Annotated in this window: 70 protein-coding genes; 62 read left to right on the forward strand and 8 right to left on the reverse strand. The window is 31.2% G+C overall.

The window, feature by feature from the left end:
* The 3 genes from ACEYOS_RS03965 to ACEYOS_RS03975 all read right to left on the reverse strand — a co-directional run.
* On the reverse strand, positions 1-1,757 hold a 1,757-nt coding region (locus ACEYOS_RS03965), incomplete at its 3' end, for a CocE/NonD family hydrolase (RefSeq protein WP_373797513.1).
* Between the two features lie 81 nt (positions 1,758-1,838).
* A complete protein-coding gene (locus ACEYOS_RS03970; RefSeq protein WP_373747893.1) occupies positions 1,839-2,006 on the reverse strand; it encodes a hypothetical protein in 168 nt (55 codons plus the stop codon).
* Between the two features lie 117 nt (positions 2,007-2,123).
* Complete coding sequence (locus ACEYOS_RS03975; protein ID WP_373747894.1) at positions 2,124-3,854, reverse strand: helix-turn-helix domain-containing protein; 1,731 nt, start codon at positions 3,852-3,854, stop codon at positions 2,124-2,126.
* A gap of 474 nt (positions 3,855-4,328) precedes the next feature.
* Between ACEYOS_RS03975 and ACEYOS_RS03980 the strand changes: the two genes are divergently transcribed.
* The 17 genes from ACEYOS_RS03980 to ACEYOS_RS04060 all read left to right on the forward strand — a co-directional run bounded on the left by ACEYOS_RS03980 (position 4,329) and on the right by ACEYOS_RS04060 (position 28,176).
* Positions 4,329-5,429: a TlpA family protein disulfide reductase gene (locus tag ACEYOS_RS03980; RefSeq protein ID WP_373747895.1), complete on the forward strand. Its 1,101-nt coding sequence runs from the start codon at positions 4,329-4,331 to the stop codon at positions 5,427-5,429.
* Positions 5,430-5,592: 163 nt separating this feature from the next.
* Positions 5,593-5,772 carry a hypothetical protein gene (locus tag ACEYOS_RS03985; RefSeq protein ID WP_373747896.1) on the forward strand — a complete coding sequence of 60 codons (180 nt, stop codon included), beginning with the start codon at positions 5,593-5,595 and terminating at the stop codon, positions 5,770-5,772.
* A gap of 58 nt (positions 5,773-5,830) precedes the next feature.
* Entirely contained in the window at positions 5,831-6,886 is a 1,056-nt protein-coding gene (locus tag ACEYOS_RS03990) for a hypothetical protein (protein WP_373747897.1), read from the forward strand.
* Positions 6,887-6,910: 24 nt separating this feature from the next.
* Positions 6,911-8,425 (forward strand): vitamin K epoxide reductase family protein, encoded by a 1,515-nt coding sequence (locus ACEYOS_RS03995; protein WP_373747898.1) that lies wholly within the window; start codon positions 6,911-6,913, stop codon positions 8,423-8,425.
* A 617-nt stretch (positions 8,426-9,042) separates the two neighbouring features.
* Positions 9,043-9,870 carry a GLPGLI family protein gene (locus tag ACEYOS_RS04000; protein WP_373747900.1) on the forward strand — a complete coding sequence of 276 codons (828 nt, stop codon included), beginning with the start codon at positions 9,043-9,045 and terminating at the stop codon, positions 9,868-9,870.
* Positions 9,871-10,457: 587 nt separating this feature from the next.
* Entirely contained in the window at positions 10,458-12,650 is a 2,193-nt protein-coding gene (locus ACEYOS_RS04005; protein WP_373747901.1) for a peptidase domain-containing ABC transporter, read from the forward strand.
* The gene (locus ACEYOS_RS04010) at positions 12,640-13,944 is read left to right on the forward strand and encodes an HlyD family secretion protein (RefSeq protein WP_373747902.1); all 1,305 of its coding nucleotides are present in this window, start codon (positions 12,640-12,642) and stop codon (positions 13,942-13,944) included. The genes ACEYOS_RS04005 and ACEYOS_RS04010 overlap by 11 nt, the downstream gene beginning before the upstream one ends.
* Before the next feature lie 669 nt (positions 13,945-14,613).
* A complete protein-coding gene (locus ACEYOS_RS04015; RefSeq protein ID WP_373709234.1) occupies positions 14,614-16,044 on the forward strand; it encodes an exodeoxyribonuclease VII large subunit in 1,431 nt (476 codons plus the stop codon).
* A gap of 117 nt (positions 16,045-16,161) precedes the next feature.
* The gene (locus tag ACEYOS_RS04020) at positions 16,162-17,151 is read left to right on the forward strand and encodes a helix-turn-helix transcriptional regulator (protein ID WP_373709233.1); all 990 of its coding nucleotides are present in this window, start codon (positions 16,162-16,164) and stop codon (positions 17,149-17,151) included.
* 38 nt (positions 17,152-17,189) lie between these two features.
* The gene (locus ACEYOS_RS04025; protein WP_373709232.1) at positions 17,190-17,627 is read left to right on the forward strand and encodes a hypothetical protein; all 438 of its coding nucleotides are present in this window, start codon (positions 17,190-17,192) and stop codon (positions 17,625-17,627) included.
* A 320-nt stretch (positions 17,628-17,947) separates the two neighbouring features.
* Positions 17,948-19,201, forward strand: a complete 1,254-nt coding sequence (locus tag ACEYOS_RS04030; RefSeq protein WP_373709231.1) for a reverse transcriptase domain-containing protein — start codon at positions 17,948-17,950, stop codon at positions 19,199-19,201.
* A 5-nt stretch (positions 19,202-19,206) separates the two neighbouring features.
* Positions 19,207-20,481, forward strand: a complete 1,275-nt coding sequence (locus tag ACEYOS_RS04035) for a hypothetical protein (protein ID WP_373709230.1) — start codon at positions 19,207-19,209, stop codon at positions 20,479-20,481.
* Positions 20,478-22,772, forward strand: coding sequence for a response regulator (locus tag ACEYOS_RS04040; RefSeq protein WP_373709229.1), 2,295 nt, complete (start codon positions 20,478-20,480; stop codon positions 22,770-22,772). Before ACEYOS_RS04035 ends, ACEYOS_RS04040 begins: the two co-directional genes overlap by 4 nt.
* A gap of 61 nt (positions 22,773-22,833) precedes the next feature.
* Positions 22,834-24,939, forward strand: a complete 2,106-nt coding sequence (locus tag ACEYOS_RS04045) for an ATP-dependent RecD-like DNA helicase (protein WP_373709228.1) — start codon at positions 22,834-22,836, stop codon at positions 24,937-24,939.
* Complete coding sequence (locus ACEYOS_RS04050) at positions 24,920-26,437, forward strand: hypothetical protein (RefSeq protein WP_373739268.1); 1,518 nt, start codon at positions 24,920-24,922, stop codon at positions 26,435-26,437. Before ACEYOS_RS04045 ends, ACEYOS_RS04050 begins: the two co-directional genes overlap by 20 nt.
* A 363-nt stretch (positions 26,438-26,800) precedes the next feature.
* Positions 26,801-27,163 (forward strand): DUF3127 domain-containing protein, encoded by a 363-nt coding sequence (locus tag ACEYOS_RS04055; RefSeq protein ID WP_373709226.1) that lies wholly within the window; start codon positions 26,801-26,803, stop codon positions 27,161-27,163.
* 80 nt (positions 27,164-27,243) lie between these two features.
* Complete coding sequence (locus ACEYOS_RS04060; protein WP_373709225.1) at positions 27,244-28,176, forward strand: hypothetical protein; 933 nt, start codon at positions 27,244-27,246, stop codon at positions 28,174-28,176.
* 176 nt (positions 28,177-28,352) lie between these two features.
* On the opposite strand, the gene ACEYOS_RS04065 is transcribed toward ACEYOS_RS04060, so the two are convergent.
* From ACEYOS_RS04065 to ACEYOS_RS04075, 3 genes are read right to left on the reverse strand one after another with little or no spacing between them, the layout of a single operon-like run.
* Positions 28,353-29,621, reverse strand: coding sequence for a phage integrase SAM-like domain-containing protein (locus ACEYOS_RS04065; protein WP_373709224.1), 1,269 nt, complete (start codon positions 29,619-29,621; stop codon positions 28,353-28,355).
* A 6-nt stretch (positions 29,622-29,627) separates the two neighbouring features.
* Positions 29,628-30,290, reverse strand: a complete 663-nt coding sequence (locus ACEYOS_RS04070) for a hypothetical protein (protein ID WP_373709223.1) — start codon at positions 30,288-30,290, stop codon at positions 29,628-29,630.
* Positions 30,291-30,292: 2 nt separating this feature from the next.
* Entirely contained in the window at positions 30,293-30,721 is a 429-nt protein-coding gene (locus tag ACEYOS_RS04075; protein WP_373709222.1) for a hypothetical protein, read from the reverse strand.
* Between the two features lie 223 nt (positions 30,722-30,944).
* Here ACEYOS_RS04075 and ACEYOS_RS04080 point away from each other — a divergent pair, with 223 nt between their 5' ends.
* The 43 genes from ACEYOS_RS04080 (at position 30,945) to ACEYOS_RS04290 (ending at position 84,412) form a co-directional block, all read left to right on the forward strand.
* On the forward strand, positions 30,945-31,232 hold the full coding sequence (locus ACEYOS_RS04080) for a DUF3853 family protein (protein ID WP_373709221.1): 288 nt from the start codon (positions 30,945-30,947) through the stop codon (positions 31,230-31,232).
* The gene (locus tag ACEYOS_RS04085; protein ID WP_373709220.1) at positions 31,229-31,486 is read left to right on the forward strand and encodes a DUF3853 family protein; all 258 of its coding nucleotides are present in this window, start codon (positions 31,229-31,231) and stop codon (positions 31,484-31,486) included. The genes ACEYOS_RS04080 and ACEYOS_RS04085 overlap by 4 nt, the downstream gene beginning before the upstream one ends.
* Entirely contained in the window at positions 31,476-32,168 is a 693-nt protein-coding gene (locus ACEYOS_RS04090) for a hypothetical protein (protein ID WP_373709219.1), read from the forward strand. Before ACEYOS_RS04085 ends, ACEYOS_RS04090 begins: the two co-directional genes overlap by 11 nt.
* 56 nt (positions 32,169-32,224) lie before the next feature.
* Entirely contained in the window at positions 32,225-32,431 is a 207-nt protein-coding gene (locus ACEYOS_RS04095) for a hypothetical protein (protein ID WP_373709218.1), read from the forward strand.
* A 57-nt stretch (positions 32,432-32,488) separates the two neighbouring features.
* Positions 32,489-33,586 carry a hypothetical protein gene (locus ACEYOS_RS04100; protein ID WP_373709217.1) on the forward strand — a complete coding sequence of 366 codons (1,098 nt, stop codon included), beginning with the start codon at positions 32,489-32,491 and terminating at the stop codon, positions 33,584-33,586.
* Between the two features lie 440 nt (positions 33,587-34,026).
* Entirely contained in the window at positions 34,027-34,854 is an 828-nt protein-coding gene (locus ACEYOS_RS04105; RefSeq protein WP_373709216.1) for a toprim domain-containing protein, read from the forward strand.
* A 228-nt stretch (positions 34,855-35,082) separates the two neighbouring features.
* Positions 35,083-38,226 (forward strand): type III restriction-modification system endonuclease, encoded by a 3,144-nt coding sequence (locus ACEYOS_RS04110; protein ID WP_373709215.1) that lies wholly within the window; start codon positions 35,083-35,085, stop codon positions 38,224-38,226.
* A gap of 110 nt (positions 38,227-38,336) precedes the next feature.
* The gene (locus tag ACEYOS_RS04115) at positions 38,337-39,797 is read left to right on the forward strand and encodes an ATP-binding protein (RefSeq protein WP_373709214.1); all 1,461 of its coding nucleotides are present in this window, start codon (positions 38,337-38,339) and stop codon (positions 39,795-39,797) included.
* A 414-nt stretch (positions 39,798-40,211) separates the two neighbouring features.
* Positions 40,212-42,098, forward strand: coding sequence for a site-specific DNA-methyltransferase (locus tag ACEYOS_RS04120; RefSeq protein ID WP_373709213.1), 1,887 nt, complete (start codon positions 40,212-40,214; stop codon positions 42,096-42,098).
* 14 nt (positions 42,099-42,112) lie between these two features.
* Positions 42,113-42,694: a GIY-YIG nuclease family protein gene (locus ACEYOS_RS04125; protein ID WP_373709212.1), complete on the forward strand. Its 582-nt coding sequence runs from the start codon at positions 42,113-42,115 to the stop codon at positions 42,692-42,694.
* 4 nt (positions 42,695-42,698) lie between these two features.
* Entirely contained in the window at positions 42,699-44,126 is a 1,428-nt protein-coding gene (locus tag ACEYOS_RS04130) for a DUF262 domain-containing protein (RefSeq protein ID WP_373709211.1), read from the forward strand.
* On the forward strand, positions 44,126-45,955 hold the full coding sequence (locus tag ACEYOS_RS04135; protein ID WP_373709210.1) for a DUF262 domain-containing protein: 1,830 nt from the start codon (positions 44,126-44,128) through the stop codon (positions 45,953-45,955). The genes ACEYOS_RS04130 and ACEYOS_RS04135 overlap by 1 nt, the downstream gene beginning before the upstream one ends.
* Positions 45,956-45,958: 3 nt before the next feature.
* Positions 45,959-49,192 (forward strand): helicase-related protein, encoded by a 3,234-nt coding sequence (locus tag ACEYOS_RS04140; protein WP_373709209.1) that lies wholly within the window; start codon positions 45,959-45,961, stop codon positions 49,190-49,192.
* Positions 49,189-49,824 carry a DUF4391 domain-containing protein gene (locus ACEYOS_RS04145; protein WP_373709208.1) on the forward strand — a complete coding sequence of 212 codons (636 nt, stop codon included), beginning with the start codon at positions 49,189-49,191 and terminating at the stop codon, positions 49,822-49,824. The genes ACEYOS_RS04140 and ACEYOS_RS04145 overlap by 4 nt, the downstream gene beginning before the upstream one ends.
* 7 nt (positions 49,825-49,831) lie before the next feature.
* Complete coding sequence (locus tag ACEYOS_RS04150) at positions 49,832-51,628, forward strand: ATP-dependent endonuclease (RefSeq protein ID WP_373709207.1); 1,797 nt, start codon at positions 49,832-49,834, stop codon at positions 51,626-51,628.
* Positions 51,618-53,834 (forward strand): UvrD-helicase domain-containing protein, encoded by a 2,217-nt coding sequence (locus ACEYOS_RS04155; protein ID WP_373709206.1) that lies wholly within the window; start codon positions 51,618-51,620, stop codon positions 53,832-53,834. The genes ACEYOS_RS04150 and ACEYOS_RS04155 overlap by 11 nt, the downstream gene beginning before the upstream one ends.
* A 753-nt stretch (positions 53,835-54,587) precedes the next feature.
* Positions 54,588-55,382, forward strand: a complete 795-nt coding sequence (locus ACEYOS_RS04160) for a hypothetical protein (protein ID WP_373709205.1) — start codon at positions 54,588-54,590, stop codon at positions 55,380-55,382.
* Between the two features lie 58 nt (positions 55,383-55,440).
* Positions 55,441-55,791 carry a hypothetical protein gene (locus tag ACEYOS_RS04165; protein WP_373709204.1) on the forward strand — a complete coding sequence of 117 codons (351 nt, stop codon included), beginning with the start codon at positions 55,441-55,443 and terminating at the stop codon, positions 55,789-55,791.
* Positions 55,788-57,248 (forward strand): relaxase/mobilization nuclease domain-containing protein, encoded by a 1,461-nt coding sequence (locus tag ACEYOS_RS04170; protein ID WP_373709203.1) that lies wholly within the window; start codon positions 55,788-55,790, stop codon positions 57,246-57,248. The genes ACEYOS_RS04165 and ACEYOS_RS04170 overlap by 4 nt, the downstream gene beginning before the upstream one ends.
* Complete coding sequence (locus tag ACEYOS_RS04175; RefSeq protein WP_373709202.1) at positions 57,249-57,899, forward strand: ParA family protein; 651 nt, start codon at positions 57,249-57,251, stop codon at positions 57,897-57,899.
* A gap of 40 nt (positions 57,900-57,939) precedes the next feature.
* Positions 57,940-58,503, forward strand: coding sequence for a hypothetical protein (locus ACEYOS_RS04180; RefSeq protein WP_373709201.1), 564 nt, complete (start codon positions 57,940-57,942; stop codon positions 58,501-58,503).
* A 28-nt stretch (positions 58,504-58,531) separates the two neighbouring features.
* Positions 58,532-58,855, forward strand: coding sequence for a DUF4134 domain-containing protein (locus tag ACEYOS_RS04185; RefSeq protein ID WP_173779018.1), 324 nt, complete (start codon positions 58,532-58,534; stop codon positions 58,853-58,855).
* A 50-nt stretch (positions 58,856-58,905) separates the two neighbouring features.
* Positions 58,906-59,160, forward strand: coding sequence for a DUF4133 domain-containing protein (locus ACEYOS_RS04190; RefSeq protein ID WP_373709200.1), 255 nt, complete (start codon positions 58,906-58,908; stop codon positions 59,158-59,160).
* Between the two features lie 16 nt (positions 59,161-59,176).
* Complete coding sequence (locus tag ACEYOS_RS04195) at positions 59,177-62,242, forward strand: TraG family conjugative transposon ATPase (RefSeq protein WP_373739266.1); 3,066 nt, start codon at positions 59,177-59,179, stop codon at positions 62,240-62,242.
* Positions 62,229-62,885 (forward strand): hypothetical protein, encoded by a 657-nt coding sequence (locus tag ACEYOS_RS04200; protein ID WP_373709199.1) that lies wholly within the window; start codon positions 62,229-62,231, stop codon positions 62,883-62,885. Before ACEYOS_RS04195 ends, ACEYOS_RS04200 begins: the two co-directional genes overlap by 14 nt.
* Before the next feature lie 16 nt (positions 62,886-62,901).
* Positions 62,902-63,579, forward strand: coding sequence for a hypothetical protein (locus ACEYOS_RS04205; RefSeq protein ID WP_373709198.1), 678 nt, complete (start codon positions 62,902-62,904; stop codon positions 63,577-63,579).
* A gap of 52 nt (positions 63,580-63,631) precedes the next feature.
* Complete coding sequence (locus ACEYOS_RS04210; RefSeq protein ID WP_373709197.1) at positions 63,632-64,303, forward strand: hypothetical protein; 672 nt, start codon at positions 63,632-63,634, stop codon at positions 64,301-64,303.
* Between the two features lie 7 nt (positions 64,304-64,310).
* Positions 64,311-65,132: a hypothetical protein gene (locus tag ACEYOS_RS04215; protein ID WP_373739265.1), complete on the forward strand. Its 822-nt coding sequence runs from the start codon at positions 64,311-64,313 to the stop codon at positions 65,130-65,132.
* Between the two features lie 3 nt (positions 65,133-65,135).
* The gene (locus tag ACEYOS_RS04220) at positions 65,136-66,371 is read left to right on the forward strand and encodes a hypothetical protein (RefSeq protein ID WP_373709195.1); all 1,236 of its coding nucleotides are present in this window, start codon (positions 65,136-65,138) and stop codon (positions 66,369-66,371) included.
* A gap of 39 nt (positions 66,372-66,410) precedes the next feature.
* Positions 66,411-67,025, forward strand: a complete 615-nt coding sequence (gene traK / locus ACEYOS_RS04225; RefSeq protein ID WP_373709194.1) for a conjugative transposon protein TraK — start codon at positions 66,411-66,413, stop codon at positions 67,023-67,025.
* A 2-nt stretch (positions 67,026-67,027) separates the two neighbouring features.
* Positions 67,028-67,387: a hypothetical protein gene (locus ACEYOS_RS04230; RefSeq protein ID WP_373709193.1), complete on the forward strand. Its 360-nt coding sequence runs from the start codon at positions 67,028-67,030 to the stop codon at positions 67,385-67,387.
* Positions 67,377-68,582, forward strand: a complete 1,206-nt coding sequence (gene traM / locus ACEYOS_RS04235) for a conjugative transposon protein TraM (RefSeq protein ID WP_373709192.1) — start codon at positions 67,377-67,379, stop codon at positions 68,580-68,582. The genes ACEYOS_RS04230 and traM overlap by 11 nt, the downstream gene beginning before the upstream one ends.
* 7 nt (positions 68,583-68,589) lie before the next feature.
* Positions 68,590-69,468, forward strand: coding sequence for a conjugative transposon protein TraN (gene traN, locus ACEYOS_RS04240; protein ID WP_373709191.1), 879 nt, complete (start codon positions 68,590-68,592; stop codon positions 69,466-69,468).
* A gap of 38 nt (positions 69,469-69,506) precedes the next feature.
* Positions 69,507-71,495: a type IV secretion system DNA-binding domain-containing protein gene (locus ACEYOS_RS04245; RefSeq protein WP_373709190.1), complete on the forward strand. Its 1,989-nt coding sequence runs from the start codon at positions 69,507-69,509 to the stop codon at positions 71,493-71,495.
* A 92-nt stretch (positions 71,496-71,587) separates the two neighbouring features.
* Positions 71,588-72,442: a M23 family metallopeptidase gene (locus tag ACEYOS_RS04250; RefSeq protein WP_373709189.1), complete on the forward strand. Its 855-nt coding sequence runs from the start codon at positions 71,588-71,590 to the stop codon at positions 72,440-72,442.
* Positions 72,432-73,142: a hypothetical protein gene (locus ACEYOS_RS04255; RefSeq protein WP_373709188.1), complete on the forward strand. Its 711-nt coding sequence runs from the start codon at positions 72,432-72,434 to the stop codon at positions 73,140-73,142. Before ACEYOS_RS04250 ends, ACEYOS_RS04255 begins: the two co-directional genes overlap by 11 nt.
* Positions 73,143-73,153: 11 nt before the next feature.
* Positions 73,154-75,445, forward strand: a complete 2,292-nt coding sequence (locus ACEYOS_RS04260; RefSeq protein ID WP_373709187.1) for a JAB domain-containing protein — start codon at positions 73,154-73,156, stop codon at positions 75,443-75,445.
* 75 nt (positions 75,446-75,520) lie between these two features.
* Positions 75,521-76,246, forward strand: a complete 726-nt coding sequence (locus ACEYOS_RS04265) for a hypothetical protein (protein WP_373709186.1) — start codon at positions 75,521-75,523, stop codon at positions 76,244-76,246.
* On the forward strand, positions 76,246-81,909 hold the full coding sequence (locus ACEYOS_RS04270; RefSeq protein ID WP_373709185.1) for an Eco57I restriction-modification methylase domain-containing protein: 5,664 nt from the start codon (positions 76,246-76,248) through the stop codon (positions 81,907-81,909). The genes ACEYOS_RS04265 and ACEYOS_RS04270 overlap by 1 nt, the downstream gene beginning before the upstream one ends.
* Positions 81,910-82,015: 106 nt before the next feature.
* A complete protein-coding gene (locus tag ACEYOS_RS04275; RefSeq protein WP_373709184.1) occupies positions 82,016-82,504 on the forward strand; it encodes an RNA methyltransferase in 489 nt (162 codons plus the stop codon).
* Between the two features lie 67 nt (positions 82,505-82,571).
* Positions 82,572-83,498, forward strand: a complete 927-nt coding sequence (locus ACEYOS_RS04280) for a WYL domain-containing protein (protein ID WP_373709183.1) — start codon at positions 82,572-82,574, stop codon at positions 83,496-83,498.
* 6 nt (positions 83,499-83,504) lie between these two features.
* Entirely contained in the window at positions 83,505-83,837 is a 333-nt protein-coding gene (locus tag ACEYOS_RS04285) for a hypothetical protein (RefSeq protein ID WP_373709182.1), read from the forward strand.
* A gap of 35 nt (positions 83,838-83,872) precedes the next feature.
* Entirely contained in the window at positions 83,873-84,412 is a 540-nt protein-coding gene (locus ACEYOS_RS04290; protein WP_373709181.1) for a YqiA/YcfP family alpha/beta fold hydrolase, read from the forward strand.
* Between the two features lie 43 nt (positions 84,413-84,455).
* Here the strand turns inward: ACEYOS_RS04290 and ACEYOS_RS04295 are convergent, their stop codons facing one another.
* A complete protein-coding gene (locus tag ACEYOS_RS04295; protein WP_373709180.1) occupies positions 84,456-84,641 on the reverse strand; it encodes a hypothetical protein in 186 nt (61 codons plus the stop codon).
* Between the two features lie 32 nt (positions 84,642-84,673).
* A complete protein-coding gene (locus ACEYOS_RS04300; RefSeq protein WP_373709179.1) occupies positions 84,674-85,027 on the reverse strand; it encodes a DUF2493 domain-containing protein in 354 nt (117 codons plus the stop codon).
* A 189-nt stretch (positions 85,028-85,216) separates the two neighbouring features.
* Here ACEYOS_RS04300 and ACEYOS_RS04305 point away from each other — a divergent pair, with 189 nt between their 5' ends.
* Together ACEYOS_RS04305 and ACEYOS_RS04310 are read left to right on the forward strand one after the other, a co-directional pair.
* Positions 85,217-86,059: a hypothetical protein gene (locus ACEYOS_RS04305; protein WP_373709178.1), complete on the forward strand. Its 843-nt coding sequence runs from the start codon at positions 85,217-85,219 to the stop codon at positions 86,057-86,059.
* Between the two features lie 72 nt (positions 86,060-86,131).
* Positions 86,132-86,494, forward strand: a 363-nt coding sequence (locus ACEYOS_RS04310) for a transposase (protein ID WP_373797514.1), incomplete at its 3' end; no start/stop codon positions are given.

Here is an 86,494-nt window from a genome sequence, read left to right on the forward strand (position 1 = left end):
GCATCACTTCTATCTTTAAAATTAATGTTCAGTTTTGAAAAACCGTTCTTTTTTGAGTTTGATTGAGATAAGACAAATTGATTATTCTGGTTTTGAAGATAAAACTTGAGTTGATATTCATCAAAATTTTCAATTGATGACGTATGTTTCCATTGATTGGTTCCCATAACTTGATAATTAATTTTATCCTTCAAAAAAGTTGGTTTATTTTTCTCTTTTAGTATATAATCAAACCATTCCATGGAGATTTCATTCAGGTCAATTTCTGCAATAGGGTCAATTTTATATCCTAGTAATTCATTTTTGATGTAACCCTGTGCTCCGGAATGATCATAAGGACCAATTATTAAATAATGATTGGCGTTATTGTTATATTTAAAATGATTCCTAAAATAATAAAGTGCTCCTAACTGATCGGAATCATAATATCCAGTTATAGTTAAAATCGGGATATTGATTTTTGCAAACTCCTCTTTATGAGGAACCATGTTTTTCCAGAATTGATCTTGGCTAGGGTGTTGTAACCAACGCTGAAAAATTTCGTTTCTGTTTCCGCTAATAGAATCTAATTTATTGAAAGGAAGTCCACTTACGTACCATTTTTTATAAATTGAATTCCACTTTTCTTCATTTCTGAAATTTGCAGCATCCGTGGTGTTATTGCTTGTAACATAATTGAGCCATCTTAAAGAATATGAACCAAAGGCATTGTTATTCATAGGGAAATCCATAAAGCCAATTCCCACAGAAGCTTGAGGAATTATGGTTTTAAGAGCTGGATGTAATTTTTTGGCTGCTGCCCATTGACTGAAACCCAAATAACTTCCTCCAATCATTCCAACTTTGCCATTGCTCCAGGGTTGCTTTATGATCCAGTCAATTACTTCATTAATATCTTCTTGCTCATGTTCAAAAGGTTCAATTTTATGATTGCTTAAATGTTTTCCGCGAGTATAAATGTATACACAGTTATAGCCATAACTTGCCTTCACTTTAGCGTCATTGATATCATCTTCATCAGCATAAATTGTATTGATGATAATTGTAGATTCAGGTTTTTTAATTTTATTATTGACTACTACTCTTATAGATATATCGCGATTGGATTTATTTTTTATCAAAAAACTGTCTTTGACCGTAAAGTTTTCCGCGTCAAATTCTTTTAAATACTCATTTGCCAGATGAAAAGATTTATTTACGACAATATAACCGTTATAGTCTCTGCAAAGTTTCAAAGCAGTCTTTACATCAACACTATCTTTTCCGATAAACTCTTTTTGCAGTAAATCTACAAGTCCTTTCCTTATTTTATCACTATCACCTTTAAAATATAGAGGTAAAATGATTTGTGATTTAGCAGTTAATGTTGCATATTTTTTTTTTAATTCAGTCTTATAGATATATTCAAAATTATTTTTGGCAGCTGGATTAATAATGGTTTTAATATAAATCTCATGTTGTGTCCCCATTGCATTTGCAATCGTAGAATTGCTGTCTATGAAAATACTTCTAACCGAATCCAACTCCTTAAGTGCTAAATCATATTTACCAGCAACCATGCGGACCCTATACATATTATCAAAATAGGTTGACTTATCTTTTTCATTATATTTTTTGGGAATTTCAGAAGTGAGATGTTGTACCAAGCTTTCAATTTGATTAAAATCGATTGTCTCAGAAAATTGTTTTATAGCGATTTTTTGAGAAAATGATAACCCATAAAATAGAATTAAAAAGAAAGAAAATAATTGCTTCATTATTTGATGATAAAAAAAGATCAGTAAAATTATCTTTCAAAATTACTGATCTTTTAATTGACAACTTGCTTAGAAAGAAATTTATGGATTTACTGTTACCTCAATTGTATTCTTTGTTTTATCAAGAACGGTATCGTTACCCGTGTTTATTCCATCTCCCCCCTTTATGGAATTCAAGCCAGTAGTAATTTTAGCAATTTGTAATTTGTTTAATGATAATTTATTTCCTGTTTTTTTCTGCTTTTTCATTTTGATTGAATTTATTTTTTATAAAAGTAGGGCGTATTTAAAAAATAATGAATAAATCATTCTCTAAATTTATCAATATCGTATAGATTAAATTTTAGAATTCTGTTGATCAAGTATTTATGCATTATTTTCTTTTTCCAGTAATTTAATGTAAAAGGAAGGTAAAGTACCAGTAGTTCGTTTAAAAGCATTCGAAAATGATTCTGAATTACTAAATCCAACTTCACTTGCAATAGCACTAATGGTGTATTTTCTTAATTTTTTATCATTTTTTAGTTCTAAAAGGATGTAATTAATTCTTAACTCGTTTAAATATTGAGAGAAATTTTTTCCTTTTTCCTCATTTATAAATTTGGATAGATAGTCACGGTTTGTATCTAAATCTCTAGCAAGTTTATCTAATGTCAGATTGTTTTGTTTAAAACCTTTACTACTTTCAAAATGAATTATTTTTGTCTTTATTTCTTGGAAATTCTCTTCAGACAAAGTGCTTTTGCCTTTTTGAGAGTTATTTAATCTGTTCTCACTTTCTACGGTGCGTACTTTATTACTATTCTCAATTTCCACATTCTTCAGAAGAATAATAGCTTGCTTTTGATACCCTCGTAATCTCTTTCGGGTTCGGAAAAATATAACTAATAAAACAAGAACTAATAGTGAACTAAATATAAGAAACCATTGCAGCGAATTGTTTTTATTTGATAGTTTATTAATTAACAGTTCTTTATCCTGCAGTAATAAGGGGGTGTCATATTTTTTGTAGATGTCTTTCGCAATATATTTGTTGTTATGAGCCATTACACTATCTGCATAAAACAAGTGATTAATATATTTCAATTGTTCAACCTGATTATCTTCTTTTTTATAATAATCTATTAATCTTTCATATCCATCACGTGTTACAGGTAGAAATTTATTTAACGCAAAAGATAATGAGTCAGTCTTTAAAAAATAATTGATCGCTGCTTTTTCTCTTTGAGTCTGATCGTAAGTCTTACCAAGGAAATAATAAGAAATTGCTAAATTTTCATAATCCTTATTCTTTATGAACTCCTTTTCTACGGATAAAAAACTTTTAATCGCTGCTTTATAATTTTTTAGGTAGAAGTTTGAAATGCCATCAGACAGTATAAAGTATGTGTAATAGGTATAATCATTATACTTTTGACATTCTTTTAAACCTACACTAGAGTAAAATTTACTTTTATTATACTTTTCATTTTTACTGTAGCTGTTTGATAGAGAAAAAATAGATCCTATATAGTTTTTTATATCTCCGTTATTTTTTTCTATTTTATTTTTTTCATATTGATAATATTCTATAAAGAGAGGAAGCGCTTCCTCATTTTCTCCTGTAGCAGTTTTTAGAATGCCAATAAGTTTTTTTACGTAAAAATATTGATCTTTATTTTTATCTTTTGCTAGTTTTTGTGCCGAAATGAAATAATCGAGTGCATTCGAATAATTAAAGTCATAATATAATAGTGTCCCTTTTATGATATGCGCTTTTGCAGGATATTCATTTGAAATAAAATTTTTTGTCAATTGCAATAGAGAATCTGCAAAAGGATGTCCATTTTCAGAAGCGAGACCTTTCACATGTGCAAGTTTATAATAACCATCATAAATTAAATTAGAATTTTTGGTCATTTTGCCTTTACGAAGAATTGTATTTGCATACAGTTCTGATTTTACATTATCAATTCGGAATACCTTATCATAGGATTTAATAAGTTCCTTTCCACTTCTATTTTTAAGGGAATCTGGAATCTTAAACCCTACTACACTTTGGCAGAGAATAAGATTAAAGCATAGAATAAGCAGAATCGTTAACTGGTTTTTCCACATTTCACAAAATTTTTACAATAGTACAGATTTAACGACAAATTGTTTGTCAAATATTAAAGTATTTTTTAATTAATTATAAATCATTGAAGCAACTTATTATTTTACCTCTATTTTTATCAATTACCGATTGCATTATACTGAATTTATCAATTTCGACATCTACCTCTTGGAAAAAATATTTAGTAATATGATATTTGTCGCAGATAAATCAAGCGGTATCCGAAAAGCTTACAGAGTAGGAAAAAAGAGAAATATTTTATTATGAAAAATTTAAAAAAACTTAAGAGGGATGATCTAAAAGCAATAAATGGCGGGCTAATGCAAACTGAGTGCTTTAGTAATGCCGGATGCGGCTCAGGGAAAATTTGTGTGACATGTTCTGGTCCCAATTGCGGAAGTTTGGGTTCAGGATTTTGTATTTAATTAATTTGCTCCAAATCTTTTTTTTGGAGCAAATTTTAACTTGACTTTAATATGAAAAAATACCTGTGTATTATTTTAATTAACTTATTATGTATCGTAAAATCTCAAAACTCTTTTGAAATAAGAGGAACAATAAATGACATTAGTAGCGGAGAGATTCTACTCAGTAACGTTTTCATACCACAAACGTATTACGAGAATAGTATATTAAAAAGTAATATAGAAAATCAGCGATTTTCTATAAAAAACAAGTTTTCATACCCTCATGCTTATCGAATTATAATTGAAAGAAATCTATCTGGATTGATATTCTTAGACAAAGGAGTCAATTCAATAGATATTAGAGCGGACTCTCTTTCATTATACTATCCATTAATACTAAGTAACTCAAAAATTAATGTAGAACTAAAAAACAAATTCATGCCTTTATATAAAAAGTTTATAGATAAGGATATGGTAATTTTAGAAAAAATAAAGCAATGTTCGCAAGATTCATTAAATGTAGAGTGTAAGAAAAAAGATTTTGAACTCTTGCGTAAAAATGTTCACATCCAACAGGATAGTATCATTTTTGAATACGCTAAAAAAAACACTAATTCATATATTCCACTTTGGTTTATCGCTGACAAATTGAATACTTTCGGATTTACTGAATACCAAGAAAAAGCGTTTCAGCAAATGTCTAGAAGTATTAAAAAAACCAGAACAGGTATAGAGTTGGAAAAGGATCTAAATATTGCAAAATACTTTAGCAACGGTAAATTATTTCCGTTAATGAATTTGCAAAAAGGAAAAATTATGTCCTCTCTAGGTAAAAAATATACATTAATTGATTTCTGGTTCTCACATTGTGCTCCTTGTTTAAAACAAATGCCCGAATATAAAAAGATTTATGACCTATACTATTTAAAGGGATTCGAGATTATAAGTGTTTCTACAGATGGAGAGAAATATATTCCAGACTGGGAAAAAATAATCTTTACTAAAAAACTAAATTGGAAACATCTATTAGACAAAAATGGAATTGAATCGAAAAAATACGGAATTAATAAATTTCCAACAACATTCTTATTAGATAAAGATGGAAAAATTCTGAAAAAAGACCTTTCTGTAGAAGAGTTAGAAAAATACCTAAAAGAAAATTTAAATTAAAATACACTGACATCATAGTTTTTAGAAATCAATTTCTTAAAATAAAGAATATTTATTCTTCAGTATGTGTACAGTACGGAAGATTCAATATAGCTGATTAGCAAAAACCCTTGTCAGGGATTATATGACAAAAAAAACATTAATTTATATTAAAAATTTTATTATGAAAAACTTAGAAAACTTAAAAGCAAAAGGAACCAAACTCTCAAATGAAAAAATGAAATCAGTGTCTGGAGGTCTTTTTGGTATTTTTTGTATCGAGGGAGTACTTGATGGTATTCCTGGTAACACAACATTTAATTGGGGACGTTGCCCAAAATCTACACAGCCTATGGGGCAATAACATGCCTAATTTCTATAGCATGCCCTTAATCGGGCATGTTTTTTACAAAATCATTATAATGAAAAATTACTTTTTTATAATTTGCTTCTTGTCTTTTGGCACAGCTCATTCTCAAACTATTTTTAGTAACACTACAAAAAAACCTATTTCCAATGCTACACTTATATCAAAAACAGGACAGATTCTTGGTATATCAAATAAGGAAGGGAATATATTGGATTTTAACTTAATAGGTAATACCCAAATATCATCTTCAGATACTATAGAAATATTTCACACAAATTTTGAAACACAAGAATTAACCTGGTCTAATTTTAAAAATAATCCCATATTATATTTGAATCCTGTTCAAGATATAGAAGAAGTCGTTCTAAATGCAAAAAATCCAGATTTCGTGGTTCTTAAATCCTACTATATTTCATATCAGATAATTGATAATGAACCTCAATCCTTTTCCGATGGAATTATTGAATACTATATATCATTATCAAAAAATAAAATTGTTGATTATAATATTTTGGAATCCAGAATTTTTAAAAATGTTCCGCTAATAAATGAACACTATAAAAAATTAGGTAGTACAACTTTAAGCGTTGGTTCTAAGATTCAACCTTTTAATTTCCACGAAGAAATTCTATTAAACCGCTGGGGAGATTTTACCTTTTCTAAAACTAATGAGATTAGACTTAAAAAAGACTTCATTGGTAAAATTGAAAAAAACGAAAATTCCTCAAATATTTTTGTTGAATATTATACTCCATCAAGAATTAAAGAACAAAGAATGTTGGGTCTTTCCTCTAAAATAACAAACTACAATGTTTCTGAAAAATTTTCCGAATTAACTCCGTCTATTAAAAGTATAGTGAGTCTTTCAAAATATTACAAAAGTTTTATTTCTCAGAAAAAAATAGATTTTAAATATGAATTAATACAAAACGTACAAGTTTTAGAGAAAAAATTTCTAACAACAGATGATTTTAAAAAAGTGAAGACAGATTTTAATCATTCTGAAAAAACAAAATATTCATATGTGTACTGGGAACAGGAAGGATTAATTTCAATTCCATTCTCTGTGAGAAATTTGTTATATAACAAACTCACAATAATAAATTAATTTATTGAATAATTATAGAACTAAATGAAATTCGAAAAATTAATACAGCAACTCGAAATAGATTTAAAAGAATTTAATTTCCAATTTCAATCCCACCCCAATTATCCATCAGCTCTAGCTCTCAGTAATACACTTAACTTTTTAGGTGTTAAAAATGATGCATATGAATTGGAAAAAGCATATTGGAAAGAAATACCTGGAGAATTTATTACTATCTATAAGGATCAGTTTTCCTTAGTTAAAAAAGAAGAAAAAGATTACAAAATTTTTTCAGGAGAAGAGTTAAGTATCACTGAAAAAGAATTATTAGAACATTCTCAAAACTTCGTTTTACTTTTTACAAAAAAAGAAATCTCAAATTCTACTTCAAAAAAACCGATAAAATACAATGTCTTTTTTCTAATTTTATTGGGATTGTATCTCATATATAATTTTTTGCAAAATGATTGGGTAAGTTTTGTCTTCAATATGGTCTCAATTATTGGAGTTTATATTTCCTTTGAAATTTTTTCTGAAAAATTTGGTATAACTTCAAAAACTCTAAATTCAATATGTGGACATACAGAGAAAAAAACAGATTCTTCCTGCAGTAAAATCATAAATTCTGATTCGATTAATGTTTTTGGTTTGAAACTTTCAGATTTCAGTTTAATCTATTTTGTAACAATTGTTATTTTAGGACTGCTTTTACCAAATACAAGTGTACTGTTGCAAATTACCTCTTGGGTTACTGTTGTGGCTATTTTTTATTCCCTCTATATTCAGATTTTTGTAGAAAAGTCCAGTTGTAAAATTTGTTTAATCATCATAACACTTCTAATTTTTCAAATTATTTTAAGCAGATTTCTTATTGCAGTTCCTATTTCTTCATTTGCAGTTTTAGAGAGTATACTTACTTTTGCTGTTGTGTTTACTGGAGTAATTTACATTAATGATCTATTGAAAAAAAATGATTCATTAGGAAAGTCTAATCTGAAAAATTTGAAATTCAAAAGAAATTATGAGGTTTTCAAAAGAGAGCTTATAACTAAGGATAAAATAAATTTTGAGAATAATAAGAATGGTTTTTTCTTAGGAAATCAAAATGCTAAATTACATATTTCTTTGGTATCCAATCCGTATTGTGGCTTTTGTAAAAATGCCCACGAAATTTTAGAAAAACTCTTGAAAAATTATCCAAATCAAATCTCTTCACAAATTAGATTTAATTTATCGTCAGAGAAAGAAAATGAAAAATTAACGCAACTTATTGGTTCATTAAAAAATATTTATGAAACAAAAGGAGAGTTAAAATTTTTAGAATCACTTCATTTTTGGTTTGAAAATAAAGATGAGAAACAATCCAATGAAAAAGACTCTTCTTCGAATTATGCTAATGTTGAGGAGCTTGAAAGGATTGGAAAGGAGAATCTTATCCATGGGTTAAATTTCACCCCGATGTTTTTAATAAATGGTAATCATTTTCCAGATAAATATGAGCGGGAAGATATTTTCTATTTTATTGATGAATTGTTGGAAGACGAAGATATTTTGAAATGAAACACTTCTCATCTATAAACAATTGGACTAGGCGCCAAAGATTGTAGTTCAACTTAACTTAAAATCTTTAGTAAATTACTTCTGCAAAACCATTCCTTACAGCAAATTCGCAATCATTCTGAAACTACAAGAGTAGGAAGAATTATTTTAGGTTTAAGCGACGCAGTAAAAAGTTTAGAATTAATAAATTTGATCGAATTCAATAAAATTTATTTATTTCTGAGTAGGGGTTTTCGCTATTTCATTTGATGCTATGTTTCACAAAAGGCATTGTGTCAGGTGTTTAAATAATTTTTATCCCAAGATTTATCAATTCCGACATAACTTTCATCTTTTGTTCATATATTAATTTTAAGTTTGAGATGTCAATAATGGCAAATAACTAAAACGTTTTTTATTATGAAAAATTTAAAGAAACTTTCGAGAGAGGAATTGAAAACTGTAACCGGTGGATTCTCATGCTATTGTGGAGTTAGATATTTGGGAGAATATCTAACTGTTGGTGGGTGTACGGCAGCTTGTGACATAATGTCAACTGGAGCTTAATAATTTTACAAATTACCACAACTATTCCTTATATTGTGATATGTGGATAGTTGTGGTTTTAAATTACATTTATGAAAAAAATACTTTCAGTTTTAATGCTTTTTTCGTTTTTACTTTCATTTTCTCAATACAGGTTTCATTACAAATATAGTTTTATACCAGATGGTAATAAGAAAGATTCCATTGTTCAAGATATAATGACCCTCGATGTTGACCTTAGTAAAAAAGAATCTAATTTTTATAATGAAGCAAAAAGATATAACGACTCAATTTTAAGTAAAAATGGGGCAACTGCTGTACAACGGCTGTTTTTTCTACAACACAATTCTAACCTCACGTATAATATATCCAAAGATTTGTTGAAGGACAAAATGATATACCATACAGTTTATGCTGGAATTCGAATGAAAATCACCGAAAAAAATCGTCCGATATGGATTCTTGCGAATGAAGAAAAAAAAATTGGAGATTATCTATGTCAGAAAGCACAAACAAATTATAAAGGGCGAAGTTGGATTGCTTGGTTTACAAAACAAGTTCCGGTTTCTGAAGGTCCATATAAATTTTCAGGATTACCAGGATTAATTGTTGAAATCTATGATGAAGGAAATAACCACGAATTTAGCTTAATAGAAGTTATAAAAAATGAAAATCTAGAATTACATGATTTTTCAAAAAAAGAAAAAGAAATAACCCAAATGCAGTTGAATAAGCTTATTGACGAAGGAAACAAAGATACTAATGCAAACATCAAGGAAATGCACATTTCAAATAGCAATTATACATTCCTATTGAATGATGGAAACATCTTGAAAATTCGAAAAGACATAAAAAATTTAGACAATGAACTTTCAAAACAAATGCGGCGTATGACGAATTCTATTGAAATTGAAAAATAATAATTATACTTATGTTTAAATATAATATCTACTTGGATTATCAACCAATCAAAATCATCAATGTAAAAGAGTGAAATTTTTTCGAATTCTTTCAGAACTATTTTATATTATTCAGAATTAGAAAATGGGATTTTTAAAAATTTAAGATAACAAAAATGACCTTTTTTCAGTAGATCATTTCCACACAGTAAAACATGTACGAAGAACCAAAGATAATTTGAATTAATTAATGAAATTATACAATGATAGAAAATCAATCCTGCATTTTCTCGATTTATTTAAAATCGGAATTATTTATTACGGACTACAAGATTTAAATAAGCGATTAATTATTTTGATAAGTCTTTACAACAATACCCTAATTTTTCAGATGCCCAATTCTACAAAGCGCAAACTTATTATTTTCTAAATGATAAAAAGAAAGGCATTAAAACTGTTTATAAAATCTTCAGATAATTTTCAAAAAAGATATACCATAATAGAATACAATGCAGCATATGAAGAATATCCTTATTAGATAAAAAAGTAGAAGATTCGTAATTATTTTGATATGCTAGATTTTAATAAGTAAGTTTTATATTTTTATTTTGAATAAATTTCCTTTTTACAAACAACCCGACAATAAAGATTGCGGACCAACTTGCCTACGTATAATAAGTAAATTTTATGGTAAAACCATCCCCTTACAACAGATCCGCAACCTTTCAGAAACGACAAGAGAAGGGAGTAGTCTTCTTGGTTTAAGTGATGCTGCTGAAAATTTAGGATTCAGAAGTTTGGGAGTGCAAATTGATTTCAAAACCTTGGTGGAAGACGTTCCTCTTCCTTGTATTGTGCATTGGAATAAGCAACACTTTGTTGTGGTTTATAAAATTGATAAAATAGGAAATATTTATATCTCTGATCCCAGTTATGGTTTAATTACTTATACGAGAGAAGAATTCATCAAATTTTGGATTGGTGAAAATGCCAACGAAAATACAGAAGAAGGAATTGTATTAATTCTTGAAACTACGCCAGCATTTTTTCAGACTGAATTTGATGATCAAGAAAGCAAAGCCAGTTTTTCTTTTCTTTCAAGGTATCTTTTCAAATACAAATCCCTCGTTTTTCAGTTAGCAATTGGTTTGTTGGCAGGAAGTTTAATGTCGCTGATACTTCCATTTCTTACCCAAAGTATTGTAGATGTTGGAATCCAAAACCAGGATCTTAATTTTATTTATCTTGTCTTAATCGCACAAGTAATGCTTTTTTTAGGAAAGATGGGTATCGAAGTAATCCGAAGCTGGATTTTGCTTCATCTTTCCACAAGAATCAATATCTCCATTATCTCCGATTTCTTTATCAAGCTGATGAAACTTCCCATCAGTTTCTTCGATACGAGAATGACAGGAGATATTATGCAGCGCATTAATGATCATCACAGGATCGAGCAACTCTTAACCAATTCTTCGCTCAATACTTTATTTTCCTTAGTCAATCTGATTATTTTCAGTATTGTATTGCTGTTTTATGATTACAGACTATTTTTAGTTTACATAATCGGTGCAGTCCTGTATGTGCTTTGGATTACTTTTTTTCTGAAAAAGAGAAAAGAACTTGATTATAAAAGATTTTCCCAAGTTTCCCAAGAGCAAAGTAAAGTCATTGAACTCATCAATGGGATGCAGGAAATAAAAATGCACAATGCCGAAAAGCAGAAACGTTGGGGTTGGGAATTTCTGCAAGTCAAGCTGTTCAAAATTCAGATAAAATCTTTGTCATTAGAACAATGGCAATCTGTCGGGGGAAATTTCATTAACCAAATAAAAGATATTTTGGTTAGTTTTCTTTCCGCTAAATTGGTTTTGGAAGGCAATCTTACTTTGGGAATGATGCTTTCTGTGCAGTACATTATCGGACAGTTGAACAGTCCTTTGATGCAGTTAATTGATTTTATTAAACAAACTCAGGATGCTAAAATTTCTTTGGAAAGATTAGGTGAAATCCACGATAAAGAAGATGAAGAAAATGCAGATGAACAATATACTTCTGAAATTCCGCAACAAGATATCGAAGTACGAAATCTCTCGTTTCGATACATCGGTTCAGATGCTTTTGTTTTTGAAAATCTGAATTTGAGTATTCCTTATCAAAAAACCACAGCAATTGTCGGTGCAAGCGGAAGTGGAAAAACGACACTGCTGAAATTATTAATGAAATTTTACGAGCCCAATGAAGGTGAAATAAAATTAGGAAATACAAACCTGAAAAATATTTCTCCCAGAACTTGGCGAGATCATTGCGGAGTAGTGATGCAGGAAGGTTATGTTTTTAATGACACGATTGCACAAAACATTGCAGTTGGCGAAGACTATATCGATAAAATTAAATTAAGAAAAGCCGTTGAAATTGCAAACATTAAAGATTTTGTAGAAGGTTTGCCGTTGAGTTACAATACAAAAATCGGTAATGAAGGAGTTGGAGTAAGTGGCGGACAAAGACAAAGATTATTCATTGCAAGAGCGGTCTACAAATCTCCGGAATATATTTTCTTCGATGAAGCGACGAGTGCTTTAGATGCCAATAACGAAAAAGTAATCATGGAAAATCTTGAAAAGTTCTTCAAAGGAAAAACGGCTATTGTGATTGCTCATCGATTATCAACCGTAAAACATGCCGATAAAATCGTAGTGTTGGATAGAGGAAAAGTTGTGGAAGAAGGCAGTCACTCAGAATTAGTGGCAAAAAAAGGAGAATATTACCGACTTGTTAAAAATCAATTGGAACTTGGAAACTAAAAAAGACCTATTAGATAATTTAGAACTGCGTTCAGAAAATGTGCAGGATATTCTCACGCAACCGCCACATTGGATGATCCGATGGGGAAATTCACTGATTTTGGTGATTTTGGGAATGATCATTTTAATGAGTTATTTCATCAAATATCCTGAGTTTATTCCTGCTTCAATTATTGTTACCTCTCAAAATCCTCCTGAAAAATTAGAAGCAAGAATCAATTCCAAAATCGAGAAAATTTTCATCAAGAATCAACAAGAAGTAAAAAAGAATGAGGTTTTGATGGTTTTGCAATCTACCGCCAATTATCAGGATGTTTTAAAACTCAAAAACTTGGTAGATTCTATTTCTCCCAATCAAATTTTCTCATTTCCTATTAATGAAACTTCAAGATTTAAATTAGGCGAATTACAAAATGATTACAACATTTTTGCAAAAGCTTTTCGGGACGAAAAATTATTTACACGACTTCAACCTTATGGGCCAGAAAATTTAGCTGCTAATCAAGGGATTTCTGAATATAAAGGAAGAATTTCTACGTTAAGACAACAAAAAAATCTAGAGTTTGCAAAATATGAACTGAGTAAGAAAAATTATCAACGTTCACAAGACTTGTTTAATCAGGGAGTCATTGCTGCGATGGAGTTGGAAAATGAAAAGATAAAATTCCTTCAAGCACAACAGAATTTAGAGAACATCAATATTTCTTTATCCCAAATGGCAGAAGGAATTTCCAATCTTAATAAAAGCAAAAGTGGAGCTTCTATCAATACTGAAAAAGATAAAATTACCTATTCTTCACAAACATTACAATTATTTGAGCAGCTGAGAAAATCGCTGAAAGATTGGGAACAAAATTATTTACTCATTTCTTCTACAGATGGTATTGCCAGTTTTCAACAATTTTGGGGAGAAAATCAATTTATAAAATCCGGGGATGCCGTTTTGTCTATTCTGCCAAAAGATAAAGCGGCGGTGGTGGGAAGAATGCAAGTTCCATCAACAAATTCTGGAAAAATTGCCCAAGGACAAAAGGTTTTAATAAAACTAGATAATTTCCGTTATCAGGAATTTGGCATCGTAGAAGGAAAAGTTGAAAATATTTCCTTAACGCCCGATAAAGATGGTAATTATTATGTGGATGTTATTCTTCCGAAAGGGTTGAAAACCTCCTATAATAAAACTCTTCCTTTCGATAAAGAACTAAAGGGGAATGCGGAAATAGTAACTCAAGATTTAAGATTGATTGAAAGGTTTTTTTATCAGATTAGAAAATTATTGGGGTATCAAGTTTAATTTGTGATATATCTGTTGCAATATCTCCAGAGTAGAATTAGTTATGTTGCATAGACCTTCCTTTGCGCGGTAATTTTCTGCACCATTCAACATGCCTCTTATTCGGTTTCAAAAACATATAGCATAATAAAACAGTTCTTAGATATCCTTTCGTACTTTAAATATCACGTAATATCATAGAAAACAAACAGCCAAAACTTTAACAAGTTTTGGCTGTATTTTTGGCTGTAATTATCGTAAGTGATTGATAATCAACTGAAATTGTAGAGAGGATGGTACTTTGTGCATATCCTTATAGAACCCAATAAATACTCATTTTTCTCAAAACCAGTTCTTTATGTAGATTTATATCCCAATAGATAATCATAGATCCCAATAGACAATCCCCGATTTAGTCCCTGATTTTGGAAACAGGGACTAAGATAAATTGAATTTCAAATCAAATTTTCTGTTATAACAAAGTGAGAATACGTAGAAAAATAGTGGAATTAAGCTTTCTAAATATTATTTAAAATCAAATTTTGAGTTAGATGAAATTGTACTGCTTTTATCTTAAAAGCGGAATCATAAATTTTTCTCTCACGTGTCATATCTTAAAAATAGGATTTTATGCTTAATTTTAGCTGGACGCTAAATTAGTACATCCAACCCACTTTAAACCTAGAAATTTTGGAGATTTTAGAAACAACATACGAAGTATATTCACCAACCTCAGTTTTAGCATTATTTAATAATGCTTTAAGATTACCGGGAACAGAAAATTTGATTCATTTACGAGGGAGATATGCTTTCGGTGGAGGTAAATCCTACACCAATTATTTTTATGATACATTATATTCGGAAGCTGACAGTATTTCTATCACAGTTAAAATTCCAGCACTGCTTCGAAGTAAAATAGTAAATAACGAGATTTATACTTTGAAGGGATACATCGAAAAAATTTTAAGAAATTCGCGCATAGATATAAATTTTGTAGTTGATGGAATAATTGCCCAGGAGGAAGGGTCATTTTCAGAAGATGATCTTAAAAAATTTGAATTAATCCAAAAAAAACTTGAATTAGGTTCGAAAGATCTTGATACCTTAATTCGAACAAAATTATTAAATAATGAAATAGTACGTGTTGCAAATATTTATGGGCATAATGCTATAGTACAAAAGGATTTTAGTGAAGGATTAGATGTATCTCAAAAATATTTTGAAATTGTAGAATATACCTGTAATATTACTTCACCAACATCAATCTTAACACAACTTTCGGAACTCTTAAATCTTAATTATGACATAATTGCTTTGGTCCGCGGCGGAGGTGACAAACAAAGCTTTGAAGTCTTTAATGATAGCACCCTTGCAGAGTATTTTATCAGTTTGAATTCAATTTCCGTCACTGCAATCGGACATACTGTAAATGAATCCCTTTTAGATAAATTAGCAGACCGCCGTTTCCATTTGCCACATGATTATGGTGCTGGTTTACACTTAATTGTGGATAAACTGGTCCAGGAAAAATCGAACTCTCGAGCTTTATTAATTGATGAAGTTAAAAAAGACATTTCTAAACAATTTATTGAACAAGTAAAAACTCTTGACTCACAGTTGAAAAAAAAGAATGAAGAATTTGTAGAAGCTCAGAAGACGTATAAAGAACAAGTCGAAAATCAGACAAAATCATTTAACGATCAACTGAAAATTAGAAATGAAGAAGTGGAAAAACTGAAGAAAGAGATTACTGAAACTCACGAAAAGCGTGTCAGAACACTATCAGAGCAGTTAACAAAAAAGAACGAAGAATTTCAAAAATTTCAGGAATCTTCGACGAAACAATTACAGGATTTACAAAAAAACTTTCAGGAGCAGCAGAAACAGCGTTTAGAGGAAATGGCTAATTACAAAAGAGAAATATCTATCCTTCACGATAAAAACATGCAGTCCACGGTTGATGCACAAACTGCAAAACTTAGAGCTAATCTCAACAATGCTTCTACTGAAATTACCGAATTACGGGCAACTCTGGCGAAGAAAAAATTTAATATAATCCACTTTATCATTGCTGTATTATTAGGCGCTTTACTGGGTTACTTTATTCTTCGTTTAATATAGATTATATATTGTTTTTTTTAACCCCAGAGAGAAATTCATTATTTTGTTTAATATAATGATGGATGTGCAAGTATGTTGCATGGAAAAATGATTAATTTGCATTATTAAAATTATTGAATGGCAGTTACTAAAAATGCGTTGCTTAGATATCGAACACTTGATGAGTGTTTCTCTAATCCGTATAAAAAATTTTTTCTAGCGGATTTAGTTAGAATCTGCTCAGAAAAACTTACGGAATATTATGGTTATGATTTTTCGATAGAGAAAAGAGCTTTACAGTATGATATCGCATTTATGAAGAGTTCGGCAGGCTATGATGCCCCCATTGAAACTATAAAAGATGGAAAAAGTAGTTATTACCGGTATTCAGATATGACATTTTCGATTACCAAAAAAGAATTAAATCCTTCAGAATTACTTTCTGTCAAAGACGCTTTAGTAATGATGTCTAGGATGAAAGGTATTCCGGGCTTTGGATGGATAAATGAAATGCAAGTTCAATTGGAATCTGCGCTTAATTTCAGGTTGAGTAGCAAACAAATAGTGGCTTTTGAAGAAAATGAATATTTAAAAGGTAAAGATTTTTTAAATCAACTATATCATTATATTAATGAAGAGTTTACTCTTAATTTAACATATAAACCTTTTACTTCAGATTGCTCTGAAAATTTTATTGTTTCTCCATATTACCTCAAGCAATATAACAATCGTTGGTTTCTTCTAGGCTGGAATCATAATAATTCTAGACAAGAAATTTATCCTTTAGACAGAATTGAATTTTTGGAAAGTGTACAAATTCAGTATATACCAACGGCTATCGATTTTAACGAATATTTTGAAGATATAATTGGGGTAACCTATTACGAAGAGAAAGATGTTGAAGAAGTTGTAATAGAAATGACTGCCAGCATCATTCCTTATGTAATAACTAAACCACTTCATGGTTCTCAAAAAGTAAAAGATAATATCCTTACACTCAAACTTAAATTAAACTATGAATTGGAAAGCGTTATACTATCTTTCGGCGAACAAATGAAAGTTCTACAACCTGTTGGATTGCAGGGAAAAATAAGAAATAGATTAATTAGTGCAGAAAAAAATTACTAATGCATCCCCTTTGCACACTTTAAAAATACATTTGTAATATGAAAATCGAGAACTTAAATACAAGAATAGCAAATATAGATTTACCAACAAGAATGGGAGCTGTGGCTTACAAATTAACTGGTAGACATGCTTCATTTAAAAGATTTTGCAAACTATTCAACATTGATTTAGGGAAAAATTTTAATAAAGATCATCATATTAGCAATGAATTATCAAACCATTTATTTAAGTTTGAAATTTTTGCACGTTTATATGAAATGGATTATTACAAAGAGAAATCTCCGGAAATTATTGCAAATTTTTTAGGGAAAAATACCGATGATGTAATTAAAGCTTTGCGAAATTTAGAGCCACAATTATTCTCGCCAATTGGTTTAATGATGAATAAGGAATATAATTTTAAGTATATCTCATCTTTCGAAATTGATAAATATCTTGGAGGAAATTACGATTTTTTATCATATAGAGAAATTTAAATTTTGCAGTGCACTTCCTTTGCATAGTAGCAAGATAAATTTGCACTAGTAAAACAATAAGAGTTCTTTGAAAAGCCTGTTTTTAAGATTTTGATTTCGCCTACTGTTTTTTGTAGGTGTTCTCAGTGAAAACTGGGAATAATGAAGGTCAGTTATATAAATTGATAATGGTTTATATGAGTACAGATTTATATTATTTCATTATAGTAGTTAATATTATTTTAATAATGTAGTCTCAGATGTACCCTCACTTATATTGATAACTAAATAAATAAAGAAAACATAAACAGGCTTTTGAACTTTTAAATATAAAAAAGGAAATGGAAAAGAATATATCAATAGAAGACAAAGAATTTATAAAGAAATATTTTACATCTGTTAAAGATTTAAGAAGCTTCTGTATCCTGATAGAAATTTGTCAAAGAAAATTAAATTCTGAATTTACAGATAGGATAAGAATTGATGAATATTTAATTAAAACTTTAGCTCATCCTAATAATAAAAATAGATATCATTCTTTTGAAATCAAGAAGAAGAGCGGAGGAATGAGAACTATACATGCCCCGGAGAATAAATTGAAAGTAGTTTTGCAATGTATTAATTTGATGTTTCAGACCGTATTCACACCACATTCCGCAGCTTATGGATTTGTTGAAGGTAAGTCTGTCGTAGATAATGCTAATTTACATTGTGGCAACAACTATGTATTTAATATCGATCTGAAAGATTTTTTTTCCAGCATTGAAATTGGGAGAATACTGAACAGACTTAGTTTGCCACCTTTTAATTTTAATAAACAAAATCGTAGAGAAGAACTTGGGAATTATATTGCTTGGTTAGCCTGCGAAAATACAATTGTGGAAAGAATTATAGATGGCAAAATTCAAAAGACCGTAAAACGCGTCTTGCCTCAAGGTTCACCTTTATCACCTATGCTTACAAATATTATTTGTGAAAGACTAGACCATAGATTAACCGGACTAGCAAAAAGATTTGGTGTTAAATATAGTCGGTACGCAGATGATATTACTTTCAGTTCTATGCAAAATGTATATCAGGAGGAAGGAGAGTTTCGAAAGGAATTAAACAGAATTATTAATGACCAATATTTTACAATAAACCAGGATAAGGTAAGATTACAAAAATCAGGAGTGCGCCAGGAGGTTACAGGTATTACGGTTAATGAATTTTCAAATGTGACGAAAACTTATGTAAAAAGGATTCGTTTATGGTTAAGTTTCTGGGAGAGATTTGGCACAGAGAAAGCTTTTGTTTTATTTCTAAATGGATATGTCAAAGATAAAGGACATATTAAGAATCTTGGGAAAACTCCGATGTTCATGGAAAATGTTATTGAAGGCAAGCTTAACTATTTGAAAATGGTAAAGGGAGAAGATAATTCAACTTATTTGCGTCTAAAAGAAAGATTGGAGAAACTTTCACTGCGAAATAAATCAGCCGATCAAATTTTAGATACTTGGGAGACTAATGGTATTGACGAAGCGATGGCAAAATTTTATTCTGGCAAGTCCCCAAAAATTAACAATAGAATTGATCTAATCGCATTATTATAAATTCTATGGCAAAAGATAAATACGACTTTATACAGGATCTTCTTACTAATAAACGATTGACACCTTCTCAAAAAGAGAGGGTATTGTTGCTTACTAAGATTGAAATTGAAAAGGACAGAAATTTAGGGAAGGATTTAAATAAAAGGGTTGATGAATTAGAGAAAAGTGTAAGAACTATTACTAGAATTTCAGATAATTTATCTCATACGATCCCAAATTCCTCATTACCAATAGTAGATCCTAAAGAAGAGATAAAATCGAAAAAAAAAATTGATATAAAAAACAATTATAATACAACAAATACTAGTAATTTACCAATCTACATTGAACCTGAAAAATTGTACAGGGCTTTATTGGCATTTAACCAAAATACCATTTTAAAAACAATTTGTCACACAATTGACAATGATATGATTGATCTAATTTCTAAATCGAATGGGAAATATGAATTTGATTTCCATTTAGATTTAATAAAAAATGAATTTACTAAAATCTCAAAAGAATTTTCTCTTACTCAAAGTATGTATGCATTAATAAACCAATATATTTATGGGGAACTTCCTTGGTCTACTCAAAAGATTACAATGTCTTGGAGCAACTCGATATTAAAAGATTGGGCAAATAAAAATCCTGGAATTTATCCAAATCCCTCAGATAGTTTTATAGAGGAGTATGAAAACGAAGGTTTTAAACTTCCAGAAAGTTTTATTTCCGATATAACTGGAAATAATATAATTTTCTTTAATGACTTTGTATTATTTTTTAAATCCTTGTGGCATATTAAAAGCGAAAATTCTTTAAAAAAATTAGTTATAAAAAGAGGGATTGACTATAAATTTAATGATTGGGCTGATGTGGAAATCAGTAAAAATTTTAGTAGTACTATCAATTTGTATACAGATGTAGATAAATTACTACAAGCTTATTCCAAAATTATAAACTTGATAAAAACGGTAAATAAAGAAAATGGAATTAATGAAAAGCCTTACATTATACTTTCATTTTACGAAGATAAAAACGAGATTACTTTTTCAATACATCATAAAAACGCTATTTGGCTGAAATCTATACAAAGTACAATAGAGAAGCCTTTTGGTAATTCGATGAAAAGCATCATAACAAATCAAATTAATGGTTTATGTGACTTATATGTAGGAGCTGATTTTGGTGATTCTAATTTTGCTGAAATAAATCTTTGGAACGGCGAGAAACCAATAGACACTGAAGTACCAAAAGATTTCGACGGTGGAGTTGAATACTTATTAAAATTTAAAAGATGATATACTTAATTGATGATAAAATTAACCGCCAGGTAAAAGCCGGCTGGGATTCAGAAAAATTTAAGGAATATGAAAAGTATATTGTTCCGATATATTCATATTCGGATATGGAAGATTTGGAATATAGGAAAAATGTTTTTAGTAGTGAAAGTGTTATCCTGTTTCACGAATCATTTTTTGATAATGAAGTTAATATTCAATCTCAAGATATCAATGACATAAGAAATAAGCTAGAGGACTTTGCAAGGGATAATCCTTCTGCGTATTATGTTTCCTTTAGTGGCAGTAATAATACTAGAAATTTACAAAGTAACGCAGGTAGTTTACCTGTAAATATTCTTTATCAAAACCTTGAAATTTTTATTTCTTCTTTTAAAAAAAGTAATAAATATGATATTAGCTTTCTTTTCTACGGTGAAAACCATAATATTGAGAAATACTTACTCTCAAAATTGGATTTAAAAAAGAAAGATTTTGATCAAAGTTCAACAATTGAAACTCCTTCTTCAAAAAAAACATTATTTCTAAGATCACGCGTAGATATACAATCTCCTTTTGGGGAAGAAACTAGAAGTGAAACTATATTTAACAAGGATGTAGAAGATATTCAATTAAATGAAAAAATTGAAAAATGGTTTGAGGATTATGAGTATGATTCTATTTTTCTTCCAATAAGTTTTGGCGCAACTTTATCAGATTTTAATGGTCTTCGATTAGCGCTTCATATTCGGTGTACAGACACTATTAATAGGTTAAAACCAATTTACATATATAGTTTTGTAGACCATCATCCTCTAATTACTAATGATTATTTTGACATTCTGAAGACCCAGAATGTATTTCTAATTGATTACACCCACGGAGCTTTTTCAGATGCAGTATTAAAAGAAAATACTGCATTAACAATTGGTAAATTACCACATGAAATAGGTAAAATAAATTTGACAATTCCTAAGAACTACGATTCCTCGCACAGTATTGCGAATGAATGGGCTATTTATAAGTTAATATATTCATTACCTAAAGTTTTTTATGACGACGCGAATAGAGTAATTAATAACATTGAAAATAACATTTACTTTAAATATTTACAAACAATCTTCCCTTCAACATCTTTTACCAGTATAACTGAATCTACTTTGTTAATAAATAATAACAATCATAGTGAGCAGGTTGAAATTAGCGAGAAACCTAAAATACTTTATATTGACAATGATTATAAGAAGGGGTGGGAAAGTATTTTTAAATATATTTTCAAGGACTTAAATAAATTGAATTTTTCGACACTAGAATTAGACTACAGAAAAATTTCGAGAGATCAAATCGTTGAAAGAGCTATTAATAAGGTAATTAACCCAAGCAGTCAAAGAATAAACTATGATATTGTACTACTAGACTTCAGGTTGTGTTCTGCTGATTCAATAGAAACAGATATTGATCAAGTTTCAGGAATGCAAATTTTAAAAAGTTTAAAGAGTTATAATCCAGGTATTCAAATTATAATTTTTTCGGCCACCAATAAAATCTGGAATTTGCAAGCGATCCAGGAAGCTGGTGCAGACGGATTTGTTATAAAAGAAAGTCCTGAGAATAGTAAAGATGAAATGTTTACTGTAAGATCAATTAATTCTCTAATGAAATCTGTTGAGATTGCTAGTAGCAGAAAATATTTAAAAGAGGTATGGAATGACTTTAAATTGTTAATTAGTTTAGCCCCAGAATTTGAAGTTAATATTTTGATAGCCTTCAAGTTACTATATGATTCTGTTCATTCGCGTAAATATATGAATTATGCCTATTTGCAATTGTTTTTAATTGTTGAAGAGTTTATTTCAAAAGACAATATATTCCGAAAAGATCCAAACGGCAGTAATTATCTTGTCCATAATAATAATGATTATTTGATTTTTGATTTTATCAAAAAAAATGGAAATACTCCAGTTTATAAATCAGCAATAAAGTTTAAAGGAGGCAATTATAAAATAGAAGTAGATAATGATTTTTCTAGAAGATTAGATACAAATGCAGTGGTCTCTTCAATTTTGATTTTTAGATATGGCTTACAAACATCTGGTGAAAAAGATTGGACAAAAATTTACAATGTAAGAAATGAAAAAGCAGCACATCCAGAAGTTGGTTTGCTAGATTATTTGGAAATTAAAAAATTAATTGACTTTTTGATTTTTATATTGGATGACAAGAATGTGAATCTTGCTAATATCGAAAGTACTTTAGAAAAACCAAGTTTTGCCGACCAATTATGTAAATTGAAAAATAAATTTTCCAAATAATTTCTGTTTATGCACCTCCTTTGCACAGCAATATAATTCCTTTGTCATATAAAACATAGCTATGGATCTTCTTTCTCATTTCGATATAGAACTCAATCATGATCAAAAGGAAGCGATAAATCGCTTAGCACTTTTTCTGGAAAGTAACGATCAGGTTTTTCTCCTGAAAGGTTATGCGGGAACCGGTAAAACAACTTTAATAAAGGGACTGATAAAGTATTTACTACAGGAAAAAAAACAGTTTGAGATTTGTGCACCTACAGGAAGAGCAGCTAAAATACTGAGGAATAAAACAGGTTACGGCAGCACGATACATTCTACAATCTACAGTTTTGATAATTTGGTGGCGAAAAATGCAGAAGCAAAAGATGAAGCTTCACATTCTTTCGAATATTTTTTTCCTCTTAAAGAATTAGCGAAGGAAACTGTAATAATAGTAGATGAAGCCTCTATGATTTCGAGTCGGTTTTCAAAAAATGAACTTTTTGATTTCGGTACGAATATACTTTTGAACGATTTGTTGACCTTCAGCAGATTGCAGATGAAAAATAATAATAAACTAATTGTTATTGGTGATCCTGCACAATTATTACCAGTAGGTGATAATAATTCATGGGCACTTGAAAAGTCTTTTTATGTAGAAAAAAACCTTTCCGTTTCCGAAGGATTATTAACTGAAGTTGTACGGCAAAATAGTAGCCTAATTCTGGAGAATGCTTTTAAGATTAGAAGTTGTATAGAGAAACCAGATTTCAAAGAATTACAATTTAGTTTTGATAATACTAAATTTATTAATCTAAACGGTAAAAATCTTGTCCAGCGATATTGCGAACTTTTTCCTAAAACTGATTTTGATAATGGGGTAATCATTACTTATTCTAATGCTCAAAATCTACATTACAATCAAGAGATAAGAAATGAATATTTTCCCGGAAAAGTTCATATTTCCGAAGGTGATATCGTTCAAATCATTAATAACAATTACTCTACATACAAGACCAAAATTTATAATGGCGATTTTGCGATGGTTATTTCTGTTGGTGAAACAGTTAAGCACTCTGCACCTGTATTCGTCGACGAAAATGGGAGGAAAGTAAAAAAGATAATAGACTTCACTTTTAAGAAAGTAATCCTCAGTCTTCCCGATTTTGATGAAGATATTGAAGCCTTCATTCATGAAAATTTATTAGAATCTACTTCCCGGGATTTAAGTATCAACGAAATGAAAGCGCTTTATATTAATGCCGTAATGCGATTTAGAGATTCGAATAAAAATGAAAGAGTAGGATCGGAAAATTTTAAAAATTTTTTAAAGAATGACGTTTTCTTTAACGCACTAAGAGTAAAGTATGGGTATGCAATTACTGGACACAAATCACAGGGTGGTGAGTGGAAAACTGTTTTTGTAGATTACTACGGAAGAGTAAGCCTGAAAAAGGAGCCTTTGAGATGGAGTTATACAGCAACCACAAGAGCTTCAGAATGCGTTTACGCTACTAATTATCCAAATTTTGGCAAATATTATCTTCTGAAGTTTTCAGATATTGGAACATTTTCTAACATACCCGAGGGAGCATTTTCTTTTGAGAATGTTCCATTATCGCCATTCCATAAAATTACGGATCATAAATGTAAAAGTTGGCTCTACTGGAATATAATGGATAAGTGTCAAAATACCGTATTAAAAATAAAAAATATAGCAAGTGAAGAATGGACTGAAAAATATACAATTGAATTAAATGACGAGATTCTAATAGCTCAAATCTCCCATAACGCAGCCGGTTATTTCAGTACGGATTTTAAAACAACTTCTGTCGTCAGTAGCAATACAAAAGAATATGTTTTGGCTGTTTTAAATGCAAGAAACGAAGTCGTTTTTAAAAATAATTATAAGCCATCGGAAGATTTTCTTACAGATCTATATACTGTTGTCCAAGCGGCAAGCAATGATACAGATGTACGGATTACAAATGTTGTAGAAAAATTAGAAAACTATTTTGTTTCATATTATTTTGAAACCGATAATCCGTTATCCTACATCCAGTTTTTCTTTAAAAAAACCAAAGAATTTTCGACGGCTATAGTGAAGACATTTGGTGCCACGGATGATATAAAACTTAAAAACCTTTTAATGAAAATTGAAGATTATGCCAACAGCTCAAGTTAAAGTACTTAGAAAATCAGGAAAATTGGAAGAAGCCTTAGAAATGGCACTACAAGATTTAGCGAATGATCCTGGAAACATGTGGAACAAACGTTCCATTTCCTGGGTGTATTATGATTATTTGAAGAAAAACGCTGAAGAAAATGATATAAATGCATTTATAGAAAACCTTTCGCATATAAAAGCGCTTAAATTGTCTCCAGATGATAAAATGCTTTTTGATAATCTGGTTTGGCCAATCACCAAAATATTAAGAGATCTAACTAAAGAAAAACAAAAAGCCTTTAATCACTTAAATGCAATTTTCGAAGAGATAAAAGAACTTCATTTTACAAAACCATCCAAGGAATTTTCAATACTCTTTGGAGTTTTGCACAAGGCTTTTAAAGAAACTTCAAAGTATTTTGAAGTGATCGATTGGTGTGGATTGGATAACTTGCGACCTGAAGATTATTTGTCTGAAGAATTTAATAACCGTAAAATGATGGCAGTTGCTGAACAGATCTTCACAGCTTATGCAAAAAAATTGTCAGAAGGAACGCCTTTAGATCAATTTGGATATCAGAGGCAAATTGATAAGGAAAAGATTCACGATTTTCTACCAAAATTAGATCAGGTTATAGACGACCACCCCGAATATCAATATCCGTCTTATTTCAAAGTCAAAATGCTCATGGCATTAGGTGAGACTGAAGATGTTTTTTCAGTATTTCTCCCATTTGCTAAGCAGAAGAGAAATGATTTTTGGGTGTGGCAACTTATGAGTGAAATATACAAGGATGATCCAGAGATTGTTTTTAATTGTTTATGTAAAGCACTATCACTTTCAACGCCGGAGGAATTTTTGGTTAAAATTCGCCAAAGGTTTGCTAAGATTTTAATTGAGAGGAAAATGTTTTCTGAAGCCAAAACAGAAATCAATCGAATTTTAAAAATAAAAGAACAAAAAGAATCAAGTATTCCTAATGAACTTCAACAATGGATTTTGCAACCTTGGTTTTCTGAGACTGAGGCTCGAAAGAATAATTTTGATTTATATCAGAATCATTCATCGTTTGCAGAAGAACTGCTATTTCAAGATGAATTAGAGGAAACAATTGTCGTAAGTTTTGTAAACAATGATAAAAAAATGCTAAACTTTATTCAAAGTAAAACAAAGCAAGGTTTCTTTAAATACGATAAGTTTTTAAAGGATCCACAAAAGGGAAACATACTAAAAGTTAGATTTAGTGGTGAACCACAGGAGGATTTCTACAGATTAGCAACCGTCAAATATTCCGAAAATCAAGTATCCGAAATGATTAGGGACTTTGCAGGAAATATAAAAATTATTCCCTCAGGAATTGGATTTTTAGAAGATTGCTTTATTGATAAAAATTTAATTGACTACAATGGAATCCTTGATGGACAAGCGATAAAAGTAAAAGCAATTTTATCATTCAATAAAAAGAAGAATGATTGGGGATGGGTTGCCTTTAAATTGAAAAAAGCAAATGATTAAATTATTTAACTTTTCAGGAATACTTAGCAGAATCCTACACACATGGGGCAAAAAAAAATAAATAGGTACTACAATAGATAGGATTTAGTTTTAAACCCCAAAGTAAGTTCCCAATAAATAAGTTATAAAATGTTCAACTTAAAGAATCTAAGGCTTCCAGTATCGAGATTAATCTAGCAATTAGGAAATATAATCCATTGCGGTTTAATGATTTTAAAGCATGGAAATTTCTGGAAATTAATGCTGTATTACCATACCCTCTTTCACCAAAAAATTAGAGTGCATATCAGTTGCACTCTTTGTTGTTTCCTTTGCAATAGTAATGAGAACTTAATAATAAAACTTACGCTTTAATTTTAAATTATGCAAATAACAGCAAAACTCGCAAATATCCTCACAGAACAAAATGGTACAGGTAAAAATGGAGAATGGAAAAAACAGGATTTAATTTTTGAAACCCAAGATCAGTTTCCTAAAAAAATTTGTATTTCTTTTTGGGGAGATAAATTACAAAATGTACCACTTCAGGAATCCAAAACGTACACCATTGATTTTGATGTTGAAAGTCGGGAGTACAATGGCAAATGGTATACCGATATAAAGGGTTGGAAAATAGTGCAAATTAATACTATAAATGACGTGTGTTCTACATCAGCAATAAACATATCAAAAGAGATTGAGCAAGACTCAGCAATTACTGAAGAGGAGGACGATTTCCCTTTTTAAACTCTCGATGATATTAATGAGATATTTTTCTCCTAGTTATTGATATGCAAATTTTAAGTTCATTATAAATATTTAGAAAAGTGGAAAACAAAAAAGAACTCATAATCAAAGCATTTGAGCAATTAGATGCCGACATGCTGGACATTTTACTCAATGACGATCAACCTTATCAGGATGTTTCTAAAGAACTGTTTGTTTCTGAACTTAAACGTTATTTCAGTGAAATAAAAACATCAAACTATTCAAAACTTGATTATAAAGCATATAAAGGCGTTTGCCAAAATTGTAGCAAAGGTAAAACCGGATATTCTTTTGTCAATTCCGAAGGACATAGTTTTATGAGCATGGTTTTCGAAGAATCAAAAAATGATTATTTAGATATCTATAATTGCGGTAGTTTTTGTACTGAAGAAAAAGAAATCGAAGAGGAAATGACTGGCATCTTTTTTTATAAGGATGATGAAGTAACCTATATTCCTACTGCTAAAAATATTCTGGAAGTTAAAAGATGTGCTGCTGCCTTTGCTGAATTAAATAGACAGATAAAAGAGGAAGGGATATTATCTAAGAACTTCTATAAACAATGGATTGATAAATATGGTGATCTTGATGATATCTCGGAGGCATTTTCAGGTGAATCCTACCGGTATAAGAGTGAAATTAAAAAACCGTTAAGTACTTTAAAATACTACACGCAGATAGTAGAACGCGAGAGTTTGGCAAAGAAATATTGGTTAGAATTTATGTCAATACCTGTCGCAGATTTGCCTTCGCTCCAAGATTGGTTGGTAAGATGCGATAAAGAGTTTGAATTTTTAAGATTTGGCTTCGCCGAATCTGCGAATTACGCTGCAGGATTTTTCTGCGACCGCAATTTAAAAATCGACCTTCGTGAATTTTATTACTACCACAATATCAGTGTAATTCTTAACAAATATTTTGATTGGATTCCCGATTCGGATTCAGTAGGTGATGAAGAAAATATAGAAGATGATTATGAATTTCCTTTTTAGCCTAGGTACAGAATGGGGGTAAATATAATTTGAAAAAGATAAAAAAGTCTCTTATTGGTATTATTATTTATAATGGATTTTAGTCCGCACTTTATCGGCTTTTTTTAAAAAATGCGAAAATTTAGGAGAAGCTCTATTATACGTAAAGAGTTTTGGATGCCAGTCACAACAGTGGTTTATATTAAGTTAAACTTCTCCATCGCATTAATCTTAGTCTGGTCCGCAATATCAATATAAGGTTTCATTGCTTTGTAATCACTGTGACCAGTCCATTTCATTACAACTTGTGGAGGAATGCCTAATGCAAGAGCATTACAGATGAAAGTTCTCCTTCCTGCATGAGAACTTAGTAAAGCGTGTTTAGGTGTTACTTCATCAATTCGTTCGTTTCCTTTGTAATAGGTTTCGCGAATTGGTTCGTCGATTTCAGCGATTTCAGCCAATTCTTTTAAATATTCATTCATTTTTTGATTAGTAATAACTGGAAACGCTTTGTTGTATTTATAGATTTCATCCTCGTATTTTAAAATTATTGCTTTACTATGGTTATTCAGCTCAATGGTTAAATTATCTGATGTTTTCACCGTAGTAATTTCGATAAAATTTTCTTTAATATCTGTCTTTTTAAGGTTTTCTACATCTGAGTATCTCAAACCTGTATAACATTGAAATAAGAAAATATCTCTAACTCTTTCTAAATATTGTTTTTCTGCTGGAATAGAACATTGTTTTAAATCTTTTAATTCATCTTGAGTAAGAAATATAATTTTTTTTCGCACCAACTTTAATTTAGGATTAAACAATTCAAAACTATTATTCTTATGAAAACCTTTTCGAAGTGCCCATCTTAAAAACCATTTCAAGAATGAGAAATTTTTCAGAATAGTTGAGTTTTTAAATTTAAGTTTTTTCTGGAGGTATAATTGATAATCAAGCAGTCCACTTTCTGTAAAATCTTCAAATGTTATTTGCGGATTAAAATTTAAAAGATGTTTTTTAATCGAACGTAATTTAGCTTCTGTTGAAATAGTCCATTGGTTTAATCGAGATTCATCTTTAGTAAATTGGTCAAATAATTCAAAAAAACTTTTTATTTCCACTATAACTTGTTTTTCTACTTTACCAATTATTAAATTAAAAGCATTTCTAAAACTTTTGCTGTCAGGAACGATTTTATCTAACTCAAATTTCCGAAACACACGCTCGCAAGCTGATTCATATTCGCTAATTTTCTTGTTTATAATACTTGCAGATATTTTTTTATTCCCATGTGTAGTATTAGTTTTGCAACGCTGAGTTTCTGTACTCCATTTGTCAATCTCTACCCTATGTCCAAGATTGAAAGCTACAATATTATTCTCCCACTTAATTCTAAAGCGGATTTTTGCTGTAGTGTTGTCTTTTTCTTTGTCAAGCAAAAATTGAGTGTGATATTTGACTACCATATTATTTTATTTGTTTTCTATATTGCTAACTTCAAGTTTATCAATGGAGATTCCTCCAAGTTTTAATAGTTCATCATAAGTATAACTGAATGATTGAATCAGTTTGTTTTCTGAATAGATATTTATAATTTTCGACAATTCTTTTTTTTCATTTGAATTGTTATTTTTAGGATAAGTATAAATTTTAAATGAAAAAGATGAAATTGGAGTGGTGGTTTTATATACTTCCTTTTCAATTAAAGTATTTCTATTTTGACCTTTATCATTTTTACTTCCAGTAAATTCTTGTGAAATTTTATAAGGTTCAGAGATAGATCGGAAGCTAAAATTTCCATTTTCATCTTTCCAATTTTTAGTTCCCATTAGATTTTCACTAATTCGAAGTACGCCATACTCTGTATTTAATACTTGTGAAAAATTTCCATCATTAATTTTCACAAATCGCCAAATGCTATTTTCTTCAAATTTCTCCCAATCTCCATTATTAATTATTTCAATGGTAATTCTTTTTTGAGATTTAATTATTTTATCCTTATCAGCAACGGGAGACGTTGAATTTTCATATCTAGCAGCAATTTTACTTTGTGAATTTTTTGAAATTCTTTTATGTGATTGAGCATGCAATGAAACTCCAAAAAAAATTGAACTAATTATGATGTATTTAAACATAACTATTTATTTAAAAGTTCTATCAGCAAACTAACTTGTCTCATGCTTTCTGTCAATTGATCTTGACTTGTTTTCAGTCTTTCAATTGTTTCTGCTTGAAGCTCAATCATACCGGTAAACTCGCTGTGAGAAATGGTAAAATTTCCATTTACATTGCCATTAATGTTACTATTAACACTATTTGAAGATCCATTACTATTAATAACTTGACTATTCGGCTTTATCATTTCACCTAGTTCCGAAGTAAACCATTCTGAACTCAAATCAGTGTAGGTAAGTAGAATTTTTTCTATAGTATCGGAATTTAATCCTGAATTATTTTTTATAGCTCTTCCAACTAAACCAATCGATAAACCTGCTTCAACTGTAATTTTATTAGGATTCAATCCTTTGAACTCCATATACGTTTGTAATCTTTCTGTAATTGTCATAGTTTATATTGATATTTATCATTATTATTTTGCTAAAAATAGATTTTAATCTATATATTTGCGGTCTAATTGCAATGCAAATATAGTAAAAACAATCAAAGTACACTAAATACTATAATAAAAGAATGTGATTTATTAAAAATAATTTTATATGATGCTACTATAAAAAATTTAATATTAATAATGTTGGAAAATATCTACAAAAAATAAATATAATTAATAGATGGAAGATTCTAATAAACCAGTTTGGCAATTGACGATAGGAGAATTTATGGAGCTCTTAGATTCAAGGATGCCTAAAATTGAAGAAAAAAATATTTCTCAAAATAGCACAAGTATAAAATATGTTTATGGTCTTGCTGGATTAGCAAAATTAATTGGTTGTTCAATAAATCATGCTAGTAAACTGAAAAGTTGTGGTGTTTTCGATGAAGCAATTATTCAAAATGGTAGAAAAATCATAGTTAATTCGGAAAAAGCAATAGAACTATTTAAGAATTATAATAAATGAGGGAAATAGATGGTCAAACACCTGTTGGAAAACTTACTGTAGAGCAATTATTAGAATTATCAAAGAAATTAAATTCTGAAAAAAAATACGAATACGGTATGAAAGGGTTGGCAAAAATCTTAGGATGTTCATTGTCGAAAGCTTCATATGTGAAAGCTTCCGGCATATTGGATAAGGCAATTATTCAAAACGGAAATATCATCATCATTGATAAAGAGTTGGCTTTAAAATTATTTGGAAACAATGAAGTATAGTTACCTGGAATTTACCCGTAGAATTTGGGAGTTTAATGAAAATAGACCTTTAGGTTTATCTGCTATTTCTGTTTATTTCTATTTGTTAAAAATTGGATCTGATACAGGATACACAAAATTCACAGTGTCTGATAGCAAGATAAGTAGAGAGCTTAAAATGACAAGGAAAACAGTAAAAGTATGTAAAGAAAGGTTGCGCAAATTTGGTATAATTTCATACCAGTCAAGAAATGGAATACCTTCTGATTTTCAATTAAGTTCTGATTATCCATTAATTTTTAAAGATGCATTTGGAGAACCAGAAGTTCAATCTGAAATAATAGAAGTTAAAGAGTTTAAGAAGAAACTTGAACCAAAGTTGGTAGAGGTAAATTCTATTAAAAAAAGTACACAACAGATTTCGAGTAGTGTTGAAAGAAATATAAACATTCCTTCAATTAAAGAATTTTTAGAGTACGCTCAAAAATTAGAAACTTACGAACCTCAAATAGATTTTGAAATTCATTCGAAATATGATAATTGGATAAATAATGGCTGGAAAAATAGTGCAAATCGACCAATAACCGATTGGAAATCTACATTAAAAAGTGTGCTGCCTTATCTGAAAAATTCCACACAAAATAATTCACTTTCTATAAATTCAATTCCAAGAATAACGCCTCCAAAGCTATCAAATTTTTAAGATTAGAAATGTAGATAATTATCTATGTGGAATTTATAGACAGAAATATAAAAATAATGAAAATATCAGATTTAAAGCTCGGTCAAAAAGTAACAATTAAAGGAATGCTTGCTGAATACCAAGGGATTCAAAAAGTGAAAATTCAAAATTTTGGGAAGGTTGAGAAAAGAGTTTTCAAAGCCGATGGAATAAATATTTTTAAATATTACACGCTTAATGATGGTATTAAAACGCTGAAAAGTGAAAAAATTGAATTGAAATAATTCAAACACTTTAGACAAAAAGGAAGATTTTAATTCCAAAAAATCTTGAATTTATTTATGATCGTTCCAGAAAAAGATATAAAGATAATCCGCAAGGAATTTGAAAATAAGAATGAAAGAATTCCCGACAGAATACGATTGGGAAACCATTTCGTGGACGATTTTATTTTTGATGGCAACGAATCTTTTGATATTCCAATTAATGCACTTCGGGTAATTTTCAATATTATTTCCATTATTGGTAACGAGCAATTTCGTCCAGACGATCGACCGAAACAACTTACGCTTTTCGATGAAGAATTTGAGACTGAAAACAACACTTTCGCTTCTATTAAAATTAAAAACAGCAAAATTTCGCCGAGTGGTTCTTCAAAACAAGTTGTTGCAGCTTATGAATTTCTGACTAAATTTAAAATGGGATGGTATAAATCTTTAAATTCCAAGGGAAAAGAAATTAAAACTTTCGGAGGTCTTATTTCAATTCCGTGTTATGATCACAGAGGATACACAACGTTTTTAATCAGCAGTTATTGGCTGAAAAAGCTACTGGTTATACCGGAGTACAATTACATTCTATATAATTTGGTTTATAACATCCGAAACAATAAGCATATTATTTTTGCAATTTGGCTATCAAAGTTGCCTGAAAACGGAACTACTTTAAAGCTATCTACGCTCAACAATAAGTTTGGTTTGAACTACAAATCTGCCAACGATTTTTGTTTTAAATTCTTAAAACCAGTAAAAATAAGTCTTGAAAAATACAACGATTTGTCATTTAATTATAGTTGTCGAAGAGATTTAATATCAATAAATCCGTTCAATACAAAAGAGGTTCCTATTGAAACTTCACCAAAAATTGCGAATGTAAAAACTGAAGTAACGAGGAGATTGAATTACTTTAAACAGAGGTACGGATTAAAGAATTCAGAAATGGTTCAGTTTTCTTATCAATACAGAACGATCTCACAAACCAGAGAATTGATTGAAAGATCTTTCAAAGAATTCATAAAACGAAATAGATTAATCCGAAAAAAATCAACTGAATTTCAAGGAAAATTATTTCTAAATGTATTACAAGAATTTATGATAATGGAATACAGAAAAACAAAAGTAGGAGAATTGATTCCGAATGGATATCCGACTATTATCTGAATTCGGATTTGCACTCATTCCATTTCGGAATTGCACTCATCTCCAGTTCGGAATTGCACTCGCTAAAGTTAAAGAAATGTTAAAATTTAATTTTTTAAAGCTTTGTTTTCGGAATTGCACTCATTTCAAATAAAATAGCAGAGTAAAAATGTTGGTAAGTACCATTAATTATGGATAAGTATGAAAAAACAAGTAAAACAAAAAATTCATTTCGGATTTGCACTCATGCAGAAATCAGCAATATCTCGGAATTGCACTCATTTCACTTTCGGAATTGCACTCATCTCAAATTCGGAATTGCACTCATGTCAAAAACGAGTTAATGCACTTATCATAAAGCGATACAGAGAAACACTAAAAGTATTATAAAAGTAAATAAAAGTTTTTTTTTATTTAAAAGGAGAATGTGGATAAAAAATTTGCTTTAAAAAAGAAAAAAAATGAACTGCGAAAAAATTAAAGATAAAATTGATATTAAAACGGTTTTAGAATCTTTCAATCTATTTCCTGTAAAAGAAAATTTCAAAACAGGATTTTATTTTGCATTAGATCGAGAAGAAAAAGCACCGAGCTTTTGCGTGGATTTTACAAAAAATAGAGCTTTTGATTTCGGAACAGGGAAAAACTTCGACATTATTTCAATTGTTCAGTTCATGAAAAAATGTTCAGTTTCTGAAGCTTTGGAATATCTGAATAATTTAAATTTTTCGGAGCAAAATTTAATTCAAGAACCGAATGATTCTAAAGATTATGAGATTATTCAAGTAAAGGAAATTCAACATCCGGCATTAATTCAATACCTCAAATCGAGAAAAGTCTATGAACAAAGACATTTGGTAAAAGAAATACATTATCAATTGCATGGCAAAAAATATTTTGGAATCGCCTTTTTCAACGATTCTGGAGGAGTGGAAATCCGAAATAAATATTCCAAAATTTGCCTGGGTAAAAAAGACATAACTTTAATTAAAAGTGAAGGTAATCCGAAAAATGAAATTTGCATTTTTGAAGGTTTTTTTGATTATCTGACATATCGCCAAATGCGTAAAGATGAAGTTTCAGATTTCCTAATATTAAATTCTACTGCAATGTTTTTCAATATAGAAAAGCGACTTGAGTTTTATGATAAGATAAATTTATTTTTAGATAATGATTTGAATGGAAAATCTTTAGTAAAAAGTATTTTAAATAGTTATGAAAACGTAGAGGATTGCTCATTGATTTATGAAAACTTTAAAGATTTGAATGAATGGTTTTGTGGTAAATAAAGAGTAGTTTTAACATGACTGATAAACGTGATAATGCTTATTATTTAATTAAAAAATTGCGAAAACAAATTAATAATAAGCATTAATAAATTCACATAAATATTCTCATGTACAACATTTGCAGTATAACATAGAAATATTATAGCAATTTTCATTTATCGTTAAGGTTTACTTCATCTTTCTTATTATATTTAAACTTTCTAAATTCTTACCTATTTTATAATTTTAATGAAATTACAATTTAAAGAGCAAAACTTTCAGATTGAGGCTGTTGCAGCCATCGTGAAATGTTTTGAAGGGCAATCCTTAAAAACGAATCGCTTTACTTTGGAAAGAAGTAAACAGATATTAAAGAAAACAAGAGAGATTGCGTCAGATAATGCTTATCAAAGTTCTGCTTTCGAAGGGGATGTCTTTGAAGATATTGGATATCGAAATAGTGCTGTGCAAATTACTGATAAGCAAGTTTTAGAAAATATAATTGCGATTCAGAGGGAGCAATATCTTATAGAAAACAAAAACCTAGATATTTTAAAAGGGGCAAATTTAGGATATAACTTTACCATTGAAATGGAGACTGGTACGGGGAAAACCTATACTTACATTCGCACAATGTATGAGTTGCATGAAAAATATGGTTGGAGTAAGTTTATGATTGTAGTACCATCCATTGCTATTCGAGAGGGTGTATTCAAAACGTTTGAAATAACTCAAGATCACTTTCAGGAGATATATGGACATAAAATTAGTCCATTTATTTACAATTCTTCCCGACCTCAAGATATAGAAACTTTTGCTTCAGACAGTCGCATTAGTGTGATGATTATTAATACTCAGGCATTTGCTGCTCGTGGAGCCGATGCTCGGAGAATACATCAAGAATTAGATCAATTTGGCTCCCGAAGACCCATCGATATCATCGCACAAACCAATCCAATTATCATTATAGATGAGCCACAATCTGTTGGAAAGGAAGGTTCCGTAACCCTTAAAAGTATGGAGGAATTTAACCCTTTATGTACTTTAAGGTATTCTGCCACACACGCCGAAGAATACAATAAGGTTTATAGATTAGATGCTCTTGATGCTTACAATAAAAAATTAGTAAAGAAAATTCAGGTTAAAGGAATCAACTTAAAAGGTTCTACCGGAACTACCGGATATTTGTATCTGGAGCACATTTCATTGAGTGCAAATAAACCACCTGTTGCTTTTCTGGAATATGAAAAAAGAAATGGTACTGGCGTAAAGCGAGTTCGAGAAAAGTTAGAACAGGGAACAGATCTATATGAGATATCCGGAAATCTTCCTGCTTATAAAAATTGCTTGATTACCGAAGTAAATGGTTATCAAAACAAAATAGTTATTAATGGTCTTGATATTTATCCAGGAGATATTTTAAATGATAAAGATGAATTGGCTTTTCGTCGCATACAAATTAGAGAAACCATTCTTTCGCATTTGCAGAAAGAGAAATTTCTTTTTGAAAAAGGAATTAAAGTTTTGTCATTATTTTTTATCGATTCGGTTGAGAAATACCGTAAGTATGATGAAATGGGTGAAGAAGTCTTGGGTGAATATGCACAGATTTTTGAAGAAGAATACAGAAATGCCGTCAATGATTTTCTGGACTTATTTCATCAGGAATATACGGACTATGTCATAGAGACTGATGCAGCAAAAGTTCATAAAGCCTATGCGCCAGGAAACTATTTAGAATATCTCAACCGGGATGATGCAGATCGCGTGCACAATGGATATTTTTCTATTGACAAGAAAGGGAAACCTGTTGATTCTACCATTAAACGTGGAAGCGATGATTCTGATGATGTCTCCGCTTATGATTTAATTATGAAGGATAAAGAACGGTTGTTGAGTTTTGAAGAACCTACACGCTTTATCTTTTCACACTCTGCTTTGAAAGAAGGCTGGGATAACCCAAATGTCTTCCAAATCTGTGCATTAAAGAATGTAGATAGCGGAAGTCAGACCCGAAGAAGACAAGAAGTCGGTCGTGGTATGCGATTGTGTGTAGATAAAAGAGGTATACGTCAGGATTTTGAGTTGGTAGGAGAACAGGTGCACGACATTAATGTATTAACAATTATCGCTTCTGAAAGTTATGAAGATTTTGCTAAAGGCTTACAAACTGAAATTGCAAAATCATTAAAAGACAGACCAATAAAAGCCGATACCAAATTCTTTTTAGGTAAAGTCTTGACCAATGAATCAGGGGAAACAATTCGCCTGACTGATGAAGAGGCGAAAAAACTAAACAAATTTCTTTATAAACACGACATTTTAGACGAAGATGACAAAATAACGCCAGAGGGAAAAGAACTGATCGAAAAGAATGAAGTTCCTGTTCCAGAAAATTTAGTGGCGTATGCTTCTGCAGTTAATAAATTATTGCAATCAGTTTATAACGGTGATGGTCTAACTCCTGAAGATGATCGTAAAACAATTCCATTAACATTAAATAAAAATTTCGCGAAAAAGGAGTTTCAGGAACTGTGGAAAAAAATCAGTTTGAAAACAGTTTATGAAGTGAAGTTTGATACGGATAAACTCATTGAACAAAGTAAAATACGCATTAATGCAGATTTGCATATTTCGGATCGGAAATATGAAATTAAAACCGGAGAGATGCGTGAAGTTTCAAAAGAAGATTTGAAAGAGGGAACAGCAATTACCGTTACCAAAACCGATTCCAAAAAATTATCGACAGATCTATATACACAGGTTGCCTATGATATTGTGGGAGAAATTGAAGCCTTAACCAACTTGAAGCGCAGTACGGTGGTAGCCATTTTGAAATCAATTAAGGAAGGTCAATTCTATTTATTAAGAAAAAATCCGGAAGAGTTTATTGCTAAATGTGCCAAACTCATTAATGAAACTAAGGCATCGCTCATCATCAATAATATTGCCTATCATAAAACCGATGAATCTTTTGATGCAACAACAGTTTTTACCAATGCTAAAAATATTTTGCGAACCGATGAAATTTTGAAAAAACACATCTATGATTTCTTAGAAACAGATTCTAAAATAGAACGGGAGTTTACCAAAAATTTAGAGCAGGCAACAGAAGTGATCGTCTATGCCAAGTTACCCAAAGGTTTTTATATTGCTACACCAGTTGCCAACTACAGTCCCGATTGGGCTATTGTGTTGGACACAGAAAAAGTAAAGCATATTTATTTTGTCGCAGAAACAAAAGGATCCGAAAACCTAAACGATCTAAGAGGAATAGAACAGTTAAAAATACACTGTGCACAGGAACATTTTAAAACCATTAGCAATGGTGAAGTGAAATTTGATGTGATTACTACGTACAGTAAACTATTAGAAATTGCGCAGTTAAAATAATACGTTAGTTCGAACTACTTTTTATTTAATTAGAATTCAGAATCAAAAGATAGTATGTTGATTTTCAGTTGTTTTTTATTTAATTAGAATTCGGAAACAAAAATATAAAGATGAAAAGTTGGATACAGAAAGCATTAGAATATTTAAAGAAATCTTTAGGAAAGGTTGCTGTAGAATTGAACGAGTTGGACTGGAAAGAAAGTCTCTCACCCAATAATGCTAAATTATGTCAGCATATTTCCGCATTTGCAAATATGCCCGGTGGAGGTTTCATTGTTTTTGGAATAAAGAATGACACAAAGGAAGTTATCGGAGTTTCCACCGATGATGCCACTAGTATTGTAGATAAATTTGCCTCATTATGTAGAGATGGTGTTGAGCCATTAGTGAGTATTGATTATTCCATCGAGAAATATCAAGACAAAGATATCTTGATTATTTACATTAAAGAAAGTGCAATAAAACCTGTATTCTTACACGGAAAAACATTAGAAGATAGTTTTATAAGAAGTGGAGGTTCTAGCCGGAAAGCGTCTCGCCCAGAAGTAGGCGCTATGATGTTAAACAGTAAATCTCCAACTTGGGAAGAACTTCATGCCTCCAAATTGCTAAGTGAAATTGAAGTGATAACTTTATTGGACTTTAGTAAAATATTAGAATTGCTGAAAAAACCAGCGCCCTCAGATTTAAAAGAAATAATGAATTGGCTGGAAGATGAGAAGATGTTGGTAAATGCTGATGGGAAAGGATACTATATAACAAATTTTGGTGCTATTACAGCTGCCAAAGATTTGAAAGATTTCGATGGATTGGTTCGGAAATCGATCAGACTGATTAAATATGAAGGGAAAAATAAAGCGGGTGCAAGTAAAGAATTTCCGGGTAGGAAAGGATATGCTATTGGTTTTGAGGCCTTGATAGCATTTATAAGGGGATTATTAGAAGATAGCGAAATTGTTAAAAACGCTTTAAGAGTTGATACTTCTCTTTATCCTGAAATTGCTCTGCGTGAATTGGTTGCCAATACACTTATCCATCAAGATTTTACTATTCGCGGCACCGGTCCTATGGTGGAAATTTTTGATGACCGAATTGTTTTTACAAATCCTGGAAGATTGCTTCCGACCAAAAAAATTGATCGCTTGATTCGTACCACCCCCGAATCTAGGAATGAAATTCTTGCCGCTGCGTTTAGAAGATATAACATCTGCGAAGAACGAGGATCGGGTTTTGAGAAAGCGGTAATCAGTATTGAGTTATATGGCTTACCTCCGCTAATATTTGAAGAATTAGAAAACTCCTTTCGAGTTACCATGTATGCGCCCAAAACGTATGCAGAAATGACCAATGATGAACGAATAGAGGCGGCGTATCAACACAGTATTATCAGCTATTTTGCAACCGGCGGTTTTAACAATACCTCTTTAAGAGAAAGATTTGGTATGCACGATAAGCAAGCCTCTCAGATTTCACTGCTTATTAAAGACGCCATAACAGCAGGAAAAATAAAACCAAAAGAAGAAGAAAATGTTTCTAAAAAGTTTAGTAGATATATTCCCTATTGGGCTTAAAAAGTTTTATTTAATTAAAATTCTGAAATAAAACATAACCTATTGATTTGTAATCGGTTGTTATTTAATTTGAATTCGGAAACAAAATATAAAGATAAAAAGTGGGATACTGAAACCAAGATAGTATAGCTAAAAAAAAGCGAAATGAAACGAAAAACAGTTGCGAAACAACATAAATTGTTGATAGCTAATTGCTGGTTTTTTTATGTTAAAAACTTGAAAACGAAAATGATTTCAAAAAAAAATAACTGAAAAATAAAAATAGAAACAAATTAAGATAACATGCTCATTTATAGTTTCTTAAGTTGTTTTTAGAATCGGAAAAATAAAAAATAATAAAAAACAAATAATCTTGAACCTCGATTTAAAGGATGATAAATTTAAAAATAGGGTTAAAGATTAAATACAAAATAAATGAACGATAAATTAGACCTCCAATCCCCAGATATAACCGGCTTAAACATCGAAAAAATTGCCGCCCTTTTTCCCAACTGCGTAACCGAAGCAGCGGACGGAAAAAAAATAGACTTCGATTTGCTCCGCCAGGAACTGAGCGCCGATATCGTGGAAGGCACAAAAGAACGTTACCGCTTGGAATGGCCCGGCAAACGCGAAGCTATTGTAACTGCCAATTTACCGACCAACAATACGCTGCGTCCTGTACGCGAAGATTCTGTAGATTTTGATACCACAGAAAATATGTACATAGAAGGCGACAACCTGGAAGTCCTGAAGCTCTTGCAGGAAAGCTATCTGAACAAGATAAAAATGATTTACATAGATCCGCCCTATAACACTGGGAAGGACTTTGTGTATAAAGATAACTTTGCCAAAGCCAGAGAAGAAGAACTCTTTGAAAGCGGGCAAAAAGATGAGTACAACCAACGCCTGGTAGCCAACCCCGAAACCAGCGGACGTTACCACTCTGACTGGCTCTCTATGATGTACCCAAGATTAAAACTGGCAAGGAATCTTTTATCTGAAGATGGCGTTATCTTTATTTCTATTGATGATAACGAAGTACATAACCTGCGTAAGATTTGTGATGAGATTTATGGGGAAGATAATTTTGTCGCAAACGTAATTTGGGAGAAAAAATTTGCTCCCCAAAATGATGCTAAATGGTTTAGTGAAAATCACGACCATATATTAATTATTGCAAAATCGAAAGAACTACTAAATGTTCATCTGCTTCCCCGCACCTCGCAAATGAATGAAAGATATAAAAATTATGATAATGACCCGCGAGGAGTTTGGACCTCTGATAATTTATTGAGGAAAGATGTACAAAAGTCAGGTATTTATGAAATAACAACACCGAACGGTAGTATTTACTCACCGCCATCGGGGAGAAGTTGGCGAGTATCCAAAGAAAAGTACAACGAAATGGTTCTTGAAAATCGAATATGGTTTGGAGAAAAAGGTGGAAATGTACCGAGAATAAAGAGATTTCTAAACGAAGTACAAGATGGTATTAAATCACAAACTATTTGGAAATTTGATGATGTAGGACATAATCAAGAAGCTAGTCAAGAAGTACGAAAAATTTTTAATGGCGACTCGTTTTTTGATACTCCAAAACCAATTAGATTGATTAAAAGAATGATATACTTAGTAACTAAAGAAGATATTATCCTTGACTTCTTTTCGGGTTCAGCAACAACCGCTCACGCAGTAATGCAACTCAACGCCGAAGACCAGGGACGACGGAAATACATCATGGTCCAATTACCCGAAATCACAGATGAAAAAAGTGAAGCTTACAAAGCAGGTTACAAAAACATCTGCGAAATAGGCAAAGAAAGAATCCGCCGTGCTGCCCATAAAATAAAAGAAGAAAAACTAGAAAAAGCTAAAAAAGACGGCTTGTTTGCAGATTTCAAAGATGAGCAGGATTATGGTTTCCGTGTTTATCGGTTAGATTCGTCCAATATGCAGGATGTGTATTACAAACCACAAGATTATAACCAAAGCACCTTAGATCTTTTTGCTGATAACGTAAAAGAAGACCGAACTGCAGAAGATTTAATCGCCCAGATTATGCTCGATTGGGGCTTAGAACTTTCGTTGCCCATAGAACATAAAACCATCGCAGGCAAAGAAGTCTTTGCCGTAGCTGGAGATTCTCTGTACTGCTGTTTCGATACCGATATTGATGAAGCATTTGCCAAAGAAATCGCCAAGGAAAGACCGATGCGTATTGTATTCAGAGACAAAGGTTTTAAAGACGATACCGCAAAGGAGAATGTGAAGCAATTGTTGAAGCAACTCTCCCCAGAAACTGAAATGAAGGTTATATAATAAGTTTAATCATTATGTTAAATTCAATTATCCAATCTATAAAAAACACTGCTAAACATGTAAATGAACATGTTGATTATCCGACTTGCCCAGGTATTTATGCTTTCATGTTGAAAGATAATTCTACATTAAAAGATTTCGGAAAACCAAATCAAGTTTTATATGTTGGAATTGCAAAGGAAAGTTTGAAGAAGAGAGATTTGGGAAATCATTTCCATAATAAAAGTACAGGTCGCTCTACATTAAGACGATCTCTTGGTGCGATCTTAAAAGATGATTTTAAACTGTTTGCATTCTCTAGAAATGGAAAGAATGAAAAGAGAGAGATTTTGAATTATATTTTTAATTCAGAAGGAGAACAATTGCTGACAAACTGGATGTGTAATAATCTGATCGTTGGATATTGGAAAGATGAGCATTCTATTCCTTATTCAAAGTTGCGAAATTTTGAAGAAGATGTGATAAAGATTTTGAATCCAACACTTGATTTGGATCCACGCACAAAGAAATATAACATTTTCGCAGATAAACTTGATGGTTTAAGAATGATTTGTAGAACTGAAGCTGAAAGTACTTTTAATAAAAACAAAAACTAAGAACTTGGACAAAATAACCGCTGAAATCAAAAAGGTCATTAAAGTATTGGATGACCGTATGGAAATCCCAAACTACCAAAGACCTTACCGCTGGACAGAAGATAATGTCCGATTATTATTAGAAGATATTACTAACAGCTGGAAAGAGGGTAAAAGTTCTTATAGAATTGGAAGTGTGATTCTTAATAACGACAATAAAGATTCGCAACTTAATATCGTTGATGGTCAACAGCGTATCACCACTATTTTGCTTGTCCTGAAATCTTTAGATAGTGAGGTAGGTTCTGGTTTGAGAAATTCACTACTGTACAAGCATCAGGATTCACTTAATTCGATTATTCGCAACAAAAATTTTATAGACTCCTGGGTACAAGAAAATATAGGAAATGATATAAGAGATTTTGAGAAGTATATTTTAGAATACTGCGAATTTGTAGAAATTAAAGTGAGTGACCTTTCCGAAGCATTCCAGATGTTTGATTCGCAGAATGGACGTGGCAAAGAGTTAGAAGCATATAATCTTTTGAAGGCTTACCATATCCGTGCAATGGAAAGTAATACGTTTGAGGAGAAAATAGCTTGTGACAAAACATGGGAAGGTGCGGCACGGTATCAATCGAACAAAGACAGTGATCAGGTCTCAGATTTATTAAGACAATTGGTCAATGAGCAATTATACAGAACCAGATTGTGGAGTCGCAAAGAAACTGCATTGGAGTTCGATAAAAAGCAAATCAAAGAATTTAAAGGTATAACGGTTAATAAAAATCATCCGATTGATTTCCCTTATCAAAACAAAGAATTGTTGCAGGTTGTAATGCAGAATTATTTTAAGTCGCTAGGTGTTGCTGTAAATGGTGTGAAGTCAAGATTCAAGCAGTATTCACCTGAAAATATTAGTCCATTTGCTTTACTCAATCAAAATATTGTGAATGGAAAAGACTTCTTTGAGTATACAGAAACCTATGTTGAAATCTACAAGCGGCTTTTTAATTCTGAATATGAAGACATGAAGGAATTCAAAAAGTTTATTCAGAAAAATTGTAAATATTCTGGTTCGCACCGTGATGGAGATCAATATCTTTTTGAGCTTTATAAATCTCTGATTATGCTGATGTTTGATAAATTTGGAGAAGATGGCGTGAACAAATACCATAAAACATTATACCTATTGGTTTACAGACTGCGTCTTGAAAAAGAACAGGTGCGATATGCAAGTGTTGCTGATTATCCTATTCAAAACCAGGTTTTTAATATTATAGAAAATGCTCAAACCTATTCTGATTTAATTATATTGGAAAAAATGGCCAATAAAAAAGTAGTTTGTAAAAAGGATGTAGATTTTATCATTAAGTATTTTATGGAACAAAAAGTTCATTTGACATCGGGAGATGAAAAGAAAGTGAATTCAACTAAATATAGTTTTGCATAATGGAAACAAAGAATTTAAATAAAAGTTTACAGGAAATATTTCAAAGTAAATACATTGTTCCCCTGTATCAAAGAAATTATGCGTGGGCACAAGATGAAATAGAGCAGCTGCTTCAGGATTTGTATGAAAACTTTAAAAAGTCAAAAAAAAATCCAACTTTAAATTACTTTATTGGTAGTTTGGTAGTGCTAAAAAGAAAAGATGGATATTATGAAGTTATAGATGGTCAGCAAAGATTAACAACGCTGTCTCTTTTGCTGAAAATATTGGGACTAGTTAAAGAGCCTAAACTTTTTTATGAGTCAAGACCAGAGGTGGAAGCTTTTTTTGATTCCTATTTTAGAAACGGAAGCACCAAAGATGTTACGTTTAATTATAAAGTTTCACATCTTATAAACGCAGTAGATTTGTTGAAACAATCCATTGTCAACCCTGATGAAGTTGAGGGAAAAAAGCTTTTCGATATTGAAGATTTTGACAAATTTAAAAAGTTTGTATTTGAAAATGTAATTCTCGTTAGGGTAGAAATTCCTCAGGACACAGATGTCGCTTCTTATTTTGAAATAATGAATAACCGCGGTGAACAACTTCAGAAACACGAAATTCTGAAATCTTATTTGATGGAAACATTGAGAGATCAAAACGGTAATTATTTTGAAAAACAACAAGATGAATTTTCAAAAATATGGGATGCGTGTTCGCAGATGGATGTACATATTCAGAAATTATTTTCTGCAGAAGATAGGCGGAAATATTTTGGTGAAAATTACGACAAAATTAATATCGTTGATTTTTTAGAAGAAGAATCGAAGCAAGAAAATGGATTTTCAATTAATGATGCATTAGAAAAACAATCACTGGGAAATAATACTTCGGATAAAATTGATGATATTGATGATGCTGGTAAAGATCAATCGATCATTGATTTTTCCAACTTTTTGATGCATATTTTTAAAGTCAAATATCAATCTGGTAATGAAACAGAGATTCCGTTAAATGAAAAAGATTTGATTTCAGTTTATGATAGTTTGAAAGAAAGAATTGATGCCAAAGATTTTATAAATGATTTACTTTATTATCGGACTGTTTTTGATCGATTTATAGTTAAGGCAACAGATGATGAGAAAGATGAAGAAAATTATAAGTGGACACTTAAAAAGCCGTATCGATATGATTATTCCAAAGCAGAAAATAAAATTTCCACTAGCTTAAAATATAAAAATACTTTTGAAGACCAGGACCGATTAATAAAATCTATTTCTTTATTACAAGTAACATTCAGGAACAGAAAATATAAAAATTGGTTGCAAAATATTATAGCTTTTTTCTCTGATAAACAGAGATTTGACATTAGTGATAATGAATTTCTAGATTTTATTGATGGAATTATTTTAAATCATTTCGATGTAAACATGGACTCCACCAAGTTTGATGAAGGGGTCAAAGCTCCACATTTTTTATTCAATTTTATTGATTATTTATATTGGGTGCAGTTCCCTTCTGATTTCAAATTTACTTATCGTAATTCAGTAGAACATCATCTCCCTCAGTCCTATAAAAATGAAATCAATGAAGGTTTGCTTGACAATCTGGGTAATCTTTGTTTAATTAATAAGAGTTCAAATTCTAAAATGAACAATGAACATCCAACCGGAAAAGCTGCTATCGATGGAAAATATTACAAAATAAATCTTCCACCTAAGCAGAAAATTATTTATAATATTACAAATCATAAGAAGCAATGGGGGAATGATGAAATATTAAATCACAGAAAAGAAATAGGGGATTTATTAGATAGAAGAAAAGAAATTTTAATGATTTCGGAATAAGTTATGAAATTAATTGACAATATAAACACCCGCCTAATTGATGATCTAAAAGAAAGCATTGGTAAAAAAAGCAAACTTTCTATTGCCGCTTCTTCGTTTTCTATATATGCTTTTGAGGCCTTGCGGAAAGAATTACAGAATGTCGAAGAACTGCGTTTTATATTTACGTCGCCAACTTTCTTGCAGGAAAATTTCAAAAAAGAAGTGCCAAAATTCTTTATTCCACATTTGTTTAAAGAAGCAGATTTATGTGGTGGTGAATTTGAGTTGCGCTTACGTAATCAATTAACACAACGTGCCATCGCCCAAGAATGTAGCCAATGGGTAAGGGATAAGGTGATTTTCAAATCGAACAAACAGACAAATTATCCTTTATCGGGAATGATTCATTCAGAGAATAAAGATGAGTCTTCTTATGCGTGGACAAATGTCAATAGTTTCACTACAGCAGATTTAGGAATTACACCCAAAAAAGGATTTCCTACTTTAATTCAGAAAACAGATTTCCCAAATGCAAAAGCTTATCTAGAGTATTTTAATCAAGTTTGGGAAGACGATGAAAATTTGGAGGAAGTCACCGCAAAAGTCCAGCAATATTTCGAAAAAGCATTTAAAGATAATAGTCCAGAATTTATCTATTTCATTACGCTTTACAATATTTTTAATGATTTTTTAGATGATCTTAGTTTGGATAATCTTCCGGATGATCGTGTAGGTTTTAAAGATACGGTAGTTTGGAATAAACTCTTTAATTTTCAAAAAGATGCTGTTATTGGTGCGATAAATAAATTAGAAAAATACAAAGGTTGCATCTTGGCGGACAGTGTGGGATTGGGAAAGACCTTTTCCGCTTTGGGCGTTATCAAATATTATGAGATGCGTAATAAAGATGTTTTGGTGCTTTGTCCCAAAAAATTGGAAGCCAACTGGAACACATTCCGCCACAACGATAAAACCAATATGTTGGCGAAAGACCGTTTCAATTATGATGTTTTGTTTCACACCGATTTATCTCGTGAATCGGGAATGAGCAATGGTCGAAATCTTGCCAACGTGAATTGGGGAAATTATGGATTGGTGGTAATTGATGAATCGCATAATTTCAGAAATGCAGGATTGACGTATTCAGATAAAGAAAATCGCTATCAGTCACTAATCCGAAAAGTGATGCGAGAAGGCATCGAAACAAAAGTACTGATGCTCTCTGCAACGCCAGTAAATAATCGTTTCAATGATTTAAAAAATCAATTGGCATTGGCTTATGAAGGCGATGCAGCATTGATTGATGAAAAACTAGATACTAATAACGGTATTGATGTCATTTTTAAAAGAGCACAGTCGGCTTTTAATACCTGGTCGAAAATGGAAATCGAGGATCGTACCACTGAGAAATTATTGGATCTTATTGATTTTGATTTCTTTGAAATATTAGATTCACTAACCATTGCCCGCTCCCGAAAACATATCACTACCTATTATGACACGAGCGATATTGGTAAATTCCCAACCCGCAATAAACCTGTTTCATTAGCTTGTGCATTGACAGAAAATGATTCAGTTACGTATAATGAAATAGCTGAACTTTTAGGTCTTTTGAACTTATCTGTTTACACCCCTTTAAAATATATTTTGCCAAGCCAATTTGGAAAATATGCTGAGAAATATGATAAGCAAACAAAAGGAGGAAAGCTAACCCAGATAGATAGAGAATCGAGTTTGAAAAACTTATTGCGTATCAATTTATTGAAACGGATTGAAAGCTCTATAGATTCCTTTAGAATCACGGCCAATGGTATTTTATCACAAATCGAGCAAACCATAAAAACCATCACCAAAGATGGAATAGAAAACATCTCTAGTATTCAATTCGATATGCAGGATGAAAATTTTGATTGGGATGCGAATTGGGGCGATGAAGAAAATGTAATCGGTAAAAAAGTGAAAGTACATTTGGCTGATTTAGATCGTCGCCAATGGAAAGAAGATTTAGAAGAAGATTTAGCGGTTTTAAGTCAATTGATGGAAAAGGTGAATCAAATTTCTCCACTTTTGGATCATAAGTTGCAAAAATTAATAGACACTATTACACATAAAATTCAAAATCCTTTAAATCCTGGCAACAAAAAAGTTATTGTATTTACTGCTTTTGCTGATACCGCCAATTATTTATACGAAAATGTAAGCAAACATTTCAAAGAGAAAAATAGCATACATTCTACCATAATAACAGGTTCAAGAAGAGAGGCAACAACCAAAACTATTCCTACTGAACTCAATGCATTATTAACGTGTTTTTCGCCGAAATCCAAAGACAAGGATTTGTTGTTTCCAAACATAAATGAAGAAATTGATATACTTATTGCTACAGACTGTATTTCTGAAGGACAAAATCTACAGGATTGTGATTACCTGATTAATTACGATATTCACTGGAATCCAGTTCGCATCATTCAGCGTTTCGGTAGAATTGATAGAATTGGGTCTAAGAATGATTCTATTACATTGGTCAATTTTTGGCCAGATATTACCTTGGATAATTACATCAACTTAAAGCAGCGAGTGGAAGATCGAATGTTGATTTCAGATTTATCAGGAACAGCAGACGATAATATTCTGAAAGAAAATCAAAAAGATTTAGAATACCGTAAACTTCAATTACAAAAATTGCAAGATGAAGTAACAGATTTAGAAGATTTGCGTGAGGGAATCGATATTACCGATTTAGGATTGAATGATTTCAGAATTGACTTGTCTAATTACATCAAACAATATGGTGAATTGACCGATATTCCCGAAGGCATTCACGCTGTAGTTCAGTCAACCGAACTTTTAAAACCAGGGGTAATTTATGTGTTGAAAAATATTAATGAGCATATTAATATCAATAAGTTGAACCGTTTGCATCCGTATTATCTAGTTTATATCGATCAAAACGGAAAGTTATTATTTAACCATATCGATTCAAAGAAAGTTTTGGACGCCATGCGAATGTTGAGTAAAGGTGTTCAAGAACCTATCATTTCTTTGTGCGAACAAATCAATAAGGAAACCGACGATTATCACAATATGTCTGTGTATTCGGAATTGCTTAAAAAATCTATTGGAACGATATTACAAACAGAAGAAGAAAAAGTAATTCATAGTTTGTTTCAATCAGGCGGAACAAACGTGATGAAAGACAAGTTCAAAGGCATTGAAGATTTTAAGTTGATTTCGTTTTTAATTGTAAAAGAATGAACATATTTAATTTGCCCAAAACGACGTCGGTAGAAAAAGTCATTCCAAAAAATGCTTTTGATTCTTACACCAATGCTAAGCAGAAAAAGCAAATTAGTGATTGCGTTTCGAAAATTACTTGGTCACATAAGTTGTCTACTGATACTACTAATTTACAATCAAAAGAAATAATAGAAATTCAAGTATTCAATATTGAACTAAAAGAAAAAGTTGAAATTAAATCTATTCTGTCAATTATTGATAAAGCGATTCCGTATTTAATAATTTTTGTAATTAGGTATAGCAGTTTTATTTATATTTCTACATCCCCAAAACACTCTAATCCCCATAATGAAAATACATCTGTTATAGATTATACGTTTTCATCTGATTGGTTTGAAGAAAATAAAAATACTTTTCATATTGAACTAAAGAATAACCTTGATTTTGTATATAAAACTTTTTGTGAGCAGTTTAATTCTTCTAAAGTATTAGTAAAGAATATTAAGGAACTAGTGTCAAATCAAAAAGATGTTGACAATTATAACAAAGAAATACAAAATCTTAAGTCTGCTATTTTAAAATGTAAGCAGTTTAGCAAAAAGGTAGAACTGAATATGAAGTTAAAGGATTTGGAAAATAAATCAAACTGAAGTTATTATGTATATATCATCTTTAAAACTCTGGAATTTTAGAAAATATGGCTCTTTGAAAACTTTGGAAATTTTAAAGCCAGATCTTATTGTTTCCTTTAACAAAGGCATGAACATTCTTATAGGAGAAAATGATTCAGGAAAATCAGCTATTATTGATGCTATTAAGTTAGTTTTAAAAACGCATGCATACGAATGGATTAAAGTAGAAGAAACTGATTTTTTTAGTAATGGTAATGAAATTTCCGAAACGTTAAGAATTGAAATTGAGTTTTCAGGAATTTCTAACCTAGAAGCTTCAAATTTTATCGAATGGTGTGGTTGGAGTAAAGAAGAAGAAAATAGACCTAAGCTAATTCTTATTTACCAAGCGCAATTTAAGGATGGTAAAATAATTCCTACAGATGTCAGAGCAGGAATGGATGGACATGGTAATCTATTAACTGCTGAAGCTAAAGAATATTTAAAATGCACCTATTTGAAAGCGCTTCGAGATGCAGATTCTGAATTAACAGCTAAAAAGAACTCAAGATTATCTCAAATTCTGAAAGAACATAAAGAATTCAAAACCAAAAATGGAAAAGGTTTACATGAATTTGAAGAATTATTTGATAAAACTAGTAAAGAAATTAAAGATAAATTTAAAGATGAAAATTTAGGTTATAACACGAATATAAAAAAAGTAGTTGATGACTTTGTAAGATCATTTATTGGAAATGGGTCAGAGTCCTCTTTTGATTTAGGTTCTACTAAAATAAATAATATTCTCGAAAAAATATCTCTTGGGATAGTTGATGCAAATAATTTGGGATTAGGAACAATGAACCGCTTATTTATGGCCGCCGAATTACTACATCTTAAAAAAGCAAATTGGAACGGATTGAAATTATGCATGATTGAGGAACTGGAAGCTCATTTGCATCCTCAGGCGCAATTGAAAATAGTAAATAGATTAAAGCTAGAACCAGATTTACAATATATTCTTACTACCCACAGTCCAAATATTACTTCACAGGCAGATCTGAAAGACATGATTATTTGCAAAAACAATCAAATATATCCCTTAGGTGAAGGAAAAACTAAATTAGAAGAAGATAATTATAAATATTTAAAACGATTTCTAGATGTTACCAAAAGCAATCTTTTCTTTTCCAAAGGAAATATAATTGTTGAAGGTTGGTCAGAGGAGATAATAATACCAGTCTTAGCAAGTAAACTAGGTTATGATTTAACTAAAAATGAAATATCAGTTATAAATGTAGCCTCTACAGCCTATCTACATTTTGCGAAAATATTTCTTAGAGCAGATGAAACTAAAATGAATGTACGTGTTTCTGTAGTTACTGATTTAGATAATAGACCTGATGAAAATGGTATATTCAAAGAAGAAACTGACGAGGATGAGCGGGTGAAAACAAAGCAAAATAATTTACAAAAGTTAAAATTATCATTTCTAAAAACAGATATTAATTTAGAAATTGCAAAGGAGTGGACATTAGAATGGTGTCTATATAAATCTTGTTTATCAGATCTCTTTAAAGAAGCTATTGCGAAAGTACATTCTGGTACCAATGAATTTAAAACTGATGAAGATGGTAAGTACAAAAAGACTTTTGAGGAAAAATTTATAAGAAAATTATTGAAAAAAGAAGGGACTTCACCCATTGATAAAGTCGCTGTCGCAATTGTGTTTGCCGAATTACTAGAAGAGAATACTATAATATCAAAAAAACATATTGAACAAGATCCTTATTTATTCTATTTAGTTAATTCTATTAAACATGTTTGTGGTTATGAAAATTAATCCGGATCATATAAGAGAAGCAGAAGGAATTTTAATTGGAGGAGCCGAATTTGATCCTGAAAGAATTGAATTCATTAATTTTATGGATACCGTAGATTTACTTGCTGTTCCTGGTAGCGGAAAAACTACAGCACTGTTAGCTAAGTTATATTGTATGGCAAAACAAATGCCTTTCCCTGACAATGCGGGAATATTGGTTTTAGCTCATACTAATCATGCAATACAAGAAATAGAAAAAGTACTCAAACCCATTTGTCCTCAATTATTTTCCTATCCTAATTTTGTTGGAACGGTGCAAAGTTTTGCTAATAAATTCATTGCAAATCAAGCCAATTTTGACTTATATGGAAGTTATATCAGAAAGAACGATGATGAAATTTCGGAAAATGAGTTGCTCAATGAATTCTATAAAATAGGATATACTTCGAAACTGAATGGATTTATATTTAATCAAATATATTCACAATATTCAAAAATTAAAGTCGAAGATTTAGAAAAAAATTGTGCATTAAGCAAATCAGAAGCTAAACAGCAATTAATATTATTAAAAAAAAATAAAATTCTTAATAAAAATGGTACTTGTAATTATTCAGAATTAAAGAAAATTAGTAGCGGGGATATTGATATAGTAAAGACTTTTTTAAGATTCATTCATAATTTTGCAATTAACAAAGTAAAAGATGAAAAGCAAACCTATTGTTTAAGGTATAATATTGATTTTAATAATAGAAAATTTAAATCTAAATCAGGTGATTTGAGTTTCGATTCTAATTCCGGTAAAGAACTATTAGGTTATTTTGAAGAAGCTTTAAAAAAGGGTATCCTAAGATTTCGTGATTCATTTTCAATTGCACAATATTATATAGGAATACAAAAAGTGCTAATTGAGATATTACAAAATAGATTTCATTATGTCTTTATTGATGAAATGCAAGATTTAGATCAGGATCAAGTTAATTTGGTGGACGATATTTTTTTTAGTGGAAATTCTAGAACGGTAATTCAAAGAATTGGGGATAAGAATCAGGCTATTTATTCTAGTAAATCCTTAGGAGGCGAAGTAGTTTGGAAAACTAGATATGAAATAGATGCGGAAAAATTTGAGAGAAATCTCAGTCTAAATAATTCACATAGACTAACACCAACCATAGCTAAACTTATAGATGGTTTTGTATTAAATCGCGATGAAGGCTATGAAGTCGTAGGAACGTCTGGAAATACGGATATAGCACCTTATCTTTTGGTTTATAATGATGAAGGTGATGCTAATAAACTAAAAGAAAAATTCATTGAACTTAGAAAATATCATCAACTAGAACAAAATGCTAAGAATTTAGGACATGGATTTCATATTGTTGGATGGACTACCGATAAAGATGAAGGATCTAATAAGTGGTACTTAAGAAAGTTATACCCAGAATATTCAAAAGAATCTAAACAAAACAAAGACGATTTTAATTGTTTACGAAAATATGTATTTTTATTTGATCAAGATAAAAACACTTTTGAATCTATTAGAAAATCCATCTTAAATGGAATAATTAGGGTTTTAAGAATTGAACAAATTTATTTCGATTCAGATTCTAAAAAACATTTTAGGAAATCTAGTTTCATTCAATTGGTGAAAAATAAAGGAGATGAATTTTATCAAGATTTCAAACAGAAATTATTTAATTGGTGTTTTTCTATAATCACTCTAAAAAATTATGAAGAAATTTTTATAGAGTTTTCTGATTATGTGACGAATGACTTAATTGATATAATTTCAGATTTTAAAGTTCTAAAATCAACTGATTTTATTAAAAGGCCGTTTGATTTTATTGTTTCAGATTTACAAATTAAAAACAATCAAGAACAAAATCAATTAGAAATTAAACTAGGTTCAGTTCATTCTGTAAAAGGTCAAACCCATTGTGCTACAATGTATGTTGAAACAGATTATTATTTCTGTGAAACATCAAAATTAAATGTCATGATCGAATCAGGTACTAAGAATAAAGAACCTGTCTATGGAAATAATCCATTGTTTTTTCAAGAACAGAATTTTTCTCATCTAGGTAAAGTTAGGTCAAATGAAACATTAAAAATGATGTATGTCGGTTTTTCAAGACCAACTCATTTATTATGTTTTGCTGTGAGGAAACTAAATGTTGGAAAGGATATTCAGAAATATAAGAACTCTGGATGGGATGTTCGATTTATTTAAATTATTGCGCGGTGTATTTAATAGGTAAATTTGCTTTACAATAACCAATTTGCATAAAATACACCCAGGCCTTCTTCAAAACTTGTGTAAAAAAGATACAGTAACCTGCGTAAAATAGATGTTGGATATTTTTAAACCTACGTAAATTAGCACAAAGTAAAATTATGCACCTGCGTAAAATAAATACAAGCACCTGCATAAAATAGATACAGGATAATTCAAACTTGCGTAAAATAGTACAAAGTAAACCTTCACACCTGAGTAAATTAGTTACACTTTCTTTCCAAAATCTGCGTAAACCGAATACTACACCTGCGTAAATTAACTACAAGTAACGCATCTACCTGCGTAAATTAAACCCCACCTTTCATTCTTTCTCTTTTAAAAGCAAATTCAAGTATTTCTATTTGAATATCAATACCTTACCCTTCCTCAATCCAGCCTTTTCAGAGTTCTGAAAAAATAACGGATAGATCTAGCAAGATGTGTCTTTGTACCCACAAACTTTTCAAGTTTTGGTTACTAAGACGATCTTGCCTTTTTTGCAAAAAGGAGAAAAAACTTCGGAACTCGTTTTTCTTTTTTATGGAAATTTTAGTTGAAGAATCCAGATTACTCCAGATTACTATTATTTACACTTTCTAACGCTCCAAATTACTCCAAATTAGTAGTTTTTACTCCAAAGCGCTGATATACTGTTGTTTTGCAAGGCTTGATTTTTCAATTTTGTCCCGAAATATTTAATGTAAATAGATGAAAAAATTGATTTATCTCCTCCTATCTTTTCTAACGGTTTCTATTCAAGCGCAAGTAGGTATCAATACCCAAACACCAGAAACCACATTTGAAGTTGTAGGAAAACCAGCTGATGTAACCCATTTTGATGGTATAATTCCTCCACGAATAACAGGTGATCAACTTGCAGCAAAAATATATACTACCTCAAAAAAGGGTGCGATTGTTTTTGCAACTTCAGCTGCCAATAATCTGTCTGGCCAAGTGATTAACGTTAGTGAAGCCGGACCCTATTATTTTGATGGTAATATTTGGCAAGCTTATTTAAAACAGTTTCAGCCAGTTGAATACAGGATTGTATTATCTTTTGATCCGAACAGTACTTCGGGATTAGCTTCAACTTCTACTTGGTCTGCACCAGTTAATTATTACGGTAATACCAATTCATATTTAACAGCATCTAAAACATATAGTATTGGAACAAAAAATTTCGCAGGTCTAAAAGGGGCTGTAACTTTTAGAAAAATTCATGGGATAGTCAACGTTCATTTTCAAATTTTTCGATCATCAGATTCAGCACCAATTGTGAGCAATGCGTTTATTGGAATTGCGGACATCTATAGAGATATCGGATATATTCCAAATCAGATCGTATTGCTTCATACAGAAAATTCCACGCAATTCTTTCCAGCACTTTTAGAAAATTACGCTCTGCAAATTCCAATTTCTTCTTTAAATCAAATGTCCACGAACTATTATACTTATGGAGAAGTACAGGGCTATTCGAACTGGGTAAAACCATATCTGCCGTGACGTAAAAAAACTTTTAAACGCAAACACAAATGATGAGTTTGAATTTTAATGAACGAAAATGGTCAAGGAAGATTTAATAAAAATAAGAATAGAAAAATTTAAAAAAGAGGATTGGAAAAAATTCTGTTTAGATAAAAATATTTCTCTCACCAGTTTAATTGTTAATTCTGTCGAAGGAAAAATTTTAGAAAATGACAGACGACAGATCATAGCGTTCATTGAAAAACAAGACAATCTATTTGTGAAAATAGAAACCAACATCAACCAAGTTGCAAAAATCGTGAATGGGCAGAAATTTATAGGTGAGATAGAATTGAAGAATTTTTCAAATCAACTTTCAGAAATAGCAATTATTAAAAAAAAGCAGAATGAAATGTTTGAGAAATTATATTCAATGCTCACAAAATGATTGTTAAAATCATGAATGCAGCAGGTTCAAGTTTTCCAGGAGTGCATTATAATGATAAGAAAATCAACAGTGGGTCAGGAGAATTAATGTTGATGAAAAACTTTCCGTCTTTCATTAATGAAGCGAGCGATAAACAACAAGTGAGAGATTATTTACGTGCGATTTCGGTTGGAAATAAAAAAGTGATAAAACCACAATTTCATGCGATGATTTCGACAAAATTTCAGGAGCATAGCAAAGAAGAGCTCACCGAAATTGCCGAAAATTTTATGGAAAAAATGGGTTACGGCAAGCAACCATTTACTGTAGTTTTTCATAATGACACCGATCATAATCATGTTCATATCGTTTCGACCAGAGTAGATAAAACAAGTGGCAAAAAAATAAATGATAGCTACGAGAAACTGAAATCTCAAAAAGCATTAATTAAAATTTTAGAAAAATTATACGCTACAAAACCTGAAGAGGAACTCAATAAATTATTGAATTACAAAATCAGCACACTCAGTCAATTAGAAACTTTACTCCAAAGAAGCGGATTTAAACTGGTCAAAAATAAACAAGAGGCAAATGCCTTTGACATTTTAAAAAACGGCGTAAAACTGAAAAGCATAAACGGCAACCAAATTATTTTCGATAACCAGAAAAATGACAATAGGAGAAATCAAATCAAGGCTATTTTGATAAAATATAAAGAAATCTATTCCAATAAAGTATTTAAAGTAGAAGACCGAAGAAGGCAAAATTCTATGCTTCCAGAGGAGAAAAAAAATAAAAGTGATAATCATTCAAAAATAAAAATAGAGTTTGAAAGCGAACTGCAGAAAAGGCTCAAAGACATTTTCGGGATTGATATTGTGTTTCATCAAAAAGAAGGTTTTGAGCCATTTGGTTACACTTTAATCGACCATGAAACAGGCAAAGTTTATAAAGGAAGTGAGGTTTTGAAAATGAATGAATTGTTTGAATTCAGATCTGAAAAATTAGATAAAAAGCTATTTGAAATTCTGAAAGATTATAATGTTCCCAACCAAGAATCCAAAAAGATTCTGTTGGAATTTTTAAAAATAAAATATCCGAAAGCAGCAATAAAAGACTTCATGATTTTTGAAAACCGGGGAAAGAAAGAATTGGACACCTATAGAAAAATTCAAAATGAAGTCAAGAATTTTATTAGAACTCAAAAAGGAAAAAATAGCAATGATCCTATTTCTATCATTAAAAGTGAAGATGGAAAATTATATGCAGTTCATACCCAGCTCCATTATATCGGAGAATTGAGGTCGTTGATTGGAGAAAATGGTTATGAAATATTTTTAAAAAGCGAAAACAGTTCAGACAAAAATGAAATTACAGAGGCATTAGACGAAATGCTATTTGAATTTATGAAAAGCACTTCAACAGCAAAAGATCCGGCAGAAGACGAACTAAAAAAGAAACGAAAAAGAAGAAAATAAATGATAATCACTTTTGCAACCCAGAAAGGCGGAACAGGAAAAACCACATTGGCAATTGCTTTTGCGAATTACCTTTCAGGAATTTCAGAGCGTAAACTCAATGTTTTCGATTTTGATTTTCAAAAGTCATTTTACCACAAGTGGAAAGAAGATGAAATCTTGGATATTCCAAAATTGTATGAAGTAGAAATCATAGGAGAAAATGATACACAAGCGTTTCCAGACTTAGAAACTATTATTGGATTGAGAGATAATGACGAAATCAATTTGTTCGATTTGGCGGGAACACTGGATGTAAAGTACAGCGATTTATTGATTTACAGCAATTTTATCATCATCCCTTTTGAATATTCTGATGTCTCTGTAAAATCGACTTTGGTTTTTGTGAACGTATTAGGACAGATAGAAAGTCAGGCAGATCGCATTTTTATTCGCTCCAAATACGATAAAAGTTTTAAATATTTAAACCAAGAAGGAATGGATGCAGAATTAAATAGATATGGAAAACTTCTAAAATCGCCAGTTTTTAAGAGAAACTGCTTGCAAATAATTGATACCAGAAAACTGACTTATGAGCAAAAATACGCAGTAAGAGATCCATTTAATGAAATAATATGCCACGTCAATGAAACCTTGGATACCACTATATAACCCGTTAATTCACTACATCTCAGTAGAAAAAATTTTGAATATGACCACATTTTTAATCATTCTCATTGCACTTTACACCCTTTATTATGTAGGAAATATCATTTATGATCTCTTTCTAAAAACCCAATCTACTGTAAAAACAAACGACAATGAAATATTTTCATTAGCAGAGTTCGAAGAAGAAAACAGAAGCGAAGTGAAAACGGTTGGTATTGAAGATGTCGAAAACTTAACCACACCAAAATCTTTCTACATAAAGCAATTTCCAATAGAAATAGTAAAGTCAGAAGAAAGACAAGATATAGATGATTATAGAAGGCGATTTGAATCTGAACAAAATATAGATTCTTTCGATGAAAAAACATGGCTCGAACAACCTGAAAAAATAATTGAAGAAGTTGAAGAGAATTTAGAAAATGAATTTGAAGAAGAACTTCATAATGAAGAAGTCAATCAGCTTGAAAATATAGAAGAACACCTATTAAAAATTGAAAAAGCAAGCAATAATTACTGGGAGAATGTTCTAAATATTGCCACAAGTTCTGTGCAATTGGTACAAAACCTAAACGGACACAAAGTGTATCACAGCACCTTAAATAGGTAAACAAATTTAACCCTTAATATTTTTAAACATGATGAATCAAGAATTCAAAAAACACAAAATGATGAAACGATTGCTAACAGCATTTGTAGTCCTTTTATCTGTAAGTCCAGCTTTTGCACAATCTGGTGGTAGTGCGGCTTTAGGAGCAGCAGCAACTACCATTTCGGGTTACATTACCGATTTGGGATTGCTAATCTACGCCATCGGTGCAATTGTAGGAACAGTCGGTGGAATTAGGATTTACAACAAATGGACAAATGGCGACCAAGACATCAACAAAGAAATTGTTGGTTGGGGTGGAGCTTGTATTTTCCTTTTGTTGGTTCCAACATTTATCGCGGCGATATTCTAATGGGATATTTCCTTTATAAGGGGTTGAAAAAGCCCCTTATTTTTTTCGGATTGAAAGATAAATACATTTATTACGCAATGGGTTCAGCAGTTGGCGGAATCGTAATTGTCGCCATACTCTCATCAATATTCGGAATTTTCGGAATGATCATCGGCGCTGCACTTGGAGGAACTGGAGTTTTTCTAAGTTACAAAACACAAGATTCGAAAGGGCTTTACAATAAGACGAAAAACGAAGAAGAGCTGCACATCATTCCACCAAAATTCAAAATTAGTAAAAATTCAAAACTAAAATCTAAGTACTAATTTCTAAAATCTTCCCATGCATTTAAAGAAAAAAACATTTGAAATTCCTTTTATCGGTTATGATTATGGCAAAAGTCACGATTGGAATTTTGATGTGCTTATCGGGCAGTTTGGAAATCCGATTATCGGTATTAAAATTAAAAATATTGTAGAGCAATATTCAGCAGATCCCGATGCTTACTTAAATTTTCACACAGTTTTGAATCAAGTTGTCGCAATTATTGGCGAAAATCATATCGTTCAGAAAGTAGATATTTTCAGTAGAAAACGATACACCGCAGAAAATGCTAATGAATTTTTACAGCAAAAATATTCCGAACATTTTGACGGGCGATTATTTAAAACCATAGATACGCTTCTATTATTCACAGATATTGTTGATCAAAATACCAAGAAAACTAAATACATTTTTTCTGAAAAGGACTATAAAAAATTAAGAGATAAATGTCTGAAAATTTTCATGCTTTTATCTCAAAACGAGTGCGAACCAGAATTTTTAAAAGAAAAAGATTTTGAACATTACTTGAGTGGAATTTTATCAATGAATTTTGCAGAAACACCCACTTTTGATAATATTAAAGCCACAAATGAACACCTTGTTATTGGAAACAGATTCGTGAAAACCATCAGTTTTGTGGATGTAGAAAAAATCGAATTGCCTTCTGAAATTGAGACTTATTCCTATTTAGGTGGAAATGGTTCGGCTTCAGAAACTGCGGTAGATAATTTTTCATTTATCAATGAATTGGAGGAATATAAAACCATCGTTTACAATCAAATTATTTCCATTCCCCATCAAGCTTCAAAGCAACGAGAATTAGATAAAAAGAAAAAAAAGCATGAAGGAGTAGCGAATAATTCTCCTTCAAATGCCATTGTAGCAGAAGAAATAGAAGAACTACTACACAATATTGCAATGGACGGACAACTTATTGTTGATGCCCATTTTTCAATCTCTTACTCGGCAGATTCTTTAGAAAAAATGGAAGAAATTCAATCTCTGATTGAAAATAAACTCTTTATGAAAGGGATTATCGTTTCACAAAATTCTTATAATCAATTAGAACTTTTTCGATGTTGTCTTCCCGGAAATGCCGTGGAACTAAAGAGTTATGATTTATTTACAACGACAAGCGAAGCTGCCTTGTGTTTTTTTTTTAAAGAAAGTTACCCAGTAAATGAAGAATCAAATTTCTATTTAAGATTTACCGATAGACAAGGCGTTCCCTTGAAAATTGATCCATCAGATTTACCCATGAAAACAGGAAGAATAAATAACCGAAACAAGTTTGTATTGGGTCCATCTGGATCGGGAAAATCCTTTTTGATGAATAATATTATCGAACAATATCTGACTTATAATTATGATGTTGTAATCGTAGATACAGGAGATTCTTATTCCGGACTTTGTGCGTATAAAGGCGGAAGATACATTCAATACACTGAAGAAAAACCTATAACAATGAATCCTTTTTTAATGGATAAAGAAGAGTTCAATATTGAAAAAATTGAGTTTTTGACCAACCTTATTTTTTTGATTTGGCAAGGAGCAGATGTAGCAATGAGTTCTACGCAAAAATCTATTTTAGATAATGTGTTGATGTCGTATTACCATCAGTTTTTTAATGGTGGAACTAATTGGTTTGATGAAAAAAGTTCTGAAGAATTATTTCAGTATTTACGCAAGTACAATATCCACGAAGAAGATATTCATGCCGAATACGAAAACGAAATCAGAGAAAACCAAACCTACTATGACATTTTACAAATTGCGTTTGATGCTTCTACAGAAACCATTCGAGAAAAAGGCAGAAAGATGATTAGTTTTTATCATCCCGACAAAAATATTAATAATCCGGATTATGATCCAACCAAATTTTATCAGGTTTTTGAAGCTTATGAAACTTTAACTGATGAAACAAAAAGAAAAGTGTACAATGAAACACAACTAATTCTTACCAAAGCAAAATCTGTAATAAAAAGACCAGAAAACACCAGAGAATGGAATGAAGCTATTAAAAGTGCACTCATTAAAAAAATAGTTCAGCTTGAAGAAAAATTAAAAGTTCAAGAACTTGCCTTTAATAGTTTCTATGATTATTGCGATCAATTTCTGCCAATTTATTTGAACAACAAAAAGCATAAAATTGATGAAACCGAATTTAAACTTCGCACTTTTTTATTCGTTTTAAAAGATTTTTACAAAGGTGGAAGATATGGAACAACTTTGAATGAAAATGCAGACAATACTTTGTTTGACGAACCTTTCATCGTATTTGAAATTGATAATGTAAAAGACAATCCGAAATTATTTCCAATCGTAACCCTAATAATTATGGATACGTTTATCCAGAAAATGCGTTTGCGGAAAGACCGTAGAAAAGCATTGATTATAGAAGAAGCTTGGAAAGCAATCGCTTCAAAACTAATGGGAGGATACATTCTCTATCTCTATAAAACTGTAAGAAAATTCTGGGGAGAGGCAGTTGTAGTAACACAGGAATTGGATGACATTATCGGAAATACAGTGGTAAAGGATTCAATCATTAATAATTCCGACACTTTTATATTGCTCGACCAAACTAAATTCAAAGATAATTTTGATAAAATATCATCACTTCTTTCACTCAATAAAGTAGAGCAAAACAAGATTTTCACCATCAATAATCTCAACAATAAATTCGGAAGAAGCAGATTCAAAGAATTTTATTTAAAGCGAGGATCAAAAGGAGAAGTCTATGGAAATGAAGTTTCCTTAGAGCAATATTTAACCTACACCACCGAAAAACCAGAGAAAATTGCTATTGAATATTATGTGCATCAATTGGATAATTATGATGAAGCACTTCAATTATTCATCAGAGATTTCCAAAAACTCGATGATAAAATGGAAAATATGGTTGGCTTGGTTAATCTTTACAAACAGCCGCTGGATGAAAAGGTCATCAATTATTACCAAAAGACAAAAAATGAAAATAAAGAACACAATGTGTTCAAAATCATAGGTCAAGAAATGCAGGACAGAGGATTAAATTTAAAAGAACTCATTAACTCAAAATCTTACGAATATGAAAAAATTTAGCATTATTCTATTGGTTATAGTTGGGAATTTCGTTGTTGCACAAAACACCTACATCGATGTAACCACGACGCTTGCGTTGAAATTATATTCTGATAATCTTGAGAATCAGCAGGAAAAAACAATCACCCAACAAACAAAATTGCAACAAGCGCAAACTTGGGTCGGAACTCAAATGGTAGTTGCCAACAATATTCAAAATAAAGTTCTAAAAGGTTTGAATGAAGTTTCTGGAACACTGAAAAATGGTGTTCAAGTGATTGATATTTATAACGAATTGGATCGTTGTTTACAGTATTCAAGTGATATTGTAACGCTCACAAGTAACAAACCACAATATGCAGTATTTGGCGTAAAAGCTTCTCAAAAAGCATACGAGCAAGTGATAAAATTAACAACTGATGTCACCGATTTATTAAAACCTGGAGAATTAAATCTTGCAACTGCAGGAGATCGTTACAAATTACTTTTTGCAGTTTCTCAAAATGTAACCATGCTGAAAATCTGGTTGCTTGCAACAAAATTAAATATCGAAAGAGCCATAAGATTAGGATGGTTTCAGTCTATCAATCCATTTCAAGGTTATATTAATACCGATATGAGCATTGTTCAAAACATCATGTGGACGTATAATAATAGATTTTAATCTAAATACAAGCAAAATGAAAAATAGAATTATTCTTTCAGTGCTGCTTCCAACAGTTTATGTTTTAATCACTTCATCTGGTGGAAATCCAACGCCACCTTGGGAAAAAGAAAATGTTTCATTTCCGATGATGAATCAGGAGATTCGACATACCATGCAAGAAAATGAGCGACAAAAAACCATGAAAAATTGGCAAAATACCAATCTAGCAACCGAAGTGGTTAATAAAAAACAATGGGAAAAATTTAAGGAAACCACGACTAAAATTCAAGACCGATTAAGGATTGTAGATTTTGCAATGCAGGCGATTCCAACAGGATATGCCATTTTTTTAGAAAGTCAAAAAATACAAGATATACAGTCAAAAATTATTACAGAAATCCAAACTGCACCTTATTCACTCGTAGTTGTTTTGCCTGCAGAAATCAAATTTGTAGATGATATGCAAATGATTGTGAGATTATTAACTGGAATTGTGCTTTCCTATGGAGCAATCAACCAAATGGAAAAAGCAGAACGAAAAATTTTGCTCGAATATGCTTTAGGAGAAGTCGTAAATCTTCGCAGAGATTCCCTTTTTATGCTCATGAAAATAAGAGATATCAAGCGAAAAGTAGAGTGGACAAAATTTGTAGTTCTCAATTATATTAACAAGGATAAGCAGATTGTAGAATCAATTATGAGTCATTTTTAAAGCTAAAAATTGAAAACACAAATTCAATCATACCACGATAAAATTAATTAAAATGTTCAAAAAATTATTATTTCCATCACTACTAATATTCGGCGGAATGGCTTCTGTAGAAGCGCAAACTGTGGTGCTGAACGATAAATTATTAACACAATTGACCAAAAATCAAGGAGTTCGATTGGCGAGCAATGAATCATTTTTAAATTCATACGAAAAGCAGAAAAAATTATACGATGACATCAATCAAAAAATTGCACAAGTTGTAGCGATACAAGAATTCATCTATGATAAATTAACCAATATCAATTCCGCGATTATGCAGGGAAAACAGTTGTATTATTTATCACAAACTTTTGGACAAATTGGAGTGAATGCCAATGATGTTCTCACACTTACGGCTCAATATCCGGAATATGCAATTTTACTAAATCGGTTTTATATCGCAGCAGCACAAGAACTCATCAAAATGCAAAGCGAACTTGTAAATGACATCCTTCACGAAGAAAATGATTTTCTGATGGATCCTTATGATCGGCAAGTACTCATTCAAAATTTATCTACGAAAGCACAAATGATTAATGGTTATTTAATCTGCATAAAAATTAGATTAAAAAATGCAAAAAAAATTCCATACATCTATCAAATCCCGACCATTAACACCTATGTAAACCTTGATAGAGCCATTGTGAAAGGCATTATGATTAAATATAAATTCATTTTTAATTAATACAATGATGAAAATTAATACAAAAAAAATCTTTCTGTTTATCGCTGTTTTTATGGGAAGCACTTTCAATTTCGGGCAAGTAAAAAAACTGAATGACCCTTCAATTGTTGCTCATAATAAGAGAATGGTGTTTGAATCTTGGGGAGATTTTCGTCCCTATCCTAAATACACATTGGGAATCCAGACCAATTTTGCTTACGCTACAGTTTGGGGATGGCTTTCACCATCTATCAATCAAAATTATAAAAACGGAGCAGACATTCGTCCTTTAAAACCAACAGGTTTAGAAGTTCAAAGATTTGCAGAACTGGAATTTCAAAGAGGTGAAGCAGAAAAAATTAAACTTCAAGTAGATACTTTATACACAAGAAATGTTCAAGATTTAGCTCATTGGACATCTGCAACAGTAGAAGCAGACCCCCTTTGGCTTTTGTATTACAAAAAAATGCTAAAACCCTTGAAAGACTTTCCAGATGATCCGCAGAATTTTATTCAATGGCAATTAAAAGATGATAAAACCTATCAAAATATGTTGATGAATGGTGGAATTACACAACTTGAAAAAGAACTAAATCTTTTGAAAGACAAATACAAAAACTCCAGAACATTAGATATGCCACGAGGAAAACGCTTTCTAATGTACCATGAGACATTAATTGGTTGGCGAAATTTCAAAGATCAATTGAGAGCTTTCGATAGGAAAAATTCCTTATTCCTCGATTATAAAAAACTCCTCACCAAATCAAAAATAAAAATAGAACCAGTTTGGAATTCAAATGATAAAGAGATCGCAATAAAATTCATGAATGAATACCACAATAAATATTAGAAAATGAATAAATACGTAACACTTACCATTTTACTGGTATTGGTTTTTTTGCCGACCATCGTTTTTGGGCAAACAGGAAGCACGGACGATTACAACAAGATACTGCAATTTTTGAAAGGCGATGGAGCATTTGAAAAATGGTTTATGGAAGCTTTTACAAAATTAGATACCACAATGGCAGCACAATCTGCGGGTGCTGTAATGCTCGGACAAGCCATTGGTGGATTTGGAGCATTGTGCTACATGGGATATTTAGGTTGGCAAATGCAGGAAGGAGCAAGACCTTGGGAAGTTACACCCATGATTCGACCTGTAATTATTGCCTTTATTTTAATGTATTGGGGAGCTTTTACGAGTATGATTCAATATCCACTGCAATCTTTGGCAGAGCCAGGAATTGCACTTTTTCAAGAAATTGAAAAGGACGCAAATGATTTGAGGGTAGAAAGATTTAAAAAGCAAAACCAAATTTTAGAAATTCTAATCAAGCAACAAGCTGAAGAAGAAGCTAAGCAAGAAACTTTGGACAAATTAGAAAAAAAGGCAGATGACAGTTGGTATGATGTAGATGTGGACAAATTATTGGCACCTGCAAGAGAATGGTATATGAAAATGGAGTTCAAAATTCAAAAAACATTATCAGAAATCATTGAAGGTATTTCTTTGACAATTCTTCGAGTTTGTACTTATTTAATCTTTTTTATCCAAAAAGTATGGAGTTATGTATTGATCATCTTGGGACCGATTGCCGTCGGAATGTCACTAATACCCGGATTTGAAAATTCTTTTAGCAATTGGGTAACGAAATTCATCAATATTAATCTTTACACTTTTATCACTTATACCATTATCAATATTGGTCAACAGCTCATAATGTCGGGTTACCAAATGGAATTAGATCGCTATGCTTTGATGATTGATTCTGGAGGAGTTGCAGATATGAACACCCTTCGGGTTTATGTGCAAAATAGTGGAATGATGTACACCGCACTTTTTCCTTGTGTTGCCTATATCGTTACAGGAATCGGAATTTTAATGGTTCCATCTATTGCAGATTCTATTGTTTCCGCAGGCGGAGCAGGAATTATGAGCAAAGGAAAAGCAGCCGGAGGAACAGTTGCAAGTGCAGGAAAAGCCGTGGGAAGAACTGCAACAGCAGCAGCTGCAGGTGGCGTTGCAGGAGCAGTAGTTGCGGCAAAAGAAATTGCAAAAGCCGTCGGCAAAATGAATAATAAATAATCCCAATCCGAAATTTAATTAATAAAAATTCTTATTAAAATGCTTGTTAAAAATATAGAACAAAAAATAAAAATCAATAAAGTGGTGTCGATTTCATCAATACTTTTTGCAGTGTTGATTGTCATAGCAGGATTTGCATTTGCGTACAAATTGATTCAAGATTCTCGAAAATCATTGTATGTGATAGATAATGGCGTTCCCATTTTGGTAAAGCAAACTGATGAATTACTAAACAGACCAGTAGAATATCGCTCGCAAATTGAACTCTTTCACAGATTGTTTTTTACGCTTGCTCCGGATGATAGCTACATAAAAGAAAATGTTGAAAAATCTCTTTACCTGATTGATGATAGTGGAAAAAAAGAATACACGAATTTAAGAGAAAAAGGATTTTATAATCAGATTATTTCAGGAAACTCTTTGGTTACTATTCGTACAGATTCTATAAAAACTGACCTTCCAAATAAGAAATTTATCTATTACGGAACTCAAATGATTAATCGAAAAACTTCACTAATCATTCGAAAATTAATTACTGAAGGGAATTTTGAAGACATCATCAGAAGTCCGAATAATCCACATGGCGTTCTCTTGAGAAATTGGAGAATTTTAGATAATAGCGAACTATCTAACAAATCTAAATCACATTTTTAAACATGAATCATTACACTCAAATTAAAGCTCAAGTCTTACAGTTAAAGGATTGGATTATCAAACATCCGAAGCGATTTTATAAATATATAATGCTGATTCTCATTGTTTCTTTTGGCTTAATCTTCATTCAATATTATTATTATTTCACGCCAAAAATCCCCATTAATAATATCCCAAATATCTATTCAGAAAGTGATGAAGTAAAATCTGAAATGAACATGAATGAAAGTAAAATGGAAAATGTTGTGAATGAATTGCAACAATTAAAAGCTAAAAGGGAAAATGGTCCTTTAACCAAAAACGACAGTCTCAGAATAGAATATTTGTTCAACCAATACCAAAAATTAAAAAATGGACATTAAAAAAATAAATTTTAAACAGCCAAAATATATCTTCCCGTTAATTCTTTTGCCAATCATTCTTTTTCTTGGTTTTCAGACTACAAAATTTATGGGTAAAGAAGAGCAACCGACAGAAGTTTCACAGGATTTATCTCTTAATCTGGGCGGAACACAAGATTCTATTCTCTCGAAAAATGCTGCCTACGATCAACTTTTCGAAAAAGGAGATGGAAGATCCATGCTGGATGGAATCGACAAAGAGGAAGATAGTTTGCAAAATTATTCTGATAATCTGGATTACTCACAAAAAAGATATATCGATTCGCTAAAAACAGTTCGAGCACTACAAAATGGAAGTTCAACTGATTTAGGAAAAGCCAGTTATTACAAGCAAAGCAATCAAAAAACTTCTGATGAAAAAGATTTTCAACGATCTGCAGAAATGATAAGAATGTTGAATGATAAAAGCAATGGAAATACAGGACAGCCAAATAATTATTCCGATTCTCAAATGAGTTCAAGTGCTAAGCAAACAGAAACCGATCCAGTAAAAATGTTGCGACAGCAAGTTTTGATGATGGATTCCTTAGAAAAAGCGAAAGACCCAGAATACCAATCAGCTCTTGCTTCGGAAAACAAATTAAAGAAGAACAAAGAAAAAATGGCAGCTTTTCTAAATTCTACGCTTCGTGTTGATAAATCTTCGCTCAATCCGAGTTTTAATTCCATTTCAAAAAAGAAAAAAGACAATTTCATAAAAGCCGTAATTGATGAAAATAACAAAGGTTATCTCGGAAGCAGAATACGTTTTCGACTTTTAGAAGACATCAATGTCGGAAAGCATAAAATCTCAAAAGGAGCAATTTTATATGGTCAAATTTCAGGATTTTCTTTGCAAAGGGTGAATTTGAATGTAGTTTCAATATTAAATAATGGTGAAATTCTGCCTATCAATCTTTCTGTATTTGATATGGACGGAATGCAAGGATTGTACGTTCCACAAAGTGATTTTCGAGAAATGCTTCGGGAAATGGGAAGCAATTCTGTACAAGGAACTCAAATGGATAGCGGTGGAGAAAGTTTTTTTACCAGTCTTTTTTCCAGTTTGTTTAGTTCCACTTCCAAAACCATTTCTAATATGATCCGACAGAACAAAGCAAAACTGAAATACAACTCTTACATATTCCTTATCAACGACAAAGAACTTAAAAAATAAAAATAAAATGAAAAAAACGACTACAAATACACTAAAAATTTTCCTTTCAAGCTTCACATTTTTTTCAGTAATGATGATTAATGCTCAAACAGAAAAACCTGAAAATCGGGTAAATAATCTTACCAAATTAGAAATTTCTGATGGCGTAAGTCTTCACATCATTTCTCCAGAACCTATTCAGTTTGTGGATTTATCAACTGGAAATCTAACTGGAGATTTACCCGCAGAAAATATTGCAAGAATAAAAATTACCGATACTTCTGAAACAGATTCTATTTCAATTCAGAAAAAAATTGATAAAAATAATTTAGGAATAATTACGGTTGTTTGTCAATCTTTCATGGCACAATACAAAGTGAATTATTTAGATTTCAAGAGCAATTCCGTGGCTAATATTCAAATTCAACCCGAAGATATGCAACCACTTGAATACCCTAAAATGGCATTTTCTAATACGGAACTACTGCAATTTTCACTTGATATTTTGAAAAAAAAGAAAGTTGGAAATCCTATTCGAGAAGTGAAAGATTTTAAACTTACCATGCAAATCAACAATGTTTATGTGGTAAATGATTACATCTTTTTAGATATGACGTTTCTGAATTCCACCAATTTAGGCTACGATATCGATGCGATAAAATTCTCTGTGGAAGACAAGAAAATTTATAAAGCAACCAATAATCAAAGCATTACACTCGAACCAGTTTATCAATTATACCATCAAAAACAGTTCAAGAAAAACTACCGGAATATTTACGTTTTCAAAAAATTCACTTTTCCGAATAGTAAAGTTTTCAAAATTCGACTTTTAGAAGAGCAATTATCTGGAAGAGTATTAGAAATGAAAGTGAAGTATTCGGATATTTTAAATGCAGATACATTTTAGTCTCAAATCTCAAATCTTTCAGTCTCAAATCTTTTTAAATGCAAGAACAACAAAATCAAATTAAAATCTACAGCTTTTTCCAGAAGATGGTTTATTTCGTCGTCTTGTTGGATTGTGCTTCGTTATTTTTTCTTTCTGCAAATATTCCATTTGTAAGCGAACTTTTGACCAAATTTTCGAAGATGGGTTTATTTTACCCACCTTTAAATGGGAAAATTTGCACAATTATTTTAATTGCATTGGTTGCAATCGGAACAAGAGCCAAGAAAAAAATTGATTTGAATATTGGTAAGCAAATTATTTTGCCAATTATCATCGGATTATCCTTGATGTTTTCTTCGCTACTTTTTATTTCTGAAGCAGGAAATAATAATCTGCCAAAAGTAATTCCACCTTTAAATTTTTCCCAAATTATTTATACGCTTCTCTCTTTTTTAGGAGCATTAATCGCTCAAGTTGGAGCAGATAATATTTCCAAATTGATGCAACAGAAAATGGGGAAAGATCGATGGAATATAGAAGAAGAGAGTTTTGCTCAGAATCAAGAATTGGTAAAAACGGATACTTCTATAAACATTCCTTATCTGTTTAGATTTAATAAAAGAACCAATAAGGGTTGGATCAATATCAATCCTTTTCGCGGAACTATGGTCATTGGAACACCAGGATCTGGAAAATCTTTTGGAGTGATAAATCCTGCAATCCGACAAATGATAGATAAAGGTTTTTGTCTTTGTATTTATGATTTTAAATTTCCAGATTTAGCTAAAATTGCTTACTACCATTATCTTTTAAAGAAAAATAAAGATGCCGATTATCAACATCAATTTCACGTCATCAATTTGAATGAAGTTGAAAAATCAAAAAGGGTAAATCCATTTAAGAAAGAATACATCCAAACTTTGGCGGAAGCACAAGAGATGGCAGAATCGATGGTTTCCTCTTTGCAAAAAGGTGGTTCAAGTTCTGGTGGTGGTTCAGAAGCATTTTTTACACAATCTGCGATTAATTTTCTTTCATCTTGCATTTACTTTTTTGCCACGTTTGAAAATGGAAAATATTCAGATTTACCACACATTCTATCATTTATGAATAGAAGTTATAAAGATATTTTCGATACACTTTTCACCAATGAAGAAATTTATTCTTTGCTATCACCTTTCAAAACAGCTTATGATAATAAAGCATTTGACCAATTGGAAGGTCAAGTTGGAACTTTAAAAATCTTTCTTTCAAGATTGGCAACTAAAGAAAGTTTTTGGGTGTTTTCTGGTGATGAAGTAGAAATGAAAATTACAGATAGAGAAAATCCTTCCATTATTATTTTAGCTTCCGATCCGGGAACACAGGATATTAATTCAGCGTTGTATTCATCGGTTTTAAATAGAACATTGCGATTAATTAATTCCAAAAATAATTTACCAGGAGGAATTATAGCAGACGAATTTCCAACCATTTACATTCATAAAATTGATAACATCGTTGCAACTGCAAGAAGCAATAAAATTGCTGTTTTACTGGGGCTTCAAGAAATTCCACAGCTTCGACAATTTTACAAAAAAGAAGTTGCAGATACCATTTCTGCTATTGTAGGAAATATTCTTTCAGGTTCAGCCAGAGATAAAAATACCTTGGATTGGATGGAAAAAATGTTTGGGAAAATCAAACAAAAAAGCTACTCGCAATCTATTTCACAACAAGGAACGACCACAAGCATTAATGAGAAAATGGATTTTATGATTCCTGCAGGAAAAATAGCAGCGTTGAAAACAGGAGAAATGGTGGGAATGATTGCACAAGGCGAAGAAAATAATACTGAAGAATACAAAACTTCGGCAATCAGCGGAAAAATCAATTTGGATATGAACGCAATTAAAAATGAAGAAAATAATTATGTAGCAATGCCGAATTACTATTCTTTCATCGATAAAAAAGGAAATGACAGAAGAGAAGAAGTTTTGATGACCAACTTTCGGAAAATAAATAAAGAAGTAGAACTCATTGTGAACGAAACTGTTAAAAATTAAAACTATGAAATCGCCATTAACGAGTTTGCAAATAAACACAAATGAAGATTTAGGCGATACCATATGACCTTTAAAAAAATAAAAATCTACATATGAAATCGAAAATAAAATTTAGTTCAATTATTCTTGTCTTGTTCTGCAATTCTTTGGCATTTGCACAATTTAATACGCTTACTCGAACTTCTACAAAAAAAGAAGAATCTATTCAAAAAAAGCAAGAAATTCAAAAAGACAAAAATGCAAACATTGAAAAAAAAGAGAAAAATAATGGCAGAATTAGACTCTTTAAAACGAAGCAAAAAGTAGATTATAAAGCAGAAATAGACTCATTAAAAACGTTGATTTTAAAATACAGCTTATCCAAAAATAAGGAGCAAAAATTAAATTACCAAAAAATTGAAGATTCTATAATTCAAATAATGAAAGGGAATATTGTAAATGCTAACGTAAATAATATCCAAAAATCAATTAAACAATTTGATTTTGCAAATGATAATCAAACCAATGAAATTTCAAAAATATTTATGCCGTTGAAAAATGGACTTTCTGTTACATCACCTTTTGGAACTCGTATTCATCCTATTTTTGGAACAAGAAAATCACACAGTGGAGCGGATTTTAAAGCCAATTATGAAAAAGTGTATTCCATAATGGATGGAATCGTAACTGACGCAGGTTGGGATTCTAAAGGTGGTGGAAATTACATTAAAATCAGGCATTCAAATTCATTTGTAACCAGCTATTTGCACTTATCTCAAATTTATTACAAAGCAGGAGAATTTGTAAAAGCAGGATTTATCATTGCAAAAAGCGGTAATTCTGGAAACTCTACCGGACCACATTTACACTTTTCTGTTACCGAAAATGGAAATTATGTCAACCCACTTCGTTTTCTAAACGACCTTATAAAAACAAACAACTTAATCGCAAATTACTATGAACACTGAAACATTACCAACAAACGATCTAAAAAAATACGGAATTATTAATGAAGATAATACTTTTTCTAAAAAACTAAATGCAGATGATATTTTGAAATTTATGCAAGGTTATACAATTGTTGTCGATAACGATAAAAACCGTGCGACTTTTCAATTGGTGGAAAACAATAGCAAACTAAAAGTGATTTTTCTGGAAAGAGATAAAACCCTATCTGAAATCCTTGAAAACAGCAAAGACAAGGTAGAATATTCCACTATTCAAGAGCTTTCGCAATCAGGTAATCAATTGAATTTTGAAAAAAAAGCATTTGTTTTTGACAAAGAAGCCAACAAAATAGTGGAGTTTGATTTAATAAAAAATGCTACTGAACTTACCGCAATCATTGCAGATAAGAAAGGTGGAAATGAAATAAATCGCTACAAAACAGAACTTCTAAAATTGAAAAGTTTTCTTCAAGATAAGATAGACCAGTTCCCAGAAATGGCTAAAGAAATTACCAATGATTTGAATATTGTGTCAAAAGAAATCAATACAGTCAATGGAATTTCACAAAACGTAAGCAATTCTCAAAAGCAGGAAAAATCAAGCATTCAATTGAATGTAAATGATCCCGATATTTATCAAGATGCAACCAGAATAAGAGAAGAGAATCAAGATGAAGAACAGGAACAAGAAGTGGGAAAATCAAGAGGATTTAGAAGATAAAATTTTTTGAAATGAGTATAACATTAGAAATTAGCAAATACAATGAAAACCGAGAAACCCAAGGTTTTCAGAAAATGGATTTTTCTACAATCGATGAAGCAATAGCGACGCTCGAATTTATGAAAATGGGCTACAACCATTTTAAAACGGGAGAATCTTTAGTTGTAAGATTGGAAGCAGGAACAAAACCACACCTTATTGATTACGATGCTGTAATTCCTATTATCGAATTGAGAAAAGAACTCCAAGAAAAATACAACTCAAAGTTAGCACAAAATGAAAAAGAATACCAATCGAAAAATTCTGATGGAAAAACGAAAATTTCGCCAAACTCAAATTTTATCTTCGAGGAAAACGAATCAACAAGGTATGCGAAAACTTCCTCGGGTGAAAAACTACCCTTTAAATTGTTTAATCCCAATGAAATTAGTGCAGGATCCAATTTATTACGGGAACCGCAAGATTCTTTACAATCCACAGATTTTGCATTAATAGAAAGGCGTTTTGCAGAAAATAACTCGCTTCAACTCTTTGGAAATGAAAAAATTGAGAGTATTGATGATGTTGCTTGGCTTTTCAAGGCATTAGAAAATGAAGCTGTTGAACACGCATTTTTAGTGTATGATTTTAAAGATAAAGGATATTTTGTTCAGCATATTTCTACCGGAACTTTTGATGCTGCATTTGTAGATAATCGACTTTTAATAGGTAATGTTTTGGAAGCAAAACCTGCTTCAATCACATTGGTTCACAATCATCCAAGTGGAACTTTGAAGGTCTCAAAAGCAGATATGGACTGCATCAGGAAACTTCGTGCAGCTTTAGATAAATCCGACATTATTGTAGAAGATGGAATTATCATCAATTTAAGAAGTGGCAAATATGTGGTTTTTAATGAAATATTTGAAGACGAAAAAGCGATGAAATCTAATCCAGATGCTTTTCATAAAATTCAGCCTTATTCTTTCAGTAAGCAAGTTTTGGTAGAAAATTATCAACCTGAAAAAATAACGAGTTCGGCAGATATTGCAAAATTCATTACCTCTCAAAAGTTTGGAATATCCGATAAAACTGAAATGTTGATTATCAATAATCAGTTGAATATTGTGGGGAAATTCATAATGCCCCCCGAAAATCAAGTTGATTTTATCATTGGAAAAGTTGCCAAGTTTGGAGGAGCAAAGTGCATTTTATATGGAAACAATATCACACCTGAAGAAATCAACAAATACAATGAAACGCTTTATTATTCAGGTGTTGAAATTATTGATGCTCTTCTTTTTAAAAGTGAAAATGGAAGAAAAATCTATGATTCTTTTTCGGATAATTCTGTGTTGAAAAGCCAATCACATTTCAAGAATCAAACAAACGAGAATTCTAATATAAATAATTATAAGAAATCGCAAAAAGTAAAAATCATGAGTGAAAGACAATCTTACTATGATACCAATATTCTGAGCGACAGTGGAAAATGGGCAAATCGATTTCGTGATGAAAAACAAGAAACGGACAGTAAAAAAAATAATATTAACAATAAAAATCCAAAAATTATGGAAACGCAAAAAGAATTCAACCAAGTAGATTATTTAAGAAACCAATTAAAATACCTTGGTTTTGGAGAAGGAGAAGCACTTCACAAAGATTTAGATACAGGCATGAAGTCTGCCGAACAACAGTTTGAAATAAAAACAAATTCAGACAAAGCATTACCTGGAAACAAAGTGGATTTTACCTTAAAATTCAATAAAACAGAAAGTGGCGGAGTTTTTCTCAATTCTTATCATGCAAATCTGGAGAATGAGAGAGGCGAAAATATCTCACACAATTTCCCTGTAAATCGAGAAAACACTTTTACAGCAAAAGAGGCAATCAACTTATTGGAAGGTCGTACCGTGAAAATTGAATTTCAAAATCCTAAAACAGAGCAATTAGAACCTGCATTTGTAAAACTAAATTTTGAAGAGCCAAAAACAGAAAAAGGAAATTACAATTTCCAAAATTTCTACAAAAATTATGGAGTTGACACTGATCAGATTGTAGAAAAATCGAATCTAATTTTCGATGAACCGGAATACCGAGAAAACACCATAAAATCTTTAGAAAAAGGAAATATCGTGAAAGTAAAATTTGAATCAGATGACAATGTAATTGAAGGAAAAGCAATTCTTAATCCTCAGTACAAAAATCTAAGTCTTTACGATCAGGATATGAACAGAATTAATACCAATAAACCTTTGGAAGGAATTGAGAACGACAATAAACATGATAAAGGGAACGTGAAGGAACAGAGTATAAAAAGATAATATCACATACAAATTACAATGGAAAGCGGTAGGTTTTATTTTAAAATTTATCGCTTTTTTTAAATCTAACTAATTATGAAATCAATGTTAAAGGAATATTTCAAAGAAAAATTGAATAAAAAGTTTGAAATATCAATAATACTCGCAGGTTTTTCTTTCTTTTTTATTGCGCATTCTTGCAACAAACAAATTAAGCCAGAAAAAGGTGGAATCGACCTTATTTCTAATATTTATTTTGATGCTTCCAAAGGATTGGATAAAATGCAGAACTTCCATATTTCTCGGCTCAATTATACTGGAGATACCGTTCTAGAAATAATTCCCGATGTCACTTTTCCAGAAATTACCAATGAAATCTATTTCATAAAAGATTCCCTTTATTATTCAATTGGTAAAGAAAACAGCAGTAGTGTAATTTTGTCGGAAATTATTAAGAAACAAAAGCCTCATTTAGTTCGTAAAAAGCAAGAAGGTGCGTTGTTTTCTGATGAGTGGATTCCGAATTATCTTCATCGTAAAAATTTAAGCGATACAGTTCTATTCAAAAAAAAATACAAAAGATTTGAAGTAAATTCTGCGACAAGTTTCTCTCGATTCTATGTTTTTCCAACCGATACAATTTTACCTTATTCCATTTACAAACACGCTGAAATAGACTACGGCGGAAGATTGGAACGCATTGATTCCTACAATAAAGTGAAAGATATTTTTGTAACCCTTCAACTTTTGCCAAGAAAAAACTGGGATAATGAAGCCAAAGAAATCTTTGATTACAATCATTTTGTGAAAAATAAAAAGTGATGGAAGCAAATTCAAACTATAAAACTACAACGGAAGAAATTTCAGATAGCGTTTTGGTCTTAGATTATTTTCTTCATCTTGAGCAAAAAGGTAAAGTACAATTTGAAAGAAAAACAGGGCATGACTACTATTTTAGAACCGAAAATAATAAGTTTTCTGTGTCAGAAAAAGGATACTTTGATTTCAAAACTGGAACAGGAGGACAAATAATCAAAGCCGTTATGGAACTTGAAAAATTAGAATGGAAAGATGCTTTAGAATTTATAAAAAATTTCAACAATCAAGTTGATAATAAAAAATGGATTGCAGAAAAAAGAAGAAATTTCACTGGAAGCAATGACCAAGAAAACGCTAATGTAATCATCACAAATTCATTTAGACCCAACAATGAAAAATTGATTTCGTATTTTGAAGAGAGAGGAATTTCAAAAGAAGTTTTAATAGAAAATACACGGCAAATTCATTACGAAATCGAAGGTAAAAATTATTTCGGGATAGGAATCGAAAACCTTTCTCAAGGAATTGAAATTCGGAATCCAATGCTGAAAACCAAAATTGGTCTCAATGATATTTCTGAAATTAAAGGTAACATAGATGAGATGGTTGTTTTTGAAGGATTAACTGATATGCTTTCTTTTTTGCAACTTTTGAAAACCAATAATCAAAAGAATAACAGAACGCTCATCTCTCTTAATTCTACTTCTAATATTGATAAATTCGTAAACAGATACAGAGATTTTAATGGAAAAATATTTCTTTGTCTTGATGGAGATAGAATAGGAAATATCGCAACACAAAAAATACTTGATGAACTCAATGGTAAAAAAATCAAGGATATTCGCTCATTGTATCAAATTTCTGACTTAGAAAATAATGATTTGAATGATTATTTGAAAAACAAAATCAATCTTCAAAATAATAATATTAACTTAGTTGAATCAAAAAATTCTGCAAATGAAAACGCTACCGTTAAATCCGAAGCTGCACCCAATTCTGTCCAAGTGGAACGAAAACCACTTGAACGAAACCTTGGAAACAATAGCAAAAGTGGCGAATCCAAGCAAAACGGAAATCACGCAATCGGACAAAGATTGGGCAGCGAAAATGTTGGAAATGGACTTGCAAGCGCAATCCGGAGCAATAATAGAGTTGGATTATATACAACCACACCCATTGTTGGAACACAACAAATTGAAGCTCGAAAAAATGAAGGAGCAGAACATTCCTTGGTCGGAAAATTAGGAAAAAATTCAACAAATATTGCAGAGTTAGATGCTCTGATTTTAAAATATAAAGGTCAAAAATTGACCAACGAACAAGTTGCGGAAGTAGTTTCTGCAACTTGTTTAGTTTCCGATAATCAAGAAGTTTTAATTAGAGAAAATCTAAAAATCACAGATGATTTAAAAGACATTTGCAACCAATTCAAAAGTGGCGGAACTGCAAAAGAAGGAAGAGGAATTTTAGATGAATATTATACCGATCACAAAATTGTGGATTCCGTTCGCAATTTAATTAAAAACCAATTCAACGATAAAAAAGATATTGCGGTTTTAGAGCCAAGTGTTGGAACTGGAAATTTCATTTATGCAGCAAAAGATTTAGGTGTTCAATCCAAAATCACTGCATTCGAAATCAACGAAATTACTGCAAAGATTGCTAAAATCTTGCACTCCGAAACAGAAGTCAATCTTCGCTCTTTTGAAACAGAATTTATTGATGAAAAAGGAATTAAAACACCAGTTTCAGATATAAAAAAATACGATTTAATTATCGGAAATCCACCGTATGGCGAACACAGAGGATTGTACAAAGGATTGGGAGAAGAAAGTAAAATTTCAAAGTACGAAGACTATTTTGTCAAAAGGAGCATAAATTCTTTAAAACAAGATGGGATTTTGGCGATGGTTCTTCCTTCTGGTTGGTTGAATCGTCAGAAGAATCTGGAAAATGCAACTGTAGTTAACGCGTTTCGTTTGCCAAGTGGAGCATTTTCGGGAACTCAAATCGGGACTGATATTATAATTCTGAAGAAGAATTTCCAAAAAATTGGTGTTGATATTTCTAAATATTTCAATGAAAATCCTCAAAATATTTTAGGGAAAATTCGCGAAAAAACAAATCGTTTCGGGAAGTTAGAAAACTATGTTTACGGCCGTTTGGATGAAGCTCTCGTTTTACTTGAGCAACTTCAAAACAAAAAAGAAATTGGTAGAATTGGAAACCTTTTCGAGGATTATTATTCGGAAGATGTAATTACTACACCTGAAAAGTATTCCAATAAAACTGAAGTAGAAATTCATACAAAAGAGACCGAAGTTAGTACTGAAAATACTCTTGAAATTGCCAAAGAAAAGATTGACGAAGCATTAAACACACTGAATGAAATAAAGTTTAAATCGCCTGCAATTTTCAGTGAAATAAAAAAATACGCGAATTTTAAAAATGAAATTTTTGCAAATCCCAGTAAATTTTCTGCAAACGAACTGAAAGAAATTATCCAAAAATCGGATAAGATTATTCAATCTCAAAAGCATTTAAAATCCGAATATGAAATTCAGAAAACGCCTATCATTAAAAGTAAAATTCTGAAATATCACTTTATTAAAGATGATAAAATTGTAGAAACTGCGCTTCAAAATAATCCTAATATTTCTATGGCACAAATCGAAGCTTTTCGCGATACAGCTTATGATGGAACTTTAAATAATCATGAAAAACACAAGCAATTTGCAAACTATATTGATGGGAATTGGGTGCATGATTTTTATTATGCTGAAGGAAATATTTATAAAAAATTGGAGCAATTGGAGGTGGATTTCAAGGATTCAAAAGCGAGTGAAAGTTCTAAAATTCAGTATCAAAAACAGAGAGTTTTACTGGAGAATGTTTTGCCAAAGCAGAAATCTTTGGACGAAATTTCAGTTAGTCCCAATCACGAATTTATTCATCAATTTGGTTTAGGTCAGATAGAAAAAGAAGATTATAATTACAATACACGACAAACGGAAACTATTATTGTCGATTATAATTTGGCTTCAAAATTCAAGGATTTTGTTGGCAATTTGCCGAGTGAAGCTTTTGCAGGTTCATCTTCTTGGGAAGTAAAAAGTTTTGTAGATAATGAAACCGTTACAGGAAGTGATAAGGAACGAAATTCTTTAATCCGAGAAAGAAGAAAAGCGGCTGCAAATGATTTATTTCAAAAGTTTGTTCGGGAAGAATTATCGGATGATTTGCGAATTCGATTTGTGAATGATTTTAACCGGAATTACAATAATATTCACGTTCCGGAATATTCAAAATTTCCGTTATTTTCTAAAATTCATCGAAATTTCAAAGGACAAGAATTGCGTTTAACCGAAGTGCAGAAAGCGGGAATTGGCAGACAAACCACAAAAGGAGTTGGACTTTTGGCACATGAAGTTGGTTTTGGAAAAACACTCTCCGGAATCCTCTCAATGCACGAAGCAATGGAAAGAGGAAATGCTAAAAAGCCATTGATAGTTGTTCCCAACGAAAGTATTTTGAAACAATGGGTAGAAACTTTATTTGAAACAATTCCGAATGTAAAAGTGAATGTTTTAGGGAATTTGGGTAGAGATTATGATTTGTCAAAATTCGATAATAGAGAAGGGGAAATTACCATTGTGACCTATGAAGGATTCAATAATATTGGTTTTTCTAATGAAATCACCGAAAATTTATCTTCAAAATTCAACTATATTTCAACCAATGAACTGAAAAGTTTAACAAATACAGAAAGAGATATTCAAATCGAATTGCAGAAAGAAAAAGAAATCGAAGGGAAAATGAAGCGAGGTAAAATCTATGATTGGGAAGATTTCGGTTTTGATCATTTGACTTTTGATGAAGTTCATAACGCCAATCACATTGTAGGAAAAGTAAAAATTGAAGACCGACGATTTTCTTCAGATTTTAGGAGTCAAAATCAACAAACATCCAAAATTGGAATCAATACATGGATGGCTTGTCAATACATTCAAGACCAGCAAAATGGTAGAAATGTAACGCTGCTTTCCGCAACACCTTTCACAAATAAACCTTTGGAATATTATTCGATTTTATCTTTAATTGCCAATAAGCGTTTGGAAGAATCGGGATATTTTAATGTCAATAATTTCTTTGAAACATTCATGGAAGCCGATAATGACATGGAAATTGATGCAAAAGGCGATGTGAAATTTAAAGCCAATGTTAGACGTTTTAAAAATAATTCATTGTTTCAGCAGCTTCTTTCGGAATTTATTGATATTAAAGGAGAAGAGGATAATTTGGAATTAGTTCGACCCAATAAAATCAATAAAGAATATAAAATTGAACAAAATGATTTGACAAAAGAGCAATACGATTTCCTTAATGACAATTTTGATGAAACCGAAAAAGGAGCGATTTTAACCCAAATTTTAAACGCGAGATTAATTGCAATCTCTCCGTATTTATCGATTTATTATCATGAAAAAGAACCAACATTAAAAGAATTTATAGAAAATTCTCCGAAACTGAATCAAACGATGAATTTGATTCGTCAAAATAAAAAAGACATTCCAGATTCTGGACAAATTATTTACTCTGAATTAGCAGTTGCACAGTTTCCAAAATTGAAAGAATATCTGATTAATGAAGTTGGATATCTTCCGGAAGAAATCGGAATTATTAGTGGAGCAACGAGTAAGAAACAAAGGATATCTATTCAAAATGCTTTCAATGAAGGGAAAATTAAAATCGTGATTGGTAGTGAAGCCATTCAAGAAGGAATGAACCTGCAAGAAAACACGACAGATATTTACATGCTTTCTTTGCCCTATAATTTCACATCGTTGCGGCAAGTAGAAGGACGAGCTTGGAGACAAGGAAACAAAAATGAAAATGTTCGGATTAATTTTTTGCTGACCAATGATAGCATTGATGTTTTTATGCTTCAAAAATTACAAGCAAAACAAGCCAGATATGTAGAAGCGATGAAAAAAGGATCAGATGTTTTAGATATTTCAGACATCAGTACTCAAGAACTCAAAACGTCAATCATAACAAATCCCGAAACAAGGGCAACTATTGAGATTGAATTGATTAAAAAACGCTTAGAAAGCGAGAGAAATAAATATCTCGCAGATAGTGCATTTGTACTGCGAAAATATGAAGATTTTACAAAAGTACAAGGAGAAGTCTCAAAAGCAAAAATCTCTTACAATAGAATCAAAGAGTATGCAAATAACACTTCCGACGGCAACTCGGAATACTGGGAAAACCAATTGCCATTTTACCAGAAAACAATCGAGTTAGCAAGAACCGATGTGCAAAATACTATTGCTAATCTTGCATCAAAAGGCGTTAATGTAACTGAAATAGAAATACAAACTCAAACCACTGCTAATAATATTGCTATTATAGAAGCGAAAATGGAGGAGTTGCCACTCACAAAAGATGCTCTAATAATTCAGTATCGAGAAGAAAAAGAATTACAAATGAAGAGAAATATTAAAAAAAATCATATTAAGGATAGGGAATTAGAAAACAGATCGTTGTTTAAAAGTGGTGATCTTAAAAACGTTGAATCTGAAACAGAAAATGTAAAAAGTGCATATGCAGTAACATATTCGGGCGATTCTGTTGAGCATATTAGATTCGCTGGAAGAAGATAATAAAATAAATTATGTCTCAACTCTTAAACTTACACACATTAGGGATTCTAAACAGCCATCTCTTGGCTGAGTAAGATTTTATTTTTGTAGAATAAAATTTCTTACAATGACAAAAATTTATCCAAATGCAGTTGATTTCCCCAAACCAAAAGGCTACTTCGGTATCGGAATTGAAAATGCTATGCAAACCCAAAATATTGGTACAATTTGGCGTTCTGCTCAAATTATGGGAGCCGATTTTATTTTCATTATCGGCGGAAATTACAAAAGAATGAAAACCGATACCATTGCGGCTCATCGACATATTCCACTATTTTATTTTGAGAACTTTCAGGATTTTTATAAATCTTTACCTTTTGAAAGCAAATTAATTGGAGTTGAATTAGACGAAAAAAGCATTCCTATTTCAGAATTTAAACATCCCAAACAAGCGGTTTATTTATTGGGGTCCGAAAAGACTGGACTTTCAGAAGAAGCAAAAAATAAATGTCATCTTCTGGTTCAATTACCCGGAAGACTTTCTTTAAATGTTTCTGTTGCAGGTTCGTTGCCAATGTATGACCGATTAATGAAACCTACTTTTTGCACAATTTAAATGTTTAAACTAAATAGTCACACTTTGTCTATTTAGTTTAATATATTTGTAATATAAAATAAAGACAATGGCAAAAAGAGATCAAATGTTGAGATTAATGCATATTTCAAATCTGCTTCAAAACAAAAAGAATATTGGTGCATCTTATGATGAAGTTCGGCAGTATTTGGAAGAAAAACATTTCGACCAAAAAGGATATGATAATGATTTGGCTTTCAGTGAAAAAACCTTTAAAAGAGATCGCGATTTGTTGTTGGAAATCTTCGGAATTGAAACCCAATTCAAAAGATCGACAATGACTTATCAGGTTGTAGATGATGAAAATGTGGAAAATGCGAAGGGAATTTTCGATAATCTTCTCCTGATAAATGCCTATAAACAAACTGCTGCTTATTCGAAAATTATGTTTTTTGAAAAAAGACAAGCATCTGGACTTGATCATTTAGACGGTATTATTTACGCCATCAAAAATTCTAAAACAATCAGTTTTCAGTACCGAAAATATTGGGAAGATGTTTCGCATAAAAAAGTTTTGCAACCTTATGCCTTAAAAGAATTTCGAAATCGCTGGTATTTGCTTGCCAATGACGTTGATGGCAAAGATTTCTTTCTTAAAACTTATGGTTTAGATCGGATTACTGATTTGGATATTTCGTCCAAGAAATTTTCAAAAAAGGAAATAGATATCGAAGCGCTTTTCATTCACTCTTTCGGAATTGTTGCGAACCTCGATGATAAGCCGGAAAAAATCACTTTGTCTTTTAAACAAAATCAAAAAGGATTTGTGAAATCACTGCCTATTCATCATTCACAAAAAATTCTGATTGATAATAATGAAGAATATCGAATTGAATTGAACTTGATTCCAACTTATGATTTTTACCAGGAATTATTGACGCACGCAGAACGATTGAAAATTGTGGAACCTAAAACAGTAAGAATTAAATATTTAGAATTTCTTCAAATGGCGATGAATATGAATAAAAAACTTTGAAAAAAAATGGATCAAATAAATACAGGAAAATTTAAGAACGTACCATCAATAGAAGAAGACACTATCATTTTGACATCTCTTGAAATAAAAGTGAGAGGAATAGATGCATTAATGGAAATTTGGATTTATGATAAAGTAATTCAAGCAACAAGCATCATTTTCGTTAAAGAGGAGATTGCCCATTTACAAGATGAAGATTTAATAAAAATAATAAATGAAGATTTCAAATACTTTGATGTGAACATTAGCCGTAACAATCCCAATTATGTTTTCGTGAATTTTGCTAATAAAATTATAAAAGAATTTGGAACTAATAAAATTACTTTAGAAAAATCCTGAGAAATATTGTTAAATTAAAAAAAAATAGAATAATTATGTCTAGGAAACTCCTCTACATCCACGGACTGGGCTCAGATCGAAACTCCAGAAAATTTATAAATCTTAAGGAATATTTCAAAGAGCAATTCGAGTACAATTTTATGGAATGGAATAATGGTTCCAATATTTCCTTGCTTTTAGAGGAAGCCGAAAAGTGGCTTCATTCAGAAACAAAAGAGGAAATTGTTTTAGTTGGAGATTCGACGGGAGCAAACTTCGCCTATCAATTAAGAGAAAGATTAAAAGAAAAGAAGATGAAATCAATTCTCATTTTAACCAGTCCGTTGCTGGATATTGAAAATAGAATTGCAGATTTTGAATTCCCAAAAAGTTTAATTCCCCAATTAGGAAAAATCGAAAATCCGGAAGATGCACTTATTATTGCGTCACAAAAAGATGAAGTGCTTAACCAAAAACCGCTGTTCGAAAAACCTTTAAAAAATATTGAATTGGTAGATGTTGAGGACAGTCATCGCCTGCTGAAATTTGAAAGTTATTTGCCCAATGTTGAAGATTATATTCAATCTCAATTATAAAAAATGCAGGAAAATAAATCCTGCATTTTTTGTTTAATTCTATTTATTTCTTTTCGAGTTCCCTCATTTTTTCTAAGAATTCTTTTTCTTCCATGTAGAAAAGTTTAGGAGTTGCCTCTTCAGTTTTCGCAATCCAAATCATAAGTTGCCCGAACCTAAGGTCTGGATTTTTCAACCATAATTCTTCAAGTTTCTCTAAAAATGGTTTAATTCTTTTTGGATCTCTCATAAAATATTTTTTTCATTCGTGTGTTTAGAACCCTAATAATTAATAATGAATAATTTTTTACCCAATTTCTCACTTTTTTTAATGCTGTCATGTGTTCCTTTAGATTTACCATCCCAAAACGCAAACACCGTATCAGCACATTCAACGATTTGAGTATTTCGGGCAAGAGCAGCGCCACGACCATATTTTTCAAAGTTAGGTTTGAAAATGATCATTTCAACCTCTTTTTCAGTGGCGAATTTTTCGGCCAAAGTATCGGCACCTTTTGCGCCCCCAGAAACAATCGAATTGAGAGAAATTTTGTTCTCATTAATAAATTTTTCCAATTCATTTTTAAGAAATTGGTAGTCATTAAAATCCCGACCACCTACAATTGCTATTTTCATAATGCTTTATTTTAAGCGAAAATAGAATCTGCGATGGACGAAATGCGTCCATTTATATTGGGTTCATCTGAAAAAATGTATTAAGCTAAAAAGATTAAAATAAATCAGAAAATAAATTCGCGGCTAAAAGTAAACTACCGTATTTTGGCGTAGTGGTTTTTCATCTTTGCATTAATAAAATTGCAAATGATGAAAACAAAAGTAACTTTCAATGTTTTAGAATGTATCGAAACAATTCACCAGATTTCTAAAGGTTCTTATCTTCGAGAACCCCTTTTTGAGGCTTTAGAGCACCAGTTGGCGCTGCTTTGTCCCTATTTGCAATTGAATGAAATAGAAACAATTCTATTTGCGAATGCCTTTGTAAATTGGTTTGAGGACTCAAATTTTCAAAATGTATTTGAACATTTTGGAATGACGAGTTTTCAGGTGCTGAAATACAGAGAATCGATTGATGTTTTATACGATCGAAATCTTCTGATGAACAAAGAAAGCCGGAAAAGACGCATCACTTCTTACGAAATTTCCCAATCAATCATTAATATTATTTCAAAGAATGAACCACTAAAAATTGCAAAAAAAGAAGAGATCGTTAAAGAAAATAATTTGGTGGATTTGCTAGAAGAATTTGACGAGATGAGTGATCAGTTCGACCTTGATGCCATATCTTTCTATGATTTTCAGGAGTATATTTCCACCCTTTGTAAAGAAAATGGGGAGATGGCGCTCTTCCGTGAAATTAAAAATTACAGACTCGATTCATTTGAAACCTATTTTTTTCTCGATGCGATTTGGGATGTAATTTCAGCCGGTAATAACGATTTTAATACTGGAATCACCAGTACTGTAAATGATTATTTTAAGAAGAGAAGTCAGGCTTTGGAACTGACCAAAAAAATTATCAATAGAGAGACGAAACTCAGCAAATTAAATCTTATAGAAATTTCTCAATCCGGCTTTGCAAATAAGCACAACGCTAAACTTTCCAAAAAAGTAACTGATTTTCTGTATGAACATCACGACAGTCTGTGAAAAAACCTCCGTTTATTATTATCAAAAATAGCGAAATAAATTCAATAAATCGTAGGGGAATTCGTATATTTAATGATGCAGCATATCACTGGAATCCCCCGCAATCAAATGGTTTTTACGAGTTTGGAACAGAGTGTTTCTGAAGGTAATCCGGTTCGTTTTGTTGATGCTTTTGTGGAAAATATCGATTTAGAAACATTGGGTTTTGAACTGCAAACGCTACGATTGGAAGGACGACCAAGTTACAGTGCCAAAATATTTCTCAAAATCTATTTGTATGGTTATCTCAATGGACTTCGTAGTTCGAGGAAACTGGAAAAAGAATGCGTTCGCAATATCGAGCTCCAGTGGCTTTTGTCCGGACTTGTACCCAATTACCACAGTATTTCTGATTTTCGAAAAGATAATCCTTCCGGCTTAAAAAAGCTCTTCAAA

The organism is Kaistella sp., from assembly GCF_041824135.1.
Taxonomy (GTDB): Bacteria; Bacteroidota; Bacteroidia; order Flavobacteriales; family Weeksellaceae; genus Kaistella.

Coding starts and splice junctions, on each gene's coding strand:
- ACEYOS_RS03970 (WP_373747893.1), bottom strand. CDS start 2,006: ATGAAAAAGCAGAAAAAAACAGGAAATAAATTATCATTAAACAAATTA.
- ACEYOS_RS03975 (WP_373747894.1), bottom strand. CDS start 3,854: ATGTGGAAAAACCAGTTAACGATTCTGCTTATTCTATGCTTTAATCTT.
- ACEYOS_RS03980 (WP_373747895.1), top strand. CDS start 4,329: ATGAAAAAATACCTGTGTATTATTTTAATTAACTTATTATGTATCGTA.
- ACEYOS_RS03985 (WP_373747896.1), top strand. CDS start 5,593: ATGAAAAACTTAGAAAACTTAAAAGCAAAAGGAACCAAACTCTCAAAT.
- ACEYOS_RS03990 (WP_373747897.1), top strand. CDS start 5,831: ATGAAAAATTACTTTTTTATAATTTGCTTCTTGTCTTTTGGCACAGCT.
- ACEYOS_RS03995 (WP_373747898.1), top strand. CDS start 6,911: ATGAAATTCGAAAAATTAATACAGCAACTCGAAATAGATTTAAAAGAA.
- ACEYOS_RS04000 (WP_373747900.1), top strand. CDS start 9,043: ATGAAAAAAATACTTTCAGTTTTAATGCTTTTTTCGTTTTTACTTTCA.
- ACEYOS_RS04020 (WP_373709233.1), top strand. CDS start 16,162: ATGGCAGTTACTAAAAATGCGTTGCTTAGATATCGAACACTTGATGAG.
- ACEYOS_RS04025 (WP_373709232.1), top strand. CDS start 17,190: ATGAAAATCGAGAACTTAAATACAAGAATAGCAAATATAGATTTACCA.
- ACEYOS_RS04030 (WP_373709231.1), top strand. CDS start 17,948: ATGGAAAAGAATATATCAATAGAAGACAAAGAATTTATAAAGAAATAT.
- ACEYOS_RS04035 (WP_373709230.1), top strand. CDS start 19,207: ATGGCAAAAGATAAATACGACTTTATACAGGATCTTCTTACTAATAAA.
- ACEYOS_RS04040 (WP_373709229.1), top strand. CDS start 20,478: ATGATATACTTAATTGATGATAAAATTAACCGCCAGGTAAAAGCCGGC.
- ACEYOS_RS04045 (WP_373709228.1), top strand. CDS start 22,834: ATGGATCTTCTTTCTCATTTCGATATAGAACTCAATCATGATCAAAAG.
- ACEYOS_RS04050 (WP_373739268.1), top strand. CDS start 24,920: ATGCCAACAGCTCAAGTTAAAGTACTTAGAAAATCAGGAAAATTGGAA.
- ACEYOS_RS04055 (WP_373709226.1), top strand. CDS start 26,801: ATGCAAATAACAGCAAAACTCGCAAATATCCTCACAGAACAAAATGGT.
- ACEYOS_RS04065 (WP_373709224.1), bottom strand. CDS start 29,621: ATGGTAGTCAAATATCACACTCAATTTTTGCTTGACAAAGAAAAAGAC.
- ACEYOS_RS04070 (WP_373709223.1), bottom strand. CDS start 30,290: ATGTTTAAATACATCATAATTAGTTCAATTTTTTTTGGAGTTTCATTG.
- ACEYOS_RS04075 (WP_373709222.1), bottom strand. CDS start 30,721: ATGACAATTACAGAAAGATTACAAACGTATATGGAGTTCAAAGGATTG.
- ACEYOS_RS04080 (WP_373709221.1), top strand. CDS start 30,945: ATGGAAGATTCTAATAAACCAGTTTGGCAATTGACGATAGGAGAATTT.
- ACEYOS_RS04085 (WP_373709220.1), top strand. CDS start 31,229: ATGAGGGAAATAGATGGTCAAACACCTGTTGGAAAACTTACTGTAGAG.
- ACEYOS_RS04090 (WP_373709219.1), top strand. CDS start 31,476: ATGAAGTATAGTTACCTGGAATTTACCCGTAGAATTTGGGAGTTTAAT.
- ACEYOS_RS04095 (WP_373709218.1), top strand. CDS start 32,225: ATGAAAATATCAGATTTAAAGCTCGGTCAAAAAGTAACAATTAAAGGA.
- ACEYOS_RS04100 (WP_373709217.1), top strand. CDS start 32,489: ATGATCGTTCCAGAAAAAGATATAAAGATAATCCGCAAGGAATTTGAA.
- ACEYOS_RS04105 (WP_373709216.1), top strand. CDS start 34,027: ATGAACTGCGAAAAAATTAAAGATAAAATTGATATTAAAACGGTTTTA.
- ACEYOS_RS04110 (WP_373709215.1), top strand. CDS start 35,083: ATGAAATTACAATTTAAAGAGCAAAACTTTCAGATTGAGGCTGTTGCA.
- ACEYOS_RS04115 (WP_373709214.1), top strand. CDS start 38,337: ATGAAAAGTTGGATACAGAAAGCATTAGAATATTTAAAGAAATCTTTA.
- ACEYOS_RS04120 (WP_373709213.1), top strand. CDS start 40,212: ATGAACGATAAATTAGACCTCCAATCCCCAGATATAACCGGCTTAAAC.
- ACEYOS_RS04125 (WP_373709212.1), top strand. CDS start 42,113: ATGTTAAATTCAATTATCCAATCTATAAAAAACACTGCTAAACATGTA.
- ACEYOS_RS04135 (WP_373709210.1), top strand. CDS start 44,126: ATGGAAACAAAGAATTTAAATAAAAGTTTACAGGAAATATTTCAAAGT.
- ACEYOS_RS04140 (WP_373709209.1), top strand. CDS start 45,959: ATGAAATTAATTGACAATATAAACACCCGCCTAATTGATGATCTAAAA.
- ACEYOS_RS04145 (WP_373709208.1), top strand. CDS start 49,189: ATGAACATATTTAATTTGCCCAAAACGACGTCGGTAGAAAAAGTCATT.
- ACEYOS_RS04150 (WP_373709207.1), top strand. CDS start 49,832: ATGTATATATCATCTTTAAAACTCTGGAATTTTAGAAAATATGGCTCT.
- ACEYOS_RS04155 (WP_373709206.1), top strand. CDS start 51,618: ATGAAAATTAATCCGGATCATATAAGAGAAGCAGAAGGAATTTTAATT.
- ACEYOS_RS04160 (WP_373709205.1), top strand. CDS start 54,588: ATGAAAAAATTGATTTATCTCCTCCTATCTTTTCTAACGGTTTCTATT.
- ACEYOS_RS04165 (WP_373709204.1), top strand. CDS start 55,441: ATGGTCAAGGAAGATTTAATAAAAATAAGAATAGAAAAATTTAAAAAA.
- ACEYOS_RS04170 (WP_373709203.1), top strand. CDS start 55,788: ATGATTGTTAAAATCATGAATGCAGCAGGTTCAAGTTTTCCAGGAGTG.
- ACEYOS_RS04175 (WP_373709202.1), top strand. CDS start 57,249: ATGATAATCACTTTTGCAACCCAGAAAGGCGGAACAGGAAAAACCACA.
- ACEYOS_RS04180 (WP_373709201.1), top strand. CDS start 57,940: ATGACCACATTTTTAATCATTCTCATTGCACTTTACACCCTTTATTAT.
- ACEYOS_RS04185 (WP_173779018.1), top strand. CDS start 58,532: ATGATGAATCAAGAATTCAAAAAACACAAAATGATGAAACGATTGCTA.
- ACEYOS_RS04195 (WP_373739266.1), top strand. CDS start 59,177: ATGCATTTAAAGAAAAAAACATTTGAAATTCCTTTTATCGGTTATGAT.
- ACEYOS_RS04200 (WP_373709199.1), top strand. CDS start 62,229: ATGAAAAAATTTAGCATTATTCTATTGGTTATAGTTGGGAATTTCGTT.
- ACEYOS_RS04205 (WP_373709198.1), top strand. CDS start 62,902: ATGAAAAATAGAATTATTCTTTCAGTGCTGCTTCCAACAGTTTATGTT.
- ACEYOS_RS04210 (WP_373709197.1), top strand. CDS start 63,632: ATGTTCAAAAAATTATTATTTCCATCACTACTAATATTCGGCGGAATG.
- ACEYOS_RS04215 (WP_373739265.1), top strand. CDS start 64,311: ATGAAAATTAATACAAAAAAAATCTTTCTGTTTATCGCTGTTTTTATG.
- ACEYOS_RS04220 (WP_373709195.1), top strand. CDS start 65,136: ATGAATAAATACGTAACACTTACCATTTTACTGGTATTGGTTTTTTTG.
- traK (WP_373709194.1), top strand. CDS start 66,411: ATGCTTGTTAAAAATATAGAACAAAAAATAAAAATCAATAAAGTGGTG.
- ACEYOS_RS04230 (WP_373709193.1), top strand. CDS start 67,028: ATGAATCATTACACTCAAATTAAAGCTCAAGTCTTACAGTTAAAGGAT.
- traM (WP_373709192.1), top strand. CDS start 67,377: ATGGACATTAAAAAAATAAATTTTAAACAGCCAAAATATATCTTCCCG.
- traN (WP_373709191.1), top strand. CDS start 68,590: ATGAAAAAAACGACTACAAATACACTAAAAATTTTCCTTTCAAGCTTC.
- ACEYOS_RS04245 (WP_373709190.1), top strand. CDS start 69,507: ATGCAAGAACAACAAAATCAAATTAAAATCTACAGCTTTTTCCAGAAG.
- ACEYOS_RS04250 (WP_373709189.1), top strand. CDS start 71,588: ATGAAATCGAAAATAAAATTTAGTTCAATTATTCTTGTCTTGTTCTGC.
- ACEYOS_RS04255 (WP_373709188.1), top strand. CDS start 72,432: ATGAACACTGAAACATTACCAACAAACGATCTAAAAAAATACGGAATT.
- ACEYOS_RS04260 (WP_373709187.1), top strand. CDS start 73,154: ATGAGTATAACATTAGAAATTAGCAAATACAATGAAAACCGAGAAACC.
- ACEYOS_RS04265 (WP_373709186.1), top strand. CDS start 75,521: ATGAAATCAATGTTAAAGGAATATTTCAAAGAAAAATTGAATAAAAAG.
- ACEYOS_RS04270 (WP_373709185.1), top strand. CDS start 76,246: ATGGAAGCAAATTCAAACTATAAAACTACAACGGAAGAAATTTCAGAT.
- ACEYOS_RS04275 (WP_373709184.1), top strand. CDS start 82,016: ATGACAAAAATTTATCCAAATGCAGTTGATTTCCCCAAACCAAAAGGC.
- ACEYOS_RS04280 (WP_373709183.1), top strand. CDS start 82,572: ATGGCAAAAAGAGATCAAATGTTGAGATTAATGCATATTTCAAATCTG.
- ACEYOS_RS04285 (WP_373709182.1), top strand. CDS start 83,505: ATGGATCAAATAAATACAGGAAAATTTAAGAACGTACCATCAATAGAA.
- ACEYOS_RS04290 (WP_373709181.1), top strand. CDS start 83,873: ATGTCTAGGAAACTCCTCTACATCCACGGACTGGGCTCAGATCGAAAC.
- ACEYOS_RS04295 (WP_373709180.1), bottom strand. CDS start 84,641: ATGAGAGATCCAAAAAGAATTAAACCATTTTTAGAGAAACTTGAAGAA.
- ACEYOS_RS04300 (WP_373709179.1), bottom strand. CDS start 85,027: ATGAAAATAGCAATTGTAGGTGGTCGGGATTTTAATGACTACCAATTT.
- ACEYOS_RS04305 (WP_373709178.1), top strand. CDS start 85,217: ATGAAAACAAAAGTAACTTTCAATGTTTTAGAATGTATCGAAACAATT.